This window comes from Salipiger sp. (assembly GCF_048261495.1).
Taxonomy (GTDB): Bacteria; Pseudomonadota; Alphaproteobacteria; order Rhodobacterales; family Rhodobacteraceae; genus Salipiger.
Window position 1 is genome coordinate 1 of record NZ_JBLXFX010000001.1, and the last position, 110,827, is coordinate 110,827.

108 protein-coding genes (1 of these 108 cut by a window edge) are annotated in these 110,827 nt (G+C 66.9%); 50 read left to right on the forward strand and 58 right to left on the reverse strand.

Translation table 11 applies throughout. The annotated features are described in order from the left end of the window. Positions 1-705 precede the first annotated feature (705 nt). The 3 genes from msrQ to ACN0RJ_RS00015 form a co-directional block, all read right to left on the reverse strand. Positions 706-1,365, reverse strand: coding sequence for a protein-methionine-sulfoxide reductase heme-binding subunit MsrQ (msrQ, locus tag ACN0RJ_RS00005; RefSeq protein ID WP_417723015.1), 660 nt, complete (start codon positions 1,363-1,365; stop codon positions 706-708). Further along, positions 1,362-2,267 carry a protein-methionine-sulfoxide reductase catalytic subunit MsrP gene (gene msrP, locus ACN0RJ_RS00010; protein WP_417720504.1) on the reverse strand — a complete coding sequence of 302 codons (906 nt, stop codon included), beginning with the start codon at positions 2,265-2,267 and terminating at the stop codon, positions 1,362-1,364. The genes msrQ and msrP overlap by 4 nt, the downstream gene beginning before the upstream one ends. Before the next feature lie 67 nt (positions 2,268-2,334). Continuing rightward, positions 2,335-3,816, reverse strand: coding sequence for an FMN-binding glutamate synthase family protein (locus ACN0RJ_RS00015; RefSeq protein WP_417720505.1), 1,482 nt, complete (start codon positions 3,814-3,816; stop codon positions 2,335-2,337). Positions 3,817-3,928: 112 nt separating this feature from the next. Here ACN0RJ_RS00015 and ACN0RJ_RS00020 point away from each other — a divergent pair, with 112 nt between their 5' ends. Both ACN0RJ_RS00020 and ACN0RJ_RS00025 read left to right on the forward strand, forming a co-directional pair. Further along, a complete protein-coding gene (locus ACN0RJ_RS00020; RefSeq protein ID WP_417723016.1) occupies positions 3,929-4,366 on the forward strand; it encodes a DUF302 domain-containing protein in 438 nt (145 codons plus the stop codon). 270 nt (positions 4,367-4,636) lie between these two features. Beyond that, positions 4,637-6,049 carry a calcium-binding protein gene (locus ACN0RJ_RS00025; RefSeq protein WP_417723017.1) on the forward strand — a complete coding sequence of 471 codons (1,413 nt, stop codon included), beginning with the start codon at positions 4,637-4,639 and terminating at the stop codon, positions 6,047-6,049. Positions 6,050-6,352: 303 nt separating this feature from the next. On the opposite strand, the gene clpB is transcribed toward ACN0RJ_RS00025, so the two are convergent. After that, positions 6,353-8,968: an ATP-dependent chaperone ClpB gene (gene clpB / locus ACN0RJ_RS00030; RefSeq protein WP_417723018.1), complete on the reverse strand. Its 2,616-nt coding sequence runs from the start codon at positions 8,966-8,968 to the stop codon at positions 6,353-6,355. A gap of 198 nt (positions 8,969-9,166) precedes the next feature. On the opposite strand from clpB, the gene ACN0RJ_RS00035 reads away from it, so the two are divergent. Both ACN0RJ_RS00035 and pyrF read left to right on the forward strand, forming a co-directional pair. Continuing rightward, a complete protein-coding gene (locus ACN0RJ_RS00035) occupies positions 9,167-9,475 on the forward strand; it encodes a hypothetical protein (protein WP_417720509.1) in 309 nt (102 codons plus the stop codon). A gap of 51 nt (positions 9,476-9,526) precedes the next feature. Continuing rightward, on the forward strand, positions 9,527-10,243 hold the full coding sequence (pyrF, locus tag ACN0RJ_RS00040; RefSeq protein WP_417723019.1) for an orotidine-5'-phosphate decarboxylase: 717 nt from the start codon (positions 9,527-9,529) through the stop codon (positions 10,241-10,243). A 4-nt stretch (positions 10,244-10,247) separates the two neighbouring features. On the opposite strand, the gene ACN0RJ_RS00045 is transcribed toward pyrF, so the two are convergent. Both ACN0RJ_RS00045 and ACN0RJ_RS00050 read right to left on the reverse strand, forming a co-directional pair. After that, entirely contained in the window at positions 10,248-10,514 is a 267-nt protein-coding gene (locus ACN0RJ_RS00045; protein ID WP_417720511.1) for an NfeD family protein, read from the reverse strand. Beyond that, positions 10,511-11,416, reverse strand: coding sequence for an SPFH domain-containing protein (locus tag ACN0RJ_RS00050; protein WP_417720512.1), 906 nt, complete (start codon positions 11,414-11,416; stop codon positions 10,511-10,513). The genes ACN0RJ_RS00045 and ACN0RJ_RS00050 overlap by 4 nt, the downstream gene beginning before the upstream one ends. A gap of 196 nt (positions 11,417-11,612) precedes the next feature. Here ACN0RJ_RS00050 and ACN0RJ_RS00055 point away from each other — a divergent pair, with 196 nt between their 5' ends. After that, positions 11,613-11,927 (forward strand): hypothetical protein, encoded by a 315-nt coding sequence (locus ACN0RJ_RS00055; RefSeq protein ID WP_417723020.1) that lies wholly within the window; start codon positions 11,613-11,615, stop codon positions 11,925-11,927. Between the two features lie 14 nt (positions 11,928-11,941). Here ACN0RJ_RS00055 and ACN0RJ_RS00060 read toward each other — a convergent pair whose 3' ends face one another. Then, a complete protein-coding gene (locus ACN0RJ_RS00060) occupies positions 11,942-12,331 on the reverse strand; it encodes an NUDIX hydrolase (protein ID WP_417720514.1) in 390 nt (129 codons plus the stop codon). A 68-nt stretch (positions 12,332-12,399) separates the two neighbouring features. Here ACN0RJ_RS00060 and ACN0RJ_RS00065 point away from each other — a divergent pair, with 68 nt between their 5' ends. Further along, positions 12,400-13,653 carry a DNA polymerase IV gene (locus tag ACN0RJ_RS00065; RefSeq protein WP_417720515.1) on the forward strand — a complete coding sequence of 418 codons (1,254 nt, stop codon included), beginning with the start codon at positions 12,400-12,402 and terminating at the stop codon, positions 13,651-13,653. Between the two features lie 4 nt (positions 13,654-13,657). Here ACN0RJ_RS00065 and ACN0RJ_RS00070 read toward each other — a convergent pair whose 3' ends face one another. The 4 genes from ACN0RJ_RS00070 to ACN0RJ_RS00085 form a co-directional block, all read right to left on the reverse strand. Continuing rightward, entirely contained in the window at positions 13,658-13,987 is a 330-nt protein-coding gene (locus ACN0RJ_RS00070; protein ID WP_417720516.1) for a DUF3775 domain-containing protein, read from the reverse strand. A gap of 78 nt (positions 13,988-14,065) precedes the next feature. Further along, positions 14,066-15,196 carry a DNA recombination protein RmuC gene (locus tag ACN0RJ_RS00075; RefSeq protein ID WP_417723021.1) on the reverse strand — a complete coding sequence of 377 codons (1,131 nt, stop codon included), beginning with the start codon at positions 15,194-15,196 and terminating at the stop codon, positions 14,066-14,068. Continuing rightward, positions 15,193-17,046: a DNA mismatch repair endonuclease MutL gene (mutL, locus tag ACN0RJ_RS00080; protein ID WP_417723022.1), complete on the reverse strand. Its 1,854-nt coding sequence runs from the start codon at positions 17,044-17,046 to the stop codon at positions 15,193-15,195. The genes ACN0RJ_RS00075 and mutL overlap by 4 nt, the downstream gene beginning before the upstream one ends. 295 nt (positions 17,047-17,341) lie before the next feature. After that, positions 17,342-18,571: a urate hydroxylase PuuD gene (locus ACN0RJ_RS00085; protein WP_417720519.1), complete on the reverse strand. Its 1,230-nt coding sequence runs from the start codon at positions 18,569-18,571 to the stop codon at positions 17,342-17,344. A gap of 236 nt (positions 18,572-18,807) precedes the next feature. Here ACN0RJ_RS00085 and ACN0RJ_RS00090 point away from each other — a divergent pair, with 236 nt between their 5' ends. Then, positions 18,808-19,182 (forward strand): rhodanese-like domain-containing protein, encoded by a 375-nt coding sequence (locus ACN0RJ_RS00090; RefSeq protein ID WP_417720520.1) that lies wholly within the window; start codon positions 18,808-18,810, stop codon positions 19,180-19,182. Between the two features lie 117 nt (positions 19,183-19,299). Here the strand turns inward: ACN0RJ_RS00090 and ACN0RJ_RS00095 are convergent, their stop codons facing one another. Then, positions 19,300-20,703 (reverse strand): aspartate aminotransferase family protein, encoded by a 1,404-nt coding sequence (locus tag ACN0RJ_RS00095; RefSeq protein WP_417723023.1) that lies wholly within the window; start codon positions 20,701-20,703, stop codon positions 19,300-19,302. 70 nt (positions 20,704-20,773) lie between these two features. Continuing rightward, positions 20,774-21,427, reverse strand: coding sequence for a GntR family transcriptional regulator (locus tag ACN0RJ_RS00100; protein WP_417720522.1), 654 nt, complete (start codon positions 21,425-21,427; stop codon positions 20,774-20,776). Positions 21,428-21,577: 150 nt separating this feature from the next. Between ACN0RJ_RS00100 and ACN0RJ_RS00105 the strand changes: the two genes are divergently transcribed. The 5 genes from ACN0RJ_RS00105 to ACN0RJ_RS00125 all read left to right on the forward strand — a co-directional run bounded on the left by ACN0RJ_RS00105 (position 21,578) and on the right by ACN0RJ_RS00125 (position 26,988). Further along, positions 21,578-22,663, forward strand: a complete 1,086-nt coding sequence (locus ACN0RJ_RS00105; RefSeq protein ID WP_417720523.1) for a polyamine ABC transporter substrate-binding protein — start codon at positions 21,578-21,580, stop codon at positions 22,661-22,663. Positions 22,664-22,737: 74 nt separating this feature from the next. Beyond that, positions 22,738-23,859, forward strand: coding sequence for an ABC transporter ATP-binding protein (locus ACN0RJ_RS00110; RefSeq protein WP_417720524.1), 1,122 nt, complete (start codon positions 22,738-22,740; stop codon positions 23,857-23,859). Positions 23,860-23,862: 3 nt separating this feature from the next. Beyond that, positions 23,863-24,753, forward strand: a complete 891-nt coding sequence (locus ACN0RJ_RS00115) for an ABC transporter permease subunit (RefSeq protein ID WP_417720525.1) — start codon at positions 23,863-23,865, stop codon at positions 24,751-24,753. Positions 24,754-24,850: 97 nt separating this feature from the next. Beyond that, entirely contained in the window at positions 24,851-25,672 is an 822-nt protein-coding gene (locus ACN0RJ_RS00120; protein ID WP_417720526.1) for an ABC transporter permease, read from the forward strand. Beyond that, positions 25,669-26,988 (forward strand): NAD(P)/FAD-dependent oxidoreductase, encoded by a 1,320-nt coding sequence (locus ACN0RJ_RS00125; RefSeq protein ID WP_417723024.1) that lies wholly within the window; start codon positions 25,669-25,671, stop codon positions 26,986-26,988. The genes ACN0RJ_RS00120 and ACN0RJ_RS00125 overlap by 4 nt, the downstream gene beginning before the upstream one ends. Positions 26,989-27,017: 29 nt before the next feature. Here the strand turns inward: ACN0RJ_RS00125 and mbfA are convergent, their stop codons facing one another. After that, entirely contained in the window at positions 27,018-27,992 is a 975-nt protein-coding gene (mbfA, locus tag ACN0RJ_RS00130; RefSeq protein ID WP_417720528.1) for an iron exporter MbfA, read from the reverse strand. Positions 27,993-28,142: 150 nt separating this feature from the next. Between mbfA and ACN0RJ_RS00135 the strand changes: the two genes are divergently transcribed. Further along, positions 28,143-28,283 (forward strand): hypothetical protein, encoded by a 141-nt coding sequence (locus ACN0RJ_RS00135; protein ID WP_417723025.1) that lies wholly within the window; start codon positions 28,143-28,145, stop codon positions 28,281-28,283. Positions 28,284-28,345: 62 nt separating this feature from the next. Next, the gene (locus ACN0RJ_RS00140; RefSeq protein ID WP_417723026.1) at positions 28,346-28,963 is read left to right on the forward strand and encodes a TetR/AcrR family transcriptional regulator; all 618 of its coding nucleotides are present in this window, start codon (positions 28,346-28,348) and stop codon (positions 28,961-28,963) included. A 16-nt stretch (positions 28,964-28,979) separates the two neighbouring features. Here ACN0RJ_RS00140 and ACN0RJ_RS00145 read toward each other — a convergent pair whose 3' ends face one another. From ACN0RJ_RS00145 to ACN0RJ_RS00155, 3 genes are all read right to left on the reverse strand, one after another. Then, complete coding sequence (locus ACN0RJ_RS00145) at positions 28,980-29,696, reverse strand: NYN domain-containing protein (protein WP_417720531.1); 717 nt, start codon at positions 29,694-29,696, stop codon at positions 28,980-28,982. Between the two features lie 124 nt (positions 29,697-29,820). Next, positions 29,821-30,312: a GNAT family N-acetyltransferase gene (locus tag ACN0RJ_RS00150; protein ID WP_417720532.1), complete on the reverse strand. Its 492-nt coding sequence runs from the start codon at positions 30,310-30,312 to the stop codon at positions 29,821-29,823. Beyond that, a complete protein-coding gene (locus ACN0RJ_RS00155; protein ID WP_417720533.1) occupies positions 30,312-31,109 on the reverse strand; it encodes a potassium channel family protein in 798 nt (265 codons plus the stop codon). The genes ACN0RJ_RS00150 and ACN0RJ_RS00155 overlap by 1 nt, the downstream gene beginning before the upstream one ends. Positions 31,110-31,441: 332 nt before the next feature. Here ACN0RJ_RS00155 and ACN0RJ_RS00160 point away from each other — a divergent pair, with 332 nt between their 5' ends. Continuing rightward, complete coding sequence (locus ACN0RJ_RS00160; RefSeq protein WP_417723027.1) at positions 31,442-33,088, forward strand: Y-family DNA polymerase; 1,647 nt, start codon at positions 31,442-31,444, stop codon at positions 33,086-33,088. 249 nt (positions 33,089-33,337) lie between these two features. On the opposite strand, the gene ACN0RJ_RS00165 is transcribed toward ACN0RJ_RS00160, so the two are convergent. From ACN0RJ_RS00165 to ACN0RJ_RS00210, 10 genes are all read right to left on the reverse strand, one after another. Beyond that, positions 33,338-34,399, reverse strand: a complete 1,062-nt coding sequence (locus ACN0RJ_RS00165; protein WP_417723028.1) for a maleylacetate reductase — start codon at positions 34,397-34,399, stop codon at positions 33,338-33,340. Positions 34,400-34,423: 24 nt separating this feature from the next. Further along, complete coding sequence (locus ACN0RJ_RS00170; RefSeq protein WP_092431181.1) at positions 34,424-34,723, reverse strand: Dabb family protein; 300 nt, start codon at positions 34,721-34,723, stop codon at positions 34,424-34,426. 73 nt (positions 34,724-34,796) lie between these two features. Further along, positions 34,797-35,882: a Gfo/Idh/MocA family protein gene (locus ACN0RJ_RS00175; protein WP_417720536.1), complete on the reverse strand. Its 1,086-nt coding sequence runs from the start codon at positions 35,880-35,882 to the stop codon at positions 34,797-34,799. Positions 35,883-35,900: 18 nt separating this feature from the next. Continuing rightward, on the reverse strand, positions 35,901-36,896 hold the full coding sequence (iolG, locus tag ACN0RJ_RS00180; RefSeq protein ID WP_417723029.1) for an inositol 2-dehydrogenase: 996 nt from the start codon (positions 36,894-36,896) through the stop codon (positions 35,901-35,903). Between the two features lie 21 nt (positions 36,897-36,917). Continuing rightward, positions 36,918-37,796, reverse strand: a complete 879-nt coding sequence (locus tag ACN0RJ_RS00185; protein ID WP_417723030.1) for a sugar phosphate isomerase/epimerase family protein — start codon at positions 37,794-37,796, stop codon at positions 36,918-36,920. Continuing rightward, the gene (locus ACN0RJ_RS00190) at positions 37,793-38,710 is read right to left on the reverse strand and encodes an intradiol ring-cleavage dioxygenase (protein WP_417723031.1); all 918 of its coding nucleotides are present in this window, start codon (positions 38,708-38,710) and stop codon (positions 37,793-37,795) included. The genes ACN0RJ_RS00185 and ACN0RJ_RS00190 overlap by 4 nt, the downstream gene beginning before the upstream one ends. Before the next feature lie 81 nt (positions 38,711-38,791). Then, positions 38,792-39,997 (reverse strand): sugar ABC transporter permease, encoded by a 1,206-nt coding sequence (locus ACN0RJ_RS00195; RefSeq protein ID WP_417723032.1) that lies wholly within the window; start codon positions 39,995-39,997, stop codon positions 38,792-38,794. 27 nt (positions 39,998-40,024) lie between these two features. Beyond that, positions 40,025-40,834, reverse strand: coding sequence for an ATP-binding cassette domain-containing protein (locus ACN0RJ_RS00200; RefSeq protein WP_417720541.1), 810 nt, complete (start codon positions 40,832-40,834; stop codon positions 40,025-40,027). A gap of 59 nt (positions 40,835-40,893) precedes the next feature. Then, entirely contained in the window at positions 40,894-41,961 is a 1,068-nt protein-coding gene (locus tag ACN0RJ_RS00205; RefSeq protein WP_417723033.1) for a sugar ABC transporter substrate-binding protein, read from the reverse strand. A gap of 160 nt (positions 41,962-42,121) precedes the next feature. Beyond that, entirely contained in the window at positions 42,122-43,036 is a 915-nt protein-coding gene (locus ACN0RJ_RS00210) for a LysR substrate-binding domain-containing protein (RefSeq protein WP_417720543.1), read from the reverse strand. Positions 43,037-43,257: 221 nt separating this feature from the next. Between ACN0RJ_RS00210 and ACN0RJ_RS00215 the strand changes: the two genes are divergently transcribed. Next, on the forward strand, positions 43,258-44,286 hold the full coding sequence (locus ACN0RJ_RS00215; protein WP_417723034.1) for a LacI family DNA-binding transcriptional regulator: 1,029 nt from the start codon (positions 43,258-43,260) through the stop codon (positions 44,284-44,286). A 263-nt stretch (positions 44,287-44,549) separates the two neighbouring features. Next, positions 44,550-45,419: a phosphoserine phosphatase SerB gene (gene serB, locus ACN0RJ_RS00220; protein WP_417723035.1), complete on the forward strand. Its 870-nt coding sequence runs from the start codon at positions 44,550-44,552 to the stop codon at positions 45,417-45,419. 27 nt (positions 45,420-45,446) lie between these two features. On the opposite strand, the gene ACN0RJ_RS00225 is transcribed toward serB, so the two are convergent. After that, a complete protein-coding gene (locus tag ACN0RJ_RS00225) occupies positions 45,447-46,427 on the reverse strand; it encodes an asparaginase (protein ID WP_417720546.1) in 981 nt (326 codons plus the stop codon). Positions 46,428-46,617: 190 nt separating this feature from the next. Here ACN0RJ_RS00225 and ACN0RJ_RS00230 point away from each other — a divergent pair, with 190 nt between their 5' ends. The 5 genes from ACN0RJ_RS00230 to cueR all read left to right on the forward strand — a co-directional run bounded on the left by ACN0RJ_RS00230 (position 46,618) and on the right by cueR (position 51,998). Continuing rightward, entirely contained in the window at positions 46,618-47,148 is a 531-nt protein-coding gene (locus ACN0RJ_RS00230) for an invasion associated locus B family protein (RefSeq protein ID WP_417720547.1), read from the forward strand. Between the two features lie 161 nt (positions 47,149-47,309). Beyond that, on the forward strand, positions 47,310-48,500 hold the full coding sequence (rlmN, locus tag ACN0RJ_RS00235) for a 23S rRNA (adenine(2503)-C(2))-methyltransferase RlmN (RefSeq protein ID WP_417720548.1): 1,191 nt from the start codon (positions 47,310-47,312) through the stop codon (positions 48,498-48,500). 89 nt (positions 48,501-48,589) lie between these two features. Next, positions 48,590-49,045, forward strand: coding sequence for a hypothetical protein (locus ACN0RJ_RS00240; RefSeq protein WP_417723036.1), 456 nt, complete (start codon positions 48,590-48,592; stop codon positions 49,043-49,045). 59 nt (positions 49,046-49,104) lie between these two features. Then, a complete protein-coding gene (locus ACN0RJ_RS00245) occupies positions 49,105-51,585 on the forward strand; it encodes a heavy metal translocating P-type ATPase (RefSeq protein ID WP_417723037.1) in 2,481 nt (826 codons plus the stop codon). Continuing rightward, on the forward strand, positions 51,582-51,998 hold the full coding sequence (gene cueR / locus ACN0RJ_RS00250; protein WP_417720551.1) for a Cu(I)-responsive transcriptional regulator: 417 nt from the start codon (positions 51,582-51,584) through the stop codon (positions 51,996-51,998). The genes ACN0RJ_RS00245 and cueR overlap by 4 nt, the downstream gene beginning before the upstream one ends. Here the strand turns inward: cueR and ACN0RJ_RS00255 are convergent. After that, positions 51,987-54,506: an ATP-binding protein gene (locus ACN0RJ_RS00255; RefSeq protein WP_417723038.1), complete on the reverse strand. Its 2,520-nt coding sequence runs from the start codon at positions 54,504-54,506 to the stop codon at positions 51,987-51,989. The genes cueR and ACN0RJ_RS00255 overlap by 12 nt on opposite strands. Next, positions 54,506-55,003: a molybdopterin-dependent oxidoreductase gene (locus tag ACN0RJ_RS00260; protein WP_417723039.1), complete on the reverse strand. Its 498-nt coding sequence runs from the start codon at positions 55,001-55,003 to the stop codon at positions 54,506-54,508. Before ACN0RJ_RS00260 ends, ACN0RJ_RS00255 begins: the two co-directional genes overlap by 1 nt. A 163-nt stretch (positions 55,004-55,166) precedes the next feature. Here ACN0RJ_RS00260 and ACN0RJ_RS00265 point away from each other — a divergent pair, with 163 nt between their 5' ends. The 7 genes from ACN0RJ_RS00265 to infB all read left to right on the forward strand — a co-directional run bounded on the left by ACN0RJ_RS00265 (position 55,167) and on the right by infB (position 63,251). After that, on the forward strand, positions 55,167-55,769 hold the full coding sequence (locus ACN0RJ_RS00265) for a response regulator transcription factor (protein ID WP_417720554.1): 603 nt from the start codon (positions 55,167-55,169) through the stop codon (positions 55,767-55,769). Between the two features lie 157 nt (positions 55,770-55,926). Further along, entirely contained in the window at positions 55,927-56,490 is a 564-nt protein-coding gene (locus ACN0RJ_RS00270) for a DUF4202 domain-containing protein (protein ID WP_417723040.1), read from the forward strand. A gap of 115 nt (positions 56,491-56,605) precedes the next feature. Continuing rightward, a complete protein-coding gene (locus tag ACN0RJ_RS00275; protein WP_417723041.1) occupies positions 56,606-57,322 on the forward strand; it encodes a sirohydrochlorin chelatase in 717 nt (238 codons plus the stop codon). A gap of 526 nt (positions 57,323-57,848) precedes the next feature. Beyond that, the gene (rimP, locus tag ACN0RJ_RS00280; RefSeq protein ID WP_417720557.1) at positions 57,849-58,433 is read left to right on the forward strand and encodes a ribosome maturation factor RimP; all 585 of its coding nucleotides are present in this window, start codon (positions 57,849-57,851) and stop codon (positions 58,431-58,433) included. A 6-nt stretch (positions 58,434-58,439) separates the two neighbouring features. Beyond that, positions 58,440-60,053, forward strand: a complete 1,614-nt coding sequence (gene nusA, locus ACN0RJ_RS00285) for a transcription termination factor NusA (RefSeq protein ID WP_417720558.1) — start codon at positions 58,440-58,442, stop codon at positions 60,051-60,053. Positions 60,054-60,058: 5 nt separating this feature from the next. Beyond that, positions 60,059-60,733 carry an RNA-binding protein gene (locus tag ACN0RJ_RS00290; protein ID WP_417720559.1) on the forward strand — a complete coding sequence of 225 codons (675 nt, stop codon included), beginning with the start codon at positions 60,059-60,061 and terminating at the stop codon, positions 60,731-60,733. Next, the gene (gene infB / locus ACN0RJ_RS00295) at positions 60,723-63,251 is read left to right on the forward strand and encodes a translation initiation factor IF-2 (RefSeq protein ID WP_417720560.1); all 2,529 of its coding nucleotides are present in this window, start codon (positions 60,723-60,725) and stop codon (positions 63,249-63,251) included. The genes ACN0RJ_RS00290 and infB overlap by 11 nt, the downstream gene beginning before the upstream one ends. Positions 63,252-63,422: 171 nt before the next feature. Here infB and ACN0RJ_RS00300 read toward each other — a convergent pair whose 3' ends face one another. The 4 genes from ACN0RJ_RS00300 to ACN0RJ_RS00315 form a co-directional block, all read right to left on the reverse strand. Beyond that, positions 63,423-63,551, reverse strand: a complete 129-nt coding sequence (locus tag ACN0RJ_RS00300) for a hypothetical protein (RefSeq protein WP_417720561.1) — start codon at positions 63,549-63,551, stop codon at positions 63,423-63,425. Between the two features lie 164 nt (positions 63,552-63,715). Continuing rightward, complete coding sequence (locus tag ACN0RJ_RS00305; RefSeq protein WP_417720562.1) at positions 63,716-64,114, reverse strand: (deoxy)nucleoside triphosphate pyrophosphohydrolase; 399 nt, start codon at positions 64,112-64,114, stop codon at positions 63,716-63,718. Positions 64,115-64,198: 84 nt separating this feature from the next. Beyond that, a complete protein-coding gene (gene argJ / locus ACN0RJ_RS00310) occupies positions 64,199-65,428 on the reverse strand; it encodes a bifunctional glutamate N-acetyltransferase/amino-acid acetyltransferase ArgJ (RefSeq protein ID WP_417723042.1) in 1,230 nt (409 codons plus the stop codon). Then, entirely contained in the window at positions 65,429-66,277 is an 849-nt protein-coding gene (locus tag ACN0RJ_RS00315; RefSeq protein WP_417720564.1) for a peptidylprolyl isomerase, read from the reverse strand. It abuts the gene before it with no gap. Positions 66,278-66,457: 180 nt separating this feature from the next. Here ACN0RJ_RS00315 and secA point away from each other — a divergent pair, with 180 nt between their 5' ends. The 3 genes from secA to ACN0RJ_RS00330 all read left to right on the forward strand — a co-directional run bounded on the left by secA (position 66,458) and on the right by ACN0RJ_RS00330 (position 71,881). Next, positions 66,458-69,193: a preprotein translocase subunit SecA gene (secA, locus tag ACN0RJ_RS00320; protein WP_417723043.1), complete on the forward strand. Its 2,736-nt coding sequence runs from the start codon at positions 66,458-66,460 to the stop codon at positions 69,191-69,193. A 128-nt stretch (positions 69,194-69,321) separates the two neighbouring features. Then, positions 69,322-70,302, forward strand: coding sequence for a translocase (locus ACN0RJ_RS00325; protein WP_417723044.1), 981 nt, complete (start codon positions 69,322-69,324; stop codon positions 70,300-70,302). Positions 70,303-70,324: 22 nt separating this feature from the next. Continuing rightward, a complete protein-coding gene (locus tag ACN0RJ_RS00330) occupies positions 70,325-71,881 on the forward strand; it encodes a substrate-binding domain-containing protein (protein WP_417723045.1) in 1,557 nt (518 codons plus the stop codon). On the opposite strand, the gene radC is transcribed toward ACN0RJ_RS00330, so the two are convergent. From radC to dnaK, 3 genes are all read right to left on the reverse strand, one after another. Continuing rightward, a complete protein-coding gene (gene radC, locus ACN0RJ_RS00335) occupies positions 71,878-72,642 on the reverse strand; it encodes a RadC family protein (protein WP_417723046.1) in 765 nt (254 codons plus the stop codon). The two genes, ACN0RJ_RS00330 and radC, sit on opposite strands and share 4 nt — an antisense overlap. A 130-nt stretch (positions 72,643-72,772) precedes the next feature. Beyond that, positions 72,773-73,924 carry a molecular chaperone DnaJ gene (dnaJ, locus tag ACN0RJ_RS00340; RefSeq protein WP_417720569.1) on the reverse strand — a complete coding sequence of 384 codons (1,152 nt, stop codon included), beginning with the start codon at positions 73,922-73,924 and terminating at the stop codon, positions 72,773-72,775. Positions 73,925-74,001: 77 nt separating this feature from the next. Next, complete coding sequence (gene dnaK, locus ACN0RJ_RS00345; protein WP_417720570.1) at positions 74,002-75,924, reverse strand: molecular chaperone DnaK; 1,923 nt, start codon at positions 75,922-75,924, stop codon at positions 74,002-74,004. A gap of 220 nt (positions 75,925-76,144) precedes the next feature. On the opposite strand from dnaK, the gene ACN0RJ_RS00350 reads away from it, so the two are divergent. Beyond that, the gene (locus ACN0RJ_RS00350) at positions 76,145-76,750 is read left to right on the forward strand and encodes an alpha-ketoglutarate-dependent dioxygenase AlkB family protein (RefSeq protein ID WP_417723047.1); all 606 of its coding nucleotides are present in this window, start codon (positions 76,145-76,147) and stop codon (positions 76,748-76,750) included. On the opposite strand, the gene ACN0RJ_RS00355 is transcribed toward ACN0RJ_RS00350, so the two are convergent. Both ACN0RJ_RS00355 and ACN0RJ_RS00360 read right to left on the reverse strand, forming a co-directional pair. Beyond that, positions 76,751-77,377, reverse strand: coding sequence for a COG3650 family protein (locus ACN0RJ_RS00355; RefSeq protein ID WP_417723048.1), 627 nt, complete (start codon positions 77,375-77,377; stop codon positions 76,751-76,753). A gap of 75 nt (positions 77,378-77,452) precedes the next feature. Beyond that, positions 77,453-78,283 (reverse strand): ABC transporter permease, encoded by an 831-nt coding sequence (locus tag ACN0RJ_RS00360; protein ID WP_417720573.1) that lies wholly within the window; start codon positions 78,281-78,283, stop codon positions 77,453-77,455. A 124-nt stretch (positions 78,284-78,407) separates the two neighbouring features. Between ACN0RJ_RS00360 and cysQ the strand changes: the two genes are divergently transcribed. The 8 genes from cysQ to ACN0RJ_RS00400 all read left to right on the forward strand — a co-directional run bounded on the left by cysQ (position 78,408) and on the right by ACN0RJ_RS00400 (position 87,852). Beyond that, positions 78,408-79,205, forward strand: a complete 798-nt coding sequence (gene cysQ / locus ACN0RJ_RS00365; RefSeq protein WP_417723049.1) for a 3'(2'),5'-bisphosphate nucleotidase CysQ — start codon at positions 78,408-78,410, stop codon at positions 79,203-79,205. 7 nt (positions 79,206-79,212) lie between these two features. Beyond that, positions 79,213-80,454 (forward strand): glycosyltransferase family 2 protein, encoded by a 1,242-nt coding sequence (locus ACN0RJ_RS00370; RefSeq protein WP_417723050.1) that lies wholly within the window; start codon positions 79,213-79,215, stop codon positions 80,452-80,454. 129 nt (positions 80,455-80,583) lie between these two features. Next, positions 80,584-81,477, forward strand: a complete 894-nt coding sequence (gene galU / locus ACN0RJ_RS00375) for a UTP--glucose-1-phosphate uridylyltransferase GalU (RefSeq protein WP_417720576.1) — start codon at positions 80,584-80,586, stop codon at positions 81,475-81,477. Between the two features lie 5 nt (positions 81,478-81,482). Beyond that, positions 81,483-82,466 (forward strand): UDP-glucose 4-epimerase GalE, encoded by a 984-nt coding sequence (gene galE / locus ACN0RJ_RS00380; protein ID WP_417723051.1) that lies wholly within the window; start codon positions 81,483-81,485, stop codon positions 82,464-82,466. Further along, on the forward strand, positions 82,447-83,661 hold the full coding sequence (locus ACN0RJ_RS00385) for a glycosyltransferase family 4 protein (RefSeq protein WP_417723052.1): 1,215 nt from the start codon (positions 82,447-82,449) through the stop codon (positions 83,659-83,661). The genes galE and ACN0RJ_RS00385 overlap by 20 nt, the downstream gene beginning before the upstream one ends. A gap of 50 nt (positions 83,662-83,711) precedes the next feature. Then, positions 83,712-84,722, forward strand: a complete 1,011-nt coding sequence (locus ACN0RJ_RS00390; RefSeq protein ID WP_417723053.1) for a glycosyltransferase family 2 protein — start codon at positions 83,712-83,714, stop codon at positions 84,720-84,722. Next, positions 84,719-86,416 (forward strand): beta-1,6-N-acetylglucosaminyltransferase, encoded by a 1,698-nt coding sequence (locus tag ACN0RJ_RS00395; protein ID WP_417723054.1) that lies wholly within the window; start codon positions 84,719-84,721, stop codon positions 86,414-86,416. The genes ACN0RJ_RS00390 and ACN0RJ_RS00395 overlap by 4 nt, the downstream gene beginning before the upstream one ends. Positions 86,417-86,421: 5 nt before the next feature. After that, a complete protein-coding gene (locus ACN0RJ_RS00400) occupies positions 86,422-87,852 on the forward strand; it encodes a nodulation protein NodH (RefSeq protein ID WP_417723055.1) in 1,431 nt (476 codons plus the stop codon). A 72-nt stretch (positions 87,853-87,924) separates the two neighbouring features. Here ACN0RJ_RS00400 and ACN0RJ_RS00405 read toward each other — a convergent pair whose 3' ends face one another. The 6 genes from ACN0RJ_RS00405 to ACN0RJ_RS00430 all read right to left on the reverse strand — a co-directional run bounded on the left by ACN0RJ_RS00405 (position 87,925) and on the right by ACN0RJ_RS00430 (position 91,756). Continuing rightward, positions 87,925-88,389 carry a PTS sugar transporter subunit IIA gene (locus tag ACN0RJ_RS00405; protein WP_417720582.1) on the reverse strand — a complete coding sequence of 155 codons (465 nt, stop codon included), beginning with the start codon at positions 88,387-88,389 and terminating at the stop codon, positions 87,925-87,927. 56 nt (positions 88,390-88,445) lie between these two features. Continuing rightward, entirely contained in the window at positions 88,446-89,009 is a 564-nt protein-coding gene (gene hpf / locus ACN0RJ_RS00410; RefSeq protein WP_417720583.1) for a ribosome hibernation-promoting factor, HPF/YfiA family, read from the reverse strand. 250 nt (positions 89,010-89,259) lie between these two features. Continuing rightward, on the reverse strand, positions 89,260-90,018 hold the full coding sequence (gene lptB / locus ACN0RJ_RS00415; RefSeq protein WP_417720584.1) for an LPS export ABC transporter ATP-binding protein: 759 nt from the start codon (positions 90,016-90,018) through the stop codon (positions 89,260-89,262). Continuing rightward, entirely contained in the window at positions 90,018-90,515 is a 498-nt protein-coding gene (gene lptA, locus ACN0RJ_RS00420; protein ID WP_417720663.1) for a lipopolysaccharide transport periplasmic protein LptA, read from the reverse strand. The genes lptB and lptA overlap by 1 nt, the downstream gene beginning before the upstream one ends. 11 nt (positions 90,516-90,526) lie before the next feature. Further along, a complete protein-coding gene (gene lptC / locus ACN0RJ_RS00425; RefSeq protein ID WP_417720585.1) occupies positions 90,527-91,138 on the reverse strand; it encodes an LPS export ABC transporter periplasmic protein LptC in 612 nt (203 codons plus the stop codon). A 3-nt stretch (positions 91,139-91,141) separates the two neighbouring features. Next, complete coding sequence (locus ACN0RJ_RS00430) at positions 91,142-91,756, reverse strand: ribonuclease D (protein WP_417720586.1); 615 nt, start codon at positions 91,754-91,756, stop codon at positions 91,142-91,144. Positions 91,757-92,698: 942 nt separating this feature from the next. Here ACN0RJ_RS00430 and ACN0RJ_RS00435 point away from each other — a divergent pair. After that, a complete protein-coding gene (locus tag ACN0RJ_RS00435; RefSeq protein ID WP_417720587.1) occupies positions 92,699-93,388 on the forward strand; it encodes a sugar transferase in 690 nt (229 codons plus the stop codon). A 133-nt stretch (positions 93,389-93,521) separates the two neighbouring features. Next, positions 93,522-93,926, forward strand: coding sequence for a VOC family protein (locus ACN0RJ_RS00440; RefSeq protein ID WP_417723056.1), 405 nt, complete (start codon positions 93,522-93,524; stop codon positions 93,924-93,926). Positions 93,927-93,983: 57 nt separating this feature from the next. On the opposite strand, the gene ACN0RJ_RS00445 is transcribed toward ACN0RJ_RS00440, so the two are convergent. Both ACN0RJ_RS00445 and ACN0RJ_RS00450 read right to left on the reverse strand, forming a co-directional pair. After that, positions 93,984-94,646, reverse strand: a complete 663-nt coding sequence (locus ACN0RJ_RS00445; RefSeq protein ID WP_417720589.1) for an OmpA family protein — start codon at positions 94,644-94,646, stop codon at positions 93,984-93,986. A gap of 120 nt (positions 94,647-94,766) precedes the next feature. Next, a complete protein-coding gene (locus ACN0RJ_RS00450; RefSeq protein WP_417723057.1) occupies positions 94,767-95,612 on the reverse strand; it encodes a methylated-DNA--[protein]-cysteine S-methyltransferase in 846 nt (281 codons plus the stop codon). A 104-nt stretch (positions 95,613-95,716) separates the two neighbouring features. Between ACN0RJ_RS00450 and nth the strand changes: the two genes are divergently transcribed. The 4 genes from nth to ACN0RJ_RS00470 all read left to right on the forward strand — a co-directional run bounded on the left by nth (position 95,717) and on the right by ACN0RJ_RS00470 (position 100,092). Further along, positions 95,717-96,361 carry an endonuclease III gene (gene nth / locus ACN0RJ_RS00455; RefSeq protein ID WP_417720591.1) on the forward strand — a complete coding sequence of 215 codons (645 nt, stop codon included), beginning with the start codon at positions 95,717-95,719 and terminating at the stop codon, positions 96,359-96,361. Continuing rightward, the gene (locus ACN0RJ_RS00460; protein WP_417723058.1) at positions 96,358-97,359 is read left to right on the forward strand and encodes an adenosine kinase; all 1,002 of its coding nucleotides are present in this window, start codon (positions 96,358-96,360) and stop codon (positions 97,357-97,359) included. The genes nth and ACN0RJ_RS00460 overlap by 4 nt, the downstream gene beginning before the upstream one ends. Before the next feature lie 160 nt (positions 97,360-97,519). Beyond that, on the forward strand, positions 97,520-98,731 hold the full coding sequence (locus tag ACN0RJ_RS00465) for a S8 family peptidase (protein WP_417723059.1): 1,212 nt from the start codon (positions 97,520-97,522) through the stop codon (positions 98,729-98,731). A gap of 116 nt (positions 98,732-98,847) precedes the next feature. After that, entirely contained in the window at positions 98,848-100,092 is a 1,245-nt protein-coding gene (locus ACN0RJ_RS00470) for an MFS transporter (protein WP_417720594.1), read from the forward strand. Positions 100,093-100,104: 12 nt separating this feature from the next. Here ACN0RJ_RS00470 and ACN0RJ_RS00475 read toward each other — a convergent pair whose 3' ends face one another. The 9 genes from ACN0RJ_RS00475 to ACN0RJ_RS00515 all read right to left on the reverse strand — a co-directional run bounded on the left by ACN0RJ_RS00475 (position 100,105) and on the right by ACN0RJ_RS00515 (position 107,421). Then, complete coding sequence (locus ACN0RJ_RS00475) at positions 100,105-101,046, reverse strand: alpha/beta fold hydrolase (protein WP_417723060.1); 942 nt, start codon at positions 101,044-101,046, stop codon at positions 100,105-100,107. Continuing rightward, the gene (locus tag ACN0RJ_RS00480) at positions 101,043-101,954 is read right to left on the reverse strand and encodes an ornithine cyclodeaminase family protein (protein ID WP_417723061.1); all 912 of its coding nucleotides are present in this window, start codon (positions 101,952-101,954) and stop codon (positions 101,043-101,045) included. The genes ACN0RJ_RS00475 and ACN0RJ_RS00480 overlap by 4 nt, the downstream gene beginning before the upstream one ends. Next, entirely contained in the window at positions 101,951-102,571 is a 621-nt protein-coding gene (locus tag ACN0RJ_RS00485; protein WP_417723062.1) for an HAD family hydrolase, read from the reverse strand. Before ACN0RJ_RS00485 ends, ACN0RJ_RS00480 begins: the two co-directional genes overlap by 4 nt. A gap of 3 nt (positions 102,572-102,574) precedes the next feature. Next, positions 102,575-103,039, reverse strand: coding sequence for a YaiI/YqxD family protein (locus ACN0RJ_RS00490; protein WP_417720598.1), 465 nt, complete (start codon positions 103,037-103,039; stop codon positions 102,575-102,577). Then, positions 103,036-103,866 (reverse strand): S-formylglutathione hydrolase, encoded by an 831-nt coding sequence (gene fghA / locus ACN0RJ_RS00495; protein WP_417723063.1) that lies wholly within the window; start codon positions 103,864-103,866, stop codon positions 103,036-103,038. Before fghA ends, ACN0RJ_RS00490 begins: the two co-directional genes overlap by 4 nt. Positions 103,867-103,930: 64 nt before the next feature. Next, complete coding sequence (locus ACN0RJ_RS00500; RefSeq protein ID WP_417723064.1) at positions 103,931-104,857, reverse strand: AEC family transporter; 927 nt, start codon at positions 104,855-104,857, stop codon at positions 103,931-103,933. A 70-nt stretch (positions 104,858-104,927) separates the two neighbouring features. Continuing rightward, positions 104,928-105,107, reverse strand: a complete 180-nt coding sequence (locus ACN0RJ_RS00505; RefSeq protein ID WP_417720601.1) for a zinc-finger domain-containing protein — start codon at positions 105,105-105,107, stop codon at positions 104,928-104,930. A gap of 298 nt (positions 105,108-105,405) precedes the next feature. Further along, a complete protein-coding gene (locus tag ACN0RJ_RS00510; protein ID WP_417720602.1) occupies positions 105,406-105,774 on the reverse strand; it encodes a histidine triad nucleotide-binding protein in 369 nt (122 codons plus the stop codon). A gap of 69 nt (positions 105,775-105,843) precedes the next feature. Continuing rightward, the gene (locus ACN0RJ_RS00515) at positions 105,844-107,421 is read right to left on the reverse strand and encodes a DUF5928 domain-containing protein (protein ID WP_417723065.1); all 1,578 of its coding nucleotides are present in this window, start codon (positions 107,419-107,421) and stop codon (positions 105,844-105,846) included. A 140-nt stretch (positions 107,422-107,561) separates the two neighbouring features. On the opposite strand from ACN0RJ_RS00515, the gene ACN0RJ_RS00520 reads away from it, so the two are divergent. After that, complete coding sequence (locus tag ACN0RJ_RS00520) at positions 107,562-108,380, forward strand: sulfotransferase family protein (RefSeq protein ID WP_417720604.1); 819 nt, start codon at positions 107,562-107,564, stop codon at positions 108,378-108,380. Positions 108,381-108,383: 3 nt separating this feature from the next. On the opposite strand, the gene ACN0RJ_RS00525 is transcribed toward ACN0RJ_RS00520, so the two are convergent. Continuing rightward, positions 108,384-108,986 carry a TetR/AcrR family transcriptional regulator gene (locus ACN0RJ_RS00525; RefSeq protein WP_417723066.1) on the reverse strand — a complete coding sequence of 201 codons (603 nt, stop codon included), beginning with the start codon at positions 108,984-108,986 and terminating at the stop codon, positions 108,384-108,386. A 79-nt stretch (positions 108,987-109,065) separates the two neighbouring features. On the opposite strand from ACN0RJ_RS00525, the gene ACN0RJ_RS00530 reads away from it, so the two are divergent. Beyond that, complete coding sequence (locus ACN0RJ_RS00530) at positions 109,066-109,821, forward strand: SDR family oxidoreductase (protein WP_417723067.1); 756 nt, start codon at positions 109,066-109,068, stop codon at positions 109,819-109,821. A gap of 13 nt (positions 109,822-109,834) precedes the next feature. On the opposite strand, the gene ACN0RJ_RS00535 is transcribed toward ACN0RJ_RS00530, so the two are convergent. Further along, complete coding sequence (locus ACN0RJ_RS00535) at positions 109,835-110,419, reverse strand: DUF1285 domain-containing protein (RefSeq protein ID WP_417720607.1); 585 nt, start codon at positions 110,417-110,419, stop codon at positions 109,835-109,837. Between the two features lie 68 nt (positions 110,420-110,487). On the opposite strand from ACN0RJ_RS00535, the gene ACN0RJ_RS00540 reads away from it, so the two are divergent. Beyond that, positions 110,488-110,827 carry the start of an AAA family ATPase gene (locus tag ACN0RJ_RS00540; protein WP_417720608.1) on the forward strand. It continues 662 nt past the right edge of the window, so the window shows 340 of its 1,002 coding nt (coding positions 1-340); it begins with the start codon at positions 110,488-110,490; the stop codon falls past the right edge of the window.

Consider the following 110,827-nt stretch of genomic DNA (forward strand, 5'->3'; position numbering starts at 1 on the left):
CGCCCGCACATCTCTTCAGATATTGGCAATGTCAAAGAGCGTGAGAGACAAAACCAGACCGGTGCGCCCTAACTTGCCGGCGCGCCGCCCGTCATACCTCTCGAATTTCCGTCCCGCCTTCCGGTTCGTCAAACCCTCAGCAGCCTCGCTGCCTCCCGTCCTCCGCCCCGTCCGGCGTCCCGTCGTGCGCCTCAGCGCCGCCGGTGAGGGGGGTTTTACGGTTAGGGGCGGGGGTCCGCAAGCGCTTTTTTCGGGTTCTGTCATCTTTTTTTCATTTAGGATGATTATCGTTTAAATTCAGGTGGTTGAGCGTGAGTTTCTCTGCCGATGTCCGGTTTCCCCAGGGTCAGTTTCGCGATTTCCTCCGTTTCCTGACGCTCGATTCACCATGAATTCGCGTTGCCCACAGGGTTATCCACCGGCGCCCCGATCCGAACCTGCCGGGGGGGCCGACTCTCCCCCGGCAAAACCTGCGCCGGAACCCAAGATTTTTCGCCGACTCGCCGGAGCGAGGGGCAAAAATTTGGCCTGACTCCCGTGCGGCAGACCGCGAATCCCGGTTTTCGGTCCGAATCTGACGGAAAATGCGGAGTCGCGTGAATCGCTCGGCGCCCGATTCTGGGCGGACAGCCCGAAAACCTGCTCAACACGCGGGCGGTTTGCGAAGGATTTCCCGGAAACGCCGGAATCGGCCTGCGGAAGACCTCAGCCGACGCTTCTCCGGCGGGTAGTCGAGCGATTCACCGCCGCGGGCAGCCGCAGGAGCAGCAGCCCCCCGATGATGCCGGCATAGACCAGCGGCTCGATCCGGAACCCCTTGGCGAGCAGGATGTAGTGCAGCGCCGCCAGCAGCGCGACGACGTAGGTGGCCTTGTGCAGGCTGCGCCACGTCCGCCCCAGCCGGCGCACCGAGAGATTGTTCGACGTCGCCGCCAGCGGAATCAGCAGCACGAGAGCCGCCATGCCGATCGTGATGTAGGGGCGTTTCACGATGTCGGCCCAGATCTGCGAGGGCAGCTGTACGTCGAGCACCATCCACACGAGGAAATGCAGCACGACATACAGAAAGGCGATGAGCCCGATGGCGCGGCGGAACTTCAGGAGGTTGAGCCCGGCATAGCGCCTGAGCGGCGTGATGCAGAGTCCGGCGATCAGAAGTTGCAGCGCCCATTCGCCAAGCTGGTGTTCGAGCGCCTTGATCGGTTCGAAACCGAGCCCTCCGGTCAGCCCCTGCCAGAGCAGCCAGGCCGCCGGAATCGGACACATTATATATAGGGCCCCAGCGGGGACCTTTCGCGCGGTGCGGTTGACCGCCCCGACCACCCCGTCACGCAGCCCGGCCAGTCGCGAGTCGGCTGCGCTCAAAAATCCTTCTCCAGGTCCATGCCCGCGTACAGGCCCGCCACCTCGTCGGCATAGCCGTTGAACATGAGCGTCTCCTGCCGGCGCGCGAACAATCCGCCGCCGACGCGCTGCTCGGTCGCCTGGCTCCAGCGCGGATGGTCGACTTCGGGATTGACGTTCGAGTAGAAGCCGTATTCGCGCGGACCGGCCTTGTTCCAGGTGGTCGGGGGCTGGGTGTCGGTCAGGGTGATCTTGACCACCGACTTGATCGACTTGAACCCGTATTTCCACGGCACCACCAGCCGCAGCGGCGCGCCGTTCTGGTTCGGGATGTCCTTGCCGTAGAGTCCCGTCGCCATGATCGTCAGCGGATTGAGCGCCTCGTCCAGCCGCAGCCCCTCGACATAGGGCCAGTCCAGCACGCGGGAGTTCTGGCCCGGCATCTCTTCGGGCCGCAGCAGGGTTTCGAAGGCGACGTAACGGGCAGAGGACCGGATCCCCGCAAGATCCAGCAGGTCCGCCAGTTCGAACCCGTTCCACGGCACGACCATCGACCAGGCCTCCACACAGCGGAAACGGTAGATGCGTTCCTCGATGGTCATCTTCGACAGGATGTCCTCGAAGGCATAGTCCCCGGGGCGATCCACCAGACCGTCGATCGTCACCGTCCAGGGCGAGGTGGTCAGCTGCCCGGCATTGCGCGCCGGGTCCTGCTTGCCCGTCCCGAATTCGTAGAAGTTGTTGTAGCCGGTGATCTCTTCCCAGGTGTTGAGCTCGAGCTCCGGCGCATCGGCGGCGCGTGCGCCGGTCGCTCCGGCCACGGCGAGGCCCGAGAGCCCCGCCAGCAGCGCCCGGCGGTTCAGCCAGGCCGCCTCGTCGGTCACGTCGCGATCTTTAAGGGTTCCGGTCCAGCGCAGCGCCATGTGTCTCTCCTATCCCGTGTTCGGGAAAAGGTATCCCGACACCGGCATTCCGCAAACCAAAGCCTTGTCACTTTGAGGTGTCCGGCCTGTAACTCGGGCGGATCTTGTTGAACGGCACGGAGGAGCCGTCGGCCTGCACGATCCGCACGTGCCGCCGCCGCATCAGCCTCGGTTCGGACACGCCGACCGAATGCGCGATGGTCTCGACTTCCTTGATGACCGCCTTGGCGTAATTGGCGACCTTGACGTACTTGTCCTCGACCACGAGCCCCTTCTGCAGGCCGGGATCGTGGGTGGTGATGCCGGTCGGGCAGGTGTTGCGGTTGCACTTCAGCGCCTGGATGCAGCCGAGCGAGAACATGAAGCCCCGCGCCGAGGTGACGAAATCCGCGCCGAGGCAGATCGCCCAGGCCACGTCCGCCGGGTTCACCAGCTTGCCGCTCGCGATGATGCGGATGCGGTCCTTGAGCCCGTGACGGTCGCGCAGGTCGACGATGCGCGGCAGCGCCTCGCGGATGGGCATGCCGACAAGGTCGATCAGCGGCATCGGCGCGGCGCCGGTGCCGCCCTCTCCGCCGTCGATGGCGATGAAATCCGGCGCGCTGTCGGCGCCGCGTTCCACGATCAGCCTGAACAGGCCCTCCCATTCATCCGAAGAACCGATCACCGTCTTGAACCCGACGGGCTTGCCCGAGACCTCGCGGATATGGCCGATCACGTCGAGCAGATCGCCGAAATCGTCGATCTCGCGGTGGCGGTTTGGCGAAATGCCGGGCTGGCCGATCTCCAGCCCGCGGATCGCCGCGATCTCGGCGTTGACCTTTTCTCCGGGCAGGATTCCGCCCTTGCCGGGCTTGGCGCCCTGGGCGAGCTTCAGCTCGAACATCTTCACCAGGGGGTTTGCCCCGACCTGCGCGAGCTTCTCGTCGTCGATGCCGCCGTCCTTGTCGCGGATGCCGAACTTGGCGGTCCCGATCTGGTAGACGAGGTCGCAGCCGCCGAGCTCGTGATAGGGCGCAAGCCCGCCCTCGCCGGTGTTGAACCAGATCCCCGCCCGCGCCGCGCCCCGGCTCAGCGCCTCGACCGCGGGACGGGAAATGGCGCCGTAGCTCATGCCCGAGATATTGTAGATCGACCGCGCCACGTAGGGCACCTTGGCGGTCGGCCCGATCACCATCGGTTCGGTCAGCGAGAACTGGTCGTCCAGCGGCGGGAAGATCGCGTTCACGAAGATCGGCGTCCCCGGCACGTTCAGATTGCGGGTCGAACCGAAGGCAACCGTGTTATCCTTGCCCCTCGTGGCGTGGTAGACCCAGTCCCTCTGCGCGCGGTTGAACGGCATCTCCTCGCGGTCCATCGCAAAGAAATACTGGCGGAAGAATTCCCCGAGCGAGGTGAACAGCCCGCGGAATCGCCCGATCACCGGGTAGTTCCTGCGGATCGCGTCCCCGGTCTGGGTCCGGTCGATGAAGAACAGCACCAGCGCGATCAGCACGGCAGCGCCGATGGCCGCGACGAAGATCAGCGAAAGGACCTGTAATGCATACATCGCGGCGCCCACGGTCAGACCTCATATTCATTGGTTTGCATGAAACGGCAACAGCCTGTATTTCCTGCATCCTACAAGGGCCGGAAACTTCGGCAACCACCGGGAGGAAAGAATGAGACCTTTGCTTGCGATAATGTCGCTGATCGCGGCGCCGGCCCTGGCCGGGACCGCCGTCACCTACGACACCGACCAGAGCTTCGACGACGTCATCTTCGGCCTGGAGAACGCGATCATCGACGCGGGCCTTGTCGTCGACCACGTCAGCCACACGGGAGAGATGCTGGAGCGCACCCGCGCCGATGTCGGCTCGGACGTGGTGATCTTCGATCAAGCCGATGTCTACAGCTTCTGTTCCGCGCAACTGTCGCGCGAGGTGATGGAGGCCGACCCGATGAACGTCATGTTCTGCCCCTACGACATCTTCGTCATCGTGCGGCACGACGCCCCCGAGGTCACGACCATCGGATTCCGCGCCTATCCCGAGGGCGAGATGCAGAAGATCCAGAACCTGCTGGACGGCATCGCCCGCGCCGCCATCGGCCGGGACTAGGCCGACCGAATCAACCGCGCCCGGCAGAGTGCTGCCCCGGAGTGGGGCGGAGACAGTTTTCCGCGATTTCAGCCGTTGTTCATGAAATCGAAACGCTCTCCCCGCGATCCTGCCCTTCGTGGCATCAACATCGTGATTTCGCCACAAATTCTGCACATTCCGGGAAGGCGCGGTTAACCTTTCCCGGTGGCGACCGCGCGGGCTCCGGAGCCTTGCAGGCGCGTCGTCATCGTGTGGGGGCACAATGACGGATCTGAGGGCAAGACGACCATGAGCATTATTTTCGGGACGGCGGGACAGGACAGCCTGACAGGCACGGGCAGCCGGGACGAGATCGACCTGCTGGCCGGGGACGACTACTACTTCGGGGCCAACGGCGCCGACCTGATCTTCGGCGGCCTCGGGCGCGACACCATCGTGGGCGGCAACGGCTCGGACGAGGTACACGGCGGCGAGGGTGACGACAGCATCATCGGCGCCTGCGGTCACGACACGCTCAGCGGCGATGACGGCAACGACACGCTCAGCGGCGGAAATGCGAACGACGTGCTGCTCGGCGGCGCGGGGCTCGATTCCCTGCGCGGCGGCAACAACGACGATTCCCTGTCCGGCGGCGGCGATGCCGACTACCTGAGCGGCGACAGCGGCAATGACACGATGGACGGCGGCGACGGCGACGATACGCTGATGGCGGGCAAGGGCCACGACCTGATGACCGGCGGCGACGGGGCCGATGTCATCGTGATCGACGGCTGGCTCACCGGGAACGACACGCTCACCGATTTCACGCTCGGGACCGATCTGATCGACCTCACCACCATCACCGTCTCGGACATCTCGCAACTCGTCATCCAGGATCTCGGCGGCTCCGCCCTGATCCGGTTCCAGGACGGCAATTCGCTCGAACTGACCGGGGTGAGCGCGGCAAGCCTGAGCAATGACGATTTCATCCTCAGCGTGGCGCCGGACCCGCTCGAAACCGGCGACGGCGGCGACACCGTGACCGGCACCGCGGCGGGCGACACGATCGACGGCATGGACGGCTCGGATTCCATCGACGCGGCGGGCGGCAACGACGTGGTCTACGGCGGCACCGGACAGGACACCCTGCGCGGCGGCGACGGCAACGACCTGCTCGACGGCGGCTCGGGCGAGGACAAGATCCACGGCGGCACCGGCGACGACACCATCCTCGGCGGTTCCGACAACGACCTGCTTTTCGGGGACGAGGGCAACGATCTGATCGACGGCGGAAACAAGAACGATCGCCTGTACGGGGATGCGGGCAACGACACGCTGATCGGGGACAACGGCAACGACCGGATCTGGGGCGGCGGCGATTCCGACCTGCTCGATGGCGGCGCCGGCAAGGACACGATGGACGGCGGCAACGGCAACGACACGCTGAACGGTGGCCAGGGCGAAGACCTGATGACCGGCGGCGGCGGGGCGGATGTCTTCGTCTTCCAGCAATACAGCAACCACGACACCATCACCGATTTCGAGGATGGCGCGGACCTCATGGACATGAGCGGATTCGCCGACATCGGCATCACCGGCTTCGGCGATCTGGTCATCCTACAGGACGGCAGCGACGTGGTGATCCGTGCGGGCCTCTATCACAGCGTCACCCTGCTCGACACGCAGGCGGACGACATCACGGCGGACGATTTCCTGTTCTGATCCGCGTGGATCGCGGGCATCGAACGACAGGAGGCCGCCGGTTGTCCCGGCGGCCTCCGGCAATTTCGGACGAGCGGCCCCAAGCCGCGCGGCGAGGTGGCAATCCCCCCTTGCGGCAGGCCCGGCGCGTCGATCAGGTCCTGCCCCGTGGTGCTGTCGGACGCGGGACCCTGCGCGCAGCCGGTTTCCCCGAAAGCCGGGTACGCACCGAATCGATTGCAAACACATCGAGCGCGCCGGGCCGGCAGACGTGAAAAGCCCGGCCTCCTTCAAGGCCGGGCTTCTGTTCGAACGGGCATTCCGTCAGTGGACAACGGCATCGTCCGGCTTCGGCCGGTTGGTCGCGCCGACCCGGTCGCCGATGATCAGCCCCTCGGTTCCGGCGCTGACCGGCACCGTGTCGCCGTCCATCACGTCCCCGGCCAGGAGCATCTCGGCCAGCGGATCCTGGAGCGCCCGCTGGATCACCCGCTTGAGCGGCCGCGCCCCGAACACCGGGTCATAGCCTTCGTCGGCGAGCCAACTCTTGGCCGTGCCGTCCAGCTCCAGCCGTATCTTGCGGGCCGCGAGCCGCTTGAGCAGCCGCGCAAGCTGGATATCGACGATCCCGCCCATGTCCTGCCGCTTGAGACGGTCGAAGATGATCGTCTCGTCCAGACGGTTGAGGAATTCCGGCCGGAAATGCGCCCGGACCGCATCCATCACGTCGCGCCGCGCCTGCGAGGAATCCGCGCCTTCGGGCAGCTGCGACAATGCCTGCGAGCCGAGGTTCGACGTCAGCACGATCAGCGTCTGCTTGAAGTCGACGGTGCGGCCCTGACCGTCGGTCAGCACCCCGTCGTCGAGCACCTGTAGCAGCACGTTGAACACGTCCGGATGCGCCTTTTCGACCTCGTCGAACAGGACCACCTGGTAGGGCCTGCGCCGCACCGCCTCGGTCAGCACGCCGCCCTCGTCATAGCCGACATAGCCCGGAGGCGCGCCGATCAGACGGGCCACCGCGTGCTTTTCCATGAACTCCGACATGTCGATGCGCACCATCGCGCTGTCGTCGTCGAACAGGAATTCGGCAACGGCCTTGGTCAGTTCGGTCTTGCCGACGCCGGTCGGCCCGAGGAACAGGAACGAGCCAAGCGGCCGGTTCTCGTCGTTCAGACCCGCCCGCGCCCGCCTCACGGCATTTGCCACGGCGCGCACCGCCTGGTTCTGGCCGACGACCCGCTTGTGCAGCCCGTCCTCCATCCGCAGCAGCTTCTCGCGCTCGCCCTCCAGCATCCGCGTCGTCGGGATGCCGGTCCAGCGTTCGACCACCTGGGCGATCTGCTCCGGGCGCACGGCCTCTTCGACCAGCACGTCATCCTCTGCGGATTCCGCTTCGGCGAGCTGTTTTTCAAGCTGCGGGATGATGCCGTAGGACAGCTCCCCCGCCTTGGCCAGATTGCCCTCGCGCTTGGCGATTTCCAGATCGGCCCGCGCCTTGTCGAGCTTCTCCTTGATGTCGCGCGCGCCGGCCAGCTTGTCGCGCTCGGCCTGCCACTTGGCGGTCATCTCCGAGGATTGCTCCTGAAGGTCGGCCAGTTCCTTTTCCAGCTTTTCGAGCCGGTCCTTCGAGGCCGCGTCGTCTTCCTTCTTCAGCGCTTCTGCCTCGATCTGCAGTTGCAGGATCGTACGGTCGAGCTGGTCCAGTTCCTCGGGCTTGGAATCGACCTCCATCCGCAACCGCGACGCGGCTTCGTCCATCAGGTCGATGGCCTTGTCCGGCAGGAAGCGGTCGGTGATGTAGCGATGCGACAGCGTCGCCGCCGCCACCAGGGCGGAGTCGGTGATCCGCACCCCGTGGTGCAGTTCGTACTTCTCCTTGATCCCGCGCAGGATGCTGATCGTATCCTCGACCGTCGGTTCCTGCACCATGATCGGCTGGAACCGCCGCGCCAGGGCCGGGTCCTTCTCGACATGCTTGCGATACTCGTCGAGCGTGGTCGCCCCGACGCAATGCAGTTCACCCCGCGCCAGTGCCGGTTTCAGCAGGTTCGACGCGTCCATCGCGCCGTCCGCCTTGCCCGCGCCGACCAGCGTGTGCATCTCGTCGATGAAGACGATGATCTCGCCCGCGGCGGATTCGATCTCCTTCAGGATCGCCTTCAGACGTTCCTCGAACTCGCCGCGATACTTCGCCCCGGCAATCAGCGCCCCCATGTCGAGCGCCATCAGCCGCTTGTTCTTGAGGCTTTCCGGCACGTCGCCGTTGACGATGCGCAGGGCGAGGCCCTCCGCGATCGCGGTCTTGCCGACGCCCGGCTCCCCGATCAGCACCGGGTTGTTCTTGGTCCGGCGCGACAGCACCTGCATCGAGCGGCGGATTTCCTCGTCGCGCCCGATGATCGGGTCGATCTTGCCCTGTTCGGCGGCCTCGGTCAGATCGCGCGCGTATTTCTTCAGCGCGTCATACCCTTCCTCGGCATTGGCCGAATCGGCGGTCCGACCCTTGCGGATGTCGTTGATTGCCTCGTTGAGATGCTGCGCGGTGACCGCCCCGGCCTCCAGCGCCTCCTTGGCGGCGGATTTGACCATCGCCAGCGCCATCAGGATGCGCTCCACCGGGACAAAGCTGTCGCCGGCCTTCTTGGCGATCTTCTCCGCCTCGTCGAGCACCTTGCCCGTGGCCTGGTCGAGATAGACCTGACCGGCATCGCCCGACACCTTGGCAATCTTGTTCAGACGCACGTCGAGCGCATCCACCACACGTTTCGGGGCACCGCCCGCGCGGGTGATGAGGTTGGTCGCCAACCCCTGCTCGTCGTCCATCAGGGCCTTCAGGATATGTTCGGGCGCCAGCCGCTGGTGGCTTTCCCGCATGGCGATTGTCTGCGCGGCCTGAATGAACCCGCGCGACCGCTCCGTGAACTTCTCCAAGTTCATCGTCGATTCTCCTTCCAAAAGCGCCCGCCTGCAATTCTCCGCGCCTGGCTTCGCAGCACGCGGGATCTTCGGGCCTCGGGTCGAAGATGGTCGCTGGCGGGGCCCGGTTCAAGATCATTCCGCCGCGAAATCGTGCTCCGGAATGCACCGGACCTTAACCCGGCCGGGCGCAGACTGTCCGGACCGGAGGTTGCCGCAATGCATGTGGAAAGATTCGAAATTCACGGTTTCGACGGGCCCGAGCCGGAGGGGATGCAGCCTGGCACCGTCTCGCTCATCGCCCTGAACGGCCGGATCGAGGTGGCGCTGACCGCGCCGCCCAGGGTTTCGCCGTGGAAGACCGGGCGCAACCGGCGCATCCTGGCGCGCGCGCTGGAGCAGGTCCTCCGCCTGCCGGAGTTCCGCTCGGGACAAAGCGCGCTGTCGGTCGCGCCGGGCCTGCTCGACCGCGCGCCGCCGCCCCTGCCCACCCCGCCGGAGGCCGCCGCGCCCCACGCGCAGGGTTGACGACCGGGCCGCATGCTCGCATCAGGGGCAAAACCAAGGGAGAGCGCCCCGATGTCCGATGACCGCCTGATCGTAGCCCTCGACGTGCCGAACGCGCTGCAGGGGCTCAATCTCGCCTCAGAGATCGGCGATGCCGTCTCCTTCTACAAGATCGGCCTCGGGATGCTGACCGGCGGCGGGCTGGCGCTGGCCAACGAGCTGAAACAGGAACACGGCAAGCGCATCTTTCTCGACATGAAGCTGTTCGACATCGGCGCGACGGTGGAAAATGCGGTTCGCGGGCTGGCCCAGTACGATCTGGATTTCCTGACAGTTCACGGCGATCCCCACGTGGTGCGCGCCGCCAAGGAGGGCGCCTCCGGCAAGGTGACCCAGATCCTCGCCGTCACCATCCTCACCTCTCTCGACCGCAAGGATCTCGACGACGGGCTGATCCTGCCGGGCGATATCGCGGATCTGGTGGTGCAGCGCGCCGCACGCGCCTTTGCCGCCGGGGCCGACGGCGTCATCGCCTCTCCGAACGAGGCGGCCGCCATCCGTGCGCTTCCGGAATCCGAGGGCAAGCTCATCGTGACCCCGGGCGTGCGCCCGGCAGGCAGCGCCGATGACGACCAGAAGCGCATCGCGACCCCGGCCAGTGCCATCGCCGCCGGTGCCGATCACATCGTCGTCGGCCGCCCGGTCTGGCGTGCAGAAAACCCGCGCGCCGCCGCGCTCGCCATCGCGGCCGAGCTGCGCGCGCCGCAGGCGGATCTTCCGAACGGCTGAGGGCTCAGTCCTCGTTGATGTCGCGTTCCCACAGCTTGACCTGGCCCTTGCGGACCCCGACGAGCTGGCGCAGCGCGATCCAGGACAGCAGGGACACCACGGCAAAGATCAGCACCAGCCAGGGCCAGCCGGCGGCGTAGCCGACCAGCAGCCAGATGCTGACCGCCGCCGCGCCCAGCCCGAAGCCGAGAAAGATGAACCCCGGGGCGAACATTTCCAGCACCAGGAGCAGCACCGCGGCCGAGGCCCAGATCCACCACAGATGAATCATGTCTTGCGGCCCTTCAGCATGCCGAAGGCATCGGCAAAGGCGTCCATCGCGTTGGCCGGCAGCACGATGGTCTGCTTGCCCTCGCCCTTGCCCAGCGCGACGAGGGCCTCGACCTGCTTCAGCGCCACCTGGTATTGCGCCGCCTCGAGCCCGTTCGCGGCGATCGCCGCGGCGACGGTCTGGGTCGCATAGGCTTCGGCGTCGGAGGAGATGCGCCGCGCCTTGGCCTCCTGTTCGGCCGCGTAGAGCTGCGCGTCGGCCGCCAGTTCCACGGCCCGCTTGCGGCCCTCTGCCTCGGTCACCTGCGCGCGGCGGGCCCGTTCGGCGTTGAGCTGCTGAAGCATCGCATCACGGGTCTGCTGATCGAGGTTGACGTCCAGGATCTCGGCCCGCGTCACCTGGATTCCCCAGTCGTCCACAGCATCCTCGACATTGCTCTTGATCGTGGAAATCAGCGCCGAGCGGTTCGACTGCACCTCGTCCAGCTCCATCTTGCCGATCTCGGCCCGGACGATCCCGGCCACCGTCGTGGCGATGGCGCCGTCGACGTCGCGGATGCGGTAGACGGTCTTTTCCGGTTCGAGGATGCGGTAGAAGACCGATGTATCCACCTGCACCAGCACGTTGTCGGCGGTGATGGCATCCTGGCTCGACGTCGGAAGCTGGCGCTCGAGGATCGACACCTTGTGGCGGACCTTGTCGAGGAAGGGCACGATGAAGTTGATCCCCGGTCCCAGCACCGCGCGAAGCCGCCCGAACCGCTCCACCACGTGCTTTTCCGCCTGCGGCACGATTCGCACGCCGAGGAAGATCGACAGGATGATGAAGATCGCGATCAGCAGAATCACGATGTTTCCGCCGCCGTTCAGGAAAATCTCGGCCAGAATGTCGTCAATTTCCATCGTTTCCACGCCCTTGCTGCAAATGCCGACACTATGATCCCCCTCGTCGCGCCGCGAAAGCTCTTTCGCAAGGGCTGGTTTTCCTCCGTTGGCAAGCATTACACGCGCATGTGAAGGAACTTATCCACATGTGTTGCCGTTAAGCATTCAATAAGCGCTACAATGCTAGCAAGACACGATGGCAGGAGCAGATTCCATGACCTCGACACCGACACAACTTGGCGAAGTCACCTACAACGCGGCGGAACAACGTTTCGAAGCGCTCGTGACCTTTCACACCGACCGCGGCCGCGTCCGCGTGGCCAGCTTCTTCGACGCCCCGATGTCGACCGGCTACGACAGCGCCGCGCGCGGGCTGAAGACGCAGGCGATGCGCATGCTCGACAAACCCGATGCGCTGCAGTCGCGCCTGCGGACCAACTCGGTCGGCCCCGACCGCGAACGCCCGCGCAGCGGCTTTCTCGGATGGCTCACCGCCCGCCGCCAGCGCGCCGAACAGCGCGCCGCCTGACCTGCCGCCGGGGTTCAGACCCCGGCCAGATAGGCGCTCAGCATCTCGCGGAAATGCGGGATCGCGTCGTCCCGCGCGACAAACACGTCGGGCGGCATCATCATCCAGCCTTCGCCCTCGCCGCCCCAGACCACGTCGCGGATGCGGTCCTGCGGCAGGTGCGCGGCAAAGAACCAGCTTTCCCCGTGCGCCCGCCGCCAGGTGAGCGCGCCCTCGGGTATGCAAAGGCCGACTTCCTCGAAGGTTTCGCGCCGCGCGCAATCCTCCGGGCGCTCGTCGCCTTCGCGGCCACCGCCCGGGAAATCCAGCATGCCCGGATAGGGAATGCCCGGCTTGTGATCGCGGCGCAGGACGACAAGGTCCTCCCCCAGAAACAGCATGAGTTTTGCGCCGGCGAAGTGCATGGCGTGGCCTCTCCCCGAAATCGGGCTTATAAGGGGCTAGGTAACCATCTGCGCCGGAATTACCAGCCATGCCCGCGCTGTGCCGCGACTGCCTGACCGAATTCGATGACGGAACGCGCTGCCCGGCATGCGGGAGGCCAAGGATCGTGCGCCACGCAGAGTTGCGCGAACTCTCCATCGCCCACATGGATTGCGATGCCTTCTATGCCAGCGTCGAAAAGCGCGACAATCCGGACCTTGCCGACAAGCCGGTCATCATCGGCGGCGGCAAACGCGGCGTCGTGTCGACCGCCTGCTACGTCGCGCGGATCCGGGGCGTGCGCTCGGCCATGCCGATGTTCCAGGCGCTGAAGCTCTGCCCCGACGCCGTCATCATCAAGCCGCGCATGTCGGTCTATGCCGAGGTGTCGCGCATCGTGCGCGGCTTCATGGAGGAGCTGACCCCCGCCATCGAACCGCTGTCGCTGGACGAGGCCTTTCTCGACCTCTCCGGCACCGCGCGGCTGCACGGCGCGCCTCCTGCCGTGATGCTCGCCCGGCTGACCCGACGGATGCGGGACGAGGTCGGCATCACCGGCTCCATCGGTCTGTCGCACAACAAGTTTCTTGCCAAGATCGCCTCCGACCTCGACAAGCCGCGCGGCTTCTCGGTGATCGGCCGGGCCGAGACTCAGGCCTTTCTGCGCCCGAAACCCGTCCGGCTGATCTGGGGCGTCGGGCAGGCGACGCAGGAGGCACTGGACCGCGCCGGCATCCGCACCTTCGAAGACCTCCTGCGCTGGGACCGCGAGGCGCTGACTGCGCGCTTCGGCAGCATGGGCGACCGGCTCTGGCACCTGGCCCGGGGCGAGGACATGCGCCGCGTGACCCGCGACGCGCCGATGAAATCCATCTCGAACGAGACCACCTTTCACGAGGATACCGCCGATCCGGACATCCTCGACGGGCACCTGTGGCGCATGTGCGAAAAGGTGGCGGACCGCGCCAAGGCCAAGGGGCTGGCAGGCCGGGTCGTGACGCTCAAGGTCAAGCGCTCGGATTTCACCCTGATCTCGCGCCGCCAGTCGCTCGGCGATGCGACGCAGGTGGCGGATCGGCTCTACCGCACCGCGCGCGGCATGTTCGACCAGCTCGGCAACAAGGGGCCGTACCGCCTGCTCGGCGCGGGTCTGTCCGATCTCGTGCCCGCCGACCAGGCCGACCGGCTGGGCGATCTGCTCGATCCGCAGGCCGCCCGCCGCGCCGGCGCCGAACGCGCCACCGACGCGATCCGCGCGAGGTTCGGCGAGGATGCGATCCTGAAAGGCCGCGCGCTGCGCTGACCTTTCAGCTTCCTCGGTTCAGCAGTTCGTCCTCTTCCTCGCTGGAATCGTATCCCAGCGCTTCGAGCCCGGATTCCAGATGATCGGCGACATGCGGCGTGCCGATCAGATAATCCGCCGTCGGGGTCGAGGCTTCGGCCAGCGCCGTGGCATAGGCTTCGTCCCACTCCTCGGCGTCGAAGGCATCCCGCCCGATCCACATGATCGCCACCAGCGCCGCCTGCTCCTCTTCGCTCATCCGGTCGATGAAGCCGCGCAACTCGCCCTCGGCCCGGCCCAGTTCGCGCGCCATCAGGATGACGGCCGCCACTTTCCGCACGCTGATCTCTTCCATGTCCGCCACTCCCTTGCAAAACCTGAAACAGACTGGACGGTGCGCCCGCATCCGTCCTTGATCCTGCTCAATCCTGCCTCAGGAGCGTGTCATCGGCACGACCTTTTCCGCGCCCTCGTCGAAATCGAACCCGTCGAGCCGCCGCGCCCGCTGACCCGCCTTGTCGGCACTGATGCGGATTTCCGCCACGTCCCGCGCGGCGGCGGCGAAATGACGGTCGAGGTTGTCGACCCGCCCGCCCAGCCGCTCCACATCCGCGTGCAGCAGCGCCAGTTCGCGGCGGATCGCCCCCGCCTGCTCGCGCATCCGCGCATCCTTGAGAACCGCGCGCAGGGTGTTGAGCGTGGCCATGCAGGTGGTGGGCGAGACGATCCAGACCCGCAGGGCAAATCCTTCGCGCACCACCTCCGGGAAATTGCCGTGCAACTCGGCAAAGACCGCCTCCGAGGGCAGGAACATCAGCGCCGAGTCGGCGGTTTCCCCGTCGAGGATGTAGCGGTCGGCGATGTCGCGCAGATGCTTGCGCACCGACAGGCGAAACGCCTGCCCCGCCCGCGCGCGCATATCCTTCGTGTCGGCCCGGCGCAGGTGCTCGTAGGCTTCCAGCGGGAATTTCGCGTCGATGACGATGGGGCCGGGCGGTTCCGGCAGGCGGATCAGGCAATCCGCGCGCCGCCCGTTCGACAGCGTGGCCTGCAGGGTGTAGCTGTCCGGCGGCAGCGCCTTGGACACGATATCGGTCAGCTGGATTTCACCGAAGGCACCGCGGGTCTGCTTGTTGGACAGGATGTCCTGCAACGACAGCACGTCGCCCGACAGGCGGGTGATGTTTTCCTGCGCGCGGTCGATGACCTTGAGCCGCTCCTGCAGTTCGCCCAGCGAATGCGCGGTGCGGCGGGCGGTGCCGTGCAGGCTCTCGGCCATGGAGCCCTGCACCTCGGCCAGCCGGCGCTCCATCAGTTCCAGCATCACGCCGCGGGATTGCGCCTCCGCCTCGGTCACGTGATGCAGGCCGCCCGCCAGCCGCTCCTGCCCGTCCGACAGTGCCTGCACCCGCCCGGCCAACTGGCTCAGCGGATAGCCCAGCCTCGAGACGCGCCCCACCGCGCGCAGCAGCAGGACCAGCATCAGCAGCAGGCCCGCCCCGGCCAATCCCGCCCAGACCAGCGGGTCCTGCCAGGTCAGGACATGCTCGCCGATCCGGATCATGTGCGCCCGAACAGCCGTTCGATGTCGCTCAGCTTCAGCTCCACATAGGTCGGCCGCCCGTGGTTGCACTGGCCGGAATGCGGCGTCGCCTCCATCTCGCGCAGGAGGGCGTTCATCTCCTCGGCGCGCATCCGGCGGCCCGAGCGGATCGAGCCGTGGCAGGCGACGCGGCTCAGGATCGCCTCGATCTTGTCCTGCACCAGCGCCGAACTGCCGCAATCCGCCACCTCGTCCAGCACGTCGCGCAGCAGCGCGGCGGCATTGACCTCGCCTAGCAGGGCGGGGGTTTCGCGCACCGCGACGGCGCTGCCGCCGAAGGCCTCGATCCCCAGCCCCATGCGCGCGAGCTCCCCGGCCAACCCCAGCAGCCGGGCGCAATCGTCGGGCGAAAGCTCCACGATCTCGGGGATGAGCAGCGCCTGTGCGGCGACGCCCCGCTCGGCCATCTGGCGTTTCAGCCGTTCGTAGACCAGCCGTTCATGCGCCGCATGCTGGTCGACGATGACGATGCCGTCGGCGGTCTGGGCGATGATGTAATTCTCGTGAACCTGCCCGCGCGCCGTGCCGAGCGGCAGTTCCCCCGCCTCCTCGGGTTCCGAGGCTTCGACCCGCCCGGACCACTGCCCCGCCATGTCGGCAAAGGCCGGCGCCTGCGCGCGGAAGGCGGCGGCGCGGGCGGCGGGCGAAGGGCGATCCATCTGGTAGACCCGCGCAGGCGCGGCCGCGGAGGCCGGGGCCGCAGCCGCGCCGAGCGGCCCGGCCTCGGGGCGGAAGGAGCGCAGCGTCTCGCCCGCCACGGTCGACGAGGCACGGTGCCCCGCCTCCGCCAGCGCGTGGCGCAGCGCCGAGACGATCAGCCCGCGCACCACCCCCGGCTCGCGGAACCGCACCTCGGATTTCGCCGGGTGGACGTTGACGTCCACCAGATGCGGGTCGCAGTCGACGAACAGCGCCACGGCAGGATGCCGGTCGCGGCTGAGAAAGTCCGCATAGGCCCCGCGCAGCGCGCCGTAGAGCAGCTTGTCCTGCACCGGCCGACCGTTGACGAACAGGAACTGCGCCACGGAGGAGCCGCGCGAATAGGTCGGCAGCGCCGCGAGGCCGGTCAGCCGGAAGCCTTCGCGCTCGGCGTCGACGGACAGGGCGTTGTCGGTGAACTCCGCCCCCATCACCTGCGCCAGCCGCCCGCGCAGGGCGGTGAACAGATCGCCGGTGACGGGATCGGCGCGGAATGTCACGCGCGCCTTGTCCTCGCTCACGTCGCGCAGGGTGAATCCGACCGAGGGCTCGGCCATGGCCAGCCGTTTGACGACCTCGGAAATCGCCATCATCTCGGCCCGGTCGCTGCGCAGGAACTTCAGCCGCGCGGGCGTCGCATGGAACAGGTCCCGCAGCGTCACCACCGTGCCGCCGTTCAGCGCGCAGGGTTTCACCCCGCCCGACACGCCGCCCGAGACCGCGATCTCGGCGCCCTCCCCGCCCTGCGCGCGGCTCCGGATCACCAGCCGGCCGACCGCCCCGAGCGAGGGCAGCGCCTCGCCCCGGAAGCCGAAGGAGTGGATGTTCAGCAGGTCGGTGCCGTCGATCTTGGAGGTCGCATGGCGCGACAGCGCCAGCGGCAGATCCTCCGGCGCCATGCCGCAGCCGTCGTCGGTCACCCGGATCAGGCTCTTGCCGCCGTCCGAAACCTCGACGAGAATCCGCCGCGCCCCCGCGTCGACGGCATTTTCCACCAGTTCCTTGACCGCCGAAGACGGGCGTTCGACCACCTCGCCGGCGGCGATGCGGTTGATGGCGGCTTCGTCGAGTTGACGGATCACCGGGCGCATATTGGGGGTATGGGTGTTCATCCTACCAGACCTAGCAAACCCCTCGCGATTCTGAAACAGCCGAAACCAAAGGTGAATGCGTCTTCCGGACAACACCGGAACCAAAGTCGTATTGCCGATCTTAACAATATGTCAGACGAATTTAGTTAACGTGCCACAGTCGCACGACACATCGACTGCCTTACAGCAAGGGATCACCCCAATGCCCGTCAACCGCATCACCTACGACATGATCACGTCGATCTACGGCGCCCAGTTCGCGCAGACATGGTTCCGGCCGGTCTCGCAGGTCTTCAAGGGCGTCTGGTAAGGCGCTTCATCCGTCCGACGCCGCCCTGAACCAGCGTCGGATCTTCGCGCGCTCCGCGTCCTCCATGTAGGACACGTTCGCCGGAGGCATGGCATGGGTCAGCCCGGCCTGCAGATAGATCAGCCTGGCGTTGCGCGCGACGTCGGCTTCGGTTTCCAGATGTATGCCGCGCGGCGCCTTGAGGATGCCCTCCCAGCCCGGCTGCTGCGCATGGCACATCGAACAGCGCCCCAGCACCACGTCGTAGACCTCGGAAAAGCCCTCGGCCTCGGCGTATTTCAGCGCCGCCCCGGTGACCTCAGCGCCCTCGACCTCCGCATCGTCATCCAGACCGGCGGTCGACAGCCAGGCCACGATCAGGAACAGCACCGCCGTCACGGCCCAGGTCCAGTAGGGCGTGCCCCTGCGCGCATGCATCGAATTGAAGAAGTGCCGGATCGTGACCCCCATCAGGAACACGAGGCTGGCGATGATCCAGTTGTATTCGCTCGCGAAGGCCAGCGGATAATGGTTCGACAGCATCATGAACAGCACGGGCAGCGTCAGGTAGTTGTTGTGGGTCGACCGCTGCTTGGCGATCTTGCCGTATTTCGCATCCGGGACGCGCCCCTCCTGCAGATCCTTCACCACGATGCGCTGGTTCGGCATGATGATGAAAAAGACGTTCGCCGTCATGATCGACGCGGTGAAGGCCCCGAGATGCAGCAGCGCCGCGCGCCCAGAGAACACCTGCGCATAGCCCCATGCCATGACCACCAGCACGCCGAAGAGAAAGATCATCAGCCGGGTGTTGTTCTCGCCGAAGGCCGATTTGCAGACGAAATCGTAGGCCAGCCAGCCGACCGACAGCGACAGCAGCGAAATCACGATCGCCGCCCAGACCGGCAGGTCCATGACCGCCGGATCGACCAGGAACAGGTCCGCCCCGAGGTAGTAGACCAGCACCAGCATGGCAAAGCCAGACAGCCAGGTCGCGTAGCTCTCCCATTTGAACCAGACCAGGTCGTCGGGCATGTTGCCCGGCGCCACGAGGTATTTCTGGATGTGGTAGAAGCCGCCGCCGTGAACCTGCCACTCCTCGCCATCCGCGCCGGAGGCAAGGTTGCGGTCCCGGTGCAGCCCGAGATCCAGCGCGATGAAATAGAAGGACGACCCGATCCAGGCGATTCCCGTGATCACGTGCAGCCATCGCACGGCGAATTCGATCCAGCTTCCCAGCGCCGCCATATCCTGCATGTGTCGTCTCCGCTTCCTGTCCCGCGGGCGCGCCGCGTCCCTCGCTCCTTAAGACCCCAAGATCGCGGAAAATGCACTCTCAAACCGGCACGGTCCCGGCGCGCGGTGCGGCATCTGCCTTTCCGATGGTCAGTTTTCCGCCCCGCCCGCGGCTGTCGGCGGCGGGCCAGCCCTTGCCCTTTCGCCCGCGAGGGCCACATTTCCCGGCGACTGGCGGAATGACGGAGGCATACGACATGAAGACCGAACAGGTGGGCGAAGGGGTTCTCGAAACCTGGACCGTCGACGAGGTGGCCGAGGCCTTCGACCGGAACGAGATCGTCCTGATCGACGTGCGAACCCCGCAGGAGTTCATGTTCGAGCATGTGGACGGCGCGATGCTGATGCCGCTCGCCTTCTTCAAGGCCGAAAAGCTGCCCGGTCAGAGCGACAAGCGCATCGTCTTCCATTGCGGCTCGGGGATGCGGTCGGATCGCGTCGCGCGGGAATGCCTCTCCGCCGGGATGGAGCGCATCGCCCACATGGGCGGCGGATTCGGCGCGTGGAAATCCTCGGGCCGGCCCTACATCGGCACCAACATGGCGACCGGCGCCCCGCAGCGCAGCGCCTGAACCGCGCGCGGCCACGGCGGCACCGCATCTATCCCGACGGCAAAAGGGACAGGATCGCTCCTGCCCCTTCTTCTTGTCTTCAAATACGCAGATCCGGCCGCGCGACCGGGCGCCGCGTCAGCCGCGTTCGCCCGCCACCATCAGCCCCTCGTCCAGCAGCCGCGCGTGGCATTCGTCGAGCGAGATGCGCGCGCGCTCGATCAGGGTGTCGATCTCGGCCCGGGTGATGACCAGCGGCGGCGAGATGATCATGCGGTCGTAGACGTGGCGCATGATGAGGTTGTTGGCAAAGCACCGCTCGCGGCAGATGTAGCCCACGGTTCCGGCCTCCGCGGCAAAGGGCGCGCGGGTCGCCTTGTCCGGGGTCAGCGCGAGCGATCCCATCATGCCGATGATCCGCGCCTCGCCCACCAGCGGATGATCCGCGAGGCTTTCGAACCGCTCCTTGAGATAGGGGCCGGTGTCGGTGCGGACCCGCTCCACGATGCCCTCCTCGTCGAGGATGCGCAGGTTTTCCAGCGCCACGGCGCAGGCGACCGGGTGGCCGGAATAGGTGTAGCCGTGGTTGAACTCGGTGGCCCCGATGACGGCGGCAACCTCGTCGCAGACGATCGAGGCGCCGATCGGGATGTAGCCCGAGGACAGCCCCTTGGCGACGGTCATGATGTGCGGGGTGATCCCCATGGTCTGCGAACCGAACCAGTTGCCGGTGCGCCCGAAGCCGCAGATCACCTCGTCCGCGATCAGCAGGATGCCGTACTTGTCGACGATGCGCCGGATCTCGGGCCAGTAGGTCGACGGCGGGATGATGACCCCGCCCGCGCCCTGCACCGGCTCGGCGATGAAGGCCCCGACTCGGTCCGGGCCGATCTCGAGGATGGCGGTTTCCAGCTGCCGCGCACGCTCGAGCCCGAACTCCTCGGGCGTCATGTCGCCGCCCTCGGCATACCAGTGCGGCTGGTCGATGTGGTGGATGCCGGGAATCGGCATCCCGCCCTGGGCGTGGATCCCCTTCATCCCGCCCAGCGACCCCGACCCCACCGACGAACCGTGGTAGCCGTTCCAGCGCCCGATGATGACATCGCGCTGCGGCTGGCCCTTCTCGGCCCAGTAGGTGCGCACCATCCGCAGGTTGGTGTCGTTGGCTTCCGACCCCGAGCCCGCGAAGAACACGGTGTTGAGATCCCCCGGCGCCAGCTCCGCGATTCGCGCGGCAAGCTGGATCGCGGGCACGTGGGTGGTCTGGAAGAAGGTGTTGTAATACGGCAGTTCTTCCATCTGGCGCGCCGCCGCCTGCGCCAGTTCGCGCCGCCCGTAGCCGACGTTCACGCACCACAGCCCGGCCATGCCATCGAGGATGCGCTCGCCCTCGCTGTCGGTCAGCCAGCAGCCCTCGGCGCGGGTGATGACCCGCGCGCCCTTCCTGGCGAGGTCGGCCGCGGTGGTGAAGGGGTGCATGTGATGCGCCGCGTCCAGCGCCTGAAGCTCGGCCGTGGGAGCATTGGGAGAGATCATCGTCATCGGACCACGCCTTTTCCTGTCTGGGAGAGTTGGCGCGAGAATATGATCAAATTATCCGCTGTCAATCGAATCACGGCAGACGGTCGCGGATCTGCTCCATCCCCTGCACCACGTCGGCCTCCATCGCGGTTGCGGCGGCCTCGGGATCGCGCGCGCCCAGCGCGTCGAGCAGGTCCTTGTGGCGGTCGGGCAGGCTCAGGGTGCCGAACTGGCCGCAGACCACGCGCAGCGACGGGCCGAAGCGCAGCCACAGCCCCGCGACCAGGTCAGTCAGGATCGGAGCGCCCGCGATGGCGTTCATCTCGGCGTGAAAGCGGTGATTCTCGACCAGGTAGCCGTGCACGTCCCCCTTGGAGATCGCCCGGTCCAGCCGCCCGTCGGTCGCGGTCAGACGGCGGAGCTCCGCCGCGTCGCACCGCGCCGCCGCGCGCCGCGCCAGCAGCGGTTCCAGCGCCACGCGCGCCGCGGTGAGCTGGTCCAGATCGGCGGCCTGCAGCACCGGCACGATGATCCGCCGGTTGTCCTGAAATGCCAGCGCACCCTCGGCGATCAGCCGCCGCAGCGCCTCGCGCACCGGGGTCATGCCCGCGCCCAGCGTTTCCGTCAGCCCCTGGATCGTCACCGGCTGCCCCGGCACCAGTTCGCCGAAAAGCACCATGTCCCTCAGCCGCCGGTACACCAGTTCGTGCGCGGGGAGCCGTGGGCTGTCTGCCTGAACATTCATCGCCTGCCTTCCGAATGACCACCCGACCCGTCAGACCATCTTGCAAGGGTCATCGTCGCGTGAAAGCATCTTCATGTTGCCACAACTCGCAACATTTGATCAAATCCAAAGGCCACGGGGCGGCAAGACCTCACCAACGGGAGCCAAACAATGACCAAAACCCTTCTGAGTTTCACCGCGACCCTCGCGCTGGTGGCCGCCACGGCCCACGCCGAAGAGGTCCGGGTCTACAACTGGTCCGACTACATCGACGAAGACCTGCTTGCGAAGTTCGAGGAAGAAACCGGCATCGACCTGATCTATGACGTGTTCGACAGCAACGAGGTGCTCGAAACCAAGATGCTCGCCGGCGGTTCGGGCTACGATGTCGTGGTGCCGACCGGCAGCTTCCTGCAGCGTCAGATCATGGCGGGCTCGTTCCAGAAGCTCGACAAGGACAAGCTGCCGAACCTGTCCAACATGTGGGACGTGATCGAAGAGCGCACCGCGCAATACGACCCCGGCAACGAATATTCGATCAACTACATGTGGGGCACCACCGGCCTCGGCGTGAACGTGCCCAAGGTCAAGGAAGTGCTGGGCGAAGACGCCCCCATCGACAGCCTCTCGCTGATCTTCGATCCGGCGAACATGGAAAAGCTCGCCGCCTGCGGCGTCTACTTCCTCGACGCCCCGACCGAGGTGATCCCCGCCGCGCTGAAATTCCTCGGCGAGGACCCGGTTTCCAAGGATCCCGAGGTGATCGCCAAGACCGAGCCGCTGCTGATGTCGGTCCGGCCCTACATCTCCAAGTTCAACTCGTCGGAATACATCAACGCGCTGGCCAACGGCGACATCTGCGTCGCCTTCGGCTGGTCCGGTGACGTGCTCCAGGCCCGCGACCGTGCGGCCGAGGCCGACAACGGAGTCGAGGTGGCCTACAATGCGCCCAAGGAAGGCGCGCTGATGTGGTTCGACCAGATGGCGATCCCGGTCGACGCCCCGAATCCGGACGGCGCGCACAAGTTCCTGAACTTCATCATGGATGCGCAGAACATGGCGGCGGCGTCGAACTACGTCTACTACGCCAACGGCAACAAGGCCTCGCAGGAATTCCTGATCGAGGACGTGATCGGCGACACCGCGATCTATCCGGACGCGGCGACGCTGGAAAACCTCTACACCTTCTCGCCCTACGACCAGAAGCTGAACCGCGACGTGACGCGGCTCTGGACCAAGATCAAGTCGGGCACCTGATCCCGCGATCCCGCTGACCCGCGCCCTCCGGGGTGCGGGTCCTGTTCCGACCGCAGACAGACAGGACGTCCTTCATGGCCCAGACCGTCTTTGCTCCGTGGGATGATCCCGACGCGCGCCCCCTCATCGAGTTTCGCAACGTCACCAAGCGGTTCGGGGATTTCACCGCGATCGACGACCTGTCCCTGAACATCTTCGAACGGGAATTCTTCGCGCTGCTCGGCCCCTCGGGCTGCGGCAAGACCACCATGATGCGCATGCTCGCCGGGTTCGAGTCGATCACCTCCGGGCAGATCTTCCTCGGCGGTCAGGAAATCGACCAGGTGCCGCCGAACCGGCGCCCGGTGAACATGATGTTCCAGAGCTACGCGCTGTTCCCGCACCTGTCGATCTGGGAAAACATCGCCTTCGGCCTCAAGCGCGAAAGCCGCGACAAGGAGGCGATCGCCGCCCGCGTCGAGGAGATGCTGCGCCTCACCCGCCTGACCAAGTTCGCCAAGCGCAAGCCGCACCAGATTTCCGGCGGCCAGCGCCAGCGGGTCGCGCTCGCCCGGTCGCTCGCCAAGGCGCCGAAGCTGCTGCTGCTCGACGAACCGCTCGGCGCGCTCGACAAGAAGCTCCGCGAGGAGACCCAGTTCGAGCTGATGGACATCCAGGAAAAGACCGGCACCACCTTCGTCATCGTGACCCACGACCAGGAAGAGGCGATGACCGTCGCCTCCCGGATCGCGGTGATGGACGAGGGACGGCTGGTGCAGGTTGCCACGCCGCCGGTGATCTACGAACAGCCGAACTCGGTCTACGTGGCCGACTTCCTCGGCGATGTCACCGTGCTCGACGGCACCGCCCGCCGCGCCGGCGATGTCTACGAAATCGCCTGGGCCGAAGGTCAGCCTCCCCTGCGCTGCGCCTCGCCCCTCGCCATTGCCGACGGCAGCCCCTGTCACGTCGCCGTCCGCCCCGAGAAGGTCGAGATCCACCACGAGAAACCCGAGGACGACAACGTCCTGCGAGGCAAGGTCATCGACATCGGCTATCTCGGCAACCTCTCCACCTACCACGTGGAACTGGCCAACGGGCAGATCATCAAGGCGCAGAACTTCAACACCGAACGCGACACCCGGCAAAGCTTCACCTGGCAGGACGAGGTCTGGGTCAACTGGACCGACCGCTGCGGCGTCCTGCTGGAGGGCTGACCCATGCGCCGCTTCACCCTCATCGCCCTCCCCTACCTGTGGTTGCTGGCGCTGTTCCTCGTCCCGTTCCTGATCGTGGTGAAGATCTCGCTCTCGGACGTGGCCCTGTCGCGCCCGCCCTACACGCCGCAACTCGACCTCACCGCGGGCTGGGAGGGGCTGAAGGCCTTCTTCTCGGCGCTGGATTTCGAGAACTTCACCTTCCTCACCACGGACGAACTCTACTGGAAGGCCTATCTCAGCTCGCTCGAGATCGCCGCCGTCTCGACCGTGCTGACGCTGCTGGTCGGCTACCCGATCGCCTACGGCATGGCCCGCGCCGCCCCGGAATGGCGCCCGACGCTGCTCATGCTCATCATCCTGCCGTTCTGGACCTCGTTCCTGATCCGGGTCTACTCCTGGATGGGAATCCTCTCGACCGAAGGCGTGCTCAACCAGCTTCTGCTCTTCCTCGGGCTGATCCGCGAACCGCTGCAGATCATGAACACCCCGACGGCGGTCTACATCGGCATCGTCTACACCTACCTGCCCTTCATGATCCTGCCGATCTACTCGGCCCTCGAAAAGATGGACGAAAGCCTGCTGGAAGCCGCCGAAGACCTCGGCTGCTCGCGCATGGACGCCTTCTGGCTGGTCACCTGGCCGCTCTCGCGCAACGGCATCATCGCCGGCTGCTTCCTCGTCTTCATCCCGACCATCGGGGAATTCGTCATCCCCTCGCTGCTCGGCGGCTCCGGCACGCTGATGATCGGCAAGGTCCTGTTCGAGGAGTTCTTCTCGAACCGCGACTGGCCGGTGGCCTCGGCGGTGGCGGTGATCCTGCTGCTGATCCTCATCATCCCCATCGTGCTGTTCCAGCGCAACGAACAGAAAGCGCGGGAGGCCGAAGGATGACCCCGGCCTTCTTCACCCCGCAACCGCGCCGCCCCGCATCGCGGCGCCGCGCACCCGCATTTCCGTCGAACATCCGCGCCCCGCACGGGGGGGCCGCATGAAGCGCTTTTCCTGGTTCAACACCACCTCGCTCACCCTCGGCTTCGCCTTCCTCTACCTGCCGATGATCCTGCTGGTGATCTACAGCTTCAACGAAAGCCGCCTCGTCACGGTCTGGGCCGGCTTCTCGACCAAGTGGTACGGCGAACTCTTCCGGGACGAGGATTTCGTCAACGCCGCCTGGATCACCCTCAAGGTGGCGGTCTTCTCCTCCACCCTCGCCACCGTGCTCGGCACAATGGCCGCCTACGTGCTGGTGCGGGCCGGGCGGTTCCGCGGGCGCACCCTGTTCTCGGGCATGATCTACGCCCCGCTCGTCATGCCCGAGGTCATCACCGGCCTGTCGCTGCTGCTGCTGTTCATCGGCATCAACCTCGACCGGGGCGTGTTCACCATCGTGCTCGCGCACACGACCTTCTCCATGTGCTACGTCTCGGTCGTGGTCTCCTCGCGGCTCACCACCTTCGACCAGTCGCTGGAGGAGGCCGCGCTCGACCTCGGCTGCTCGCCCTTCGAGGCCTTCCGCCTCGTCACACTGCCGATCATCGCGCCCGCCGTGATCTCCGGCTGGCTGCTCGCCTTCACCCTGTCGCTCGACGACCTGGTCATCGCCAGCTTCACCACCGGCCCCTCGGCCACCACCCTGCCGATCAAGATCTTCTCGGCCGTGCGCCTCGGCGTCTCGCCGCAGATCAACGCGCTCTCCACCATCATGATCGCCATCGTCGCCTTCGGCGTCATCGCCGCCTCGCTCGTCACCAAGCGCGCCGCCGTCTCCCGCGCGCGGGATGAACAGGCCGCCATCCGCGCCGAGGAATGAGACGCATCTACGAAGCCCCGGCCTACGGGCCGCAGGGCGACTGCTACTGGGCGACCACCGTGGACACGCCCGCCGACTCCCCCCTGACCGGTCCGCTGAGGACCGGGGTTGCGGTGATCGGCGGCGGCTTCACCGGCCTGTCGGCGGCGCTCCACCTCGCGCGCGACGGTGTCGAGGTCACGGTGCTCGAAGCCGGGCACGAAGGCTACGGCGCCTCCGGGCGCAACGGCGGCTTCTGCTGTCTCGGCGGGGCCAAGGCCTCTCCGGCGATGCTGCAGCGCCGCTTCGGGGCGCAGGGCCTTGCCGACTGGCGGGCGACGGAACGCGCCGCCATCGACACCGTGCGCGACCTGCTGGCCGGGAACGGCATCGACGCCGACACCCATTCCGACGGCGAAACCCGCATCGCCCATACCCCGCGCGCCTGGCGTGCCATGCTGGCCGAAGCCGCCGAGTCCGAGCGTGTCGACGGCGTGCCCGCCCACCTCACCCCGCCGGAGGCGCTGCGTGACGAGGGCCTCGGCGGGCCGTTCCACGGCGCCCTGACCCTGCCGCTCGGCTTTGCGCTGAACCCGCGCAAGTACCACGCCGGGCTGGCCCGCGCCGCCCGCGCCGCCGGGGCGCGGATCCACGGCCGCACCCCGGTCACCGCCCTGCGCCGCGACGGGAGCTGGCGCCTTGCCACGCCGGGCGGCGAGGTCGTCGCCGACCGCGTGATCCTCGCCACCAACGGCTATTCCTCCGAAGACCTCCCGGACTGGCTGCGCGCGCGCTACCTGCCGGTGCAAAGCTCGGTCCTCGTCACCGACCCGATCCCGGACGAGGCGCTGGCCGCGCAGGGCTGGACCTCGCACCAGATGGCCTATGACAGCCGCGTCCTGCTGCACTATTTCCGGCTGATGCCCGACAAGCGGTTCCTGTTCGGCATGCGCGGCGGCCTGACCGCGACGCCCCGTGCGGCGCGCGCCATATCGGCCCGCATCCGCGCCGATTTCGCCGCCATGTTCCCGGCGTGGCGCGATGTGCCGGTGGCGCATGAATGGGCGGGACTGGTCTGCCTCATGTCCTCGCTCACGCCCTTCGTCGGGCCGGTGCCCGATCACCCCGGCCTCTTCGCCGGGATGGGCTATCACGGCAACGGCGTGGCGATGGGCAGCCACTCGGGCAGGATCCTGGCCGATCTCGTGCAGGGCCGAGCCTCGCGCGCGCGCCACCCCGAGGCCATGCGCGCCGTTCCCCGCCGCTTCCCGCTCGGCCGCTTCCGCCGCGCGCTGCTGGCCCCGGCCTACGCCGGGGCGCTGCTGTTCGACCTCTAGGTCCGGTCTGCGGGACCGCGCCCCGCGCCTCAGCCGCTGCCGATCAGCACCCCCGCCGCCAGCACCAGCGCGCCGCCCAGAACCACCTGCATCGAGGCGCGCCAGAACGGCGTTTCCATGTACCTGTTCTGGATCCAGGCGATCGCCCAGAGTTCGATGAACACGATGACCCACGCCAGCGAGGTCGCGGTCCAGAAATGCGGGATGAGGTAGGGCAGCGCATGGCCCAGCCCGCCGACCGTCGTCATCACCCCCGAGGCCACGCCCCGCTTGATCGGAGAGCCCCGCCCCGACAGCGCCCCGTCGTCCGAGGCCGCCTCGGTGAACCCCATCGAGATCCCGGCCCCGACCGACGCCGCGAGCCCGACGAGGAAGGTCGTCCAGGTGTCCTGCGTGGCAAAGGCCGTGGCAAAGATCGGCGCCAGCGTCGACACCGAACCGTCCATCAGCCCCGCGAGGCCGGGCTGCACCCAGGTCAGCACGAACTGCCGGTGCGCCTGACGGTCCTCCTCGGCCCGCGCCTCCCCGCCCAGATGCGCGCGCTCCAGCCCGTCGGCGGTGTGCTGGTGCCCCGCCTCCGCCGCCGCGAGATCGCCCAGCAGCTTGCGCGTGCCCGCGTCGCTGCTGCGCTTCGCGGCCTCGAGATAGAACCGCTCGGCATCCAGCTCCATGTTGGCCGCCTCGTCGCGGATGCGCTCCAGCGACAGGTTCTGCATCAGCCACACCGGACGGCGCGCATGGAACCCCGCCACGTGCTCGCGCCGGATCAGCGGGATGACATTGCCGAACCGGCTCTGGTGCAGCGCGATGAGCGCCTGCCGGTGGCCGTCCTCCTCGACCGCCATGCCGTCGAAGATCGCCGCGGTGTCGGGAAACTCCGCCCGCAGCCGCTCGCCGTAGCTGCGGTAGATCTGCGCGTCATCCTCTTCCGAGGAAATCGCCAGGGCGAGGATCTCCTGCTCGCTCAGCTCGCCGAAGTGCCGCCGTTGGGTGAAAAAGCGCATCTGCCCCTCGTCTTTCTTTAGAACGATTCCAAACTACTCCCTCCGCAAAATGCCGCAAGTGCAAAAAGTGAACCGATCCGTTCACTTTTCCCTTGCGACTCGCCCGCGCCGCGCCAATATATGAACCGAACGGTTCAGTTTGGAAAAGCCATGCACAAGATCGCCCTCCTCCTCCTCGCCCTGTCGCAACCGGCCTGGGCCGGCCCCGCCGACGTCAGCTTCCCCAGCCTCGACTGGCCCGCGCCCAAGCCCCCGGTGACCCGCCCCGTCGCCCCGCCGGTCCCCGGCTGACCGCCACTGCTTGCTCAAACTGAACCGTCCGGTCTATGATGGCGGAAAAGGGGAGAGCGGTGATGCCGACACACCCGGCAGAGGTACGCCGCGGTCGCAAGTTCGATCAGGTTCTTCACGGCGCGCGCGAGGTCTTCCTCCGCGACGGCTTCGAAGGGGCCAGCGTCGACGACATCGCAAAGGTGGCGGGGGTCTCCAAGGCCACGCTCTACAGCTATTTCCCCGACAAGCGCCTGCTTTTCATGGAGATGGCAAGCTGCCAGTGCCAGCTTCAGGCCGACGAGGCGCTGATGACCATCGACCTCTCCCAGCCGCCCCGGCAGGTGCTGAAACAGGTGGCCCACACCTTCCTCGGCTTCGTCCTGTCGGACATGGGACAGCGAATCTTCCGCATCTGCGCCGCCGAGTCGGACCGCTTCCCCGATCTCGGCCGGCAGTTCTACCAGAGCGGCCCGATGCTGATGAAAAAGGCGCTCACCGGCTATCTCCAGGCCAGCATCGCCCGCGGAGAACTGCGCATCGACGACATCGACCTCGCCGCCGCGCAATTCGCCGAGCTGTGCAAGGCCGACATCTGGATCCAGCTCGTCTTCGGCATCAAGGACCGGTTCTCCGAGGCCGAGATCGCCCGCGTGGTCGACGGCGCGATCGAGACCTTCCTCGCCCGCTACGGCGCCTGACCGGCGCCCGCCCGGCTCAGTCCAGCCGCCGCACCTGCAACTGGTTGCCCGGCCCCCGGCGCGTCTCGAACACCTTCAGCTCGGCCACCAGGTCCGACAGCTTGCGCTTGCCGTAGGTGCGGGTGTCGAAATCCGGATTGGCCGCGGTGATGAACTGGCCGAGCTGGCCCAGCGTGTACCAGTCGTCCTCCTGCTCGATGGCGTCCATCGCGGTGAAGATCAGGCTGCGCGCCTCGTCCAGAGGGCCGCTCTGCTTGGGCTTCTCGCCCGGCGCCTTGCCCGGCGCCCCTTCGAGGTTTTCCAGGTAGATGAACCGCTTGCAGGCCTTGCGGAAGGCCTCGGGCGTCTTCTGCATGCCCATGCCGAAGACATCCAGCCCCTGCTCGCGCACGCGCTGCGCCAGCCGGGTGAAATCGCTGTCCGAACTCACGATCATGAAGCCGTCGAAGCGCCCGGTGTGCATCAGGTCCATCGCGTCGATCACCAGCGCGATGTCGCTGGCATTCTTGCCCACCGTGTTGGCGGGCTGGTGATGCGGCACCAACCCGAATTCCGCAAAGATCTTCGACCAGCCCGACATCTGCTGGCTGGAAAAGTCGCCGTAGACCCGCCGCACGCTGGCTTCGCCGATCGAGGCGATCTCGTCGAAGATCGCCTTGGTGTATTTCGGCGAGGTGTTGTCGGCGTCGATCAGCACCGCCAGCAGCGGGGTATGTTCCGTGGGGGAGGGCATGAATTCAGGTCTCCTGTCCCGAAAGGGGCGCGGCGGCCCCGGTGTGATGCGGCCTCCGGGCAGGCCGGACCGGCCCGATGCGCGTTGCCGCGACCATGCCCCGCCGGCGCCCGGGACACCACCGTTAAAGGTCGCGATACATCACCAGCGCATCGACGTAACCCGCCTGCGGATGGTGAAAGGCCCCCGGCAGGCGGGCCAGCGTGGCAAATCCCGCCCCCTCCCACAGCGCCACCGCGCGGCTGTTGGTCGAGACGACGAAGTTGAACTGCATCGCCCGGAACCCGGCATGCCGCGCCTCCTGCAGCGCATGGTCCAGCATCCGCCGCGCCACGCCCCTGCCGCGCGCCGCGGGATCGGTGACGAAACCGCAGTTGCAGACATGGCTGCCGCCGCCCGGCTGGTTGCGCACCAGGTAGAACGAACCGACCAGCCGCCCTTCGGCCTCCGCCGCGTAGACCCGCCGCCCGCCGCCGGTCCAGTAGGCCAGCGCCGCGTCGCGCGGGATGTCGGGGTCGACGGCATAGGTGTCGCCGGCGCGGAACACCGGCTCCAGCACCTCCCAGAGGCGCGGCAGGTCGGACGCCTCCAGGGGGCGCATCACGAGGTCGCTCATCAGTCTTGTCCTTCGGTCCGGATGTGGATGACGGTGCCGCAATGCTTGCAATGCACCGCGTCGGCATCGTGCAGGCTCAGCCCGCAGACCCGGCAGATCTGGCGCACCTTGGCGGGGCGGAACAGCACCTGCGCCAGCCGCAGGAACAGCGTGACGCCGCAGATCATCACCACGACCGAGATCAGCCGCCCCAGCGAGCCGGTCAGGGTGATGTCCCCGAAGCCGGTGGTGGTCAGCGCGGTGATGGTGAAATAAAGCGCATCGGCATAGTTGCGGATCTGCGGGTTGACCAGGTGCTGGGTGGCATAGACCAGCCCGGTCATCACGAAGATGAACACCAGCAGGTTGATCGCGGCGACGAAGATCTCCTCGTTCAGCCGGAAGAACCGGAAATCCGCCCGAAGCCGCCGCAGAAGCTGGTAGGTGTGCAGCAGCCGCAGCGTCCGCACGATCCGCAGGAACCCCAGCCCCTCCCCCGCCAGCGGCGCGAGGAAGGAACCGATCGACACCATGTCGGCCAGGGTCACGGGGCGGATCAGGAACCGCAGGCGGCGGCGCTCGATCACGAGCCGGGTCAGGAAATCCGCCAGGATCACGATCCCGAACAGCGCATCCGCCACCTCGACCCAGACCCCGTGCGCGGTAAAGGAGGTGGCGACCACGAACAGGATCGTCACCGTGTCGAAGACCAGCAGCCCGTAGCGGAAGCGGTGCGCGCGGTCGCTGTCGCCCTCGTAAAGCTCCCTGACGGCCTCGATTCCCCGGCCTCTGCCCGTCGTCCCTGCTGCCCGTGCCATGCGTCCGTCCCATGCCTCCGCCCCCCGCTATAGGGCGGGCAGGCCGGTCTCGGCAAGCCGGTGCGCCCCGCGCCGCGGCCTCTCCCCGCGGACAGATGGCGCGCCGCCGCCGCCCGTCCACCTCCCCCGGCTTCTTCTTGTCGCAAATACGCAGCTGCGACGCGGCCACCGGCGCCGCGCCGGGTTCGGGCGTCACCCCGCCACGGCCGCGGAGCGGGCGGCCGAAGGCGGCCCGCGACAGCCCTGCGCGCGCCTGCGCGCTCCGCTGCGGGACTCGACTCCCGCCCGTCCGGACGTGTAGAACAAAACGGAAACAAAGCCTGCCGCGACTCATGAAATACCGCCGTATCCTCTCCGTCTGGTTCCCCCGGTTGGGGGCCGAACGCCTGCTGCGCCAGGCGCCGCATCTCGTCGAGGTGCCCTTTGCCGTGGTCCGCGAAAGCGGGCAGGTGCAGACCCTGTCCTCGCTCTCCCGCGCCGCTTCCCGGGCCGGGCTCTACAGGGACCAGCCGCTGCGCGATGCCCATGCCATGTGTGCCGATCTCCTGACCCGGCCGCAGCAGGCCCATCACGAGGCCGCCTTCCTCGACGCCCTGCACCGCTGGGCCGGGCGCTTTTCGCCCCGCGTCGCGCCCGAGCCGCCGGATGCCCTCCTGCTCGACCTCACCGGCTGCGCCCATCTCTTCGGCGGAGAGGAGGCGCTGATGGCCCGGGTGGCCCAGGACTGCACCGACATGGGCCTCAGCGTCCGGATGGGCGCGGCGGACACCCCGGGCGCGGCCTGGGCGCTGGCCCGCCATGCCGATACCGCCCCCGAAAGCCACCGCAACGGCGACGCCATCGACCAGGAGGCCCGCGCCACCCGCTCCCGCGCGGGCAAGCGGCGGCACTGGGAACGGGGCGGGGCGGCGGCCCCGGCGGTGGTCACCACCCCGGGGCGCACCGGCCGGATCGCCGCCATGGGCGGGACCGAGGCCGCGATCTCCCCCCTGCCCATCGCCGCGCTCCGGGTCGATGCCGAGACCGTGGCCCAGCTGTCGCGGGTCGGGCTGCGCCGGATCGGCGACCTCCTGGACCAGCCCCGCGCCGGGCTTGCCCGCCGCTTCGGGCGGCCCCTGCTCGAACAGCTCGACCGGGCCATGGGCTTCGTGACCGAGCCGCTCTCGCCCCGGAACGCCCCCCGCCGCTTTGCCACCCGGCTCAGCTTTCCCGACCCCATCGGGCTGGAGGAGGACATGGCCGCCGCGCTGGACCGCATGATCCCGCGCCTCTGCATCGCGCTGAAACAGCAGGGCTACGGCGCCCGGACCCTGCGGCTCGAGGCGCACCGGACCGACGGCATCATGCAATGGGTCAACGTCAGCCTCGCCGCCCCCTCCCGGGAGGCGGACCGCATCGCCCCCCTGATGCGGATGAAGCTGGGCGACTTCGAGGCGGGGTTCGGCATCGACATGCTGCGCCTCGAAGCCATCCGCCACGAGCCCCTGCGGGAAACCGGCCCCGCCGGGCCCGCGTTCTCCGCCCGCCGGAACGGGGCGGACATGGCGATGCCCGACCTCATCGGGCGGCTCGGCGCGCGGATCGGGCTGGACGCGATCACCCGCCGCCACCCCGGCGACAGCCACATCCCCGAGAAGGGCTCCGTCACCCTGGCCGCCGCCTGGTCGGAACCGGCAAAGGACTGGCCCGAGCCGCCGCGCCCCCGCCCGGTGCTGCTCTGGCGGCCCGAGCCGGTGATGGCCCCGGACCACCCCCGGCTGGCCGAAACCTTTCGCTGGCGCAGGCGGGAATACCGGGTCACCGGCAGGCGGGGACCGGAACGGCTGTCCCCGGAATGGTGGCTGGACGACCCGGACTGGCGCTCGGGTCAGAGGGACTACTGGCAGGTCGAGGTCGCCTCGGGGGAGCGGCTCTGGCTGTTCTACGCCCACGGCTGGCTGATGTCCTCGGGATGGTTCTGCCAGGGGGCCTTTGCCTGAGGTTTCGCGGCGAAACCTCATTAGATAACAATGCCTTGAGCACAATTACCTTAACGAATCGGAAGCGCGCCGCCCTCTCCCTTCGCGGCGCCGGTCGCGCCGGGTCCGGGGCGGGCGGATCCTGCCGTCGGGGACGGGTGCCCCGGCGCCCCCCGGGCCGGCCCGGCGCAGCGATTCATCCTGACGCGGCCATTCCGGCGCCGACCTCCCGCCAGCCGGGGCATCGCGCAGGGCGGCATGATCCCTGCCTCATGGCCGGGGTTCGGAGCCTTCCCACGCCCTTTGGAGAAGGGCCCGCAAGGGCCCGGCCTCGATCGGGCGCGGGTTCCAATAGGGGTTCGAGAGCGCGATCCCGCAAGCCCGGTCGAGGTCCGGTTCCGCAACCCCCAGATCGCGCAGCGCCAGGGGCAGATCCAGCCGTTGCGCCAGTTCGTGCAGCCCGCGAGGCCCGTCCGCGGCACCGATGGCGCGGGCGATGCTGGCCATGGCGTCGGGGGCGGCGGAGCTGTTGTAGGCCAGCGCATGCGGCAGGACGATGGTGTGGGTCTCGGCGTGCGGCAGGTTGAAGCTGCCGCCCAGCGTGTGACAGAGCTTGTGATGCAGCGCCATGCCGACATGGCCGAGAACCGTGCCGCAGAGCCACGCGCCGTAGAGGCATTGCGACCGCGCCCCGATATCGTCCGGGCTGTCGCGCAGCAGGGGCATGCCCGCGGCCAGCGCGCGGATGCCTTCCTCGGCCATCAGCGACATCACCGGGTTGCCGTCCCGTGCATAGAGCCCCTCGGCGGCGTGGGCGATGGCGTTCATGCCGCTGACAAGGGACATGCCGACGGGCAGCGAGCAGGTCAGTTCGGGGTCGTAGATCACCGATTTCGGCACCACGCGCACATCCTTGCCGGTGGTCTTGATGCCGTTTTCGGTGATGCCGTAGACCGGGGTCATCTCGGACCCGGCATAGGTCGTCGGGATGGCGATGATCGGCAGCGCGGAATCCAGCGCGATGGCCTTGCCCAGCCCGATGGTCGACCCGCCGCCGACCGCGACGGCGCAATCGGCACCCAGCTCCCGGGCGACGGCGCGGGCGGTGCGGGCGCTTTCGATGGGCACGTGCATTTCGGCGCCGTCATGGATGCCCGCCAGCCGGTCGCCCAGCAGCGCGCCGACCCGTTCGGCCTGCGCCCGCTGCTGCGGCGTGCAGAGGACCAGCGCGCGGGTGGCGCCGATGGCGCCGACCTCGTCCGCGACGGTGGCGAGCTTGCCGGGGCCGAAGACCACGCGGGACGGCAGGGCGGTGTAGGTGAAATCCTTCATGACGTGTCCTTTGATGACGCCCTGTCAGGCGCGGTAGTCGACCTGGTGGCGGGCGATGCGCGAGGCGCCCAGCGCATCCTTGACCCGCAGGTGCGCCGGGTGGCTGGCATAGGCGTCGAGCGCCTCCTGGCTGTCGAACTCGGTATAGAGGACGACGTCGCAGGCGTAATCCACCCGGCTGTGGTCGAACCCGACCTCGAGATGCAGGAGGCCGGGGATTTCGCCCCGGATCTCCTCGAACCGCGCGCGCAGGTGTTCCGCGGCGCGGGTGCGTTCCTCGGCCGTGTCACCGGCCATGTTCCACATGACGATATGCTTGATCATGATGTCCTCCCCCGGATGCTGACCGTTCCCCCGTCGGCCGGGGGAACGGCGGTCTGCCCGATATTGCTCCGGGTCAGAGCGTGACCTCGGCTCCGCCCTGCTGCGACGAGGCGAACAGGGCTTCGAGGATCAGGTTGATGTTGTGCGCCTGGGTGGCGGGCACGTTGGAGGGTGCCCCGCTGCGCAGGGAATGCTCGAAGGCCGCCGCCTCGCGGTCGAAGTAGACGGGGTTTCCGATCTCGGCGATCTCGGGCGAATAGACGGTCTTTCGCACGGCCCAGATCTCGGGGAAGGCGGTTTCGTTGTATTCCGTCCAGCCCGTCGGCAGGCCGTGCTTGCCGGTGCTGTAGATCCGGTAGGTCGCGGGCATGGGGCGCGAATGCATCACGCCGTCGGTGCCGTAGGCGGTGATATCCCAGCTTTCGGTCCAGGGCATCGGGTCCCAGGACATGAAATCGACGGTGATCATCTTGTCGTCGTAGTTGAGGATCGCCCCGGCGGCATCCTCGCGCGCGGCGTCCGGCATGATGCCGGGGAACTTGGTGATGCGCGCGTTGACCGATTTCGGCATCCCGAAGTGCAGGAGAAGCCGGTCGATGGTGTGGCAGCCGATGACGTAGAAGGCCCCGCCGATGTCGCCGGGCTGGCGCATGTGGTCGGTGTCGGCCTCGTTGTGGGAACAGCCGGCATGGGCGCGCACCTGCAGGATCCTGCCGAGCTGGCCCTTTTGCAGGACCTCCTGCATCCTGTCGACGGAGGGCGCGTAGCGCCAGCAGTAGCCGACCTGGAACAGCCGTCCGGTGCGTTCGGCGGTCTCTACCAGCCGCGCGGTATCCTGCGACCCGCGTCCGGCGGGCTTTTCGCAGAGCACCGCCTTGCCGGCCTCCATCGCCTCGATGGCCCAGTCGGCCATGCGGTAGCTCTTGGGGTGGATCATCACGGCGTGGACGGCGGGGTCGGAGAGGATCTCGTCCTTGGTCCGGGCCTCGATCTCCATCGCCTCGGTGAACGGCGTCAGCAGCGGGCTGTCGTCCCAGGCGCCCAGCACGCGGGCGTTGGTCATGCGCTTGAATGCCTTCACCCGGCCCGAGGTGTGCGGGTGCGTGATCCCGAGGCAGGCGATGCCGAGGGGGGTGTCTGCTCCGATGGCGTAGGTCATGGGGTTTTCTCCTTGGGATTACAGGGAAACGGTCTTGCCGGTGCGCACGGACTGCAGCGCGGCCTCGGCCAGGCGCAGCGCCTGAACGCCGTCCTGCGCGGTGGTCGGCAGCGGCGTGCCGTCGGCGAGGGCGGAGACGAAGGCCTCCATCTCGGCGCGGTAGGCGGCGGTGTAGCGTTCGAGGAAGAAATTCAGCAGGGGCGGCTGCGCCTCGGTCATCTCGGCGGTGGCGAGGCGCATGGTGGAGGGGCGCAGGTTGTCGTGGCTGAGCATGCCGGTTTCGCCCAGCACCTCGATCCGCTGATCGTAGCCGTAGACCGCCTCGCGGCAGTTGTTGATATGCGCCTGCCTGCCGCTCGCGGTCTGCAGGATCACCATGGCGGTGTCGTAGTCGTCGTACTTCCCGACCATCTCCGCATCGACGATGCGCGAGGCCATGGCGGTGACGGTGACCGGCTCCTCGCCCAGCAGCCAGCGCGCCATGTCGAGATCGTGGATCGTCATGTCGCGGAACAGCCCGCCGGAGGATTTCACGTAGCCCTCGGGCGGCATCCCGGGATCGCGGCTGGAGATGACGACCTGGCGCACGGCGCCGATCTTTCCGGCGTCGATGGCGCGGCGCACCTCGGCGAAGGTCGGATCGAAGCGGCGGTTGAAGGCCAGCATGACCTTTGCGCCCAGTTTCTCGATCTGCGCGGCGGCCTCGGTGCTTTTGCCGAGGTCGAGGTCGATGGGTTTTTCGCAGAGCACCGCCTTGCCCAGTTCGACCGCGCGGGTCAGCAGGCCGATGTGGGTGTCGGTGGGGGTGCCGATCACCACGGCGTCCACGTCATCGCGGGCAATGGCGGCCATGGGGTCGGTCATTGCCTCGGCGCCGTGTTTGGCGGCCAGCGGTTCGCAGGCCTCGGCAAAGGGGTCGGCCACGGCGATCAGCCGGGCACGGGGGTTGGCGGCGACGTTGGCGGCGTGGATCTTGCCGATGCGGCCGGCGCCCAGAACTGCTATTCCGATCATCTCTCGTATCCTTGAAAACTGTCAGCCGGCCGGAAAGGTCACGGCGTCGAACTGGCGCATGGTGGTGTCGAAGGCGCGGGTGGCGGCCATTTCCAGCGGCAGATGGCGGTGGTGGGCCGAGATCAGCTCGACCCCCCAGTAGCCGCGATAACCCTGGTCGAGCATCGCCCCGATCTGGCCCGCGATGTCGATGGAGCCCTCCCCGCAGAGCCTGCGGTAGTGGGTGGAATCGTTGAAGAGATCGCCGATCACCTCGGGGCCCGCGTCGTCCAGTTCGGCGGCGCGCAGGAATTCGGCCGGGATCTTGCGGATGTCCTCTGCGGTCATGCCGCCGCGTTCGACGTGCCAGGTGTCGACCAGCAGGCCTCCGTTGGTCACGCCGAGGTCGCGGAACAGGTCCAGCCCCCGGTCGATGGTGTCGATGCTGGCGAAGGGCAGGAATTCGATCGCGATGTCGATGCCCGCCGGTTTCGCCCTTTCGCAGATGTCGAACAGGGCCGCGCGCATGGCGCCCGTGTCCGGTGCCCCGGTTTCGAAGACACCGCCGCCGAGCTTGATCTTCTCGACGCCCAGCGCCGCGCCGACTTCGAGCATCCGGGCATACATCCTGTCCGAGAGCGCGCGGCGCTCGCCGGTCAGGTGCCAGTCGACGAGGAATTCCAGTTCGACATGGCGGATGTTGTTATCGTCGAAGATCCGCCGCACCCCGGCCATGCCGTAGCGGGAGATGGAGGCCTCGATGTCGTCCATGACAAAGCCCATGCCCTGCCAGCCGGTGCGGCCGCAGACTTCGGCACGTTCGGCGAGGGAAAATGGGCTGATCTCGGACGGGGCGCCGGGATAGGTGTTGCCCGCAACCGTCCAGTAGGAGGCGCAGAGGCAGATATCGTCGATGTTCATGTGCGGTGTCCGTTTGACTTGGCCCGGCGGGCCAGAACGAAATCCCAGTCCACCATCAGGAAGGGGTTCGGCATGCCGTGTTCGGCGGCGAGGTCCGGATCGTCGACGGTGCGGAACTCGGCCACGAGGTCCTTTTTCACGCCGAAGACGGTGTCTTCCTTCAGGTAGGGACAGTCGGGGGTGAAGATGTGGGTGATGATCTCGTCATAGCCGTCGGCGGTGACGATGAAATGCATGTGCGCGGCGCGGTTCGGGTGGCGGTGCAGGTCACCCAGCATCCTGCCCACCGGGCCGTCGTCGGGGATCGGGTAGAAGCGCGGCTTGACCGTCCGGAACCAGTAACGCCCGTCCGCTTCGGAGGCGAAGACGCCGCGCAGGTTGTACTCGGGCTGCTCGCCCTTCTGCTGCACGTCGTAGAACCCGTCGTCGTTGGTCTGCCAGACGTCGATGCGCGCGCCCGCCACCGGGTTGCCGTCCACGTCCATGATCCGCCCGCGCACCAGCGTCGGTTCGCCCTTGTGGTCGAGGCAGATGTTGGCGCCGTTCGCATAGTGCGGCGCGCCTTCTACGTAGAACGGCCCGAGGATGGTGTTGGGCGTCGCCCCGGAGGGGCGGCGGTGGTTGATCGCGTCGACCAGCATCGTGACGCCCAGCACGTCGGACAGCAGGATGTATTCCTGCCGCCAGTCGTTGCACATCTGCCCGGTCTCGGTCAGGAAGCGGATCGCGGCGAACCATTCCTCGTGGGTCGGCTCGATCTCCTTGACCGCGTTGTGCAGGTGTCTGGTCAGGGTGCCGATCACTTCCTTCAGGCGGGGGTCGGCCCCCTCTCCGATGCGGGAATTGACCACCTCGGCGGACCTTTCCTCGTCGAAGTATCCGCCGTCGAACCTGTCTTCCGTCGTCTGCGACATGACGTCTATCCTTTGCGCGGGGTGGGGCCTTGCCACCCGTGTAGGTGTCGGACCCGCGGCATCGGCGCGGGCCCCGATGGGTCAGAAGCTTTGCTGGCCCGTGGCCTTCTCGATCAGCTTGTCGATGGAGACGGCGAGGACGAGCAGGAGGCCGGTGACGATGAGGCGGATCTCGTTCTCGACCCCCATGAGGTTCAGACCGTTGCTGACGGTGCCGATGACCAGCGCGCCGAGCAGCGCCGCGTGGATCGAGCCGCGTCCGCCGAACAGGCTGACCCCGCCGATGACCGCCGCCGCGATGGATTCGAGCAGCAGCGTGCCGCCACCGACGCCGCCGCCGGAAAAGACGCCCACCCCGAGGGTCCGCGAGGCGGCGATCACGCCGGCCAGCGCCGCGACACCGCCCGCGATGGCAAAGGCCGCCATCTTGATCCGGTGCACCTTGACGCCCGCGCGGCGCGCCGCCTCGTCGTTGTTGCCGACGGCATAGAGGTAGAGGCCGAACTGCGTCTGCTTCAGGATGTAGCCGCCGAGGCCCAGCAGGATGCCGAAGATCAGCACGACCAGCGGGATGCCCTTGTGCGCCGCGAGGATCGACACGACCACCACGCCGAAGACCGTCGCGGCAGCGATGGGCAGGACGACCGCCCGCATCATCGCGGTTTCGAGGCCCGCCCTGCTGCGGCTGGCGACCTCGGAGAGGACCAGTCCGGCAAAGCAGAGGATGCCGATGGCCAGCACGACCCAGGCCCAGATGCCGCCGATGTTGATGAGGGCGATCTGTTCCAGCCCGGTGCCGTTGAGGCTGTAGCGTGCGGTGGCGGGCAGCAGGATCAGTTGCAGACCGTTCAGCGCAAGGCCGAGGCCCAGCGTGACGACGAAGGACGGCACGCCGACGAAGGTGACCCAGCGCGCCGACAGGCTGCCGATGAAGGCGCCGATCAGGATGGCGACGGGCACCGCGATCCAGGGCGAGACTCCCGCCTCGACGATCAGCTTGGCCATGAGGACCGAGGTCACGCCGTTGATCGCGGCGACCGAGAGGTCGATTTCCTTGACCAGCAGCACGAACATGATGCCCAGCGCCATGATGCCGACCACGGTGCTCTGCACCAGCAGGTTCGACAGGTTGCGCGCGGTCAGGAAGACGTCGCTCTGGGTCGCGAAGAAGATCCAGAGCACGACAAGGCCGATGACGATGGGAAGCGCGCGCAGGTCGCGGGCCAGAAGGTCGCCGACGCTGCGGCGGCGCACCGGGGGCGGCGCGGATGTGATGGCTTCAGCCATGGGGGAATCCTCCGATATGTGCCGCGGTCACCCCGCGAGATTGACGCCTTCGTTGCCGCCGACCATGGCGTTGACGACCTGTTCGCCGGTCACGTCGCCGGTGCGGAAGCTGGCCGCGTTGGCGCCGAGGCGCATGACCTCGATCCGGTCGGTGGCGTTGACGACGAAGTTGTGGATGTCGTGGCTGACCACGACGATGCCGAGGCCCTGGTCGGCCAGCGTGCGGATCAGGTCGGCGACCTGTTCGGCGGCGGAATGGCTGAGCGCGGCGGTGGGTTCGTCGAGGATCACCACCTTGGGCGTCCAGAGGATCGACCGGGCGATGGCGATGTTCTGGCGCTGACCGCCGGACATGGCGCCGACGGGCCGCGTGAGGGACAGGTTGCCGAGGCGCATCCGCTGCAGCACTTCGCGGGCCCGCACCTCGCATTCGGCGCGGCGGATGCGCCGGCCGAACAGGCCCGACCCGGTCAGTTCGCGCCCGAGGAAAAGGTTCTGCACCGCGTCGAGGTTCGAACACAGGGCGAGGTCCTGGTAGACCGTCTGAATCCCGAGTTCGTTGGCATCCGTGGGCGAAGTGATCCTGACCGGCTTGCCTTCGAATTCGTATTCGCCCGAGGTCGCCATGTGGACGCCGGCCATGACCTTGACCATCGTCGACTTGCCGGCGCCGTTGTCTCCCACGAGCGCCACGACCTCGCCCGCGCGGACGTCGATCGACGCCCCCCGGAGGGCGTGCAGCGACCCGAACTTCTTGTGGATGTTGCGCATCGAGATCAGCGGCACCGCCTCCGGTGCGTGGACATGCCTTTCCCGAGCGGCGCTCTGGTCCGTCATGATGGTTCCTCCCATGTGTGGATGGTGCAGGCGGCAGGCTGCGCCGCCTGCGGTTCTGCCTAGCGGTTCTGCGTGCAGACCTCGGTCTCTTCGGCGCCCTGGCAGATCTCGTCCCAGGTCCAGATACCGGCGGAGACGACATCCCCGAGGCTGTCGCGCGTGATGTTGCCGACCGGCAGGAAGACCGCCGGAACGTCCATGTATTCGTTGTTCACCGAGCCGTTCACCAGTTCGGACGGCACCCCTTTGCCGCCAAGGATCGACGCGGCCACGTCGGCGGCGGCGGTCGCTTCGAGCCGCAGGTCCTTGAGCACCGAATTGTCCTGCCAGCCCTGCGCGATGTAGCGCAGCGCCTCGACCGTCGCGTCCTGACCGCCGGTGACGATCTTGTCGCCCGGCGCGTAGCCCTGGCTGATCAGCGCGGCCACGGAGCCGCCGGTGGTGCCGTCGTTCATGCCGAGGAAGAGGTCCACGTCGCCGCCGTTGCGGGTCAGGCAGTCTTCGGCGAATGCCTGCGCCAGCGTCGGGTCCCAGTTCCGGGTGTACTGATCGCAGACGATCTCGACCTTGCCCGCGTCGACCAGCGGCATGAGGAATTCGTCCTGACCCTTTTCGTACTGGCCGGTGCCGTATTCGCCCTGGTTGCCCTTGACCCGCGCCACCTTGACCGGGCTCTTGTCCATCGCCTCGATCAGCTCGGCCGCGCGGCGCCCCTGCGCCTGCCCGACGGAGAGCGAGTCGAACACCACATGCGCCTCGGCCTTTCCGCCGATCGCGTCGTGGTCGTAGAGGATGACGGGGATGCCGTCCGCTTCGGCAGCGGCCAGGCCGCCGGCGACGAGGTTGGCATCGGCCGAGGTCAGCAGGATCAGGTCGGCGCCCTGCGCGATCGCGTCCTCGATCTGGCGCTGCTGCTGCTGGGGGTCGCCCTGCGCGTTCTGCACGGTCACGGTCGCGTCCGGTGCGCGCTCCTTCATCGCCTCGACGAAGAACGGGGCGTCGCGGCTCTCGAAACGGATGGTCGTCGTGTTCGGCAGCAGGAAGAACACCTTGCTGGTGTCAGCGGCCAGCGCTGCGCTGACGAGTGCGGTCGACGACAGGATGGCCAGGGCCAGTGTTTTCTTCATATCCATTCTCCTCCCAGAGAGTTTTCGGGGCTGATCTCCGTGTGGCACCCCCCTCCGGGGCGCCGCGTCTTCAGCCTGTCCAAGGGTCTAACAGTTTCCCGAGACGGGATTAACGACCCGGTCCGGGAAACATTCTTGCAGGATCTGCAAAAAGCGTTGGTCATGCGGTCCACCGCTCTTCGAAGCCGTTGCGGCGGAAATCCTCGACGAGGAAGTCGATGAACAGGCGCGTCCGGAGCGGCACGAAATACTTGCTCGGATAGGCGATGTTCATGGTCAGCCGCGGCAGGTCCCAGTCATCGAGCACCCGCACCAGCCGCCCGGCATCCAGATCGGCCTGCAGGATGTAGGTCGGCTGGGCGAGGATCCCGAGCCCGTTGCGCGCCGCCTCGCAGATGAGCTGACCGTCGTTCATGATCAGCGGGCCGTCGACGGCGACCTTCACGCTGTCGGTGCCCCTGGTGAAATGCAGGTCGTTCCAGTTGTCCGCCAGCGAGTAGAGGATCAGGTCGTGCGACAGCAGGTCCGTCGGATGCCGCGGCACGCCCCGGCGCTCGAGGTACTCGGGCGAGGCCGCAAGCAGGCGGCGCGTTTCGGCGATGCGGCGGATGGTGATGGAGCTGTCCGCCTCGACCCGCCGCAGGCGGATCGCCAGGTCCAGCCCGTTTTCGATGATGTCGTAATAGCGGTTCGACGACACGATCTCGACCGCCATCTGCGGATAGCGGGTGCGGAAGTGTTTCACCGCCGGAATCAGGTGCAGGAGCGAGAAGGACAGCGAGGCGCCGACCCGGAGCCGCCCGGTCGGTTCGCGCGAGCCGAGACTGACATCGGCCTCCGCCTCTTCCCATGTCGAGAGCAGGTCGCGGGCCTGACCGTAGAGGCGTTCGCCTTCGTCGGTCAGGCTCAGCTGACGGGTCGAGCGCTGGATGAGCCGCACGCCGAGCCGGGTTTCCAGATTGGTGAGCTGGCGGCTCACTCCCGAGGTCGAGCTGTTCAGAACCTCGGCGGCGCGGGTCATGCTGCGCTCTTCCGCGATCTTGACGAAGACCTGAAATTCCCCCCAGCGATCCAAACCCTTCCCCCCTTCGAGTCCCCCTGCGCACGCGGCGCGGCGGGGTCCTGCCTCCTTGGGGGATCGTTAGATCAACGCGGGGTCCACCGGCCAAGCAAAGCCCGCCGACGGCTTTCACAAAGCGTCAGAATGAATGATTTTGACGTCTTGTGGTATGATGAACCGGATCGGGGTCGGGTGTCCGCCTGCAGGGCACGCCCCGGATTGCGCGGGGACGGGGATTGCAACGCATCACGAACAAGACGCTGGCCAAGGCTTCGGGTGTCAGCGTGTCGACCATAGATCGCATCATGACCGGCCGCCTGCCGGTCAAGCGCGCGACGGTCGAACACGTGCTGGACGTCGCCGAGGAGATCGCCTTTCACGGCGTCGGCGTGATCCGCAGCCGTCTCAAGACCGAGGCCCCCCACTGCCGCATCGGGCTTCTGCTGAACGCCAGCACCCGGCGCACCTTTCTCGACATGGCCGACCGCGCGCATGCGACCGCCGAAGGCCGGCACGACATCCGGGCGCGGGTCCTCACCCGGCACCTGCCCCGTCCCGAACCCGAGGCGACGGTTGCCGCCCTGCTCGACATGGCCGAGCGCTGCGACGTCATCGCCTGTCATTGCATAGATCACCCGCAGGTCCATGCGGCGGTCCGGGATCTTTGCCGGCGCGGCATTCCGGTGCTGCCGGTGATCTCGGGGCTCGGCTGTCCCGAAGCGCCCGGCCTGGTGGGCAGCAACGAGCGCGAGCTGGGACGTACCGCGGCGTGGTTCATGTCGCGGCTGGCCGGCCCCGAGGGCAGCATCGGCCTGGTCAACGGCGGCGCCCTCTTCCGCAACCAGGGGGCGGAGGAAGAGGGGTTCCGGGCCTACCTCAGGCAGGGCGACAGCCGCCTGACCGTCCTGCCCGCCCTGTCCAGCGGGGAATGCGACATGGGCGCGGCGCGGGCGGTCACGACCTTGCTGGGCAAGGCGGGCAGCCGGCTTCGCGGCATCTTCGTGATCGGTGGCGGGCTGGAAGGCGCGGTCACCGCCCTGCGCGACGCGCGCCGGGCGGATATCCTGGTCGTGGGCAACGAACTCACCTCCGCCACCCGGGCGCTGCTGAGGGCCGGGCCGGTGCACGTGATCCTCGAACATCCCGGGCTCGAGATCATGGACGGAGCCGTGGCGGCCATCGCGGAATGGGCCACCGGCGCGGAGGATGCGCTGACCGGAAAACGCGAGATCCCGTTCCGGATCCTGCTGTCGGAAAACTGCTGAGACCGCCCGCCGGACGGTCCCGCCCGGGCGGCGCAGGGCACAAACCGAGGCGCGGGACATGCCGTGGTCGATGACATCGTGGACGGGCTGCGGGCGGGGGTGGATGGTTCGGGGCTGGCGTTCCGGCGGGCGCGAGGCTCCGGCCCGAAGCGGGCGGTTGCGCGGCGGAGGCGCCCCGCGGCGGCCACCCCGGGCTGCGACACCTCTGGATAAGCGCGCCGCGACGTGCCAGAAGCCGCGCGTCCGATTGCAGGAGTGGCCCCATGTTCATCGCATCCCTCATCGCCCGTCCCGGCATGCTCGATCCCGCGCTGGTGGAGGCGCTGCGCAATGCGCGGGGGGGCGGGGCGGTCACCTGGCTGTCGCCCGACGAGGCGGCGGAATTTCCGCTGGAGGCCATGCCCGACGACCTCGAAGGGCTGCGCGGCAGCATCGCGGCGCAGGCCGATCTGAACGTCCTGCCCGCCGCGAACCGGCGCAAGAGGATGCTGCTGGCCGACATGGACAGCACGATGATCCGGCAGGAATGCATCGACGAACTGGCGGACGAGGCCGGGGTCGGCGAGGTGGTCAAGACCATCACCGCCCGCGCGATGAACGGCGAGCTGGATTTCGAGGGCGCGCTGACCGAGCGGGTGGCCTTGCTGAAGGGCCTGCCGGAGAGCGTGATCGCCAAGGTTCTTGCCGAGCGCATCCAGCTGATGCCGGGCGGGCCGGAACTGGTCGCCACGATGAAGGCGGCGGGCGGCTATGCGGCGCTGGTCTCGGGCGGGTTCACCGCCTTTACCGCCCGCGTCGCGGAGATGGTCGGCTTTGACGAGAACCGCGCCAACAGCCTGTTCGTCGCGGATGGCGTGCTGACCGGAGAGGTCGGCCGCCCGATCCTGGGCCGGGAGGCAAAGGTGCAGGCGCTGGAAGAGATCACCGCCCGGCTCGGCCTCTCCGAGGACGACGTTCTGGCGGTGGGCGACGGCGCCAACGACCTGGGGATGCTGACGCGCGCCGGGCTGGGCGTGGCGCTGCATGCCAAGCCCGCGGTGCAGGCGCAGGCGCAGTGCCGGGTGAACCACGGCGATCTGACCGCGCTGCTGTTCCTGCAGGGCTATGCACGCGACGAGTTCGCCGCGCCCTGACGCCCCGACGCGCCGGGGGCCCGGCCCCTAGACGGGGAAGCCGGCGGCGGGGCGGATTTCCCCCGCGAGAAGGCCGCTGCGGCTGTGGATCGGCGGGTTGAGGAAGCGGCGCACGTCCGGGTGGCCGGGATCGACCACCCCGAGATGCACGAGCAGCGCCGCAAAGGCACATTCCGAGGCGCGGGTCGCGCCGTCGACGATCTTGAGCGCGACACCGAGGCCTCGCCCCGGCAGGATCGCGATGAAGAAACCCTCGGCGCCGGTCTTGATCGCGACGGGCTCCAGCGCGGCGCGCATCAGCAGGGTGCAGGCGCGGCCCTCGCCCGCGACGAGGTCGGGGTAGGCATACATCGCCGCCACGAGCCGCGCCGCCGAGGTGGCGAGAATGTCGGACCGGTCCTGCGCCGAGGCGTACCAGGCCATCGCCCGCGCCATGCCGTGCATGGTCGTGGCGTAGTTGGGCGCCGAGCAGCCGTCGATGCCGAAGCCGGGCGAGGTGAGGCCGGTCACGGTCTCGAACATCTCGAGCACGGCCTGCTGCACCGGATGGTCGGGGGCGGTGTATTCGGGACCGGCACCGAGGTGTTCGGTCAGGGTCAGGAAGCCCGCGTGCTTGCCCGAGCAGTTGTTGTGAAGCTGGCATGGCGCCTCGCCGTCGCGGATCATCGCGTGGCGCAGGGCCTTGTCGCGCGAGACTTCGGGACCGCAGCGCAGATCCTCTTCCTCGAGTCCGAGATCCTTGAGCCAGGCTTCGACCGCCGCCACGTGCAGGGGCGCACCCTGATGCGAGGCACAGGCGAGGGCAAGCTGCGGTTCGGCGAGGTGAAAGGCCTCGGCCGCGCCGGAGGCGACCAGCGGCAGCGCCTGGATCATCTTGGCGGAGGAGCGCGGCAGGATCATCGCGTCGGGATCGCCCCAGGCCTGCACGATACCGCCGGTGGCGTCACAGATCACCGCGTGACCGGCATGACGGCTTTCGGCCAGCGGTCCGCGGTGGATTTCGACCATGGGGGCGGGGGCATTTGTCATACGAGACCTCACATCTGAGCGATATCTTGCCAAGGGGGGGTTTTTCCACCCGTCTCTTTCAGGCTATTGTACCGCCGTCGAGCATAAAATGGTTGCGCCGGACAAGCTGCCGGAACAGGTAGGGCGCGGACCTTTCGAGTTGAGGCACGGACGGCTGGAGGCAGCAGGTATGAGATCACTGATTTGTGGGGTTCTTGGCGCGGCGATCCTGGGATTGTCGGGGACGGCTGTCCTGGCGCAGGAAGAGAGCACCAACCGGGTGAACGCGATGACCGACTGGTCCGTGTTCGAGGGCGACAATCCGCGCGAATGCTGGGCGGTCACGACCTACAAGGAGAGCGTCAACACCAAGGACGGGCGCGTCGTGTCGGTCAAGCGGGGCGACATCCTGCTGATGGTGTTCTACCGCCCCAACGGCGGCGTGAACGGTCAGGTCGCCTTTACCGGCGGCTATCCCTTCGCGGGCGGGTCCACCGTCAACGTGAACATCTCGGGCACCGAGTTCGAGTTCTACACCGAGGGCGAATGGGCCTGGCCGGCGACTCCGCAGGACGATGCCAAGATCGTGACCGCGATGAAGCGCGGTTCGGACGCGGTGGTCAGCGCGCGCTCGGGGCGCGGGACGCAGACCAAGGACACCTTCTCGTTGCTGGGCTTCACGGCCGCGGTCGAGGATGCGGAGAAGCGCTGCGCCAAGTGACGCGCGGGGCGGGGGCGCTGCCCCCTCTGCGGCCTTGCCGCATTCACCCCCGGGATATTTGACCGCCAGAAGAAGCAGGGGACGCGGAGTCGCGTTCCCTTTGTGTTTTTCGGGCGAATCCTGTATGGGGCGGGCTTCGCTTTTTCAAAGGACGTGACGACATGGCCGATGCGCCCATCACTCAGGACGTGGTGACGATTCCGCGCAGGCTGCCCGAGGGCGGCAAGGTGAACCTGGTCGGGCTCACCCGCGACGGGCTGCGCGAGGCGCTGCTGGCGGCGGGAACGCCGGAAAAGCAGGGCAAGATGCGCGTCAACCAGGTCTGGCAGTGGGTCTATCACTGGGGGGTGCGCGAGTTCTCGGCGATGACCAACCTGTCCAAGGACTACCGCGCGCTGCTGGCGGAGCATTTCGTCATCGAGCTGCCGGAGATCGTCTCGAAGCAGGTTTCCGCGGACGGGACGCGCAAGTACCTGGTGCGGATCGCCGGCGGGCACGAGGTCGAGGTGGTCTACATCCCCGAGACCGACCGCGGGACGCTGTGCATCTCGAGCCAGGTGGGCTGCACGCTGACCTGTTCCTTCTGCCACACCGGCACGCAGAAGCTGGTGCGCAACCTCACCGCGGGCGAGATCGTCGGCCAGATCATGCTGGCGCGCGACGATCTCGGCGAATGGCCGAAGCCGGGCACCGGGACCGGCGACGAGGGTCCGCGGCTGCTGTCCAACATCGTGCTGATGGGCATGGGAGAGCCGCTCTACAATTTCGACAACGTGCGCGATGCGATGAAGATCGCGATGGATGGCGAGGGCATCGCCCTGTCGCGGCGGCGGATCACCCTGTCGACCAGCGGTGTCGTGCCGGAGATCGCCCGCTGCGCCGAGGAAATCGGCTGCCTGATGGCGGTGAGCTTTCACGCCACCACGGACGAGGTCCGCAACACCCTGGTGCCGATCAACAAGCGCTGGAACATCGAGACCCTGCTGGGCGCGCTGCGCGAGTATCCGCGGCTGTCGAACTCGGAACGCATCACCTTCGAATACGTGATGCTGAAGGACGTGAACGATTCGGACGCGGATGCGCGGCGGCTGGTGAAGCTGATCTCGGGCATTCCGGCCAAGATCAACCTGATCCCGTTCAACGAATGGCCCGGCGCGCCCTACGAACGGTCGGACTGGGCGCGGATCGAGGCCTTTGCCGACATCGTCTACAAGGCCGGCTATGCCTCGCCCATCCGGACGCCGCGGGGCGAGGATATCATGGCGGCCTGCGGGCAGCTGAAATCCGCCACGGAGCGGGCGCGCAAGTCGCGGGCTCAGATCGCCTCGGAGGCCGGTCTCGGCGGCGCTTGACTATTCCGACATAAATAGTCAGAAATATTCCTGCCCAGCCACGCCTCCGCGGCACGCCCGGCCTGTCCGAGGCTTTGGCGGGGGTCCTCATGCGCCACGAACGATTCGAGAGCGGCACAGACACCGGCACGTTGCGGCTGTCCGAGCGGCGCGTGGTCGAAATGCTGCGGTTCTGGCAGGCCGACCGGCAGGGCGAGGCGCTGGACAGGCTTTGCCGCAGGCTGGGATCGGTGCGGGCGGGGTTCTGCATCCGGGCGTTTTCCGAGGTCATGGATCTGGTGCGGCGCCACGCCTGGCACGCTCCGCTGATCCTGCCGGTGGGCGCCACCAGCCACAGCGACGACGAACTGGCGATCGCGCGGCTCATCCTGACCGCCACCGAGCAGCACCGCGACAGCGCGCTGGCCGAGGCGGCGATGCTGGTGTCCCCGATGGCACTGGTGCCGTTGGTGGCGGCGGCGGAACGCACCGGGCTGCCGCTGCTCTGCGAGGAATGCCGGGGGCGTTTGTGCGGCGCGGCGATTTCCGGGATCAGGGCCTCTTGACCTTCCAGTGACTGGAAGCCCTATATGAGGCGGCACAACCCAGAAGGGGGAGCCGCATCATGCCTCTGGACAGCATCCGATTCGAAGTCACCAAGCTCAATTGCGGGGGCTGTGCCGGTCGCGCGCAGGCGGCGCTGAGCGCCGTTCCCGGCGTGGAGACCGCCAGCGTCAACCTTGCCAACCGGATGGCGCAGGTGTCGGGCCGCGCCGGAATCGACGCCATGCGCGAGGCACTGAGCCGCGCGGGCTATCCGGCGCGGGAAGGCACGCTGCGCCTGTCGATCCGGGGGATGAGCTGCGCCTCCTGCGCGGGGCGGGTGGAAAAGGCGCTGACCGGGGTGCCGGGGGTGCTGTCGGCCCATGTGAACCTGGCGAACGACACGGCGGAGGTGCGCATCCTCGCCGGGTCGGTCGACGGGCAGGCGCTGGCCCGGGTGATCGAGCGCGCCGGTTACGGGGCGCGTCCGGCGGGCGACGATTCGTCCGAGCGCGAGGCCGAGCGGCAGGCCGAACAGGCGGCGCTGAAGCGCGACCTGGCCGTCGCCGCCGCGCTGACCCTGCCGGTCTTCGTGATCGAGATGGGCGGGCACCTGATCCCCGGCTTTCACGCCCTCGTCATGGACAGCATCGGCCGCACGGCAAGCTGGACGCTGCAATTCCTGCTGATTTCCGCGGTGATGATCTGGCCGGGGCGGCGGTTCTACGCGATCGGCCTGCCGCTGCTGGCCAAGGGCGCCCCCGACATGAATGCGCTGGTCGCGCTCGGCACGCTGGCGGCCTGGCTCTATTCCACCGTCGCGCTTCTCGCGCCGGGCCTGCTGCCCGAGGCCGCGCGGGCGGTCTATTTCGAGGCCGCAGGGGTCATCATCACGCTGATCCTGCTGGGGCGGTTCCTCGAACTGCGCGCCAAGGGGCGCACCGGCGCCGCGATCAAGCGGCTGATCGGGCTGCGGCCTTCGGTGGCGCGGGTGGAGCGGGACGGCGAGGTGATCGAACTGCCCGTCGACGCGGTGGCGGTCGGGGACCTGCTGCACCTTAGACCGGGAGAGCGGATCGCCGTCGACGGGGTGGTGATCGAGGGGCGGTCCTTCGTCGATGAAAGCATGCTGACCGGCGAGCCGGTTCCGGTCGAGAAGACCGGGGGCGACGCGGTGGTCGGCGGCACGATCAACGGTCAGGGCGCGCTGGTGTTCCGGGCCGCGGCGGTGGGCGCGGACACCATGCTGGCGCGCATCGTCGCCATGGTCGAAGAGGCGCAGGGCGCGCGGCTGCCGATCCAGGCCGTCGCCGACCGCGTGGTGATCCGGTTCGTCCCGGCGGTGCTGGTCGCGGCGGCGCTGGCCTTTGCCGCCTGGCTGGTGCTCGGCCCCTCCCCCGCGCTTGGCCACGCGCTGGTGGCCGGGATCTCGGTGCTGATCATCGCCTGCCCCTGCGCCATGGGGCTGGCGACGCCGACCTCGATCATGGTCGGCACCGGCCGCGCGGCGGAACTCGGCGTGCTGTTCCGCAAGGGTGACGCGCTGCAACGGCTGGAAAGCTGCCGAGTCGTCGCCTTTGACAAGACCGGCACCCTGACCGAGGGCCGCCCGGAACTGGTGCGCTCGGTCGCGGTCCCCGGTCGGGAGGCGGCGGAGGTGCTGCGCCTGGCCGCGAGCGCCGAGCAGGGATCGGAACATCCGGTCGCGGAGGCGCTGCGGCGGCACGCGACTGGGCTGAGCCGCGCTTCGGAGATGACGGCGATCCCCGGCCACGGCCTCTCGGCAACGGTCGAGGGGCACCGGCTGCTGATCGGCACGCTGCGGCTGATGGCGCGCGAGGGCGTGGATGCGGCACCGCTGCGCGAGGTCGCCGAGGAGATGTCGGCCGCCGGGCAGACCCCGGTGCTGGTCGCCGTCGACGGCGGGATCGCCGGAGCCTTTGCCGTGGCCGACCGGGTGAAGCCGGGCGCCGCACGGGCGGTTGCCGCGCTGCAGGCGCAGGGGCTGAAGGTCGCCATCGTCACCGGCGACACCGAGGGCACCGCCCGCGCCATCGCGGCGCAGCTCGGCATCGACGATGTGCGGGCGGGGGTGCTGCCCGACGGCAAGCGCGCCGCCGTGCAGGCGCTGCGCGCAAGGTTCGGGGCGGTCGCCTTTGTCGGCGACGGCATCAACGATGCCCCGGCGCTGGCCGAGGCCGAGGTCGGGCTGGCCATCGGCACCGGCACCGACGTCGCCATCGACAGCGCCGACGTGGTGCTGGTGTCGGGCGAGGTGCGCGGCGTGGTGGACGCCTTTCACATCAGCCGGGCCACGCTGCGCAACATCCGCCAGAACCTGTTCTGGGCCTTCGGTTACAACGTCGCGCTGATCCCCGTCGCGGCGGGGGCGCTGTATCCGGCGTTGGGGATGATGCTGTCGCCGGTGCTGGCGGCGGGGGCGATGGCGCTGTCCTCGATCTTCGTGTTGAGCAACGCGCTGCGGCTGCGGCGTGTAGGGTCGGTCCTGCCGCCGGCCGCCCCTTCCGCCACGCCGGCGCAGATCCGGGAGAGCCACGCATGAACATCGGAGACGTTGCGGACCGCGCCGGGCTGCCGGCCAAGACCATCCGCTATTACGAGGACATCGGCCTGGTGACGCCGGACCGCGGTGCCAACGGCTACAGGGCCTTTTCCGAGGGGGATCTTCACAAGCTGACCTTTCTCGCCCGCGCCCGGACGCTGGGGTTTTCGATCGAGGAATGCCGCGCCCTGCTCGAGCTTTACGAGAACGACCGTCGCGCCAGCGCCGACGTGAAGCGCATCGCGAGCGAGCACCTGACCCGGATCGAGGACAAGATCGCCCAGCTGCGCGCGATGCACGACACGCTGGCGCACCTCGTCGACGCCTGCCACGGCGACACCCGACCGGATTGCCCGATCCTCACCGATCTCGCCGCGGAGCCGGAGAAGCGGCGCACCGGGTCAGATCGCTGACAGCGCCTGCCGGGTCTGCGCCCAGATCGGCAGCAGGGCGGTATGGCCGGGCAGAAGGCGGTCCTCCTCGGCCCGTTTCGCCCGGGTTTCCTGCGCCTTGAGCGCCGCATGAAGGGCGGTGGCGCCGAACACCGCCGCGGAACCGGCAAGCTTGTGAATGTCCCCGGCATATTCCTCGCGCGCGCCGCCGCTCTTCAGGCGCTCTTCGAGCCGGGTCAGCCCGGTCTCCATCTCGTCGAAGAAACGGCCCCGCAGCGTTCGGAACACCTCCGGCCCGAGGGAGGAAGCCGCCGCATCGAGGGTTTCGCGGTCGATCACAGGGGGCGCGTCCGCCACCGGGTCGGGGGGCGTGGTGACCGTCGCGACATCGGCAAGCGCCATGGCCAGCGCCCGCCGCGTGATCGGCTTTGTCAGGGAATGCTGCATGCCCGCCTCGCGGAACCGCGCGATGTCCTCGGGCAGGGCATGGGCCGTGAGCGCGACGATCGGCGTTGACCGGTTGGGGCCGCTTCCGGCCCGTATGCGGCGGGTGGTCTCGACCCCGTCGAGGCGGGGCATGCTGATGTCCATGAGGATCAGATCGTAGCGCCGCTGCTCTGCCCGCTCCAATCCTTCGGCACCGTCGAAGGCTTCAGTCACCTCTTGTCCGAGCTTGACGAGCATCGAGGTCGCGACGAGCCGGTTGATGGCATTGTCCTCCACCAGAAGCACCTTGCGACCGGGCAGCGGCGCGACGGGCTCGGCCTCGGGCGGCGGCCGGGGCCTTATCGCCGGGCGGACCGGAAGGGTCACGGTGAAGGTCGTGCCGCGGCCGGGCGCGCTGTCGACCGCGACATGCCCGCCCATCCCCTCGACCAGGCGACGGGCGATCCCAAGGCCGAGGCCGGTTCCCTCCGCCGCGCGCATGTACGAGGCATCGAGGGTCACGAAATCCTCGAAGATCCGCTCCACCTGATCGGGCGGGATGCCGATCCCGGTGTCGGAGACCGAAAGGATCAATTTTCCCGCGTCCGGATCGTGGCGGACATGCAACCCCACCTCGCCCGCCGGCGTGAATTTGATTGCATTCCCCGCGAGATTTACCAGAATCTGCCGCACGCGCGGCGCATCCCCAAGAACGTGGAGCCCCTCGGCCGCGGTGCTGTCCGCGGTGAGACCGATGCCCCCGGCCACCGCGGTGGGGCGCAGCGTTTCCGCCACATCGCGCATCACCGCGACGGGATCGTAGGGGTCCTCGGCAAAGGTGAACCGGCCGGTTTCCAGCCGCGAGATGTCGAGCACATCGTTGACATGGGTCAGCAGAACATCGCCCGAGCGGCGGACGATCCGCAGGAAGTTCTGCTGCTCTGGCGACAGGGGAGTGTCGTTCAGAAGCTCCAGCGTGCCGATCAGACCGTTCAGGGGGGTGCGCATTTCATGGCTCATGACGGCGAGGAAGCGCGCCTTGGCCCTCTCCCCGGCGACGGCCTGATCCCGCGCCGCGACCAGCTCTCTTTCATCGGCGACCTGCCGCGTGATGTCGCGGAGGTAGTAGACGCGCAGGACATTGCCGCCCTCCTCCGACAGGGTGACGGAAAGTTCGGCGGGGAAATGCTCTCCGTCCGCGCGTATCGCCGTTACCCGGCGTCGGCCCATCTGCGCGGCTTGATCCGCATCAGGGGAGTGGTTCGCGACGGAATCCGGGAAAAGCAGCCGTTCCGCCATCCTGCCCAGAACATCCTCCCGCTTGCAGTGGAAAATCCGCTGAGCCGCCGCGTTGAATTCGAGGATCAGGCCCTCTCCGTCGGTCACGACGATGCCGTCCAGCGCCGTCGAGACGATGGCGCGCAGACGGTGGTTCGCCCGCGCCCGGCGCCGAGCCTCCTGGCGCGCGACCTGCATGAGGCGCCACAGAGCGGCCACCCCGATGGCGAGCGCCAGAACCAGTGCCGCCGTGAGCGCCGTGATCCTGATCAAGGCCCGAAGAACGGAGAACCGCTGACCGTCCGCCTGCGCCGAAAAGATCCGCACCCCGTTCAGGGAAATGCTGCGCAGGGCCGGGCGGATCGCCTCGGCGCGCGCGGCCATCGCCGGAAGCGCCGCCCGCAGCGTATCGTCGTCCCCGTCGATCAGGGGAACCGACCCGGCAAGGAAAGATGTGACGGCGCCGAAGTCGGCTGCGGCTTCCGAAGTGGTGATGTCGGCGTAGAGCCGGCCCTTGGAGATCGTTTCGAACCGGCTGTAGAAAATGTCGAATGTCAGCCTGACCGCTTCGAGGTCCGGAGGAGCGCCGGTCACCAGAGCCCTTTGATGGCTTCCGAATTCCACTTCGAGCTGCGCGAGCGACCACTGGCTGCTGTCGCTGTTCGCCGTGGCCAAGGCTTCGATATGGCGGGCCGCGTCCAGGCTGAGCAGAAGCACGCCGGCGATGCAGAGCGCGACGAAAGGCGCACTGAGCGTCAGGCTCCACCATCGGCCGCGCTCCGGTTGCGACGGATCATCGTCGCGATCCTGCCCGACCGGCAGCATTACGGCTCGACAGTGATTCGGTCGAGTTGCCAGATACTGCGCGAATAGATCACCTCCGACTGGTACGCAGGAACGGAATCGAAGGGATAAACCAGCCAGAGCGGACCCTTGTCCCGGACGGACATGGTGCTGCCGTTCCTTTCCCAGGCGATGATCGGTCCGCCCTCCACCGCGTCCGTGACCGGGATTTCAACGGCGTAATCGTTCACGGCGACGGCTTTCAGCGTTCCCGATGACACGCCGAGCGCGTCGAGCAGGTTGACCAGAGGCATGCCGGTGAAGGTCTGCTCGCCCTCCGTCCAGATGGTGGTTGTGTGGATGGTTTCGACCCCGAGACTCATCATCATTTCACGATCGAGGCGTACCGCCCGGCCATCCCGAGACGGGGCGATCGCGCCGTCGACGGTCAGCAGGACCGGGCCGGCGGGTTCGAGGGCGGCGGCCATGCCCGCAAATGAAAGAAGCACGACAAGCGCGAGAAGCAGGTGGCGTAACATGGTCGACTCCGGTTCGGGAAATCTCTGCGGACCATGCGGCCGGTCGGGTTACCAATTCGCAAAGATTCCCCGCAAACGACCGCAAATTTTCCCGACGGCGGGAAACCTTTCGGTAAGACCTTCCGTGCCAGGATCGCCGCAGGAACCGCTGACGGGAGGTTGCATGCGCATTCTGGTGGCCGACGACCACGATCTCGTACGGGAAACCATCGCCGCGTTCCTGCGCAGCGAAGGTGTGGATCAGGTGGAAACCGCAGCCACCCTGGACGACGCGATGGCCCGCGCGCGCGGGTCGGGCACCTTCGACCTCGTGCTGCTCGACTATAACATGCCGGGGATGATCGGGCTGTCCGGGCTGGAATTGATGATCGAGGCGAACGACGAACGCCCCGTTGCGCTGATCTCCGGCACCGCGACTCCGGAAATCGCCGAAGCCGCGATCCGCGCCGGTGCCGCGGGTTTCATTCCCAAGACGCTGTCTTCCTCGACCATCGTCAGCGCAGCCCGCGTCATGGCCGCGGGAGAGATTTTTGTTCCCTACAGCTTCATGTCGCAACCGACGGCAGGCAAGGCATCCGAACTGACGCAGCGCGAGCGGGAGGTGTTGCGCGGGATCTGCGAGGGAAAGTCGAACAAGGAGATCGCGCGGGACCTGGACCTGCAGGAGGTGACGATCAAACTGCACGTCAAGACGCTGACCCGGAAGCTGGATGCGCGCAACCGGACCCACGCCGCCATGATCGCAAAGGAGCTTCACATCGCCTAGACCCGCCGTCATCCCGACGGCCCGGCCGCATCAACGGCATCTCGACAGTGTCCCCCGGCACGTCCACAATGGGTCCGAAGATCAGGAGCCTCCTCATGCCGGACACGCATTCGCACCGTACGCACGAAACCGACCGGACCGCAGGGAGGGAGCGCGCATGACGGGAGATCGCGCAGCAGTGCTGGTGGCCATCGACGCGGCCAATGCCGCCGATCCCAACCTCGAGGCCGGGCGCCCCGCCGCGCTGCTATACGGGGAGCGCATGACGGAGGAGTTGCATCGCCTGTTCCCCGAGGCCGGCGATGTCCTGAGGATCGCCGCGCGCGGGCAGCATATCGAGAGATGGACCCTGCCGCGCAACGCCTTTCCCGAAGGCAAGCCGGGCTACCTGACCTGGCGCAGGGAGCAGGGCCGCCGCCACGGTGCGCGGCTTGCCGCCCTTATGGCCGATGCCGGCTACGACGAGGCAGCGCAGGAGCGCGTCGGAATTCTTCTCCGCAAGGAGGGGATCAAGCGCGACTCGGAGGTGCAGGCGCTCGAAGATGTGATCTGCTTCGTGTTCCTGCGCTGGTATTTCGCGGATTTCGCCGAGGGGCGCAGCGCCGAGAACCTGCAGCGCATCGTCGAAAAGACTGCCGCGAAGATGTCGCCCGAGGGCCGCGCCCGCGCGGTGGCGGAGTTCGACCTGCCCGAACCGTTCAGAGGCGCCTTCCTGGACTGACCGACGGACCGGAGACGGAGCGGGGCGCGGGTGTGGACGACGCGGTGGCAGCGGCCTATCTCGCCCTTCGACACCGGCGCGGAACCGCCGGGACGAGGCGACGGGAGAAGAGGCGATGAGCAGAACACGCGATGACGACACTCCGGTGCTGATCGTCGCCCACGGCAGCCCTTCGGATCCGGAGTCGCAAGAAATTGCGCTGCGCGACCTTGCCGATCGGGTCGGGGCATTGGCCGGGGGGCGCCGCATCGGAGGGGTGACGCTGGCGGCGGAGGGCCGGTTCGACGCCATGGTCGAAACGCTGGGCACCCCCCTGCTCTACCCGTATTTCATGGCGCGCGGCTGGTTCACCGGCAAGGTGCTGGCGGAACGCGCCAAGGCACGGGGGCTGGAGGTCATGGCCCCCTTCGGCGTGGAACCGGCGCTGGTCGCGTGCGCCGCGGACAAATTGCGGCAAGTTCTTGCGGAGCAGGGTTGGACGGCGGCGGAGACGTCGCTGCTGGTTGCGGCGCATGGCAGCGCGGTGTCGCGGACCAGCGCCGACAGCGCCCATGCCTTTGCCGACGCGATGCGGGCCCGGCTCGGCTTTGCCACCACGCGCTGCGGGTTCGTCGAGCAGGCGCCGTTCCTGGCGGAGGCCGCGCAGGGCCCGGCGCAATCCATCTGCCTGCCGTTTTTCGCGTTGAATTCCGGGCATATGCTGGACGACGTCCCGGACGCGCTGGAAGGCGCGAGGTTTGCGGGACCGGTGCTGGCCTCCTTCATCGACTGGCCGGAAACCCCGGCCCTGATCGCCGACAGCCTGCAGGAATATTTCGCGACGGCCCGCTGAGACTGTCCGACGCCCCCGCGGCCCCGTCTGACGCCGACAGCGCGCGGCCGGGGGAAGCGGAGGACCACACGACAACCGCCCTTCAAGGCATCGTTCCCGACGGCCACGGCCGGGGGAAGGGTCGACCCTTTCCGCAGGCAAGACGGACGGTGGTTCGCGCCGACGGGACCGGAGGACATCCCCTGCGTGGACGACACGGCAACGACAGGCATCTACGCAGGCGTTTCAGGGCCGGCGGGAGGGACGGGATTTCGCCGGAACGGCGGCGTGACGGTTTGCGGGCGCTCGGGGATGGCGCGGCGGCTTTCGCAATTCTGCTCGGCGAGCAGGTCCGGCCCGGGCGCGGAGGGCGCCTGATCCGGTCGATCCGGGGGCCCGACGGGGCGCGCCCGAATCCCCTTGCAGAACCGGATCGCGCCGCGTATATGCCCTTCAACAGCGGCGCGTTGGACTTGTTCCAGAGCACCACCGGGAATTTCAACGGGCCGCGCGCCCGTTTTTTTGTGCCCGAAAGGCCCCGACCGGCATGACCGACATGATCGCAAAATCCGCCATGGACCGGCGAGTCGCCGAGATCATCACCCCCGTCCTCGAGGACATGGGTTTCGAACTCGTGCGCATCCGGCTGATGAGCGGCAAGACCTCGACCCTCCAGGTGATGGCCGAACGTCCCGACGGCGGCATCGAAGTGGACGAATGCGCCGAGATCTCGACCGCAATTTCCGCCATTCTCGACGTCGAGGACCCGATCCTCGACGCCTATACGCTGGAAGTCTCCAGCCCCGGCATCGACCGCCCGCTGACGCGCCTCAAGGATTTCGAGACCTTCGAAGGCTATGACGTCAAGCTGGAAACCCACGACATGATCGACGGCCGCAAGCGCTGGCGCGGCATCCTGGCCGGTGTCGAGGGCAGCGAGGTGCTGTTCAACATCGACGAGGGCGGCGAGACGCAGACCATCGGGCTGCAATTCGACTGGCTGTCCGACGCCAAGCTGATTCTGACCGACGACCTCATCCGCGACATGCTCCGCGCCCGCAAGGCGCAGGACGTGGACGAAAGCAAATTCGACGAAATCCAGGCCGACGACGCGGCCGCTCAGGAGGAGTAAGACCCCATGGCAATCACCTCTGCCAACCAGCTTGAGCTTCTGCAGACCGCCGAGGCGGTTGCTCGCGAGAAGATGATCGACCCGGTTCTGGTCATCGAAGCGATGGAAGAGAGCCTCGCCCGCGCCGCCAAGAGCCGCTACGGCTCGGAGATGGACATCCGCGTGAAGATCGACCGCAAGACCGGCCGCGCGCAGTTCACCCGCGTGCGCACCGTGGTCGAGGACGAGGAGCTGGAGAACTACCAGGCGGAGTTCACCGTTCAGCAGGCCAAGCAGTACATGGCCGATCCCAAGGTCGGCGACACCTACGTGGAAGAGGTTCCGCCGGTGGATCTGGGCCGCATCGCCGCGCAATCCGCCAAGCAGGTGATCCTGCAGAAGGTGCGCGAAGCCGAGCGGGATCGCCAGTTCGAGGAATTCAAGGACCGCAACGGCACGATCATCAACGGTCAGGTCAAGCGCGAGGAATACGGCAACGTCATCGTCGACGTGGGCCGCGGCGAGGCGATCCTGCGCCGCAACGAGAAGATCGGCCGCGAGAGCTATCGCCCCGGCGACCGCATCCGCTGCTACATCAAGGACGTGCGACGCGAAGCGCGCGGGCCGCAGATCTTCCTGTCGCGCACCGATCCGCAGTTCATGGCCGAGCTGTTCAAGATGGAAGTGCCGGAAATCTATGACGGCATCATCGAGATCAAGGCCGTCGCCCGTGACCCCGGTTCGCGCGCCAAGATCGCCGTCATCTCCTATGATGGCTCCATCGACCCCGTGGGCGCCTGCGTCGGTATGCGCGGCTCTCGCGTGCAGGCCGTGGTGAACGAGCTTCAGGGCGAAAAGATCGACATCATCCCGTGGAACGAGGACATTCCGACATTCCTGGTGAACGCGCTTCAGCCCGCCGAGGTCTCGAAGGTGGTTCTGGACGAGGATGCCGAGCGGATCGAGGTCGTGGTGCCGGACGAGCAGCTCAGCCTCGCCATCGGCCGTCGCGGCCAGAACGTACGCCTGGCGTCGCAGCTTACCGGGCTCGACATCGACATCATGACCGAGGAAGAGGATTCCAAGCGTCGCCAGAAGGAATTCGAAGAGCGCACCCAGCTGTTCATGGACACGCTGGACCTCGACGAATTCTTCGCGCAGCTGCTGGTCTCGGAAGGGTTCACCAACCTCGAGGAGGTGGCCTATGTGGATCAGGACGAACTGCTGGTCATCGACGGCGTCGACGAGAGCACCGCGCTCGAGCTTCAGACCCGCGCCCGCGAACATCTGGAAGCGCAGGCAGCCGCCGCGCTGGCCAATGCCCGCGAACTGGGTGCCGAGGACAGCCTCATTGAATTCGAGGGCCTGACACCCCAGATGGTGGAAGCACTGGCGAAGGACGGCATCAAGACGCTCGAGGATTTCGCCACCTGCGCCGACTGGGAACTTGCCGGCGGCTGGACTTCGGTCAACGGCGAGCGGGTCAAGGACGACGGCCTGCTGGAACCCTTCTCGGTCGATCTCGCGGAAGCGCAGAACATGGTGATGACCGCCCGCGTCATGCTGGGCTGGGTCGATCCGACCGAAGCGGATGCCGAAGACGAGGATGGCGAAGAGCCCTCCGAGACCGAGGAGGCCTGAGACGCATGAGCCGGGGAGGTCGGGACAAGGATCGTTCGGAAGAGTCCGAGCGCAAGTGCATCGCCACGGGCGAGACGCAGCCGAAGTCCGGCCTCATCCGCTTTGTCGTGGGGCCGGAAAACCAGGTCGCTCCGGACCTGGCCGAGAAATTGCCGGGCCGGGGGATCTGGGTCTCCTCGACCCGCGCGGCGCTGGACAAGGCCGCGAAGAAGGGGTTGTTTGCCCGCGCCGCCAAGGCGCCGGTCACCGTCCCCGACGATCTGCCCGCCCTCATGGAGCAGATGCTGGTCCGGAGGGTGATCGAACTCATCAGCCTCGCGCGGAAGTCGGGCGCGGCGGTTGCCGGGTACGAAAAGGTCAAGGATTGGCTGGGCCGCGAGGATGCGCGCGTGCTGATCCAGGCCGAGAACGGATCGGAGCGCGGGAAGTCCAAGCTTTCCACGCCCTATGGCGGGAACTATATCGGTTGGTTGACGGCCGAGGAACTGGGTCTGGCCTTTGGCCGGGAAAAGGTGATACATGCGGCGCTTGGCGCTGGTGGACTCACCAAACGTGTTGTAGAGGAAGCCCAAAGATTGAAGGGCCTGCGCGTCGAACTGACCGGCGCGGCATCGACAGCAGGGGCTGTCGAAGGCGGCAAGGGCCGCCGGAAAGGACAAGAGAAGCTGAATGAGCGATAACGACGGCAAGAAGACTTTGGGTTTGCGCGGCGGCGGTCCCCGTTCGGGGAACGTGAAGCAGAGCTTCAGCCATGGACGCACCAAGAACGTCGTGGTGGAAACCAAGCGCAAGCGCGTTGTGGTGCCGAAGCCGGCCGCCGCGGGCGGGGGCAAGGGCTCCGGCGCGGGCGGTGTCGCACAGGCAGGTTCGGGCCGGCGCCCGGCGGGCATCACCGATGCCGAGATGGAGCGCCGCCTGAAGGCGCTTCAGGCTGCCAAGGCACGTGAGGTCGAGGAAACCGCGCAACGCGAGGCCGAGGAAAAGGCCCGCGCCGAAGAGCGCGAGCGCATGCGCGCCGAAAAGGAACAGAAGGAACGCGAACAGCGCGAGGCCGAGGAAAAGGCCCGCCTGAAGGCGGAAGAGGAAAAGCAGCGCGCTCTCGAAGCCGCCGAGGCCGCGAAGCGTGCCGAGGATGCCGCGAAGGCGCCCGCTCCCAAGGCCGATGCGGCCCCCGCGGCGGCGCGTCCCGCGTCCGCTCCCGGTGGTCCGGCCGACCGTCCCGGCGCGCCGCAGCAGCAGCGCAAGGCCGAGCGCGAGCGCGAAGAGCGCGGTCGCAGCAACAAGAGCCGCGACGACGGCGGCCGCCGTGCCGGCAAGCTGACGCTGAACCAGGCGCTCGGTGGCGAAGGCGGACGTCAGAAATCCATGGCGGCGATGAAGCGCAAGCAGGAGCGTGCGCGTCAGAAGGCCATGGGCGGCGCCCAGTCCCGCGAGAAGGTGGTGCGCGACGTGCAGCTGCCCGAGGCGATCACGGTGGCCGAACTGGCCAACCGCATGGCCGAACGCGTGGCGGACGTGGTCAAGTCGCTGATGCAGAACGGCATCATGGCGACGCAGAACCAGTCGATCGACGCCGATACCGCGGAACTCATCATCGAGGAATTCGGCCACCGGGTGACCCGCGTGTCCGATGCCGACGTCGAGGACGTCATCAAGACCGTCGACGACAAGCCCGAGGATCTGCAGAACCGCCCGCCGGTCATCACGATCATGGGCCACGTCGACCACGGCAAGACCTCGCTGCTCGACGCGATCCGCGACACCAGCGTGACCTCCGGCGAAGCCGGCGGGATCACCCAGCATATCGGTGCCTACCAGGTGACGACCAAGGGCGGCGACGTGCTGACCTTCCTCGACACGCCGGGCCACGCCGCCTTTACCTCGATGCGTTCGCGCGGGGCTCAGGTGACGGATATCGTCGTGCTGGTGGTGGCTGCGGATGACGCCGTGATGCCGCAGACGATCGAGGCGATCAATCACGCCAAGGCCGCCAAGGTCCCGATGATCGTCGCGATCAACAAGGTCGACAAGCACGAGGCGAACCCGACCAAGGTGCGCACCGACCTGCTCCAGCACGAAGTCGTGGTGGAACAGATGTCCGGCGACGTGCAGGACGTGGAAGTGTCGGCCAAGACCGGCAAGGGGCTCGACAACCTGCTGGAAGCCATCGCGCTTCAGGCGGAACTGCTCGAACTCAAGGCCAACCCGGATCGCGCCGCACAGGGCGCGGTGATCGAGGCGCAGCTCGACGTGGGCCGCGGCCCCGTGGCGACCGTCCTGATCCAGAACGGCACGCTGAAGCAGGGCGACATCTTTGTCGTGGGCGAGCAGTACGGCAAGGTCCGCGCGCTCATCAACGACAAGGGCGAGCGCGTCTCCGAGGCCGGTCCGTCGGTTCCGGTCGAGGTGCTCGGCCTCAACGGCACGCCCGAGGCCGGGGACGTTCTCAACGTCACCGAGACCGAGGCGCAGGCCCGCGAGATCGCGGAATACCGTGCCAACGTCACCAAGGAGAAGCGCGCCGCTGCCGGAGCTGCCACCACGCTGGAACAGCTCATGCAGAAGGCCAAGGACGACGAGAGCGTCTCCGAGCTGCCTATCCTGGTCAAGGCCGACGTGCAGGGCTCTGCCGAAGCCATCGTTCAGGCGATGGAGAAGATCGGCAACGACGAGGTGCGCGTGCGCGTGCTGCACTACGGTGTGGGCGCGATCACGGAAACCGACATCGGCCTGGCCGAGGCATCGGGCGCTCCGGTCATCGGCTTCAACGTCCGGGCCAACGCCCCGGCGCGGAATGCCGCGAACCAGAAGGGTGTGGAGATCCGCTACTACTCGGTGATCTACGACCTCGTCGACGACGTGAAGGCGGCGGCCTCGGGCCTGCTGTCCAACGAGATCCGCGAGAACTTCATCGGCTATGCCAACATCAAGGAGGTCTTCAAGGTCTCCAATGTGGGCAAGGTCGCAGGCTGCCTGGTCACCGAAGGGGTAGCACGCCGCTCGGCCGGTGTGCGCCTGCTGCGTGACGACGTGGTAATCCACGAAGGCACGCTGAAGACCCTGAAGCGCTTCAAGGACGAAGTTTCCGAAGTGCATTCGGGCCAGGAATGCGGCATGGCCTTCGAGAATTACGATGATGTCCGCCCCGGCGATGTCATCGAGATCTTCGAGCGGGAGGAGATCGAGCGTTCGCTCTGATCCCACCAGGCTTGCAAACAGGAAAGCGGCGCGATCTTCGCGCCGCTTTTTTCATGTCCCGACTGGCGAAGGTGGCGGGAGCGGTCCAGGCAGGCCCCGAAACGGACAAACCCGGGCACGAGGCCCGGGTTTGTCCGTAGTACCGACTTCATATTCGAGCGATGGGACCGCTCAGGCAGCGACCGGAGTGCCGGTAAACACCTGAGTACCCACCCGGACAGCAATGCGGCCGTCGGGCAGTTTCTTTTCGAGAATGCCCTGAACCGAAACGCAACTGCCAAGAATGATCGTACGCAGCATTTCGTGTCCTCTTTTTCGAGTGTGTGACAAGAAAATGAATACGTCGGAATCGTTAATAAAACCAGAACAATCTTGGGTAATTATGTGTAACTTTTGGGCATTTACGCTCAAACTTTAGTATATGCCCTGCTGCGTTGCAGAAACTTCTGGACAATCCCGAATCGTCACAACCAGTCGCGCAGGATCGGGATCAGGGGGATATCCGCGGGGGGCATCGGGTAATCGCGCAGGTCCTTGGCCCGCACCCAGGACAGGGTCTGGCCCTCTTTCGGGCGCGGCGTGCCGTTCCACTTCCGGCAGGCAAAGAGCGGCATCAGCAGGTGAAAGCTGTCGTAGCGATGCGAGGCGAAGGTGAGCGGCGCGAGGCAGCTCGACCAGGTGTCGATGCCGAGTTCCTCGTGCAATTCCCGGATCAGCGCCTCTTCGGGGCTTTCGCCGTCCTCGACCTTGCCGCCGGGAAACTCCCAGAGACCGGCGAGGGATTTTCCCTCGGGCCGCTGCGCCAGCAGGATGCGGCCATCGACGTCGATGAGGGCAACGGCGGAAACCAGGACAATCTTCATGCGGCGGTTCCTTCGGAGAGGCCGGAGGCGGGGGCGCTGCCCCCTGCACCCCCGGGATATTTCAGGCCAGAAGAAGGGCCGGTGTCAGGACCTGTAATCGGCGTTGATCGAGATGTAGCCGTGGGTGAGGTCGCAGGTCCAGACCGTGGCCTTGCCCTGTCCCAGGCCGATGTCGACGGAGATGTCGATCTCGGGCCGTTTCATCAGGGCGGCGCCGTCGGCCTCCTTGTAGTCGGGCGAGACCCAGCCGTTTTCCGCGACCAGCACGTCGCCGAAGCGGATGGTGAGGCTGTCGCGGTCGGCGGCGGCGCCGGATTTGCCGATGGCCATGACGATGCGGCCCCAGTTCGGGTCCTCGCCGGCGATGGCGGTCTTGACCAGCGGGGAGTTCGCGATGGCCAGCGCATGGGTGCGGGCATCGCCGTCGGAGGCGGCGCCCGTGACGCGGACGGTGACGAACTTGGTGGCGCCTTCGCCATCCTTGACGACCTGGTGGGCGAGATCGAGGAAGACCTCCTCGAGGGCCTGAACGAAGGCGGTGTCCTGCGGGGTCACGATGACGCCGGACGCACCCGTGGCGCCCATCAGCAGGGTGTCGGAGGTGGAGGTGTCGCTGTCGACGGTGATGCAGTTGAAGCTGCGGTCGTTGATCGCGCCGACCATCAGCTGCAGGTCCGCCTGCGCGACCGCGGCGTCGGTGAAGACATAGACCAGCATCGTCGCCATGTCGGGGGCGATCATGCCGGAGCCCTTGGCGAAACCGGCGATCGTCACCTCGCCGCCGGGCAGGGCGACGGTGGCCGTGGCGCCCTTGGGGAAGGTGTCGGTGGTCATGATGGCGCGGGCGGCCTCTTCGCCCTTGCCCTCGTCCAGCGCGGCCACCAGGTCGCCAACCCTGGCGACGATCCGGTCATGGGGCAGCCGTTCGCCGATGACCCCGGTGGAGCTGGTGAAGACGCGCGAGGCCGGCAGGCCGGTGGCCGCGGCCACGGCATCGCAGATCGCCTGGACGGAGCCGTCGCCGGCCTTGCCCGTGAAGGCGTTGGAATTGCCGGAGTTCACGATGATCGCGGCGCCGAGATCGGAGTCGGCGCCGATTTTCGCCTGGCAGTCCAACACGTTGGCCGAGCGGGTCAGCGAGCGGGTGAAGACGCCCGCCATGGTGCTGCCGGGCGCCAGCAAGGCCAGCATCACATCCGTCCGCCCGGCGTATCGCACCCCGGCCGCGACCGAGGCGAACCGGACCCCCCGGATCACCGGGAGGGAGGGAAAGGATTTCGGCGCCAGCGGCGAGACGGAGGTGATCTTGGCCATTTATTCCCCCAGCAGGTCGATATTCGAGAGGGCCGAGGTGTCGACGTCGGCCTTGTCGGTGCGGGTGACCTCGGCGGAGGCCATCTTGCCCTCGATATAGGCCTTCACGGCCTCCTGCTGCACGGTGAGCTCGAGCTGATCGCGGACCTCGTCGAGGGCCGGAGCCTCCATGTTGCGGGTCTCGTTCAGCTTGATGACGTGCCAGCCGAACTGGGTCTGCACCGGGTCGGAGATCGCGCCGGGCTCCATGCCTTCGACGGCCACCTGGAAGGGCTCGACCATCATGCCCGGACCGAACCAGCCGAGATCGCCGCCGTTGGGGCCGGAGGGGCCGGTGGACCTGGACTTGGCGAGGGTGGCGAAATCGGCGCCGCCCTTCAGTTCCTCGGCGATCGCCTTCGCCTCTTCCTCGGTCTCGACCAGGATGTGGGAGGCGTTGAATTCCTTGCCGAGCTCGGCATTGGCATATTCCGCGTCATAGGCGGCCTGCACGGCATCGTCGGTCAGCGCCTCCTTGGCGACGGAGGCGACGACCTCGGCCGCGAGCAGGGCGCGCTTTTCGTTGTCGAGCGCGATGGTCACGCGCTTGGTCTCGTTGGCGCGGTCGTCGGTCGCCAGGACCTGCTGCTGCACGATCTGGTCGAGAATGCCGTCCCAGAGCACGTCGTCGCCGAGCTGCTGGTACTGCTCGGGCAGATTCGACCGCACGGCGAGCATGTGGCCGAGCGTGATTTCCTTGCCGTTGACGGTCGCCACCACGGAATCGGCGGTCAGCTCCTCTGCCTGCACGGGCAGCGCGAAAGAAAGCGCGAGCGCGGCCGCGGACAGTTTCATGAGGGTTTTCGACATCGTCTGGTCCTTCCTGATTGCCGCCAGTGGCTGGCGACGTTGACACCCATCGGCCCTAGTCTTACATGGCGCAGTGGCTCTGCAAGGCCGGTCGTTCCCGTGTTTCATATGGGCTGCGTGCGAGGCGGGCAAGCGGATGCCGCGCGCAGAACACGAAACTGTCAGACAGGACGAGCAGGGATGTTGATCGGAAAAATCGCCCGGAAGGTGTTCGGAACGCCGAACGACCGCAAGATCAAGGCGACACGCCCGCTGGTCGAGAAGATAAACGCGCTGGAGCCCGAGTTCGAGGCGCTGGACGACGCGGGGCTGATCGCCCGGACGGAGTCCTTCCGCAAGCGGATCGCCGACGGCGAGAGCCTCGACCACATCCTCCCCGAGGCCTTTGCCAACTGCCGCGAGGGTGCCAAGCGGGCGCTGGGGCTGCGGGCCTTCGACGTGCAGCTGATGGGCGGGATCTTTCTGCACCAGGGCAATATCTCGGAGATGAAGACCGGCGAGGGCAAGACGCTCGTCGCCACCTTCCCGGCCTATCTCAACGCGCTGACCGGCAAGGGCGTGCACATCGTCACGGTGAACGACTACCTCGCCAAGCGCGACGCCGAATGGATGTCGAAGGTCTACGGCGCGCTGGGGATGACCACCGGCGTGGTCTACCCGCACCAGGACGAGGCGGAGAAGCGCGCGGCCTATGCCTGCGACATCACCTATGCGACCAACAACGAGCTTGGCTTCGACTACCTGCGCGACAACATGAAGTCCGAGCTGGGCCAGATGATGCAGCGCGACCATTTCTTCGCGGTGGTGGACGAGGTCGACTCGATCCTCATCGACGAGGCGCGCACGCCGCTCATCATCTCCGGACCGTCGCAGGACCGCTCCGAGCTTTACATGTCGATCGACCGGCTGATCCCGGAACTGGCCGAGGATGCCTACAAGATCGACGAGAAGACGCGCAACGTCACCTTCACCGACGACGGCAACGAGGCGCTGGAACAGATGCTGCTTCAGCGCGGCGTGCTGCCGGAGGGGCAATCGCTCTACGATCCCGAAAGCACCACCATCGTGCACCACGTCAACCAGGGTCTGCGGGCGCACAAGCTCTACACCCGCGACAAGGATTACATCGTCCGTGACGGGCAGGTGGTGCTGATCGACGAATTCACCGGGCGCATGATGCTGGGCCGCCGCCTGTCCGAGGGCCTGCACCAGGCCATCGAGGCCAAGGAAGGCTGCAGCATCCAGCCCGAGAACGTGACCCTCGCGCAGGTGACCTTCCAGAACTACTTCCGGCTTTATGACAAGCTGGGCGGGATGACCGGCACGGCGCTGACCGAGGCCGAGGAATTCGCCGAGATTTACGGACTCGGCGTGGTCGAGGTTCCGACCAACCGGCCGATCGCGCGGATCGACGAGGACGACAAGGTCTATCGTACCGCGCAGGAGAAATACGCCGCCATCGTCGAGGAGATCAGGGCCGCCCATGCCAAGGGTACGCCAGTCCTCGTCGGCACCACCTCGATCGAGAAATCCGAGATGCTGTCGCAGCTCCTGACGCAGGCGGACCTTCCGCACAACGTCCTGAACGCGCGCCAGCACGAGCAGGAGGCGCAGATCGTCGCCGATGCGGGCAAGCTGGGGGCGATCACCATCGCCACCAACATGGCCGGTCGCGGCACCGACATCAAACTGGGCGGCAATCTGGATTTCCAGATCATGGAAGCCATCGCCGCCGCCCCCGATGCCGACCCCGAGGAGATCCGCCAGAGGATCGAGGCCGAGCATGTCTCGTCCGAGGAAGCCGTCAAGGCGGCGGGCGGGCTGTTCGTGCTGGCCACGGAGCGTCACGAGAGCCGCCGCATCGACAACCAGCTGCGCGGCCGTTCGGGCCGTCAGGGCGACCCGGGGCGGTCGTCCTTCTTCCTGTCGCTCGAAGACGACCTGATGCGGATCTTCGGGTCCGAGCGGCTCGACCGGGTGCTGTCCAAGCTCGGCATGAAAGAGGGCGAGGCGATCATCCACCCCTGGGTGAACAAGTCGCTGGAGCGCGCGCAGGCCAAGGTCGAGGGGCGCAACTTCGACATCCGCAAGCAGCTTCTCAAGTTCGACGACGTGATGAACGACCAGCGGAAGGTGATCTTCGGCCAGCGTCGCGAGATCATGGAGACGGAGGATCTCTCCGAGATCACCGACGACATGCGCGAAGAGGTGATCGCCGAGCTGGTCGACACCTACATCCCGCCCAAGACCTACCACGACCAGTGGAACACCGAGGGTCTCTATGCCGCCTGCATCGAGAAGCTCGGGATCGACGTGCCCGTCATGGCCTGGGGTGAGGAGGAAGGCGTCGACGCCGAGGTGATCCGCGAACGGCTGGAAGCGGCCGCCGAGGAGTTCATGACGAAGAAGGCCGAAGCCTTCGGGCCCGAAACCATGCGCCAGATCGAGAAGCAGGTGCTGCTTCAGACCATCGACGGCAAGTGGCGCGAACACCTTCTGACGCTCGAACATCTGCGCTCGGTCGTCGGGTTCCGCGGCTATGCGCAGCGCGATCCGCTGAACGAATACAAGACAGAGGCGTTCCAGCTGTTCGAATCGATGCTCGATTCGCTGCGCGAGCAGGTGACAGAACAACTGTCCCGCGTCCGTCCGATGACGCGCGAGGAACAGCAGGCGATGATGCAACAGGTCGCCGACCAGCAATTGCAGCTGCGCCGCCAGGTCGATGCATCGGTCGATGCCGCCGAAGAGGCGCGCGGCGCGATGGCCGACCAGCCCGCCGCCGCCCCCGCCGAGCCGGTTGTTGCCGGATTCGACGAAACCGACCCCACCACCTGGGGCAATCCGGCGCGCAACGATGTCTGCCCCTGCGGCTCCGGCCGCAAGTTCAAGCACTGCCACGGCAGGCTCGCCTGACCATTTCAGGGCGGTTCCGGCGCGCACAATCCGCCGGAACCGCCCGAATGACTCCCCGCTTGTGCCGCACCCCCGCCCCTTTTGAGGGACAGATTGTTTCCTGATCAGGCATCTGACGGGGTACGGGAATGGCACGTCTCAAGACTTATCTACTCGCCGCAGCGACAATACTTGCCGCGCTGGCCATAGGATTCGTGATGCAGCACATGGACGGGAACGCGGACAACACCGCCCGTCTGGCTGACCCCGCCGAGGTCGAGGTCGCGAGCATCACCGACACCTCCTCCGTCGCACCCTCGCGGATGCCCCGCCTGCCCGCCGAGGCGGCCGTCGCCTTCCTGCCGGGCGCCAGGGTCGACCTGGTCGCCGCCGATGGCGCGATGCCGTCAACCGGCGCGATGCCGAAGGAAAGCGCCGCCGCCGGTTTCGATTGCGGCGTCACCGTCGAGGCCCGGCCGAATGCCGGCGCCCTCGTCGATCTGACCGTCGCCGCGCCCTGCTATGCCTCCGAGCGGCTGACCGTGCATCACCACGGCCTCATGTTCACCCAGACGCTGCAACCGGACGGCACGCTGAACCTCAAGGTGCCCGCGCTGTCCGAACATGCGCTGTTCATCGTCGCCTTCGACAACGGCGACGGCGCGACCGCCAGCGCCGAGGTGCCCTCCCTGCCCTTCTACGATCGCATCGTGCTTCAGTGGAAAGGCCGGAGCGGCCTGCAACTGCACGCGCGGGAATACGGCTCGGCCTATTTCACGGAGGGCCACATCTGGTCCGCCGCTGGGGGCGACACCGCCCGTGCCGCGACCGGCGAAGGCGGCTTCCTGATCCATCTCGGCAACGAGGATGTCCCCGATGCGCTGGTGGCCGACGTCTACAGCTTTCCCGCCGGCACCGCCCGCCGCAGCGGCGAGATCGCGATGAGCGTCGAGGCCGAGGTGACCGCCACCAACTGCAACACCCGGGTCGAGGCCCAGACCCTCGAACTCAACGCAGCCGAATCGCTGCGGGTGCGCGACCTGACACTGGAAATGCCGGACTGCGACAGCGTCGGGGACTTTCTGCTGTTGAAAAACCTGATCGGAGACCTGACAATCGCCGCAAGGTGATTGGGGCGATCAGAGGTCTTTCATGCAAATGTTTCGTGCGGCGGTTCTCGCCGCACTTTTCTTTGCGATCGGCAGGGCGGCGTTGGCGCAGGACGTCACGCTGACCTCCCGCGACGGCGGAATCGAACTCACCGGCACCCTGCTCGGCTTCGACGGAGAATTCTACCGCGTCTCGACCCGCTACGGAGAGCTGACCGTCGACGGTTCGGGCGTGCTCTGCGACGGGCCGGGCTGCCCGTCGCTCACCGATTTCGTGGCCGAAATGCGGATCTCCGGCTCGGCCACCATGGGGCAGGTGCTCATGCCTGCGCTGGTCGAAGCCTTTGCCCTGCGCAACGGTCTCAAGGCCGAGCGCATCGTGGTCGATCCGCAGCATTTCCGCTACGAGGTGGCCGACCCGGAAGAGGAGCGCGTGATCGGGCGCTTCGACGTGCATGTCACCAACACAGACGAAGGTTTTGCCGATCTGCTGGCGGACGATGCGGATATCGTCATGGCCCTGCGCGAAATCCGGCCCGAAGAGCTGACCCGCGCCCGCGAGGCCGGGCTGGGCGATCTGGGCGACCCGAACCGCAGCCGCGTTCTGGCGCTCGATGCGCTGGTGCCGGTGGTGTCCGGCAACAACCCGATCGCCGCGGTTTCGCTGGGCGACCTTGCGAGGGTGCTGGCCGGGACGCTGGACAACTGGCAGGACCTAGGCGGGCCGGACGCGCCCATCGTGCTGCACCTCAGGGATGACGGATCGGGGCTGACGCAGGGCATCGGCGACCGGCTCCAGCGCAATTCCCGCCTGACCCTGCGCGCCGACAGCATCCGCCACGACAGCAATGCGGCGCTGGCCGAGGCGGTGGGAAAGGACCCGCTGGGGATCGGCCTCGCAAGCTATTCCGAGCTGGGCACCGCCAAGCCGGTGGTGCTGAGCGGTGCCTGCGGGTTCCAGCTGCGCGGCACGCGGGCAGCCATCAAGACCGAGGATTACCCCCTCACCGCGCCGATGTTCCTGTACCTGCCCGCCCGCCGCCTGCCGCAGCTCGCGCGCGAATTCCTCGCCTTCACCCGCAGCCCGCCCGCACAGATCGTCATCCGCCGCGCCGGTTTCGTGGACCAGGCACCGGAGGAGATCAGCCTTGCCAGCCAGGGCGACCGCCTTGCCAATGCCGTCGCCGTGGCCGAGGGAGAGGCCGGGCTGGCCGATCTCAAGCGCATGGTGGCGGTGCTGTCACCGATGCGGCGTCTGTCGACCTCCTTCCGGTTCGAACCGGGATCCGCGCGGCTCGACGCGCAGTCCCGCTCGAACGTGCAGCAACTGGCCCGTGCCCTGGAAGCGGGAGAGTACGACGGTCGCACCCTGACCTTCGTGGGCTTTTCCGACGGGCAGGGACCGGCCTCCGGCAACCTCGAAATCGCCGGCAAGCGCGCGGTGAGCGTGCGCGATGCGGTGATCCGGACGGCCGAGGCGGCCGACCTCGCCCGCGTCGCGATGGAGATCGACGCCTTCGGCGAGGCGATGCCCATGGCCTGCGACGACACGGTCTGGGGACGGCAGGTCAACCGCCGCGTCGAGGTCTGGGTGCGCTAGAGCAACCCGTTGGAACGGAACGACAATTCGCGGGATTTCCCGATGACGAGGTGATCGTGCAGGGTGATGCCCAGTGCCTCCGCGGCGAGTTGGATCTGCGCGGTCATGTCGATGTCGGCCTGACTAGGGGTCGGGTCGCCGGAGGGGTGGTTGTGAACGAGGATCAACGCGCTTGCGTTGAGTTCCAGCGCCCGCTTCACCACCTCGCGCGGGTAGACCGGCACATGATCGACCGTGCCCCGCGCCTGCGCCTCGTCCGCGATGATGACGTTCTTGCGGTCGAGGAACAGGATGCGGAACTGCTCGATATCCTTGTGGGCCATGGCGGTCTGGCAATATTCCAGCAGGGCATCCCAGGAACTGACGACCTGCTTCCTGAGAACGCGCGACCGGGCGAGGCGATGGGCGGCCGCCTCGACGATCTTGAGCTCCATGACGACGGATTCCCCGGCGCCCTTGATCTCTCTGAGGCGGGAGGCGGGAGCCGAGACCACGCCGTTGAAATCGCTGAAGGTCTCCAGAAGCCGCCGCGCCAGCGGCTTCACGTCCTGGCGCGGGATCGCGCGGAACAGGACAAGTTCCAGAAGTTCGTAATCGGGCAGGGCATCGGCCCCGCCGACAATAAACCTTTCGCGCAGCCGTGCGCGATGATCGCGCAGGTAGGATGGCTGCTCACGCCCGTTCGAAGGCGTGTCTGCCAGCGACTCGTCGATGTCGAAGAGCGCGGCCTGTGATTCTGAGAAGTGAGGTGCACGTTTCATGCGGGCAGATTGGGCCTGCATGGTTATGGAACGGTTAATTTCGCAAGGGCCGGAACGCCGAACCACGCCGCCCGTGACGGGCGGGATGCCCCCGCGAACCCGCCGCCGGGGCGGGTCCGCGGGGTGGGTGTCAGCCCTTCATGCTGTCCCAGAAGTTCTTGACCGAGGCGAAAAAGCTGTGCGATTCCGGGTTGTTGTTGTCACCCAGCTCTTCGAATTCGCGCAGCAGTTCCTTTTGCCGCGAGGACAGGTTCACCGGGGTTTCCACCGCAAGCTCGATGAACATGTCCCCCGCGGGGCCGCCCCGTAGCGCCGGCATCCCCTTGCCGCGCAGACGCATCTGTCGACCGGACTGGCTTCCCGAGGGGATCTTGACCCGGCTGCGGCCGCCGTCGATCGTCGGCACCTCGATATCGCCACCGAGCGCGGCGGCGGTCATCGACACGGGCACGCGACAATGCAGTTCGGCACCCTCCCGCTCGAAGATCTCGTGCGGCTTCACCTCGATGAAGATGTAGAGGTCGCCCGGAGGTCCGCCGCGCATTCCCGCCTCGCCCTCGCCGGCAAGCCGGATGCGGGTGCCGGTTTCGACACCGGCGGGGATGTTGACCGACAGCGACCGCTCCTTCTGGACGCGCCCGGCTCCCTGACACTTGGTGCAGGGATTCTTGATGATCTGGCCGAGGCCGGAACAGGTCGGACAGGTCCGTTCGACCGTGAAGAACCCCTGGGTCGCGCGCACCTTGCCCATGCCCGAACAGGTCGGACAGGTGGTCGGCTCCGCCCCGCCTTCGGCGCCGGACCCGTTGCAGGCCCCGCATTGCACCGAGGTCGGAACGTTGATCGCCTTCTGCATGCCGCCATAGGCTTCTTCGAGTGTCACGCGCAGGTTGTAGCGCAAGTCGGCGCCACGCGCGGCGCGCTGGCGCCCGCCCTGACGGCCGCCCATGAAATCGCCGAAGAGATCGTCGAACACGTCGGAAAAGGCGCTGGCGAAATCGCCCTGCTGCCCGAAACCGGGTCCGCCGGGACGCTGACCGCCGCCGCCCATGCCGCCTTCGAAGGCCGCATGGCCATAGCGGTCATAGGCCGCCTTCTTCTCGGCGTCCTTCAGAATCTCGTAAGCTTCGTTGGCTTCCTTGAACTTGGCTTCGGATTCAGGGTTGTCCTTGTTGCGGTCCGGATGAAAGTCCTTGGCCCTCTGACGATAGGCCTTCTTGATCTCGTCCGCGGAGGCACCCTTTTGCACGCCGAGCACATCGTAATAGTCACGCTTGGACATTCATGCCCTCCTTGGCCGGAACGGCAAGGGCCGGTCCGGCGTCCGGACCGGCCCCACCTGGTTCCGAGCTATGCTGATCAGCTCCGCTTGTTGTCGCCGAGATCCTCGAAATCGGCGTCGACGATGTTGTCGTCATCTCCGCCGTCGGACTTGCCCATGTCGGGGCCATCGGACGATTCGCCCGATTCGGCCTGGGCCTTGTAGATCGCCTCGCCCAGACGCATGGCCACTTCGGTCACGTTCTGGATGCCGGCCTTGATCTTGTCGGCGCTGACATCGTCCTTTTCGAGATCGTCCTTGAGCGCGGCAATCGCCAGCTCGATCGCTTCGACGGTCGAGGGGTCGACCTTGTCGCCATGCTCTTCCACCGATTTCTCGGTCGAGTGCACAAGGCTTTCCGCCTGGTTGCGGGCTTCGACGAGCTCGCGGCGTTCCTTGTCCTTCTCGGCGTTGGCTTCGGCGTCCTTGACCATCTTTTCGATCTCGTCGTCGGAAAGTCCGCCCGAGGCCTGGATGGTGATCTGCTGTTCCTTGCCGGTGCCCTTGTCCTTGGCGCCGACCGACACGATGCCGTTGGCGTCGATGTCGAAGGTCACTTCGATCTGGGGCATGCCGCGCGGTGCCGGCGGGATGTTCTCTAGGTTGAACTGGCCGAGGATCTTGTTGTCCGCCGCCATCTCGCGCTCGCCCTGGAACACGCGGATCGTCACGGCCGACTGGTGGTCTTCGGCGGTGGAGAAGATCTGCGACTTCTTGGTCGGGATCGTGGTGTTGCGGTCGATCAGGCGGGTGAACACGCCACCCAGCGTCTCGATGCCGAGCGACAGCGGCGTCACGTCGAGCAGGACCACGTCCTTGACGTCACCCTGCAGAACGCCGGCCTGGATGGCAGCGCCCATGGCGACCACTTCGTCCGGGTTCACGCCCTTGTTCGGCTCCTTGCCGAAGAACTTCGTCACCTCTTCGACCACCTTCGGCATACGGGTCATGCCGCCGACCAGAACGACTTCGTCGATCTCGTCCTTGGAGATACCCGCATCCTTCAGCGCGGCCTTGCAGGGGTCCATCGAGCGCTTGATGAGGTCACCGACCAGTTGCTCGAGCTTCGAGCGGGTCAGCTTCATCACCATGTGCAGCGGCTGACCGTTCGAGCCCATCGAGATGAACGGCTGGTTGATCTCGGTCTGGGACGAGGAGGACAGTTCGATCTTGGCCTTCTCGGCGGCTTCCTTCAGGCGCTGAAGGGCCATCTTGTCCTTGGTCAGGTCGACGCCGTGCTCTTTCTTGAACTCGTCGGCAAGATAGTTGACGATCCGCATGTCGAAGTCCTCGCCGCCGAGGAAGGTGTCCCCGTTGGTCGATTTCACTTCGAACAGGCCGTCGTCGATTTCCAGGATGGTCACGTCGAAGGTGCCGCCGCCGAGGTCATAGACGGCGATGGTCTTCGATTCCTTCTTGTCGAGGCCGTAGGCCAGCGCGGCGGCGGTCGGTTCGTTGATGATCCGCAGCACTTCGAGACCGGCGATCTTGCCGGCGTCCTTGGTGGCCTGACGCTGGGCGTCGTTGAAATACGCCGGAACCGTGATGACGGCCTGCGTCACTTCCTCGCCGAGATAGGATTCGGCGGTTTCCTTCATCTTGCCGAGGATGACGGCAGAGATCTGGGAGGGGGAATACTTCTGACCCTTGGCTTCGACCCATGCATCGCCGCTGCCGCCGTCCACGATCTTGTAGGGGACCATGTTCTGGTCCTTGGTCACTTCGGCGTCGGTGGTGCGACGGCCGATCAGACGCTTGACGGCAAAGATGGTGGCTTCGGGGTTGGTCACGGCCTGCCGCTTGGCGGGCTGGCCGACGAGCCGTTCGTCGTCGGTGAAGGCGACGATCGAGGGGGTGGTGCGTGCGCCTTCGGAGTTTTCGATGACGCGGGCGGCGCTGCCGTCCATGATGGCAACGCAGGAGTTGGTTGTGCCGAGGTCGATACCGATCACTTTGGCCATGTTTCGATCCCTTTCATATTCAAGGCGATGACGCGAGGCGTCCGGACCCGTTACGGCATCCTGCCCCGCTGGTTGAAATGCCGTCCGGCCGGGGCCTCGCGGCGTTCGGAGGGTATATAAGGAGGGGGTTTTCGCGCTGCAAGCGTCGCATTGCGGGACTTGCCCCCATTTGCGGCGAATTTCTTTGAACTCGCGCAGGGAATGACCGAGAGGAGGCAGCATGGCCCGGATCATCGAAGAACGCGGATTCCGCATCCACGCCGGTTATCTCGACCGCGCGGCACAGGAGACGATCGTCGCGCGGCTGCGCGAGGTGCTGCGCGCCGCGCCGCTCTACCGGCCGGTCACGCCGCGCGGGCAGGCGATGTCGGTGCGCATGTCCTCGGCCGGGGCGTTCGGCTGGGTCACCGACCGGCGCGGCTACCGCTACGAGGACCGCCACCCGGACGGCATGCCCTGGCCGCCGATCCCGGAAGAGGTGCTGGCGATCTGGCGCGACGTGGCGGAGTGCCCGCGCGAACCCGAATGCTGCCTCGTCAACTGGTACGGCGAGGGCGCCCGCATGGGCCTTCATCAGGACAGGGACGAGGCGGATTTCTCCTGCCCGGTGGTGTCGGTCTCGCTCGGGGATGACGGGCTGTTCCGCATGGGCAACGAGACGCGGGGCGGCCGGACCGGATCGGTCTGGCTGGCCTCGGGCGACGTGGTGGTGATGGCCGGCGAGGCGCGGCTGAAGCATCACGGCGTCGACCGCATCCGGTTCGGATCGTCGACCCTGCTGCCGCAGGGCGGGCGGATCAACCTGACGCTGCGGGTCGTGACGTGATCATTTCGTCGCGATGGAGCAGCACCCCGACACGGCCCGTTCCAGCGTCCCGGTGAACACGATGTCCGCGCTCAGCCCGTAGAGCCCGTCGGACATGCCGTCGGAACATTCGCTGTCCGGGTGCATGATGAGCACGCCCTGCTGATCCTCGCCCCTCGCGACCGAGATGAAGGGTTCGGAACGGCCATCGGCGCGGCGGAAGGCATCGGCGCGCATCACGAGTTCCTCTTCGCCCATGGCGGACCAGGCGGCCTCGCCCCGGCTGGTCACGTCGTATCGCCAGAACGGTTCCGTTCCGAAGCACTGCACCATCGGCACGTCCGGCATCGCGCCCCCCTCCTGCGGCAGGAGGTAGGCGAGGGCGGCCCAGCCGACCCCTTCGCGGATGTTCACCCGTCCCCAGGTGCCCGCCTCGTTCACCGCCGTGACCTCGATCCCGGTGGCATTGTGGGCCAGCGTGCCGACGAGGTCGGCGCCTGCGTCGGGCCCGGCCCGGACGTTCAGCATGTCGTCGGCGGCCACGCCCGACACGTCGTAGAGGGCCGGCAGGTTTTGCGCGGCAAGCGGAGCGGCGAGGCAAAGGCTCAGGACGAGGCACAGGGCCGGTACGGGGGCGGGACGTATCATCGCGACGGTCCTTTCTGGTAGCGGGGCACCACAAGGGATACCCCGATCAGGGTCCGCAACCCAAGCCGGAAATGCCTAGCGCCGCGCGCTCCAGCTCGCCGAGGCGTGTTTGCGGGTGTAGAATTCCGCCATCAGCCCGACCATGATCAGGACCAGTGACAGGTACAGCGCATATTCCCAGTTGGAATTGCGCGGGTTGTAATCGACGAAGGCATAGCCGCGCGACTGGTCGATGGTGTGAAACAGCGGATTCCAGTCGAACATGGCGATCATGTAGGTCGGCAGGGTGTTGGCCACGAACATCTTGCCCGAGGCGATCATGTTGGCCCGCTGGTAGATCGTCGACGCGATGCCGACCGGGGTCGGGAACCACGGCTTTGCGGCGAGGAACACCATGCCGATCGCCGCCCCGGAGAACCACGACAGCAGGATCATCGCGATGCAGCCGATGGGGTCGTGGATTTCCTGCATGACGAAGGGATTGAACGCCACGTCATAGATGAACAGGATGAAGATCAGCGAAATCACCTGGATATACAGCGTGCTGAGCATGGCCGAGGCGATGGCGATGGCGGTGTTCATCGGCGCGTGCTGCATCATCGGGCTGGCCGGCCCTTCGGAGCCGACGACCGCACCCATCGTCTTGGAATGGGTCATGTAGAGAAAGACCCCGGTCATGATGTAGATCATGAAGTCGCCGCGCAGCGCGGTGCTGCGCATCCCGAGGATCTGGAACATGAAGTAGAAGGCCAGCACGAAGATGATCGTCTGGAGCATGTTCATGAACAGCGCCATGAAGGCATTGCCGTGGGTCTTGCGGACCGCCCGCACCGAATTGTGGTAGATCAGTTCCGCGATGTAGATCGCCGAACCCAGCCGCGACCGCGGTGCCGTCGTCTGAAACATGTGCCTGCTGCTCCGATGCGCTCTGCCGGGCGACGGGTCTTCTTGCCCATCCGACCTCCGGGCAGCATAAGGGGGACAGGCTTTCAAATCAATAAATCCGCGCAGGCGGACAAGGAGACCGGCTTTGAATTACGAAACGCTCGTCAGTGTCATCCGCAAGCTCGCGCTGGAAGCGGGCGACAAGATCATGGAAATCTACGAATCCGAAGACTTCGCCGTGAAGGTGAAATCGGATTCCTCGCCCGTGACCGAGGCCGACGAGGCCGCCGATGCGCTGATCTCCGCGGGTCTGGTCGAGGCCTTTCCCGACATGCCGCTCGTCACCGAGGAACAGACCGCGAGCCACACCGTCGACGCGATGACCTTCCTGATCGTAGACCCGTTGGACGGGACGAAGGAATTCGTCAACCGTCGCGGAGACTTCACCGTCAACATCGCGCTGGTCGAAGACGGCGTGCCGACGCGCGGCGTGGTCTATGCCCCCGCCCGCCAGCGGATGTTCTACACCAACGCCGTCGGCCACTCGGTCGAGGAGATCGGCCCCTTCGACAAGGAGACACCGGGCGAGCTGAAGCCGATGAAGGTGTCCGAGGCCGACAATTCCGCGCTGATGGTGGTGGCATCGAAATCGCACCGCGACCAGGCGACGGACGATTACATCAACAAGTATTCCGTGGCGGATTCCAAGAGCGCCGGCTCGTCGCTGAAGTTCTGCCTTGTCGCGACGGGAGAGGCCGACCTCTACCCGCGTCTCGGGCGCACGATGGAATGGGACACGGCGGCGGGCCACGCGGTCCTGTCGGGCGCGGGCGGCCGCGTGGTGCGCTTCGACGACCACACGCCGCTGGCCTACGGCAAGGCCGAGTTCGCCAACCCGTTCTTCATCGCCTACGCGCCGAGCGTCACGCTGAAAGACGCCTGATCCGCGCATGGACGCGGTTCCGGTCAGCGTCGTCATCGTCAGCCGGGGCCGTCCGGAGATGCTGGCGCGCTGCCTGACCGGGGTGTCGCAACTGGACCATCCGGCCTTCGAGATCGTGGTCGTCGCCTGCCCCGCGGGCTGCGCCGCGGTGCGCGGGCGACCGGACGCCGCGTACATCAGGCTCCTGCCCTTCGACCGCGCCGACATCTCGACCGCGCGCAACATCGGGATCGCCCACGCGGCGGGAGAGGTGCTGGCCTTTCTCGACGATGACGCCGTGCCGGAACCGACCTGGCTCGCCCACCTCTGCGCGCCTTTCGAAACGTCCGGAGTCGCGGCGGCAGGCGGGTTCGTGCGCGGGCGCAACGGCATCGACTTCCAGTGGCGCGGCCGTGTCGTGACCCCTGCGCTGGAGGACTCCGACCTGCCCGTCTCCGGCAGCGCGCCGGTGATCCTGCGCCCCGAAGGAGAGGCTGCGGTCAAGCTTCAGGGCACCAACATGGCCTGGCGGCGGTCGGCGCTCGTCGCCCTCGGCGGGTTCGATCCGGCCTTCCGGTTCTACCTCGACGACACCGACCTGGACCTGCGGCGCCACGCGGCCGGTCTGGCGGTGGCCATCGCCCCGCTGGCGCAGGTCCATCACGGCTTTGCCCCCAGCGCGCGGCGCCGCGCGGACCGCACCCCCACCGACCTGACCGAGATCGGCGCCTCGACCGCCGTCTTCCTGCGCAAGCACTGCCCGGAAAACCGGCGGCAGGCCGCGCGGGACAGGCTTCGGGAGGAGCAGCTTGCGCGGCTGCTGCGCGCCGAGCGGCGCGGCAGGCTGGGAAAGGAGGATCGTCAGCGGCTGATCGCCGGATATGACCTCGGGATTGCGGCGGGCAGCGCGCGACAGGTTGAGGCGGGTGACGGCCCCGGCGCGCCTCTGGCCGCCTTCCGGCCCTACCCCGGCCGCCCTGGCGCAGCGCGCCGCGTGCTGTCCGGCCGCGTGTGGAACCGCAGACACCTGCGCGCCGAGGCCGCGCGCCTTGCCGCGGCGGGCCATATCGTCAGCCTCTACCGCTTTTCGATGACGGCGCTCTACCATCGCGTGTACTTCCGCCCCGAGGGGTACTGGGAACAGACCGGCGGCCTCTGGGGCCGCAGCGACCGCGACGGGCCTCTGTTCCGCGCCGCCCGGCTCGCCTCGCGGGTGCGTGCGGAATGTGCAAGAGTGACCGAAGTGAGAGATAATCCGCGCGATCGGTGACGGATCGTCGCCGGTTGCCGCTAATCCGCCGTCAAAGCGAATTACACTGTGTTCGCTTCAAAAAGAACATGATAGAAAACCGTGGAATTCAGGCGCCGTACCGCCAATCATTGTGCGAGGAGCAGTCATATGCGAAATAAAGTTACCAAAGCGATTTTCCCGGTCGCCGGACTCGGAACACGCTTCCTCCCGGCCACCAAATCCGTTCCCAAGGAAATCATGACCCTGGTCGACCAGCCGCTGGTCCAGTACGCCATCGACGAGGCGCGTGCCGCCGGGATCAAGGAATTCATCTTCGTCACCTCGCGCGGCAAGGGTGCGCTCGAGGATTATTTCGACCACGCCCCCCAGCTCGAACAGGAGCTGAAGAAGAAGGGCAAGGAAAAGCTGCTGGAGATTCTCCGGTCGACCAACATGGATTCCGGCGAGATCGCCTATATCCGCCAGCACAAGGCGCTCGGACTCGGTCACGCGGTCTGGTGCGCGCGCCGTCTGATCGGCAACGAACCCTTTGCGGTCATGCTGCCCGATGACGTGATCGCGGCCGACAAGCCCTGCCTTCAGCAGATGGTCGAAGCCTACGAGGAAACCGGCGGCAACATGGTCGCGGCGATGGAAGTTCCGGCCGACAAGGCGTCGTCCTACGGCATTCTCGACGTGGCCGAGGACATGGGCGCGATGGTCAAGGTCGGCGGCATGGTCGAAAAGCCCGAGCCGGGCACGGCCCCGTCCAACCTCGCCGTGATCGGGCGCTATATCCTGTCGCCCCAGATCCTGCGCAACCTCAACCAGAAGCAGACCGGCGCCGGCGGGGAAATCCAGCTCACCGACGCCATCGCGCAGCAGATCGGCAGCGAAGAAGGCGTCTACGGCTACCGTTTCAACGGCCAGCGCTACGATTGCGGCTCGAAGGCCGGGTTCCTTCAGGCGACCGTTGCCTTCGGCCTCGCCCGCGAAGATCTGCGTGACGACCTCGAAGCCTATCTGCACGAGATCGTGGCGGCCCGCAAAGCGGCGGAGTAGGCCCTTTGTCGACCGTCCTGGTGACCGGGGGTGCGGGCTACATCGGTTCGCACGCCTGCAAGGCGCTCGCGCGGGCGGGCTTCGTGCCCGTCACCTACGACAACCTCGTGACCGGCTGGCAGGACGCGGTAAAGTTCGGCCCCTTCGAAAAGGGCGATCTGTCCGACCGCGCCCGCCTTGACGAGGTGTTTGCCCGCCACCAGCCCGTCGCCGTCATGCATTTCGCGGCGCTCAGTCAGGTCGGCGAGGCGATGTCGCGCCCCGGGCTCTACTGGCGCAACAATGTCGAAGGTTCCCTGACCCTGATCGAGGCCGCCGTCGCCGCCGGGTGCATGAACTTCGTCTTTTCCTCGACCTGCGCCACCTACGGCGAACATGACAACGTGGTGCTGGACGAGACCACGCCGCAGGAACCGCTCAACGCCTACGGCGCATCGAAGCGCGCGGTCGAGAACATCCTGCGCGATTTCGAGGCCGCCTACGGCCTGCAGCACGTGATCTTCCGCTATTTCAACGTTGCCGGCGCGGATGAGGAGGGCGAGGTGGGCGAGCATCATCGCCCGGAGACGCATCTCATCCCGGTGATGCTGGAAGCCATCGACGGCAAACGCCCCGGCCTGACCATCCACGGCACCGATTACGACACCGCCGACGGCACCTGCATCCGGGACTACGTGCATGTCATGGACCTGGTCGAGGCACATGTGCTCGGGCTGACCTGGCTGCAGGAGGGGCGGGGCAGCCGCGTCTTCAACCTCGGCACCGGCACCGGCTTTTCGGTGCGCGAGGTGATCGACGCCTCCCGCACGGTGACCAACCGCGAGGTGCCCTGTTCCGAGGGACCGCGCCGGGCGGGGGATGCGACCAAGCTGGTCTCGGGGTCCACCCGCGCGGCACAGGAGCTGGGCTGGGAACCCCGCCGCTCGACCATGAAGAAGATGATCGCCGACGCCTGGCAATGGCATCTCGATGGCAGATACGAACGCTGACCCCCCTGCCCGCCTTCTCGACCTGACACGGCTCGCCCGCCGTGTCGGGAAACCGCTCACGGGCATCGACCGGGTCGAGCGCGCCTACCTCTCCCGGCTGCTTCTGGACCCGGTGCCGCTGTTCGGGCTGGTCCGCACCCCGCTCGGATACATCCTGACCGGCGAAGAGGGCTGCGCGGATTTCCTGCGCCGCATGGACACCGGCGACTGGGGTACGACGGACCGCCTGTCACGAATGCGCTACGGCGCCGAACCCGTCCGGGCGCGCGCGGAATCCGCGCTGCGCCGTCACGCCGTCGCCCGCGCCGTGCCGCAGCGCCTGACCTCGATGCTGATCAAGGCGCTGCCCAAGGGCGTGCACTACCTCAACACCGGGCACAGCAACCTGACGGATCGCGTCGTCGGCGCGATCCGCGCGGTGCCGGGGGCCCGGGTCGCGGTGCTGCTGCACGACACGATTCCGCTCGACCTGCCGCAGTACCAGGCGGATGGCATGTCGGACCGCTTTCGCACCTTTCTCGACCACATCTATCGGGACGCGGACCTGGTCATCTGCAATTCGCACCAGACCCGATCCGACCTCAAACGGCACCTGCCCGACGGCGCCACGCTCCCGAACACGGTGGTGGCCCATCTGGGTGTCGACGTGCCGGAGCCGGGAACCGCCCCGACCGGCCCCTGGACCGGGCAGCCCTATTTCGTCGCTCTGGGAACCATCGAGCCGCGCAAGAACCACTCCATGTTGCTCGACCTCTGGGAGCAGGAGGCCCCCGACGCGCAGCTTCTGATCTGCGGCAGCCGCGGCTGGCGGAACGAGGACATCTTCTCCCGTCTCGACGCCGGCATTCCCGGCGTTCACGAATTGTCGGGCGTGGCGGATGCCGGGGCATTCGCCCTGCTTGCCGAAAGTGCCGGGCTGCTCTTTCCGAGCCATGCCGAAGGCTTCGGCCTGCCACCGCTCGAAGCCGCATCGCTCGGTGTTCCGGTGGTCTGCAACGATCTGCCCAGCCTCCGGGAAACGCTTGTGGATATTCCAGTTTACGCAGAGGTTTCAGACCGTTATCTTTGGTCGTCAACAATACGACGGCTGAGCAACGATCATCGCGCGATCCGAAACAAGCAAGAACAACCAAGGCGGGCATTCAGCCCGCCGACATGGGCTGCACATTTCAAGACCGTGTTAACGCTGATCTGATAGCCGCAACAGGACGAGGCCGGAGAACCCGCCTCCATGAGGACTATTGATTGGGCGTATGGCAATCATACAGGCTCAGGCTTCAGCGCAAGCGCTGGCGCGTGCGTGCGCTGCGCAAGAGCCGTGAACTGATGCCGGTTGCCAACCGGACCGACCAGATCCGGTCCTCGGATCTGCTGGTCTTTTGCACCGCGCGCAACGAAGGCGTCCGACTGCCGTATTTCCTGAAATATTACAGGGAGATGGGGGTTAACCACTTTTTCTTTGTCGACAACGACAGCACCGACGGATCGCCCGACTACCTCGCCCGCCAGCCGGATGTCTCGGTCTGGAGCACGCGCGCCAGTTACAAGCGGTCGCGCTTCGGCATGGACTGGATCAACTACCTGTTGCGCAAACATGCTCACGGCCACTGGGCGCTGACCGTCGATCCGGACGAGTTCTTTCTCTATCCCTTCTGCGACACCCGGCCCCTGCGGGCGCTGACGGACTGGCTCGACGCGTCGTCGATCAAGAGCTTCTCCGCAATGCTGCTCGACATGTATCCCAAGGGACGGATCGACGGGCAGCCCTACCAGTCCGGGCAGAACCCGCTCGAGATCGCCTCGTGGTTCGATGCGGGCAATTACACGGTCAGCCGCAACGGCCGGTTCGGGAACCTCTGGATCCAGGGCGGTCCCCGCGCCCGCGCCTTCTTTGCCGACGATCCGGTCCGCGCCCCCGCGCTGAACAAGATCCCGCTGGTGAAATGGGATCGCCGCTACACCTATGTCAGTTCGACCCACATGCTGCTGCCGCGCGGGCTGAACCTCGTCTACGACGAATGGGGCGGCGAAAAGGCCTCCGGACTGCTGCTGCACACCAAGTTTCTCGACACCTTCACCGCCAAGGCGCAGGAAGAGCTGGTGCGCAGGCAGCACTACGCCGGGTCCTCGGAATACATCGCCTATGCGGACGGGGTGAAGGAGACTCCCGAACTCTGGAACAAGTGGTCCGAGAAATACATCAACTGGCGCCAGCTCGAGATCCTGGGCCTCATGTCCAAGGGGAACTGGGCATGAGCGTCGGGATCGTCATGCTGGTGCACACCGCGCTGGGACGGGCCGAACAGGTCGCGCGCCACTGGATGCGGGCGGGCTGCCCCGTGGTCATCCACGTCGACAGCATGGTGCCCAAGCGCATCTACGACAGCTTCGTCACCGCGCTCTCCGACGAACCGGACGTGCGGTTTTCGCGCCGGCATCGCTGCGAATGGGGCACATGGGGGCTGGTCGCGGCGAGCCAGGATGCCTCGGAACTGATGCTGAAGGATTTCCCGGAGGTCCGGCATGTCTACCTGACCTCCGGCTCCTGCCTGCCGCTGCGCCCGATCGAGGAGCTGATCGACTACCTCGACGAACGCCCGCGCACCGACTTCATCGAAAGCGCGACGACGGCGGACGTGCCCTGGACGGTCGGCGGGCTCGACAACGAACGCTTCACGCTGTTCTTTCCGTTTTCCTGGCGCCGGAACCGCTTCCTGTTCGACCGCTTCGTGGAATTCCAGCGCTGGCTGGGGCGGCCGCGCCGGATTCCCAAGGACCTCGTGCCGCATATGGGCAGCCAGTGGTGGTGCCTGACGCGGCAGACCCTGTCGGCCATCCTGCAGGACCCGGAGCGTGCCGCCTTCGACCGCTACTTCCGCAAGGTCTGGATTCCGGACGAAAGTTACTTCCAGACCCTCGCGCGGCTCTATTCCACCAATATCGAAAGCCGTTCCCTGACGTTGAGCAAGTTCGACTTCCAGGGCAAGCCGCACATCTTCTACGACGACCACCTGCAACTGCTGCGGCGGTCCGACTGCTTTGTCGCGCGCAAGATCTGGCCCCATGCGGAGCGGCTGTACCATGCCTTCCTGACCGATGCGGATTCCGCCTCGAACCGGCAGGAACCGAACCCCGGCAAGATCGACCGTATCTTTGCCAAGGCCGTCGACCGGCGGACGCGCGGGCGGGCCGGGCTCTACATGCAGTCCCGGTTTCCGAACTACGGCTGGGAAAACGGCGTGACGGCGGGCAAGTACTCCGTCTTCCAGGGCTTTGCCGAGCTGTTCCAGGATTTCGAAAGCTGGCTCGGACGGGCCACCGGCGCGCAGGTCCACGGGCATCTCTACGCCCCCGAGCGGGCGGAATTCGCCGGGGGTCAGGTCACGCTCAACGGTGCCATGTCGGACAATGCCCGGATGCGGGATGCCAACCCCAAGGCCTTCTTGACCAACCTCGTCTGGAACACGCGGGGGGAGCGGCAGTGCTTTCAGCACGGACCGCGCGACACGCAGGAAATCATCTGGCACATCGCCCGCGATCCCAACGCGCAGATCAGCGTGATTTCCGGTGCCTGGGCCGTGCCCCTGTTCAAGTCCAACGCCAATTTCGCCGACCTGCGCGCCGAGGCGGCGCAGTTGCAGAAGATCGAGAGCAGCATGCTGGACGGGCTGCGCTCTCCCGATGCGAAGGCGCGCATCCGGATCTGGACCATGGCCGAATTCATCGAAGCCCCGATGGAGCCGCTGCAGGTCCTGATCGACGAAATCGGACAAAAGACCATGCGGCGGCTGGCCGAGGCGCCGGTGATGGAGGATCTGTCGGGATTCGGCCAGTTCCTCCAGAACCTCAAGAACCAGGGCATGCACCCCTACCTGATGGGCGACTTCCCGGTGGAGCCCGCGCCGCGAAACGCCAACCAGACCAAGCGCAAACCCTACCTGGTGAAATAGCCGAGATGTCCGACCGTTTCGAGTCCTTCGTGATCTTTGCCGAGATGCGGACCGGCTCCAATTTTCTCGAAACCAATCTGAACGCGGTGGACGGGCTCACCTGTCACGGCGAGGCGTTCAATCCGCATTTCATCGGCTACCCCACCTCGAAGGACATTCTCGGTCTCACGCAGGCGGACCGTGATCGCGACCCGTTGCGCCTGCTGGCGCAGATCCGGCTGGCGACGCCGGGCGGGATCGGCGGCTTCCGCTATTTCCACGACCACGATGCGCGTGTCCTGCCGGCCATTCTCGAAGATGCCCGCTGCGCCAAGATCATCCTGACCCGCAATCCGCTCGACAGCTACGTGAGTTGGAAGATCGCGCAGGCCACCGGCCAGTGGAAACTGACCAACGTCTCGAACCGCAAGGACGCGCGGGTCCGCTTCGACGCGACGGAGTTCGAGAACCACCTCGCGGAGGTGCAGGATTTTCAGATCCTGCTGATGAATGCCCTCCAGACCTCCGGGCAGACCGCCTTTCACGTCGCCTACGAGGATCTGCAGGACGTGGCGGTGATGAACGGGCTCGCGGGCTGGCTCGGGGCGCGCGGCAGGCTCGACAGCCTGAACACCGCGCTCAAGCGACAGAACCCGGAGCCGGTCGCCGCAAAGGTCGCCAACGCGCCGGAGATGGCACAGGCGCTGGCGCGGCTCGACCGCTTCAACCTGAACCGCACGCCGAATTTCGAACCCCGGCGCGGGCCGGTGGTGCCGGGCTACATCGCCGCTGCGGCGACCCCGCTGCTCTACATGCCGATCCGCTCGGGGCCGGAGGACGCGGTGAGTCGCTGGTTCCGCGATCTGGACGGGGTCGGGCCGGGCGATCTTGTCACCGGCTTCAACCAGGCGACGCTGCGCGAGTGGAAGCGCGAGCGGCCGGGCCATCGCAGCTTCACCGTCCTGCGCCATCCCGCCGCCCGCGCGCACGAGGCGTTCTGCACGCGGATCCTGCACACCGGCAAGGGCGCCTTCAACGGCATCCGGCGGACCCTGCGCCGGGCGCATGACCTGCCGCTTCCCGAAGGCGATCCGGGAGAGGCGTACGGGCCCGACGACCATCGCGCGGCCTTTCTGTCCTTCCTCGCCTTCCTCAAGGCGAACCTGAACGGGCAGACCGCGGTGCGGGTCGACGGGCATTGGGCCACGCAGGCTCAGTGCCTGCAGGGCATGGCGGAGTTCACCCTGCCCGATGTCATCCTGCGCGAAGACGAGATCGCCGAGGGGCTGCCCGACCTGGCGCGCAAGGTCGGTCACGCCGCCCCGCCCCTGCCGCATCCGTCCGAGCCGCAGGCGCCGTTTTCGCTGGCCCGGATCTATGATGCACGGATCGAGGCCGCCGCCCGCGAGGCCTATGCCCGCGACTACGTCATGTTCGGTTTTTCTGACTGGGGCTGAAGGGCGCCGCACGGAAAGGAAAAACGCGGCGAAAAGGGTTCGCCGCGTTTCCCTGTTCTGTCTGATCGCTGCTCAGGCCGCCTGGGACGAGCGGCCTTCGGTCAGGATCGCGTGCAGCGTGGCCGGGTCGGGGTTGGCCCGCAGCTTGGAGCAAAGCTGGGGATCGCGCAGCGTGCGCGACACCAGCGCCAGTGCCTTGAGATGTTCGACCCCGGCATCCTCCGGCGCGAACAGCCCGAGGATCACGTCCACCGGCTGCCGGTCCACCGCTTCGAATTCGACCGGCTTTTCCAGCAGGATGAAAGCGCCCCGCACCTCGTCGAGACCGGAGATCCGCGCATGCGGCAGCGCGACGCCATGGCCGACACCCGTCGGACCAAGGCTCTCGCGCTCCATCAGCGCCTCGACCACCGACGGCGCATGCAACCCGTAGGCAGATTCCGCCAGGTCGGCGATATCATGCATCAGGCGCTTCTTGCTCGTCGCCGCCGCAACGACCTTCACGGCCTGCGGTTTCAGTAGTTCCAGAAAGGTCATGTAGTGCCCTTCTTCAAGCTCTGCTCAGAGGCGCCGGCGAACGAGGTCGGAGACCCTTACGGATCGATCCACCCGATGTTGCCGTCTTCGCGCCTGTAGACGACATTCACGCCGTCTTTCTTTTCGTTCCTAAACACCAGCACGGGCGCCCCGGCCAGTTCCATCTGCATGACGGCTTCGCCGACCGTGAGAGAGGGAATGGACATCTCCATCTCCGCCACGATGATCGGCTGCAGCGTGTCGGGCTCGTCATCCTGCGAGTCCTCTTCGCGGGCGAGGATATACGAGGACGCTTCATAGAGTGCAACCGGCTCCGCGCGATCCTTGTGATGATCCTTCAGGCGGCGCTTGTAGCGGCGCAACTGCTTGTCGATCTTCTCTCCGCAATCGTCGAACGATGCATAGATCTCGGTGGCGTGCGCCTTCGCGCTGGTGGTCAGGCCGGTCGACAGGTGTACCGTGACCTCGCAGACGAATTCATGTGCGCTCTTGGAAAAGGTGACGGTGGCATCGGTCGGGCGGCCGGCATATTTGGCGAGGACCGAGGCAAGCTCGTTCTGCACATGCGTCTGGAGGGCCTCGCCGACGTCGATCTGCTTTCCCGTGATCTGGTAGCGCATTTTCGTTCCTTCTCTCTTTGGACCCGCACTCGCTCCCTGCAATGCGGCAGGGTTGATGTGGTTGCGGATCAGGGGAGACGCAAGGCGGCTGCACGATGCAAAGACCTCTCCCCCTCCTCGGGGATCGTCGCGGCCAAGCATGCAGTGATGCGTTGCGTCATACCCATATTTGAGAGGAGACTCGGCGCTTTTGTCAATGATCTGTCGCAAGACCGTCACAACAGTTTCGCGCAACTTCATGAAAAATCGGCTACCCGATCCTGAAGTTTTCGCCAAGATAAACTCTGCGCACGTTTTCGTTCTGTACGACTTCCGCGGGCGTCCCGGACATCAGCACGTGACCGTCGTGCAGGATGTACGCGCGGTCGACGATCTCGAGCGTCTCGCGGACGTTGTGATCGGTGATCAGGACCCCGATGCCGCGCTTCCTGAGATCGGCGACAAGGTGGCGGATGTCGCCGACGCTGATCGGGTCGACCCCGGCAAAGGGTTCGTCCAGCAGCAGGTACTTCGGGTTCGCGGCAAGACAGCGCGCGATCTCGACCCGGCGCCGTTCGCCCCCCGACAGCGCCAGCGCAGGCGCGCGGCGCAGGTGTTCGATGGAGAATTCGCCGAGCAGTTCCTCGAGCCGTTCGCGCTGCCGGTGCCGGTCGTCCAGCGCGATGTCCAGAACGGCGGCGATGTTGTCCTCGACCGTCAGGCCGCGGAAGATCGACATTTCCTGCGGCAGGTAGCCGATGCCCATGCGGGCGCGGCGGTACATCGGCATCCAGGTCGCGTCGCGCCCGTCGATCAGCACCTGACCGCCTTCGGGGTTCACCAACCCGGCGATGGCGTAGAATGTCGTGGTCTTGCCCGACCCGTTCGGCCCGAGCAGGGCGACCACCTCGCCCCGGTTCAGATCCAGCGTCACGTCGCGGATGACCACGCGCTTCTTGTAGCTCTTGCGAAGGTGGCGCACGCGCAGGCCGCTGTCGCCCTCGGTCACGGACAGGTCTGGGCTCGGCATTACTGCTGCTCTTTACCCGAGCCGTTCTGGATCACGGTCTTGACCCGGCCCGACATCTGCGCGGTGCCGTCGTCGAGGTTCACCACCATGCGTTCCGAGGTCAGCGCATTGTTGCCCTGGGTCAGCAGGACGTTGCCGGTCATCACCACCGTGCCCGTGTCGATATTGTAATCGGCGCGTTCGGCCTCGGCCGCTTCCTTGCCGCTGACCAGGGTGACACCGCCGGTCGCCTCGAGCCGTTCGATGCGGTCCTGATTGTCGGAATAGACCACCAGCACCCGCGGCGCGGCGAGCCGCATCTCGCCCTGTCCGATGATGACGTTGCCGGTGTAGAGCGCCGTGCCGTCGGTCTGGTTGACCTCCAGCGAATCCGCGCTCACCTCGACCGGGGCGCTGGTGTCCTGGGACATGCCGCCGAAGGCAACCTTGGCCCCCTGGGCAAGGGCGGGGCAGGCCAGCGCGAACAGCGCGGCCGCGACAAGCGATCTGGTGAGCATGGTGGCAGCACTCATTGTTTCTTCGGGTCGTATACCAGCTTAACCCCGTCCGTGAAAAGCAGTTGCACATCATTGCCTTCGCCGAGCGGGACGATCTTCATGCGGCCGGCCTGCAAAGTGCCCGCCGGTCCGGTGCCGCTGACGGGGGCCATGCTCTCGGCCTCGATGCGGTCGATGGCGGTGCGCATGCTCTCGGTGTTGAGCACGTAGCCCGTGCTGCTTTCGATGACGACCCCGCCCTGCAACAGCGCCTCGCGGCTGGAATCGCTGAGCAGCGCGGTGCGGGATTTCAGCGTGATGACGCTGCCGTCCCCCATGTCCATCCGGGCCGAGAGATCCTCGGCCGAGAGGTCGCTGTCGGACCCCTCGTCCACCGGCCGCGCACTGCGGGCCGTCATGGTCAGCGCCTCCCCGCGCGAGGTGGTGCCGGCGTAATAGGGTGCCGTCACCTGTTCCCCGGTCGGCACCGTGGCCGTCTCCGGATCGGCGAAGGGCATGTCGGACAGCGGTTCAGAGCCGCGCGGAAACAGGAACAGCGTCGAAAGCATGATCAGGGCCACCATCGGCAGCAGGATCTTCAGCCAGGCGATGACGCTCGAATATGTGTCCGCGCCCCGTGCCATGGCTCAGGCATGCGCGAAGATGTCGGTTTCCGGCCAGCCTTCCAGGTCGAGCCTGGCCCGGACCGGCAGGAAATCGAAACAGGATTGCGCCAGTTCCATGCGACCCTCGCGCTCCAGCATCGCGTTCAGCGCATCGCGCAGCCGGTGGAGATGGAGCACGTCGGAGGCGGCATAGTCGAGCTGCGCCTCGGTCAGGGTGTCGGCCCCCCAATCGCTGGACTGCTGGTGTTTCGAGATGTCGACCCCGAGCAGTTCCTGAAGCAGCGATTTCAGCCCGTGCCGGTCGGTGAAGGTGCGCACCAGCCGGCTGGCGATCTTGGTGCAATAGACCGGCGAGGCCAGCGCGCCGAAGGCATGCTCCATCGCGGCGATGTCGAAGCGCCCGAAGTGGAACAGCTTCAGCACGTCGGGATCGCGCAGCATCCGGCACAGGTTCGGCGCTTCGGTCTGGCCGAGCGCGACCTGCACCATGTGCGCGTGACCGTCGCCCCCGGACATCTGCACGACGCAGAGCCGGTCGCGATGCGGGTTCAGGCCCATCGTCTCGCAGTCGATGGCCACCACGGGGCCGAGATCGAGACCGTCGGGCAGGTCTCCCTTGTAAAGATGATTGGCCATTGCGGGACCTTTCGATGCGCAACCGATGTCGTGCATTGGCATAGTCCCGCGCTCTCCGGCTTGCAACCGCCGCCCCCCGGTCCCCGCCGCCACATTTGGCCCCTCCGCGCGGCGCCCGGGGCCCGATTCGGACGGGAATGTGGCGAATCGATGACCTGCTTCCGCCACATTTCCGAGGGCCTCATCCCGCCGTCCGACAGGTTGAAACATTTCGTGAGCTTTTTTACTCCCCTCTAGCGTGTCGATTCAGGGGCCGGAGCGGCGGCTCTTTACCGACCGAACGTGGAAACGGTCGAAGGCTCACACGGCGATCGGGGTGCTGCAAAAGCGATAACCCCCACCGTGATTGGCCGCCTGATTGTTTCCGAATCCGACATTACAGGGGCGCGCCTGCCGGGCGAAATTGCCCGCTCCGCGTCATTGCCGAAAAGATGCCCCTTGATAGGAAGGATTGCCGGAGCTGTCGAAAACAATAGCGCTTGCATTTTTTCCGGCATTGTTTCCCCGACCGCGGCGCGCTTACAGGCCCGCCGGGAGGCGCGAAAAACGGTCCGAGGCAGCGCCACCGCGCGCAGTCCGGCGTCACGAAACCGGGAGGACACACCGCCCGTTAACGTCTGTGCACAAGCAGTGATTCAACCAAAAGTTGCAGTCGAAAGCTCATGTTGACGGAGCGGCGAACGACATGCTTATAAGAGCAAGTCGGCCAAATTCGACACAATTCAGTCACACTACCGCACCTGGGGGCTGGTGCATCCATTTGGGAGATACGGCAGGTCTGCTGGACGCGAACCGGGACAGGTACTTTTTGAAACAGCCAATAGGGCACAGGCCCTGCCAGCCGGATTTTCCGGTGAAAGGTCGGCTGATTTTACGGGTGCATTGCCGGACGGACAGATGCTTGTCGGCCTCTCGTCGATCAAACACCTCCGGGAGGTCAACTTGACCCTTCACATCCGCCAGCCGCTTCCGACCGCCGAAATCGAAAAGCTGATCGACGACGCCCTGTTCTTTGCCCCGCGCACCGCGTTTTATCGCAATGCCGGCAAGCGGGCAGTCGATATCGGTCTGGTTCTTGTCGGTATCATCCCGGTGCTGCTGGTCGTTGCCGTTCTGTCCGCCATCGTCGCGCTGGACGGGAAGTCGCCGTTCTACTTGCAGAAGCGCGTCGGCCGTGGCGGCCGCATCTTCCACATGTGGAAACTGCGCTCCATGGTCAGCGACGCCGATGCCCTGCTCGAGGCGCATCTGGCCGCGAACCCGGCCGCCCGCGAGGAATGGAACCGCAGCCAGAAGCTGCGCGAAGATCCGCGCATCACCCGGATCGGCCGCATCATCCGCAAGACCTCGCTCGACGAACTGCCGCAGCTCTGGAACGTTCTGCGCGGGGACATGTCGCTGGTCGGCCCGCGTCCGATGATGGTGGATCAGCAGGACATCTATCCCGGGACCGCCTACTACGCGCTGCGCCCCGGCATCACCGGTTTCTGGCAGACCTCCGTGCGCAATGAATCGAGCTTTGCCGAGCGCGCGGAATTCGACGCCGCCTATCTACGGGAACTGTCGCTGGGCACGGATTTCCGGACGCTCGCACGTACCGTCACGGTCGTGGTGAACGGCACCGGCTGCTGATCCTGACCGGCGTTCGCTTCTCTCTCTCACTCTCTCTCCGGAACGCCACGCAACAGGCCCCCGCGACACCCGCGGGGGCCTTTGCCGTTTGCCTCATCCCGTCCTCGTCCGACCGATCCGAAAGGTACCCGCCATGCGCCCCGTTCCCAGCAGCCTCGACCACCTCGTCCTCACCGTAACCGACCCGGAGGTCACCTGCGCCTTTTATACCGATGTACTGGGTATGCAGGCCGAAAGCTTTGTCGCGACCGACGGCAGCACCCGCCGGGCGCTGCGGTTCGGCGTGCAGAAGATCAACATCCATGTCGCCGGGGCCGAGTTCGAACCCAAGGCCGCGGCGCCGCGGCCGGGCTCCGCCGATCTCTGCTTTCTCTCGGAGACGCCGCTGAGCGACTGGCAGGCCCATCTGGACCGCGTCGGCGTCCCGGTTCTGGACGGGCCCGTCCGACGCACCGGCGCCACGGGGCCGATCCTGTCGATCTACCTGCGCGACCCGGACGGCTCGCTCATCGAGATATCGAACAGGCTGGAAGTCTGAACGAAAAAGGGCGCCGCGATCCGACGCGGCGCCCTTTCGATGCGATGCCTTGGCGTCTCAGGAGGCGTTCGGCAGGATGACGATTTCCACGCGGCGGTTCTGACGCTTGCCTTCGGCGGTCAGGTTCGACGCGATGGGCTGATCTTCGCCACGGCCGATGGACTGCACGCGGTAGGACGGAACCCCCTGCGAGACCAGGACGCTCGACACCGCCTGTGCACGGCGCTGCGACAGGTTCTGGTTGTAGGCGGCTTCGCCGTCGCTGTCGGTGTGGCCGATGACCTGAACCGTGGTGTTCGGGTATTCCAGCAGCGACCGGGCGACGGTGCGGATGTCGGCCTGAAGATCGCCGCGCAGCGTGGCGCTGTCGGTCGCGAACAGGATGTCCTGCGGCATGGTGACGATCAGGCGTTCGCCGGTGTTGTTGATCGTGACATTGTTGCCGAGCTGCTGGCGCAGCGCTGCTTCCTGCTTGTCGAGCTGGTTGCCGACGATCGCGCCGCCGGCCGCGCCGAGTGCCGCGCCGGCCAGGATGGTGCGGTTGCGTTCGGCCTTGTCGTCACCGCCGATCAGCGCGCCGGTCACGGCTCCGCCCAGCGCGCCGATGACGGCACCCTGCTTGGCCTGACGGTTGGGATCGTTGGGATCCATCTCGCACGCGGTGAGCGCCATGATGGCGACGAGAGAAAGGGAAATGGGGGTCTTGTTGGCCCGGATCATTGTGTGCCTCGCTTTAATGCCGTCCCTGTCGGGGATCTGAACGCTACATAGCGGGATCTTGCGCGGAGCCAAACAAATCCGCACCAGGAATGAGCAAACCTCCGCGCATCGTGATCACGATCACGAGGCATCCCTGCGCGCCGACTCCCAGGCCAGGATCGCGCGCTTGACCGGCAGCCCCCAGTGATATCCCCCGAGCCCGCCGGACTTGCGCAGCGCGCGATGGCATGGAATCAGCAGGGAAATCGGGTTCCGCCCCACCGCCGTGCCCACGGCGCGCACCGCCTTGGGGTGGCCCACCGCCTTGGCGATCTCGGAATAGGTCGTGACCTGCCCCGAGGGAATCCGCATCAGCGCCTCCCACACCTTGATCTGGAACGGCGCCCCGATCAGGTAGAGCGGCAGCGGTCCGTCCTCCTCGACGCCGAAGGCCTTCAGCGCCCAGGGCCGCAGCGTCATCGGGTCCTCGACGAAGGTGGCACGCGGCCAGCGGCCGAGCAGATCCTCGAAGGCGGCGGCCTCGGTCGTCTCGGCGGCAAAGGCGATGCCGCAGATGCCCTTTTCCGTTCCCATCACGAGGGCCGGGCCGAAGGGGCTTTCGAACCAACCCCAGAGGATCGTCAGCCCGTCGCCCCCGCGGGCGTAGTCCCCGGGGCTCATCGCTTCCCACCGCAGGAAGAGGTCGTGCAGCCGCCCGCCCCCGGAGAGCCCCGTCGCGTGGGCGGTTTCGAGCGTGGTGAACCGCTCTTCCAGAAGCGCCTTGGCATGGCCCAGCGTCAGGTACTGCTGGTAGCGTTTCGGCGACACCCCGGCCCAGCGCGAGAACACCCGCTGGAAATGCGCCGGACTCATGTCCATCGCCGCGGCCAGATCTTCCAGCGTCGCCGAAGGCCCGGCCTCGTCGATCAGGTCGATGGCGCGCCGCATCACGTGAAAATGGTATCCGTCTTCCTGCATGTCTTTCATCCCGGGCCTCCTTCGGGGCAGTCGCTCCTTCGAATATGGCCATTGCGCCGCATCCTTCGACCCGAATGTTGCGCATCCCTCCAACCGCAGGCATAGCTGCGCGCATGTCTGCGCAACTCGACTACCACACCCTGCGGGAGATCTTTACCCGCTTTCACGCCTCCGAGCCCGAGCCGAAGGGCGAGCTGGAGCATGTGAACGTCTACACGCTGGTGGTCGCGGTGGCGTTGTCCGCGCAGGCGACCGATGCGGGCGTCAACAAGGCCACGCGCGAGCTGTTCCGGATCGCCGACACGCCGCAGAAGATGCTCGACCTCGGCGAAGAGGGCGTGATCGAGCACATCAAGACCATCGGCCTGTTCCGCAACAAGGCGAAGAACGTCATCAAGATGGCCCGGATCCTCGTCGACGAGTACGGCGGAGAGGTTCCCTGTTCGCGCGCCGCGCTGGAAAGCCTTCCCGGAGTGGGGCGCAAGACCGCCAACGTGGTGCTGAACATGTGGTGGCGCTATCCGGCGCAGGCCGTCGACACCCACATCTTCCGCGTCGGCAACCGCACCGGCATCTGCCCCGGCAAGGATGTCGTCGCCGTCGAGCGCGCCATCGAGGACAATATCCCGGTGGATTTCCAGCAGCACGCCCACCACTGGCTCATCCTGCACGGCCGCTACACCTGCGTCGCGCGGAAACCGAAATGCAACGCGTGCCTGATACGCGATCTCTGCCCCTTCGAGGACAAGACTCCATGACCGCTTCCCCCAAGAAATATCAGGTTGTCGGCATCGGAAACGCCATCGTCGATGTGCTGACCCGCGCCGACGACAGTTTTCTCGAACTGATGGGCATCACCAAGGGCATCATGCAACTGGTCGAGCGTGACCGGGCCGAAGTCCTCTACGGCGCGATGGAAGGCCGGGTTCAGGCTCCCGGCGGCTCGGTGGCGAACACGCTGGCGGGGCTGGGCAATCTCGGGCTGCGGACCGGCTTCATCGGCCGCGTTCACGCGGATGCGCTCGGGCGCTTCTACGCCGAGAACATGGAAAAGGGCGGCACCGATTTCGTCAATCCGCCGGTCGAGGGCGGCGAACTGCCGACCTCGCGCTCGATGATCTTCGTTTCGCCCGACGGCGAGCGGTCGATGAACACCTATCTCGGGATTTCCGCCGAGCTGGGGCCGGACGATGTCTCCGAAGAGGTGACGACGCAGGCCGAACTCGTGTTTCTCGAAGGGTACCTGTTCGACAAACCCAAGGGGAAGGACGCCTTCGTGCGCACCGCCCGCACCTGCCGGCAGGCCGGCGGCATGGCGGGGATCGCGATTTCCGACCCGTTCTGCGTCGAGCGCCACCGCGAGGATTTCCTCAGCCTCATCGCCAACGAGATGGACTACGTGATCGGCAACGAGGCCGAGATCCGCTCGCTCTTCCGGGACAATTCGCTCGAAGCCGATCTGGCGCGGGTCGCCGCGATCTGCCCGCTGGTGGTCTGCACCCGGTCGGGTGACGGGGTCAGCATCATCCGCGACGGCCTGCGTGTCGACGTGCCGGTGAAAAAGATCGTGCCCGTGGATGCGACCGGAGCGGGCGACCAGTTCGCGGCGGGCTTCCTCTACGGTCTCGCCACCGGGGCCGACATGGAAACGGCGGGCCGCATGGGCACCGTCGCCGCCTCCGAGGTCATCAGCCACATGGGCCCGCGCCCGGAGGCGAACCTGCAGGCGCTGTTCCGTCAGGCCGGGCTCATCTGACTGCCGCCCGGCGATCCGGAGAACCGCGCCGGGCCGCTCGCCGGATGCCGCTGCCGCCTCCGCGCTTTTCACGCGGGGTTCACGAAGCGTGTCTTTGTTGCTCCGGAGCCGGAGGGTAGCATCCTCCGATGAGGGGGACACATACCGACAGAGCATGCACATGACGCGGTTCATCATCCTGAGCGCTGCCGACGGCGCCGGAACCGCTGGCGCCGGACCGACGGGCCGGGCGTTCCCGGCGGCGCTTCGGCTGATCTGCGAAACGCTGTCGCCCGCCGAGTGGCGCGCCCTGCGTCGCGACCCGGCGACGCTGGCGATCGCGCGCGACATACCCACGCGCATCGTCGCGCCCGAACCGCTGGACGACGTGCGGGACGACGATGCCGTGCCGGGCTGGGGGATCGACGCCATCGGCGCGGGAGCGAGCGGATTTTCCGGGGCGGGCGTCCGGGTGGCGGTGCTCGACACAGGGATAGATGCCGGCCATCCCGCCTTTGAAAACATGCGGCTCACCTGCCGGGATTTCGCCGGGACCGGCAATCACGATGCGAACGGCCATGGCACCCATTGCGCCGGAACCCTGTTCGGCGGCGAGGTCGACGGCGTGCCCATCGGCGTCGCGCCCGGCATTTCCGAAGCCCTGATCGGCAAGATCCTCGCGGATGACGGCCGCGGCCGGTCGGCCATGCTGATGCAGGGCCTGCACTGGGCCGCCCTGCAGCGCGCGCGGGTGATTTCCCTGTCGCTCGCCTTCGATTTCGTCGGGACGGTGGCGGAGCTGGTGGCGCAGGGCTACCCCGAGCTTCTGGCGACCTCGGTCGCGCTGGAAAGTCATCGCGACAACCTGCGGATGGTCGAGACACTGCTGGCGGCGCTCGGCGCCTCGCCGGACGCGGACGGCGGCGCGCTGGTTGTCGCTGCGGCCGGCAACGAAAGCGGGCGGCAGATCTCGCCGGAATTCGAGGTCAGTGTCGGCGCGCCGGCCTCTGCGGCGGGCGTGCTCCCGGTCGGGGCGCTGGGGCGGGGCGAGGCGGGGCTCGAGGTCGCGACCTTTTCCAACACCCGGCCCGCCCTGTCCGCGCCCGGCGTCGGGATCGTCTCGGCGGCCAGCGGCGGCGGGTTGCGCACGCTCAACGGCACCTCGATGGCCTGCCTGCACGCCGCGGGCATCGCCGCCCTGATATGGGAGGCCCAGGCCGCCTTCGACGCGCCGATGACCGCCGAAGCCGTGGCCGACAGATTGCGACGGTCGGCGACCAGATCGGGGCTCGCCCCCGGAAACGACGGCACGATGTTCGGCGCGGGGCTGGTGCAGGCCCCGTTTCGCAAGATCCACCGCGCGGTGCCCCTGCATGCGCAGGGCCGGGGCTGAGCCCGGACCGCGCGCCGATTCATCACGGATCGTGATGGCAGCGCTCAATATCCCTGACTTGACCTTGCCCCCGTGATGAATAGTGTCGGCAATCGCGCATACAGACAGGTTCCCCGATGACACGACAAGCTTCCATTTTCACTCCGGTGCTTGTCATCGGATGCGTGATAACCCTCATCTCCTTCGCGATCCGCGCAAGCTTCGGCGTCTTCCAGATCCCGATCGCGGAAGAGTTCGGCTGGCCCCGGACCGAGTTCAGCCTTGCCATCGCCCTCCAGAACCTCGCCTGGGGGATCGGTCAGCCGTTGTTCGGCGCGGTCGCGGAAAAGATCGGCGACCGCAAGGCGATCATTCTGGGTGCGATCACCTATGCGGCGGGCCTCGTGCTGTCGAGCTATTCGATGACCCCCGGCGCGATGCAATGGTCCGAACTGCTGGTCGGCTTCGGCGTCGCGGGTACCGGCTTCGGCGTGATCCTCGCGGTGGTGGGCCGCGCCGCCTCGGACGAGAACCGCTCCATGTCGCTGGCCATCGCCACCGCGGCGGGTAGCGCGGGACAGGTGGTCGGCGCCCCCTTCGCCGAATGGATGCTCACCATGCTGAGCTGGCAGGAGGTGTTCCTGGTCTTTGCCCTGCTCATCCTTGCGGTGCTGCTGACCCTGCCGATGATGCGCGCGCCGGCCGCCTCGCGGGCCGAGATCGAGGAAAGCATGGGCACGATCCTGAAGCGGGCCGCGCGCGATCCGTCCTTCTCGCTCATCTTCATCGGGTTCTTTTCCTGCGGCTACCAGCTTGCCTTCATCACCGCCCATTTCCCGGCCTTCGTGGCCGAGATGTGCGGCCCGATCGCGGCGGGCGGGCTGTTGCATTCCCTCGGCATCACCACGACCTCGGCGCTCGGCGCGTGGTCCATCGGGCTGATCGGGCTGGCGAACATCGCGGGCACACTGGCCGCGGGCTGGGCGGGCAAGCGGTTCTCGCGGAAATACCTGCTGGCGGCGATCTACACCGCGCGGACTCTGGCCTCGGCGATCTTCATCCTGATGCCGATCACACCGGCGAGCGTCATCGTCTTTTCCGCGGTCATGGGCTCGCTTTGGCTGGCCACGGTGCCGCTCACCTCGGGGCTTGTCGCGCATCTCTACGGGCTGCGCTACATGGGCACGCTCTACGGGATCGTGTTCTTTTCCCACCAGCTCGGCGGCTTCCTCGGCGTCTGGCTGGGCGGGCGGATGTACGACATCTACGGCGACTACACGCTGGTGTGGTGGGTCGGAGTCGGCGTGGGCGCGCTCAGCGCGGTGATCCACCTGCCGGTAAAGGAAAACCGCGCGCCGGCGGCCAATCCGCTGCCGGTCTGACCGGGGCGGGCGTCAGCGATGGCGCTCGTCTTCCAGCTCGCGCGCGACAAGCGCCGCAACCTCGGCCGCGTGCGTGTAGGGCAGGCCGTGGCCGGCGCCGTCGATCACCTCCTGGCGGGCGCTGCGGTTCCACTCGGTCAGCAGGCTCATGGCGCGCAGGGGGATCTGCGCATCCTCCCGGCCCCAGATCGCCAGCACCGGCAACCCTCCGGCGGCAATGCTGCGGTGGGCTGCCTCCATCGGCTCGGACAACGTGTAGCGCAGGCTGGACAGCACCGAACGCACGTAGCCCCGGCGCGTCAGCTCTCCGGTCTGGACCTCGGCGATGCCCTCGACCTCGGAGGGGATGCCGCGCTCTGCCTCGATGGCGGCGCGCTGCGCGCGGGGAAAGGCCATGTGGAACAGCCAGTCCCCCAGTCCCGGCATCTTCGCGGCCCAGTCCGCCTCGCGGCCCAGCGTCGTGGCCATCCCGGCCGGGGCGAGCAGCACGATGCGGCGCAGGCGGTGGTCCTCCTCGGCGGCAAAGGCGGCGGCAATGGCCCCGCCCATGGAATACCCCACCAGCGTCAGTTCCTCGGTCAGGTTCAGATCGTCCAGCAGTTCGCGCAGCTGAAGGGTGAAGAACTCCGGCGTCTGCCGGCCATGGGGGCGCGCCGACAGGCCGCGCCCGTAGAGATCGTAGACCAGCACCCGGAAGCCCATCCGCGCAAGATGCACGGACAGACCTTCGAACACCGCCGACGGGGTGGTCAGGCCGTGGACGCAGACCACGAAGGGTCCCCGCGTCGGCCCGAGGATCCGGTAATGCGTCAGCCCTCGGCTGGTCCCGACGAATCCCCCATCCGTGTCCTGCCGTTCCCTCTTGGTGACGGGTTGGCGACGCAGTTCCAGGTAGCGGGGCAACAGTGCCGCGACCAGGACGACCAAAGCGAAACCGCCCGCAACCCAGATCATGCCGCGTTCCAGTTGTCGTGGATGTAGCGGCTGGTCATCAGGTCCAGATGCGCGCCGCCGCCGTTCTTGAACAGGGTGATCTCCTCAACCCCGGTCCGGCGGAAGGCGCCGGAATCGTAGTAATCCGCGATCACGTCCCCGCGCCCGATCGCGCCGCTTTCGAGCGGGATCTTCAGTTCTCCGATATGGCCGAGCGTGGTGTCGAAACTGTCGACGAAGATCCGCGCCCGTTGCAGCGCGGTATCGTCGGCCTCGCGCATGTCGGGGCGATAGGCCCCGATCAGATCGAGGTGCTGCCCGGCGCGCAGCCAGTCCCCGCGGATCACCGGCGTCGTCGACATGGTCGCGCAGCTTATGATGTCGGCCCCGGCGACCGCGGCTTCCAGGTCGGGGGCAAAGTCGATGCCCAGTTCCGACGCCATCGCCTCGGCCTTGTCGGGCGTGCGGTTCCAGACGCTGAACCGCGCACCGGGAAAGCCCGCGCCATAGGCTTCGACCAGCGAATGCCCCACGGTCCCCGCCCCGACGATCAGGATCTCGCGCGACTCCGGGCGGGCCAGTTTCAGCGCGCCCAGCAGACTGTCGCCCGCCGTTTTCCACTTGGTCACGAGGTGGAAATCCACCACCGCTTCGAGCAGCCCCGTCGCGTCGTCGTAGAGCGTCACGCCGCCGTTCACGATGCCCCTGCCCCGCTCGGGGTTGCCGGGAAAGATGGTGGCGGATTTCACCGCCAGCCCCAGCCCGTCGATCCAGGCCGCGCGATTGAGCAGCGTGTCCTTGCCGCGATAAAGGAAATTGTCCGCGATTTCGGCGCGTGGCAGGCGGTGCCCGGCCTCGAAGGCCCTGGTGAGGCCGAGCCAGTCAAGCCGCTCCCCCGCCTCGAACGGGATGAAGGCCGGGGCGGTCATGCCGGTTCCCGCGCGGTCAGAACGCCGTGCGAGATCAGGCAGGCCTCCCAAGCCTCCGGTGTCGTGAACAGGTGCGTCTGCCAGCCCCGCGCCGCGGCGGCGGCGATATTGTCCGCGCGGTCATCGGCAAAGAGCAGGCTCTCCGGGGGCAGGCCGCAATCCTCCTCGACCATCTCGTAGATCCGGGCGCCCGGCTTGGTCACGCCCATATAGCCCGATATGTAGCGGCGATCGAATTCGGCCAGGAAGGGATAGACCGGCTCCGCCAGTTCGAAGGTGCCGATGCCGAAGTTCGACAGCGCAAAGACCGGCACGCCGTTGCCGCGCAGACGGCGCAGGATCGCCACCGACTGAGGAATCTCGGGGGTCGCCATCTTGAGCCAGTGGCCGTGCCAGTGCAGGATTTCCTCGCGCCAGGCAGGGTAGGCCCCGGCCGCCTCCTCGATCACGCCGCGAAAATCCTCGCCCCGGTCGACCCGGTCGTTGTAGCCGTGCAGGTCCACTTCGGCGAACATGGCGCGGCGGCGGTCCTCGCCGATGGCGGCGTCGTAGTAGCGTTCGGGATTCCATTCGATCAGCACGTTGCCGATGTCGAAAACGACCGCCTGAATCGCCATGCCCTACCCCTTTGCCTGCGCCTTGGCGGCGCGCATTTCCCGCTCCAGCGCGTCCAGAAAACGGGAGCGGTCGGCCTTTGTAAAGCCTTTCCCGCTTCCCCCCTGCGCCAGCGGAGACGCCGCCCGCAGGTCGGCCATGAGGTCGCGCATGGCCAGTTGCTGCCCGATGTTGGCGGCGGTGAAGGCCTCGCCGTTGTGGCGCAGCACCCGCGCGCCCGCCTCGACGCAGCGCGCCGCCAGGGGAATATCGCCGGTCACCACCACATCGCCCGGCCCGCAGCGCTCCGCGATCCACATGTCCGCGACATCGGGGCCCTCCGGCACGATCACCGTCTCCACCAGCGGGTTGGCCGAAGGCCGCAGCCCGCCGTTCGACACCACCGCCATCCGCACGCCGTGTCGCGTGGCGACGCGCTCGGCTTCGGCCTTCACCGGACAGGCATCCGCGTCGATATAGAGCATCGTCATGCCCGAAGCGCCTCGGCATGGAAGGCGACATGGTCCGCCATGAAGGTCGAGATGAAGAAATAGCTGTGGTCGTAGCCCTTCTGCATCCGGAACGTCCCCGGCTGGCGGCGCGCCATCATCGCCTCCGCCAGCGCCTCGGGCTTCAGCAGGTCGAGAAACTGGTCCGCGCTGCCCTGGTCGATCAGCACCTCGCCGGGAAAGCCGCGCTCCGCCATCAGCAGGGTGGCATCATGCGGCGCCCAGGCGCTTTCGTCCGGTCCGAGATAGGCGCCGAGCTGCTTGCGGCCCCAGTCGCTCCGCGTCGGGTTGGCGATGGGCGCAAAGGCCGAAACCGTGCAAAAGCGCTCCGGAAGGCTCATCGCCAGCGTCAGCGCCCCGTGCCCGCCCATGGAATGCCCGGTGATCGCCTGTCGGTCCATCTCCAGAGGGAATTCCGCGCCGATCAGGCCGGGCAGTTCCTCGGCCAGATAATCCCGCATGCGGAAATGCGGTGCCCAGGGCGCTTCGGTCGCGTTGACGTAGAACCCCGCACCCTGCCCGAGGTCATAGCCCGCAGCGTCCGCCACGTCCTCGCCGCGCGGCGAGGTGTCGGGAAACACCAGCGCGATGCCCGCCTCGGCGGCGACGGCCTGCGCCCCGGCCTTGGTCATCGCGTTCTCGTGCGTGCAGGTCAGGCCCGACAGATACCACAGCACCGGCACCGGGCCGTGCCGCGCCTCCTCCGGCAGGAACAACCCGAAGGTCATGTCGCAGGAACAGGCCTGCGAGGCATGGCTGTAGACGCCCTGCATGCCGCCAAAGCTGCGATTTTCGGAAACGGTCTTCATGGCACTCTCCTGTCCGGTCGGTCTGAGTGCTAGCACGCCGACGGGTCAGGGCAAGGCGCAACGCTCAGACGGACACCCAGGCGATCACCGTCGAGACGGTGAGAATGCTGACCGCCGTCGAGATCAGGATCGAGGCCGACACCCGCTGCGGCGCGATGCCGTAGTGCTGGGCAAGGATGAACACGTTCCCCGCCACCGGCAGGGACGAGGCCGACACCACCACCGCGGCCTGGAACGGCGTCACCGGGAAGAACACGAACACCCCGAGCCCCACGAACAGCGGATGCAGGATCAGCTTGCAGAAACTGAGCCAGGCCGCGATCTGCAGCCGCTCCGCGCTCTTCGAGGCAAGCGAGGCGCCGATGGCGAACAGCGCCCCCGGAGTCGCGGCATTGCCGAGCAGGGTGAGGAACTCGTTGACCGGATCCGGAATGGTCAGGCCGGAGGACGACACCGCCAGCCCGGCCACGATGGCGACGATCATCGGGTTCTTCAGCAGCCCCATGCCCACCGTTCGCAGCATCGCCGGCGACATCCGCCCGTCCCGCGATCCGGTGACGAGGATGACCAGAAGGGTCGAGAATACCAGCAGGTCGATGGAGAGGATCAGGATGATCGGCCCCACGGCCGCCTGCCCCATGAGCACCGCCAGCATCGGCACGCCCAGGAACCCGGTATTGCCGATGGCGGCACATTGCGCCTCGATCGCCGCGGTCTGCACGTCGAGCCTGCGAAACAGGGCAACCGCCGTTGCGATACCGTAGACAAAGGCCGTCCCCCAGAGGTACCCCGCCGCCAGCCGCGCATCGAAGATCTCGGCGATGGACAGGTTCGCCGAAAACCGGAACAGCATGGCCGAGAGCGCGAAATAGAAGACGAACCGCGTCAGCGCGGCCGAGGCCGCCTCGGAAAAGAACCTGTAGCGCGCCGCAAGATAACCGACCGCGATCAGCGCAAAGAACGGAAGGGTCTTCAGAAAGATCGGAAGCATGGAGCCAATCGGCGGGGGTGTGTCAGGTCAGAATGCACCGGCCCGCCCCGTCCGGCCCGCGCGGCAGGCGTCAGACCTTGCCCTCGAAGTCGGCATGCACGTATTTCGCATCGCAATACGGGCATTCGACAAACCCCTGCTCGGGGGGAATGGACAACCAGACGCGCGGATGCCCGAGCGCGCCTTCGCCGCCGTCGCAGGCGATCCGGTGGCTGTCGACAATCTTGACCTCGGGCGCTTCTGTGGCCATCGCTGCGGTTCCCTTGTGGCTGACGGTGCACTCGCTGCGTTATGGACAAGGAACGGCGCGGGGGCAAGGCTCGGCAAGCCGCCGGTGGCGCTCCGGCCACGCCCCTGCCCGGCGCGCAGGCATCGCGGCCCCTCCCGGCCCCGTCCTTCTTCTGGCTGCAAATATCCCCGCCGGAGGCCTCCGGCCCCGCCATCCCCGCGCCACCGGGCAGAGGCGTCACGCCACCACGCGCGCCGAGCCGGAGCCCGCAGGGCGCAGGCGAGAGACACGGCGCGCGCCAGCGCACCGCGGGATCGGATCAGCCGCGCTCGAGCATCCGGCCCAGCGGCCGCCCGGCAAGGATGTGGACATGCAGATGCGGCACCTCCTGCACGCCGGCCTCGCCCGCGTTGGCGATCAGGCGGAACCCGCCGTCGGCCACGCCCTCCATCTCGCAGACCCTGCCGATGGCGCGGGTGTAGTCGAGGATCTCTGCATCCGAGGCGTCCTGCGCGAAATGGTCGTAGCAGACATAGCTGCCGCGCGGGATCACCAGCACGTGGACCGGCGCCTGGGGCCGGATGTCCCGGAAGGCCAGGCTGTGCTCGGTCTCGAGCACGGTGTCGTTCGGGATCTCGCCCCGCAGGATTTTGGCAAAGATGTTCTGGTCGTCGTAGGTGTAGGGCATCTGGCGTCCGCGATCTGCTGGTTCGCGCGCATGAAAGGCGCAAATCCGTCCGGGTGCAAGGGCCCGCGCTCAGTCCGCGAAGAGGTAGTCGGTCCGCGAGATGTCCAGCGCCTTGTCGGAGGAGATCGACAGGAATTCCGCCACCACCCGCGCATTGACCTCGGGCGAATCGCTTTCGCGCATCCTCAGGTGGTTGTCGAAATCCGCGTCCCGGATGCGGTCGCTCTCATGCACCATATCGTTGCGGATGGTCGGCATCAGGCGGTTCAGCGTCTCCTTCGGGGTCCGGTCCCCGGCCAGCCCGACCCGCATCGCATGCCCGATGAGATAGGCCTCCGAAAACTGGCACTCCACCTCCAGCAGCCGCGACACCGAGCGGTCGCGGCAGAAATCCTCGAGCAGGTCCAGGTTCGCCGGGTCCATGCAGACGATCAGCCGGTCGGACTCGTAGTAGTCGAACAGCATCCGCATCAGCGCCCGGCGGTGCCGGTGCCGCTTGCCCATCGTCGACTGGATTCCCCCGAGGTCGGGCAGGTGACAGCTTTCCTCGTTGAACAGGTACTCGATGCAGGGAATGTTGGTCATCTGCCGGATCCGCTCCAGCAGCCGCTTGGCGACGTGCCACTTCTTGCACACGACGATCAGCAATTCGCGCTCCCGGCCGAGCGAACTTTCCGTCTCCCAGAAGCGCGGCGCGAACCGGCGTCCGATCCGGCCCTTCCCGGCCAGGAACTTGTAGAGCGACCGCCCCTCGTTCGAGATCTGGAACCGCGCCCCCTCGGAGGAATAGAGCACCCCCAGCCGCCGCTTCAGTTCCCGCGCCTCCGGGCTGATCTTGCGGGCGAACAGGAAATCCTGGCTGAGCAGCAAATCGTAATGGTCGTTGTAGAAGGTGATCGGCATCCCGTAGTCCGAAAACATCAGGAAGGTCAGCGTGCGGCTTTCGATCTCGTTCCCCGGCACCAGGTGGCGCACCAGCGTCTGGAAGAAGGTCTCGTCCGGAATCCAGGTCGTCTTGAAGAACGCCATCACGTCCGGCCTGCGCTTGCAGAAATCCAGGATCCACTCGATCGTGCGCCGCCTCAGGCACCACCATTGCGACCCGATCATGACCTCGATGTCGCCGGGGATCTGCCGCGTCAGGCCCAGCCGCTTCTGCAGCGCGAACATGCCGTAGAACCGGCGCTTCTGCGTCCGTTCGTTGAACCAGTGACGGTAGATGAGCCGCTCTTCCTTCCAGCCGGTCTTGATCCAGTCGGATTTGAAGTAATCGAAGCTCTCCACGTAATCCACTTCGCGCCGGTCGAGGAAGTCATGCGCGTATTCCGCCGACTTGATCGCCATGCAATCCCCCGACAGCATGTAGAAGTGGGTCGCGCGGGGAAAATCCTCGGCCGCCGCCTCGACGGCGAGCAGCGTCGCCTGCACCAGCGACCATTCCCCCCAGCCGCATTTGATGCGCTTGCGGGCGAAGGTCACGTTGGTATTGCCGTCCAGCGCCTTGCGGATCCGGTCATAGGCGGCCTGCGGCGCCCGCCCGTCGAAATGGATCGACATGTAGTCGCCGACGGCGGTCAGGCTCTGCGCCTGCTTGATGATGGCGTCAGGGTCCTTGTGGCACAGCAGAATGAAGGCGATTTTAGCCATTCAGGAAACAGAAAGCCCCGGTTTTTCAGAATTGTTTATGTTGATAGAGGTGAACGGGCGTTGAAGAAACCGGGTTCTTCTGCTTTTTTGCATCGTCAAGCGCCCGGATCACGCGGGCCACGCGCCGGAGGCAAGGGCAGATGGGGTTTCCAGGGACCTGGATGACCGAAAGTGAAAGCATGGTGTACAGGGTCGTCCCGAAATGCGCCTGTTCGACCATCGGTCAGATCATGTTCTACTCGGATCACGGGTCGTTCTATGACGGCGACATTCACGACGCCGATCACGGTCTGCACAAGTGGGCGCGCGAGGACAGCCAGGATGTCATCAAGGCCAATGTGAAGACGCGCACCTCCTACGCCTTCACCTGCGTGCGCAATCCCTACACCCGCGTCCTGTCGTCCTTCTTCGACAAGATCTGCGGCATCCAGCGCAACGGCCGGCGCTATCGCGGCAATCTCGTGCCGCTGCTGATCCAGAAATACGGGATCGAGGTGGGCGGCGACGATGGCAAGGAGCCGTTCGACCAGGTGCGCAGCTTCCGCCGGTTCCTGCTCTTCGTGCGCGACACCATCCGCTGGCGCCGCCCGATGGAGCCGGACATTCACTGGTCCTCCATGTCGGGCCACGTGAGCACCTTCATCGTCAACGGCGGGCGCTACAACGACATCTTCTGGACCGAGACCTTCAACGACGGCATGCAGGGCGTGCTCGACGCGGTGGAAACGCCGCACAGGGTCGACCTGGGCACCATCCCGCGCTTCAACGAAAGCGAAGGCCACGGGCCCAAGCGGGCGCATCCGGTCGAAGACTATTTCGACGATCTCTCCATGCACCTCATGCGCGAGATCTACTGGCGCGACTTCACCCTTTTCAAATACGATTTCGACAACCCGGCGAACAAGATGCCGGTGGGCGAGATCGACCTCGACGAGGTTCACGCCAAACTCGGCGACTGACCGTCACGGGATGCGCAGATAGCCGAAGACCGCGCGGCAGAGGCGCTGTTCGATGGCGCCGAGATCGGTTTCCCCGGCAAAGAGCGCCGCGTGTACCAACCCCTTGCTGAGGGACACCAGATCGCGTGCGGCGATGTCCGGTTCGGGAATGCCGAAGCCCGCCAGCAGCGCTTCGAGCGCGTTCAGCACCTTGCCCCCGACTTCCGCCGCCTCCGCGTCGAGCGGCAGCGTCTCCTCGATCCTTTCCAGTTCGCGGGACAATTCCGGCGCGCGGGCGTGGTGGCGGATCGAGGCCGAAACCATGGTGACCGCCGCCTCCCGCAGGTTCTGCGTTCTTGCGACGACGATCGCTTCCGAGAAATCCTCGAGAAGCTGCATCTTGATCCGCCGGATCAGTTCGGCCGCGATCGCCTCCTTGCCGGGAAAGTACTGGTAGAGCGTCCCGATGCTCACTCCCGCCCGCGCGGCCACGTCATTGGTGTTGAGCGCGCCCGGTCTCTGCCCCTCCAGAATCCGAGCCGCAGCCGTCAGCACCGCCTCGTAGGAGGCGCGCGACCGGCTCTGAACCGGTGTTTTTCTCGGGTGAAGGGCGTCGGGAGGGGTCATGGGCAAATGCGAGTATGAAACCTGAAAGATTGCTCACATTATGTCGGAAACGCAGGCTTGCGGACAAGGAGAAAAGGCGATGACGGGATTTTGGGACGGGCGGAAGGTGCTGCTGACGGGGGCCACGCGCGGCATCGGCGCCGTCATGGCCGGGGAGCTTGCCGCGCGCGGTGCGACGGTCCTGGCCGTGGCGCGCAACCCGGCGCGGCTGGAGGATCTCGCGCGGCGGCTCGGTCCGGCCTGCGATGTGCTGGAAGCCGATCTCGCCGATCCGGACATTCCCCGCGGCGTGGTGAACTGGGTGCGGGATCAGCACCCCGAGTGCAGCGTCGTCATCAACAATGCCGCGGTGATGCGCTATCCCCGGCTGGTGCGGGAGGGCGACCACTTCGACGGGATCGACGAAGAGGTGCGCATCAACGCCGTCGCCCCGATGCAGATCGGCGTCGGGCTGCTGCCGACCCTTGCGCAACGCCCCGGCGCGCGCATCGTCAACGTCACCTCCGGTCTTGCCGTCGCGCCCAAGGCGGATGCGCCCATCTATTGCGCGACCAAGGCCGCGATGCGCAGCTTCACCCGGACCCTGCGCTACCAGGTAGAGGATGCCGGGCTCGACATCGGGATCTGCGAGGCGCTGCTTCCCGTGGTCGACACCACCCTCTCGAAGGGCGCGCCGGAGCGCAAGATGCCCCCGGACGAGGCGGCGCGCGCCATCCTTGCGGGTGCCGCCGCCGGGCAGCAGGAGATCTGGATCGGCAAGACCCGCCTGCTGAAGCGGATCATGCGGCTGTCCCCGGCGCTGGCCCACGGCATCATGCGCCGGATGGAGGCCTGACGACCGCCCCCGTTCAGAGCTCGGCGGAGGGGATGATCGGAAAGAACTGCCCCGACGACCAGAGCCCGAACCAGCTCTCTCCGTCGTGCAGATGATGCACCGCGCGGTCGACGAGCCTGTAAAAGCTCTTGCGGTCGATCAGCGCCTCGAGATCGGCGCGCACCCGCACATAGGGCGAGGGTTCGCCGGTATCCGGGTCACGCTCGACCCGGATCGGGCTGTCGGGACCGGCAACGGTCTTGTCCCCGACATGGGTGGTGAAGGTCAGGACCTGGTCCTGCCCGTCGCCCGCCGCGCTGAAATCGGTCGCCACGAAGGGCGCGTCGTCGACGGTGATCCCCACCTTCTCGACCGGAGTGACCAAAAAATAGGCGTCGTCATCCTTGCGCAGGATCGAGGAGAACAGTTTCACCAGTTCGAACCGGCCGATCGGCGTCCCGAGGTAGAACCACGTGCCATCACGCGCAATTCGCATGTCGAGATCGCCGCAATAGGGCGGATTCCACTTGTGGACCGGAGGAATGCCGCGACTTTTCGCGGCTTTTGCGGAGGCTGCTATGCCTTGGGCGTCAGGTGTCACGAGATTTTGTGTGCTCATTGCTTTTGCCATTTGCGAAGCCCGCGATACACTCCAACCGTAAATGATGAATTGCAAGGAGTCACCAGATGGCCGAAGACCTTGTCGCCGAGATCGAGGCGCTGGAAGTCAAACTCGCGGACGCGAAGGCCGCGATCACCAAGCGGTTCATCGGTCAGGAGCGCGTGGTCGACCTGACCCTCTCCGCGCTGCTCTGCGGCGGTCATGGTCTGCTCATCGGTCTGCCGGGACTGGGCAAGACCCGGCTGGTCGAAACGCTCTCGACGGTCATGGGGCTGAACGGCAATCGGATCCAGTTCACCCCAGATCTGATGCCCGCCGACATCCTCGGCTCCGAGGTTCTCGAGACGGGGATGGACGGGTCGCGGGCCTTCAAGTTCATACATGGTCCCATTTTCTGCCAGTTGC

Coding starts and splice junctions, on each gene's coding strand:
- msrP (WP_417720504.1), bottom strand. CDS start 2,267: ATGGCGCTGCGCTGGACCGGAACCCTTAAAGATCGCGACGTGACCGAC.
- ACN0RJ_RS00015 (WP_417720505.1), bottom strand. CDS start 3,816: ATGTATGCATTACAGGTCCTTTCGCTGATCTTCGTCGCGGCCATCGGC.
- ACN0RJ_RS00020 (WP_417723016.1), top strand. CDS start 3,929: ATGAGACCTTTGCTTGCGATAATGTCGCTGATCGCGGCGCCGGCCCTG.
- ACN0RJ_RS00025 (WP_417723017.1), top strand. CDS start 4,637: ATGAGCATTATTTTCGGGACGGCGGGACAGGACAGCCTGACAGGCACG.
- clpB (WP_417723018.1), bottom strand. CDS start 8,968: ATGAACTTGGAGAAGTTCACGGAGCGGTCGCGCGGGTTCATTCAGGCC.
- ACN0RJ_RS00035 (WP_417720509.1), top strand. CDS start 9,167: ATGCATGTGGAAAGATTCGAAATTCACGGTTTCGACGGGCCCGAGCCG.
- pyrF (WP_417723019.1), top strand. CDS start 9,527: ATGTCCGATGACCGCCTGATCGTAGCCCTCGACGTGCCGAACGCGCTG.
- ACN0RJ_RS00045 (WP_417720511.1), bottom strand. CDS start 10,514: ATGATTCATCTGTGGTGGATCTGGGCCTCGGCCGCGGTGCTGCTCCTG.
- ACN0RJ_RS00050 (WP_417720512.1), bottom strand. CDS start 11,416: ATGGAAATTGACGACATTCTGGCCGAGATTTTCCTGAACGGCGGCGGA.
- ACN0RJ_RS00055 (WP_417723020.1), top strand. CDS start 11,613: ATGACCTCGACACCGACACAACTTGGCGAAGTCACCTACAACGCGGCG.
- ACN0RJ_RS00060 (WP_417720514.1), bottom strand. CDS start 12,331: ATGCACTTCGCCGGCGCAAAACTCATGCTGTTTCTGGGGGAGGACCTT.
- ACN0RJ_RS00065 (WP_417720515.1), top strand. CDS start 12,400: ATGCCCGCGCTGTGCCGCGACTGCCTGACCGAATTCGATGACGGAACG.
- ACN0RJ_RS00070 (WP_417720516.1), bottom strand. CDS start 13,987: ATGGAAGAGATCAGCGTGCGGAAAGTGGCGGCCGTCATCCTGATGGCG.
- ACN0RJ_RS00075 (WP_417723021.1), bottom strand. CDS start 15,196: ATGATCCGGATCGGCGAGCATGTCCTGACCTGGCAGGACCCGCTGGTC.
- mutL (WP_417723022.1), bottom strand. CDS start 17,046: ATGAACACCCATACCCCCAATATGCGCCCGGTGATCCGTCAACTCGAC.
- ACN0RJ_RS00085 (WP_417720519.1), bottom strand. CDS start 18,571: ATGCAGGATATGGCGGCGCTGGGAAGCTGGATCGAATTCGCCGTGCGA.
- ACN0RJ_RS00090 (WP_417720520.1), top strand. CDS start 18,808: ATGAAGACCGAACAGGTGGGCGAAGGGGTTCTCGAAACCTGGACCGTC.
- ACN0RJ_RS00095 (WP_417723023.1), bottom strand. CDS start 20,703: ATGACGATGATCTCTCCCAATGCTCCCACGGCCGAGCTTCAGGCGCTG.
- ACN0RJ_RS00100 (WP_417720522.1), bottom strand. CDS start 21,427: ATGAATGTTCAGGCAGACAGCCCACGGCTCCCCGCGCACGAACTGGTG.
- ACN0RJ_RS00105 (WP_417720523.1), top strand. CDS start 21,578: ATGACCAAAACCCTTCTGAGTTTCACCGCGACCCTCGCGCTGGTGGCC.
- ACN0RJ_RS00110 (WP_417720524.1), top strand. CDS start 22,738: ATGGCCCAGACCGTCTTTGCTCCGTGGGATGATCCCGACGCGCGCCCC.
- ACN0RJ_RS00115 (WP_417720525.1), top strand. CDS start 23,863: ATGCGCCGCTTCACCCTCATCGCCCTCCCCTACCTGTGGTTGCTGGCG.
- ACN0RJ_RS00120 (WP_417720526.1), top strand. CDS start 24,851: ATGAAGCGCTTTTCCTGGTTCAACACCACCTCGCTCACCCTCGGCTTC.
- ACN0RJ_RS00125 (WP_417723024.1), top strand. CDS start 25,669: ATGAGACGCATCTACGAAGCCCCGGCCTACGGGCCGCAGGGCGACTGC.
- mbfA (WP_417720528.1), bottom strand. CDS start 27,992: ATGCGCTTTTTCACCCAACGGCGGCACTTCGGCGAGCTGAGCGAGCAG.
- ACN0RJ_RS00135 (WP_417723025.1), top strand. CDS start 28,143: ATGCACAAGATCGCCCTCCTCCTCCTCGCCCTGTCGCAACCGGCCTGG.
- ACN0RJ_RS00140 (WP_417723026.1), top strand. CDS start 28,346: ATGCCGACACACCCGGCAGAGGTACGCCGCGGTCGCAAGTTCGATCAG.
- ACN0RJ_RS00145 (WP_417720531.1), bottom strand. CDS start 29,696: ATGCCCTCCCCCACGGAACATACCCCGCTGCTGGCGGTGCTGATCGAC.
- ACN0RJ_RS00150 (WP_417720532.1), bottom strand. CDS start 30,312: ATGAGCGACCTCGTGATGCGCCCCCTGGAGGCGTCCGACCTGCCGCGC.
- ACN0RJ_RS00155 (WP_417720533.1), bottom strand. CDS start 31,109: ATGGCACGGGCAGCAGGGACGACGGGCAGAGGCCGGGGAATCGAGGCC.
- ACN0RJ_RS00160 (WP_417723027.1), top strand. CDS start 31,442: ATGAAATACCGCCGTATCCTCTCCGTCTGGTTCCCCCGGTTGGGGGCC.
- ACN0RJ_RS00165 (WP_417723028.1), bottom strand. CDS start 34,399: ATGAAGGATTTCACCTACACCGCCCTGCCGTCCCGCGTGGTCTTCGGC.
- ACN0RJ_RS00170 (WP_092431181.1), bottom strand. CDS start 34,723: ATGATCAAGCATATCGTCATGTGGAACATGGCCGGTGACACGGCCGAG.
- ACN0RJ_RS00175 (WP_417720536.1), bottom strand. CDS start 35,882: ATGACCTACGCCATCGGAGCAGACACCCCCCTCGGCATCGCCTGCCTC.
- iolG (WP_417723029.1), bottom strand. CDS start 36,896: ATGATCGGAATAGCAGTTCTGGGCGCCGGCCGCATCGGCAAGATCCAC.
- ACN0RJ_RS00185 (WP_417723030.1), bottom strand. CDS start 37,796: ATGAACATCGACGATATCTGCCTCTGCGCCTCCTACTGGACGGTTGCG.
- ACN0RJ_RS00190 (WP_417723031.1), bottom strand. CDS start 38,710: ATGTCGCAGACGACGGAAGACAGGTTCGACGGCGGATACTTCGACGAG.
- ACN0RJ_RS00195 (WP_417723032.1), bottom strand. CDS start 39,997: ATGGCTGAAGCCATCACATCCGCGCCGCCCCCGGTGCGCCGCCGCAGC.
- ACN0RJ_RS00200 (WP_417720541.1), bottom strand. CDS start 40,834: ATGACGGACCAGAGCGCCGCTCGGGAAAGGCATGTCCACGCACCGGAG.
- ACN0RJ_RS00205 (WP_417723033.1), bottom strand. CDS start 41,961: ATGAAGAAAACACTGGCCCTGGCCATCCTGTCGTCGACCGCACTCGTC.
- serB (WP_417723035.1), top strand. CDS start 44,550: ATGTTCATCGCATCCCTCATCGCCCGTCCCGGCATGCTCGATCCCGCG.
- ACN0RJ_RS00225 (WP_417720546.1), bottom strand. CDS start 46,427: ATGGTCGAAATCCACCGCGGACCGCTGGCCGAAAGCCGTCATGCCGGT.
- ACN0RJ_RS00230 (WP_417720547.1), top strand. CDS start 46,618: ATGAGATCACTGATTTGTGGGGTTCTTGGCGCGGCGATCCTGGGATTG.
- rlmN (WP_417720548.1), top strand. CDS start 47,310: ATGGCCGATGCGCCCATCACTCAGGACGTGGTGACGATTCCGCGCAGG.
- ACN0RJ_RS00240 (WP_417723036.1), top strand. CDS start 48,590: ATGCGCCACGAACGATTCGAGAGCGGCACAGACACCGGCACGTTGCGG.
- ACN0RJ_RS00245 (WP_417723037.1), top strand. CDS start 49,105: ATGCCTCTGGACAGCATCCGATTCGAAGTCACCAAGCTCAATTGCGGG.
- cueR (WP_417720551.1), top strand. CDS start 51,582: ATGAACATCGGAGACGTTGCGGACCGCGCCGGGCTGCCGGCCAAGACC.
- ACN0RJ_RS00255 (WP_417723038.1), bottom strand. CDS start 54,506: ATGCTGCCGGTCGGGCAGGATCGCGACGATGATCCGTCGCAACCGGAG.
- ACN0RJ_RS00260 (WP_417723039.1), bottom strand. CDS start 55,003: ATGTTACGCCACCTGCTTCTCGCGCTTGTCGTGCTTCTTTCATTTGCG.
- ACN0RJ_RS00265 (WP_417720554.1), top strand. CDS start 55,167: ATGCGCATTCTGGTGGCCGACGACCACGATCTCGTACGGGAAACCATC.
- ACN0RJ_RS00270 (WP_417723040.1), top strand. CDS start 55,927: ATGACGGGAGATCGCGCAGCAGTGCTGGTGGCCATCGACGCGGCCAAT.
- ACN0RJ_RS00275 (WP_417723041.1), top strand. CDS start 56,606: ATGAGCAGAACACGCGATGACGACACTCCGGTGCTGATCGTCGCCCAC.
- rimP (WP_417720557.1), top strand. CDS start 57,849: ATGACCGACATGATCGCAAAATCCGCCATGGACCGGCGAGTCGCCGAG.
- nusA (WP_417720558.1), top strand. CDS start 58,440: ATGGCAATCACCTCTGCCAACCAGCTTGAGCTTCTGCAGACCGCCGAG.
- ACN0RJ_RS00290 (WP_417720559.1), top strand. CDS start 60,059: ATGAGCCGGGGAGGTCGGGACAAGGATCGTTCGGAAGAGTCCGAGCGC.
- infB (WP_417720560.1), top strand. CDS start 60,723: ATGAGCGATAACGACGGCAAGAAGACTTTGGGTTTGCGCGGCGGCGGT.
- ACN0RJ_RS00300 (WP_417720561.1), bottom strand. CDS start 63,551: ATGCTGCGTACGATCATTCTTGGCAGTTGCGTTTCGGTTCAGGGCATT.
- ACN0RJ_RS00305 (WP_417720562.1), bottom strand. CDS start 64,114: ATGAAGATTGTCCTGGTTTCCGCCGTTGCCCTCATCGACGTCGATGGC.
- argJ (WP_417723042.1), bottom strand. CDS start 65,428: ATGGCCAAGATCACCTCCGTCTCGCCGCTGGCGCCGAAATCCTTTCCC.
- ACN0RJ_RS00315 (WP_417720564.1), bottom strand. CDS start 66,277: ATGTCGAAAACCCTCATGAAACTGTCCGCGGCCGCGCTCGCGCTTTCT.
- secA (WP_417723043.1), top strand. CDS start 66,458: ATGTTGATCGGAAAAATCGCCCGGAAGGTGTTCGGAACGCCGAACGAC.
- ACN0RJ_RS00325 (WP_417723044.1), top strand. CDS start 69,322: ATGGCACGTCTCAAGACTTATCTACTCGCCGCAGCGACAATACTTGCC.
- ACN0RJ_RS00330 (WP_417723045.1), top strand. CDS start 70,325: ATGCAAATGTTTCGTGCGGCGGTTCTCGCCGCACTTTTCTTTGCGATC.
- radC (WP_417723046.1), bottom strand. CDS start 72,642: ATGAAACGTGCACCTCACTTCTCAGAATCACAGGCCGCGCTCTTCGAC.
- dnaJ (WP_417720569.1), bottom strand. CDS start 73,924: ATGTCCAAGCGTGACTATTACGATGTGCTCGGCGTGCAAAAGGGTGCC.
- dnaK (WP_417720570.1), bottom strand. CDS start 75,924: ATGGCCAAAGTGATCGGTATCGACCTCGGCACAACCAACTCCTGCGTT.
- ACN0RJ_RS00350 (WP_417723047.1), top strand. CDS start 76,145: ATGGCCCGGATCATCGAAGAACGCGGATTCCGCATCCACGCCGGTTAT.
- ACN0RJ_RS00355 (WP_417723048.1), bottom strand. CDS start 77,377: ATGATACGTCCCGCCCCCGTACCGGCCCTGTGCCTCGTCCTGAGCCTT.
- ACN0RJ_RS00360 (WP_417720573.1), bottom strand. CDS start 78,283: ATGTTTCAGACGACGGCACCGCGGTCGCGGCTGGGTTCGGCGATCTAC.
- ACN0RJ_RS00370 (WP_417723050.1), top strand. CDS start 79,213: ATGGACGCGGTTCCGGTCAGCGTCGTCATCGTCAGCCGGGGCCGTCCG.
- galU (WP_417720576.1), top strand. CDS start 80,584: ATGCGAAATAAAGTTACCAAAGCGATTTTCCCGGTCGCCGGACTCGGA.
- ACN0RJ_RS00385 (WP_417723052.1), top strand. CDS start 82,447: ATGGCAGATACGAACGCTGACCCCCCTGCCCGCCTTCTCGACCTGACA.
- ACN0RJ_RS00395 (WP_417723054.1), top strand. CDS start 84,719: ATGAGCGTCGGGATCGTCATGCTGGTGCACACCGCGCTGGGACGGGCC.
- ACN0RJ_RS00400 (WP_417723055.1), top strand. CDS start 86,422: ATGTCCGACCGTTTCGAGTCCTTCGTGATCTTTGCCGAGATGCGGACC.
- ACN0RJ_RS00405 (WP_417720582.1), bottom strand. CDS start 88,389: ATGACCTTTCTGGAACTACTGAAACCGCAGGCCGTGAAGGTCGTTGCG.
- hpf (WP_417720583.1), bottom strand. CDS start 89,009: ATGCGCTACCAGATCACGGGAAAGCAGATCGACGTCGGCGAGGCCCTC.
- lptB (WP_417720584.1), bottom strand. CDS start 90,018: ATGCCGAGCCCAGACCTGTCCGTGACCGAGGGCGACAGCGGCCTGCGC.
- lptA (WP_417720663.1), bottom strand. CDS start 90,515: ATGCTCACCAGATCGCTTGTCGCGGCCGCGCTGTTCGCGCTGGCCTGC.
- lptC (WP_417720585.1), bottom strand. CDS start 91,138: ATGGCACGGGGCGCGGACACATATTCGAGCGTCATCGCCTGGCTGAAG.
- ACN0RJ_RS00430 (WP_417720586.1), bottom strand. CDS start 91,756: ATGGCCAATCATCTTTACAAGGGAGACCTGCCCGACGGTCTCGATCTC.
- ACN0RJ_RS00440 (WP_417723056.1), top strand. CDS start 93,522: ATGCGCCCCGTTCCCAGCAGCCTCGACCACCTCGTCCTCACCGTAACC.
- ACN0RJ_RS00445 (WP_417720589.1), bottom strand. CDS start 94,646: ATGATCCGGGCCAACAAGACCCCCATTTCCCTTTCTCTCGTCGCCATC.
- ACN0RJ_RS00450 (WP_417723057.1), bottom strand. CDS start 95,612: ATGAAAGACATGCAGGAAGACGGATACCATTTTCACGTGATGCGGCGC.
- nth (WP_417720591.1), top strand. CDS start 95,717: ATGTCTGCGCAACTCGACTACCACACCCTGCGGGAGATCTTTACCCGC.
- ACN0RJ_RS00460 (WP_417723058.1), top strand. CDS start 96,358: ATGACCGCTTCCCCCAAGAAATATCAGGTTGTCGGCATCGGAAACGCC.
- ACN0RJ_RS00465 (WP_417723059.1), top strand. CDS start 97,520: ATGACGCGGTTCATCATCCTGAGCGCTGCCGACGGCGCCGGAACCGCT.
- ACN0RJ_RS00470 (WP_417720594.1), top strand. CDS start 98,848: ATGACACGACAAGCTTCCATTTTCACTCCGGTGCTTGTCATCGGATGC.
- ACN0RJ_RS00475 (WP_417723060.1), bottom strand. CDS start 101,046: ATGATCTGGGTTGCGGGCGGTTTCGCTTTGGTCGTCCTGGTCGCGGCA.
- ACN0RJ_RS00480 (WP_417723061.1), bottom strand. CDS start 101,954: ATGACCGCCCCGGCCTTCATCCCGTTCGAGGCGGGGGAGCGGCTTGAC.
- ACN0RJ_RS00485 (WP_417723062.1), bottom strand. CDS start 102,571: ATGGCGATTCAGGCGGTCGTTTTCGACATCGGCAACGTGCTGATCGAA.
- ACN0RJ_RS00490 (WP_417720598.1), bottom strand. CDS start 103,039: ATGACGATGCTCTATATCGACGCGGATGCCTGTCCGGTGAAGGCCGAA.
- fghA (WP_417723063.1), bottom strand. CDS start 103,866: ATGAAGACCGTTTCCGAAAATCGCAGCTTTGGCGGCATGCAGGGCGTC.
- ACN0RJ_RS00500 (WP_417723064.1), bottom strand. CDS start 104,857: ATGCTTCCGATCTTTCTGAAGACCCTTCCGTTCTTTGCGCTGATCGCG.
- ACN0RJ_RS00505 (WP_417720601.1), bottom strand. CDS start 105,107: ATGGCCACAGAAGCGCCCGAGGTCAAGATTGTCGACAGCCACCGGATC.
- ACN0RJ_RS00510 (WP_417720602.1), bottom strand. CDS start 105,774: ATGCCCTACACCTACGACGACCAGAACATCTTTGCCAAAATCCTGCGG.
- ACN0RJ_RS00515 (WP_417723065.1), bottom strand. CDS start 107,421: ATGGCTAAAATCGCCTTCATTCTGCTGTGCCACAAGGACCCTGACGCC.
- ACN0RJ_RS00520 (WP_417720604.1), top strand. CDS start 107,562: ATGGGGTTTCCAGGGACCTGGATGACCGAAAGTGAAAGCATGGTGTAC.
- ACN0RJ_RS00525 (WP_417723066.1), bottom strand. CDS start 108,986: ATGACCCCTCCCGACGCCCTTCACCCGAGAAAAACACCGGTTCAGAGC.
- ACN0RJ_RS00530 (WP_417723067.1), top strand. CDS start 109,066: ATGACGGGATTTTGGGACGGGCGGAAGGTGCTGCTGACGGGGGCCACG.
- ACN0RJ_RS00535 (WP_417720607.1), bottom strand. CDS start 110,419: ATGAGCACACAAAATCTCGTGACACCTGACGCCCAAGGCATAGCAGCC.